Below are 115,343 nucleotides of genomic sequence, written 5' to 3'. Positions count from 1 at the left end.
GCGGCCATGGAAGAAGGCGAACACAAGATGATGACGACAACGACCGCTGAGGCCCCCGAGGATCTCGCATCGCCGCGCGCAGCGCCGGGCAGCTCGACGCGCCTCGTGACGGAGGTCGCCGACCTGGCCGAGCTCGCGGCGCCCGAGGTGAGCGTGTGCGTGCTGCGGAGGGGGATCGATCCCGACGTGGACGCCTTCGTGCGCGGGTGGCTGCTGCCGCGGCCGCTCTCCGAGACGCTGCTCGTGGATCCCGGCGCGCCGGACGTCGCGGCGCTGGCTGCGGGAGCGCCTCATTCTTCCGGGCGTGAAGCCTTCCTCGACGACGTGCGCGGCCTGATCTCGCTCTTCGCGGATCTCACCGGCTGCCCGCGGATCGGCGTGCGGCTCGCGCGCCTCGACAAGCCCATGTGCCCTCGTCTCCACGCCGACGTGGTGACCGTCCGCTTGGTGACCACCTATGTCGGGCCGGGGACCGAGTGGGCAGAGCACGCGGACGTCCGGCGGGACCGGCTCGGGCACCGCTCGAACGGCGTCCCCGACGAGGTGTCTGGGGTGCTGCGCGCCGGCGCGCGCCTTCGCCGGATGGGTCCGTTCGACGTCGGGCTGCTCAAGGGCGAGGCCTGGCCAGGCAACCGGGACCGCGGCGCGGTGCACCGGTCGCCGCCCGGAACGTCGCCACGGGTCGCCCTGACGCTCGACGCCCTCGCTTGAGCGCTACGCCATCAGCTGCACGCTGCCGTGATGATCGCAGTGCCCGCCGTGCGGGTGGTGCAAGTGGCCGTCCACCAGGAAGTCCACGTGATCGCCGTGAGGGACAGCGGGGTGCCCGCACCCATCGCCGTGCTTGTGCTTCACGTCATGCCCTGAGCACGCGTGGCTCGGGGTGCACTGCGCAGGATTCTCGTCGTCCACCGAGAGGACGTGCTCGTCGACATGATCGCCATGCCGGTGATGCAAGTGGCCATCGTGCAGGTAGTCGACGTGGTCACCGTGACGTATCGCCTGATGTCCGCACGCCTGGCCGTGGTCGTGTGCATGCTCGTCGTGGGTCGCGTGGTCCTTCATGCTGGGTCTCCTTGATCGAGCGACCGGAAAACGCACCTCGGGAACAGGAAGAGGCTGCTCGTATCAGCCTCGGAAGGCCCGACCTCCCGGCCGCTATCCCGCACGAGCACGAGAATGAGGGCCCCCGCTGCACCAACCTACCCCCACGGCATGCACCGGCCATCAAAATGTCTCCTGGAGTGTCAGTCGCCTGGACGGGCTCGCCTCTCAGCCAGCCTCGGCGCGATTCCACCTCCACCTGACAGCACACGATCGCGCTCTACGCGTCCGCGCCGAGGAGCCCCGCGCGCGTGGGGTGCCAGACCAGCGCGTAGGAAGCGACCAGGACGACAAGGTAAAGGCCCTTGAAGCCGTGCGGTCCCACTCCGAGGGCATGCACCTCGCCACCGAACAAGGGATCCCCATCTCCCATACCGACGACTCGCTGAGGCCCGGCCCGCGCGGCCCGACGCTCCTCGAGTCATCGACGCCATCCGACAGCACCGCAACTGGGGCCGGGAAGACCTCCAGGCCATCCCCGCCTGACGCCGACGGGCGCCGCGCGAGGCCGGAAGGCGGCGTGTAGGCCGGAAGGCGCCGCGCGAGGTCGGAAGGCTGCGTGTAGGCCCGAAGGCGCCGCGCGAGCCCGGAAGGCGCCGCGCGAGCCCGGAAGGCGCCGCGCGAGGCTGGAAATCGCCTGGTGAGGCTGGAAAAGCGCGCGTGCGCCGGAAGGCGCGGCGCGGTGCGGCGCCGGCGGACCGCGCCGGCGCCGACGCGGCACGTCCGTCGCGGCCGATCCGTCGCGCCGGGGCCTGCTTCTCGTCTAGACTGCCGGTCGATGGTCGAGCTAGCCAGGCACGCCGACCCGGACCAGGCGCGGCAGGCACCCCCGGAGAGACCCACCCGACGCTGCCCCGCGTGCGGCGTCCGGTACCCGCTCGACTTCCTCGTCTGCCCCATCGACGCGACCACGCTGGAGCTCCAGGGCGTGACCGCGACCGACCCGATGGTCGGCGAGCTGCTCGCGGGGAGCTTCTGCATCACCGGCGTGATCGGCGCGGGCGGCATGGGCCGCGTCTACGTCGCCGAGCACATCCGCCTGCCGAAGCGCTTCGCCGTCAAGGTGCCGCACGAGCACTTCGCCAGCCACCGGGAGGCGATGGCGCGCTTCGAGCGCGAGGCGCAGACGATCGCGCGCGTCGGCAACGAGCACGTGATCGACGTCGTGGACGTGGTGCGCCTCAAGGACGGGCGCCCGTGCATGGTGACCGAGCTGCTCAAGGGCGAGGACCTCGGCAGCCTCCTCGATCAGGTCGGCAAGCTGCCGCTCCCGACCGCCATCACCATCTCGCGCCAGGTCTGCCGGGGCCTGGCCGCGGCCCACGCGGCCGGCGTCGTCCACCGCGACCTCAAGCCGTCGAACCTGTTCCTCGTCCGGCGCGAGGGGGGCAGCATCCACGTGAAGATCCTCGATTTCGGGGTCGCCAAGGTGCTCGACGGCGCCGATCTCACCCGCACGGGCTCGGTGGTCGGCACGCCGCAGTACATGGCGCCGGAGCAGGCGCGAGGCTCGGCCGACGTCGACTCCCGCGCGGACCTCTACGCGGTCGGCGCCGTGCTGTACCGCATGCTCACCGGCGAGCGACCCTTCCCCGAGGAGGAGCCGGCCCGGACCATGATCCGCCTGCTCACCGAGGATCCGCGCCGCCCGCGCGACATCGACAAGAACATCCCGGAGGGGCTCGAGGCGCTGGTCCAGCGCGCCATGGCCCGGACGCGCGAGGACCGGCCGCCGTCCGCGCAGGAGCTCGATCGCCTGCTCGCGGACTTCGACATGCAGGACCCGTTCGGGCCGGCGCGCGCGCTCGCCACGGCCGTGACCGAGGGCGCCCCGAACGACGAGATCGCGACCGTCGTCATCCCGAACGCCCAGGGGCAGACCGCGGACGACGTGACGCGCAGGGCGCGGCGCGCCCGGCCGGTCGCGCTGCTCCTGTCGTTCGCGGTGAGCCTCGCCGCGGGCGCGGCGGTCTTCACGAGCGCGGCGATGGTCCTGCGCATGGTCTACGGCATCACCGAGCGGCGGGCGCTCAGCGAGACCGAGACCCTCATCGCCGCGGGCGTCGCGGGGGCGCTCTCGCTCGTCGTGCTCGCCGGCACGATCCGGGTCGTCATCGGGCGCTGGCGGAGCGGGCCGGCCATGGAGCGCCTCGGCAAGGGCCTCCTCTCGGCGCTCCGGTGGCTGTTCCTCTCGTGCGGCGCGCTCGCGCTCGGCGCCGCGGCCTACAACGCGTTCGCGCTGCCGATCCCCGCGCTCGGGCTCGAGCCGAGCGACTGGCTCGGGTGGATCGACGTCGGCGTCGTCGCGCTGCCGACGCTGCTGGCGCTCGTGGCGCTCGTCGTGGCGCTGCGGCGGGTGACGCGCGTGTCCTGACGACGGCGCTCGCCGGGCAGCGGTGAAATCCGGTCATCCCGCGAGCCCGCCAATATTCTCTCATGCATTCGACAGCTTGTAAATAGGTGGTCGAATCGGCGAGATCCGCGTGCCTACGAAGCACCCCACGAGGAGGCGAGATCATGTCCGCACGTTTCAAGCCCGAGGTGTATGCCGTCGATTTCGGTACCTCCAACTCGCTGCTCTCGGCGGCCAGCGCGGAGGCGACCTGCCCGCCCATCCCGCTCGACGGCGCGGCGGCCGACCCGACCGTCCTCCGGAGCCTGCTCTTCTTCGGGCAGCAGCGGTTCTCCTGCGGGGCGGCGGCGATCGACGATTTCGTCGCGAACGGCATGCAGGGCCGCTTCATCCGATCGATCAAGAAATACCTGCCCGACCGGAGCTTCTCCGGCACGCAGATCGGACACCGGCTCGTCACCATCGAGGACCTGATCGGCCGCTTCCTGCGGGAGATGCGCGACCGCGCGAACCGCCACTTCGACGCGGACGTCGCGCGCGTCGTGCTGGGCAGGCCGGCGAAGTTCTCGACCGACCCGGCCGACGACCGCCTCGCCGAGGAGCGGCTCGAGCGGGCGGCGCGGATCGCCGGCTTTCGCGAGGTCTTCTTCTGCCCCGAGCCGGTCGCCGCCGCGCACGACTTCCACCTGGAGCTCGACCGCGGGGCCGTCGTCCTCGTCGCCGACTTCGGCGGCGGGACGTCCGACTACACGATCGTCAGGATGCGGCCGGAAGGGTTCGCGCCGTCCGACGTGCTCTCGCTCGGCGGCGTCTCCATCGCCGGCGACGCGCTCGACGGCAGCCTCATGCGCCACAAGATCGCCCGCCACTTCGGCGCCGAGGTCACCTACCGCGTCCCGCTCGGCTCGAACCAGCTGACCATGCCCCGGCCCCTCGTCGAGAAGCTCTGTTCCCCGGCCGACATGACGGTGCTCCAGCACCGCGACGTGCTCGCCTTCCTCCGCGACGTGAAGGCGTGGTCGCTCGGGCCCGAGGACCGGCAGCGGATGGACAACCTGCTCTGCCTGGTCGAAGACTCGCTGGCTTTCCGCGTGTTCGAGGAGATCGAGCGCAGCAAGTGCGCGCTGTCCAGCGAGGCGGTCGCGGAGTTCCGCTTCGATTACCCGTCCATGCACCTCCGCGAGCGCATCGCCCGCGAAGAGTTCGAGGCCGGGAGCGAGCGGCAGATCGACGCGATCCTACGGGCGCTCGACCAGACGGTGCAGGACGCCGGCCTGTCGTTCGACGGGGTCGACGTGGTGTGCTGCACGGGCGGGACCGCCAGGGTGCCGGCGCTCCGGCGCGGCATCGAGCGGCGGTTCGGCCAGGGCAAGGTGCGGCAGCTGCGGAGCTTCCACTCGGTCGTGCAGGGGCTGGCCGAGCGGGCGCGCGGCCTCGCCGCCGCGTCCGCCTGAAGGCGCGAAGGCCGCGCCCGGCGGGGCCGAGGCCTCGCCGCGCGCCGAGGCCGCAGGGCCGCCGAGCCAGCGGGGATCGCCCTCGACGACCCACGGGTACGCCTCGTGGAGCGCGCGCTCCATCCGGCCGCCATAGCTGTGGCCGGCGCCCTCGGCGTGCAGGACGCGCGCGGCGACGCCGCCGCGCTCGAGCATCGCCTGCGTCTTGCGCGCCTGCGCCGCGCAGTCGGCCCGCCCGCACGCGAGCAGCACCCGCGCCCCGCCGCCGCTGCGAAAGCGCCTGGCGGTGCCCAGCGTCCACTCGCCGAAGCCGCCGTAGCCGCCCTCGATCAGCGCCGCCCGCGCGAAGCGAGCGGGGTGCCCGGGCAAGAGCAGCGCGCCCATGATCGCCCCCTGCGAGAACCCCGCGTAGATCGGGTCGCGGAGATCCACCCGATCCCCGAAGCGCGTCGACAGCGCCGAGACCGCCGCGGCGACCTCGCGGCTCAGCGCGTGGTGGTCCGGGTAATAGAAGATCCGACCGCCGCCCGGCACGCGGGCGTCGATGGGCTTGCCGCGCGGGCAGAGCACGAACCCGGCCCCCCTCACCATCGCGCGCCAGATCTCGCAGTGCCACTCGGGCCGATCGCCGGCGCCGTGCGCGACGACGAGCACCGGCCGCGGCCCCTCGCCGCGCGGCGGCACGACCACCGCGGGCCCGAAGCCGGGGACCTCGAGCTCGATGAGCGAAGGCTCCTCGGCAGGCGGCGGGGGAGGCTCGGGCGCGGGGGCGGGCGCGTCCTCCGGCGGGTCGACGGGCGCCTCGCTGCGGCCCACCGGCGCGAGCGGCGCGGCCGCGCACCCGCCGGCGAAGGCGAGGATCGCGAGCCCGCGCAGGTAGACCGCCCATCGCGGGCCCCAACTCGGCGGCGCTCGTCGGCTCGTCGCGCTCATCGCGCCTCGGAACCTGAACACCCGCAGCACGAGGATCAAGAACCGGAGAAGGTGCCTTATCCCGAAAACCATCGAGGACCTTCGGGGGCGCGCGATCACCCCGGAAATCACCGCCGCTCCCGGCGCCGCGCTCGCGCCCGGACGCTCGACAGGCGGGCTCAGCGACGAGAGCGCCTGGCGCCGCGTCAGGCGGAGACGAGCACGATGCGGCTCACCTCGGGGGGCGCGCCGATGCGCGCCGGCGGCCCGGCGGTGCCGAAGCCTCGGTTGACGTAGAGGTGCGAGCCGCCGCGCTGGTAGAGCCCGGCCACGTAGCCGTGGGGGAGCACCAGGTCGGCGGGCCGGACGAGCAGGTTGACCTGGCCGCCGTGGGTGTGGCCGCTGAGCTGCAAGGCCACCTCGCCGGCGGCGTCCGGGAAGAAGACCGGGTTGTGGCAGAGCAAGACGCGCGGCAGGTCGCGGGGCACGTCGGCGAGCGCCCGGCCGAGGTGGGGGCCGCCGCCGGGCACGCGCCCTCGCGCCCACACGTCGTCGACGCCGAGCAGCGCGAACGCGCCGCCGGCCCCTCCGACGACGTGCCCCCGGTTGCTCAGCACGCGGGCGCCGCCGCGCTCCAGCGCGTCGAGCGCGGCGTCGATGCCGGCGAAGTGGTCATGGTTGCCCGGGATCGCCGCGACCCCCTCCCGGGCGAGCGGGCCGAGCCGCCGCGTGAGCCGCCCGAGGTGCTCGGCATACCTCGGGTCGAAATCGATGAGATCGCCCGTCATCACGATGAGATCGCCGCGCGCCTTGCGCACGAGATCCTCGGCGGCGCGCATCTCCGGCTCGCCCACGAACAGCCCGAGGTGGATGTCCGACAGCTGCACGATGGAGAAGCCGTCGAGGCTGCGCGGCAAGCCCGGTATCGGAATCGCGACCTCTTCAATGACGTAGTCGTGCCGCCCGACGAGCGCGCCATACACCGCGCTGCCGCCCCCGATGAGGAAGGCGGAGCCGGCGGCCCCGTTCGCGAGGAAGGCGCGGCGCGGGAGCGCCGGCGGAGCGACCGGCAGCAGCGGGAGCGGCTCGGCGCGGGGCGGGAGCGGCTCGGCGCGGGGCGGGAGCGGCTCGCCCGCGCCGCCGGCCTGGGTGCGCGCCGCTTCCTCGCCAGGGCGGCGCGCCGCGTCCGCGGGGCGGCCTGCCGCGTCGGGGGCGCGCGCGGCCGCTCTGGTGCGCTCGAGCGCCGCGCGCGCGAGCCGCGCGATCAGCCGGCCGAGGTCCACGACGCCGAGCAGCACCGCGGAGAGCAGGACGGTGAGCGAGAGGATGTTGCTCAGGAGCACCGTCCCGCGGACCACGCCGTCGGGCAGCGCGCCCCGCCAGAGCCGCGCGGAGAGCATCGCCAGCACGGCGGCCGCGAGCAGGCAGGCCAGCGCGCGCCGGCCGCGCTGGCCCAGGCCGAGCAGGCCGGAGGCGCGCCGGTGCACGTAGACGCCCAGGGGGCCGAGGACGGCGAGGAGGATCAGCGAGACGACGAGGAAGCGCATGGCGGGCTCTGCACGGCAGGGGGGACCGAAGCCTAACCGATCGGCGGCGACCGGCCAGAAGCCGCCCCGTGACGGTGCGGCGGCGGGCGCGCGCGTGCTCCGGCGCCTCCCTGCGTCACCGCACGTCCGACTCTCCGCCTGATCTGGGCACGCTGCCTCGGAGAGCGGTGAGACCACAGTCGATGATGCACCTGGAAATCAACCCGAAACAGTTCTGCCCGTCTGCCATGTCACGTTCGGACGATCCGACCGCTCGGCCCTGTCGCCGCGATTGCGCGCTGCGTTGCGCCGGAGTCGATCCTCTCGCGGCGTGTTCTCCTCGTGAAAAGCAGCGTTTCGGGTCGTTGTCCAACGCGCCTGTGACGCGCTCGTGACGCGCGCCGGAACGCGTCGAGCGTCGCGAGGCGACGGACATTTCTCCTCGCCGTGAAAAAAAGAGAACCGCACGGCAGACGTGCGATGAGAAGGCGCGGGCATGGCAAAGCCGTCGTTTGTTCTTGCCCCAGCGAAACTGTTGGTCTAGATTCGCCCCGCTATTTCGATATGTTGGATTTGCCTGGTTTCTTCAGAAGTAGGTGAAAGGCTTAATATGCTGAGAAGGAATTCGCATCAGCTCGGGATGGCAAAGTGGGTTGCGGTCCTCCTCGCGACCGCCGCCTTCGCGGCGTGCTCGGGCGACAATGGCGATGGGGGGAACACCAGCGGCGGAGATGGCGGCGCCGGCCAGGGCAGCGGCGCGGGCAGCCCGGTGGGCAGCGGCGCGGGCAGCCCGGTGGGCAGCGGCGCGGGCAGCCCGGTGGGCAGCGGCGCGGGCGACTCGGTGGGCAGCGGCGCGGGCAGCCCGGTGGGCAGCGGCGCGGGCAGCCCCACGAGCACGAGCACGACGGCCGCGGGCGGCAACTGCACCGGAACGATCGATATCGCGGCGCCGAACGGCAACCCGTTCGAGGGTGGGACGCTGTTCGTCGACCCGGAGTACGTCGCGAAGGTCCAGTCGTCGATCGACAAGACGACGGACGCGGCCCTCGTCGAGAAGATGAAGAAGGTCCAGCAGATCCCGACCGCGTTCTGGCTCGACCGGATCGCGGCGGTCGACCGCCTCGAGGGGCACCTCGACGCCGCGCTCGCGCTCCAGAACCAGATCTGCGAGCCGGTCGTTCCGGTCATCGTCGTGTACGACCTCCCGAACCGCGATTGCTTCGCCGAGGCCTCGAACGGCGAGCTCCGGGTCGAGAACGGCGGTGTCAAGCGGTACAGGGAAGAGTTCATCGATCGGATCTCCGCGATCCTCGCCGCGCGTACGAACCAGCGCATCGTCGCGATCATCGAGCCCGACTCGCTCCCCAACCTGGCGACGAACCTGGGCAAGAAGGACTGCACCACGGAGACGGAGAAGGCGTACCGGGAGGAGGTCGCGTACGCGCTCCAGAAGCTCAACATGCCGCACGTGTACCAGTACATCGACGCGGCGCACTCGGGCTGGCTCGGCTGGGAGGACAACCAGAAGAAGGGCGCCAAGATCTTCGCCGACGTCATCAAGGCCGCCGGCAACCCGGCGGGCGTCCGCGGCTTCGCGACCAACGTCGCGAATTACACGCAGCTCCGGTACAGCTCGGAGAGCTACGATCAGCAGAACAACCCCTGCTTCGGCGAGTACGACTATGTCAACGCCCTGGGCACGGCGCTGGCGGCCGAAGGCCTCGGGGACAAGCACTTCATCATCGACACGAGCCGCAACGGCCGCGGCAACATCCGGGCGGACTGGGGCTACTGGTGCAACAACATCGGCGCCGGCATGGGCGAGCGGCCCCGGGCCAACCCGGGCGGCGCGACGCGCCTCGACGCCTTCTACTGGGTCAAGCCGCCGGGTGACTCCGACGGCACCGCGGACAAGAGCGCCGAGCGCTACGACCTGTTCTGCGGCTACGACGACGCAGACCAGCGCGCGCCGGAGGCGGGCTACTGGTTCCACGAGTACTTCGTGGAGTGCGTGAAGAACGCCAACCCGCCGCTCTGATCGGCGTCGTCGGCGGGCGAAAGGCCGTGACGAGCGCGCTCGATCAACGTTGATCAACGTCGATCGAGCGCGCGCCGGCGGCCGGGGCAGGCGAGGAGCGTAAAAAGAGGGGTCTACCCGCCCGCGGGCCGCGCGGCCGGCTGGAGGGTAGACCCCTTGAGAAGACGCTCCTCGCCTGTCCCGGCCGCCGCGCTGTTTTTGTCGAGCGCACGACGGCGGGGACCCCGCCGGCGCGGGGCCGGCGGAGGGCCGCCGCGCCGGGGCGCGGCGGGTCGTGGCATGGTGACGCGCCGTGCACGACTCCATCACGCTCGACCAGCTGCGCACGTTCATCGCGGTCGCCGACGAGGGCAGCTTCTCGGCCGCGGCCAGGAAGCTCCGCCGCGTCCAGTCGGCCGTGAGCCACGCGATGGCCAACCTGGAGGGCCAGCTCGGGGTCGTCCTCTGGGACCGATCGACCCGGATCCCGGCGCTCACGGAGCACGGCCGCGTCCTGCTCGGCGCCGCGCGGCGGGTGTGCGCCGACGCGGACGCGCTCAGCAGCGCGGCGCAGCGGCTCGCCGGCGGCCTCGACCCGCTCGTCTCGCTGTGCGTCGACGCGGTCTTTCCGCTCTCCGCGCTCGTCGATCTCTGCGTCGAGTTCGCCCGCGTCTACCCCACCGTGGAGCTGGTCGTGCACACCGAGACGATGTCCGCCGTCGCCGATCGGGTCCTCGACGGGACATGCCAGCTCGGGGTCGTGGGCCCGGCGGCGGCGGCGCAGGGCCTCGAGCGCCGGCACCTCACCTCCGTGCGCATGGTGCCCGTCGCCGGCGAGGCGCACCCGCTCGCGGCCGCCCAGCAGCGCGAAGGGCGCGTCGCGACCGAGCAGCTGCGCGAGCACGTGCAGATCGTGCTGAGCGAGCGCGGCGGCGCGCGCTCGCCGGAGCAGGCCGTGCTGTCCCCGCGCACCTGGCGCGTCGTGGATCTCCAGACCAAGCGAGAGCTCCTGGGCGCGGGGCTCGGGTGGGGCAACCTGCCAGAGCACATGATCCGCGAGGATCTCAGGGCCGGACGCCTGGTCCGGCTGCGGCCGGAGGCGTGGGGGGACGACGAGCACCTCCTGTCGCTCGCCGTCGTCCACCGGCCGGCGCTCGTGCTGGGGCCGGCGGGGCAGTGGGTGCTGAAGCGCCTCGTCGAGCTCTGCTGCGAGCACGTGGGGTGCCCGGAAGGGCCGCGCTGACCGCGGCCGGCGCCGGCGGGAGGGCGGCGATCAGAGCGAGAGGCGCGAGAGCAGCTCGTTCACGCGGATCGCGGCCGCGACGCTCCCGGTGTCGTGCGCGTAGTCCATGGCCGCGAACAGGTGGGTCTGCTCGAGGTCGAGCCGCTCCGGCGAGCGCTCGAGGAGCCCCACGTAGTGCTCGAAGAACCGGCGCTGGTCGAACTGCGTGCGCTTCAGCGCGGCGTGGCGCACGGTCGCGTGCAGCGCGAAGCGGCCCGCGAGCGGCTCCTGCGCGAGCCGGAAGCGGCGGAGCGACGCGAGCGCGTCGGCGGCGCTCCGCCCCGCCCGCGCCAGCGTCGCGAGCGAGGCCTCGTCGATGTGGTCGCCGTTCGAGTGCGAAAGCACCGCGAGCATCCGCCGCGCCGCCGGCGAGAGCTCGCGGAAGATCCAGGCGACGAGCAGGCCGACCTCGGGGAGATCGTCCTCGTGATCGATGACCTGCACGCGGTCGACGCCGCCCGCCACGAGCCAGCGGTGGAGCTCGTCGACGTCGGCCGCGCCGCTCGCGACGATGGCGTCGGCGAGCTCGAGCGAGACCGGGTTCCAGCGGAGCAGGCGGGTCAGCGAGGCGACCGCGGGGAAGGGGCTCTGCCCCGAGGTCACGAGCGGCGCGATGACCGGGAAGATCGAGACGCCGGCCACGAGGCAGCGCCGCGCCGTGATGACCCACGTCACCGCCTCGTCGCGGAGGTCGTCGAGCAGCTCGGCGACGGCGCGGTCGTGCTCGTGGTTGTCGAGCACGATGAGCATCTCCCCGAGCGCGCGCAGGCGGCGGCGCAGCGCCGGCAGCGAGGGCGACGGCCCGGCCCCGAAGCGGAGCGACAGCATCCCGAGCAACGTGCGCGCGTCCCAGGCGCCGACCCGGAACCAGTGGATCCCGCCGGGGAGCTCGGCCGCGAGCTTGTGGCCGAGCGCGCAGGCGAGCGTCGACTTGCCGCTGCCGCCCGTGCCGACGAGCGCGATGCGCGTCGGGCGCGAGGCGCGCACGGTCGAGAGGAGCGTCGCGAGCTCGCGCCGACGGCCGTGCAGCGAGGGGGGGCGGGGAGGGAACACGAGCGGCGAGGCGGTCATCCCCGCGCGAGCGTACCAAAAACCGCGCGCCGGGCCGGTCCATGTTGCGGCGCGCCGCGCGGCCCTCGCCGCCGCGCCGCCGCGCCGCCGCGCGCTCACCCGCGCGGGCGCGGCGCGCGCAGGAGCTGCTCGATCGCGCGGGAGATCGGCTCCGGCGACATCGAGGTGAGGCGGAGCCGGCGGAGCCCCTCGCCCTGGCGGCTCAGGAACAGCGCCGGCACGCCGTGGACCTGGAGGCGCGCGGCCTCGGCCCGCGCGGCCTCGAGCTGCCGCGCGACCGCGCCGCTGTCGCGCTGCGCCATCGCCCGCGCGGCGTCGATGCCCGGCAGCTCGGAGGCGATGCGCAAGAGGAGCTCGTCCGTGACCGGCGGGCGCTCGCGCGCCTGGATCCGGAAGAAGCGGTCGACGAACTCCCAGAGGCGACCCTGCATCCCGACCGCCGCGGCCATGCGCGCGGCCTGCACGGAGCCCGGCCCGAGGAACGTGAGGTTCCGGAACACGAGCTTCACCTGGCTCGTGCGCACGTGGCGATCGAGGATCACGGGCAGGACCTCGAGCGCGTAATCCCGGCAATGCGAGCATCGAAGATCGGAGAACTCGACCAGCGTGATCGGCGCGCCCGGATCCCCGAGGACGACGCCGTCCTGGGGAATGCCGGAATAGAGGTCGAGGCCCGCGCTGGCGGCTCCGGTGGCCTCCTGTTCCGGCGCCTCGGTGGCGCCGTAACAGGCCGGGATCCCGAGCAGGATCGCGGCGAGCAAGGCGCCGCGCCGCGCCGCGGCGCCAAGGTGTGCTTTGCGTGAACGGGCGAGTGCGTGTCGTTCGATCGTCTCGGACTTCATTCGACGACACACGGCACGAACCGTACCCCCCGCGCGGCGCTGCGCCGGAAATGCTTTCACGCGCATCCCGGTAAAGCGTGCTGGGCGAGGACCTCCGGGCGAGGAGGGACTCCTCGCCGGCGCGGGCGCTCGACCGCGCCGCCGCCGCGGCCGGGCACGCCCCCCGCCGGGGCTCTTGCCTGCACCCCGTCCCATCCGCAATGCTCGTGCGGAGCCCGCGTGTCCTCGGAATGCCCTCAGCTCGGCGCCTCCCTGCGCTGCGACCGTGACCGGGTCGACCTTCCAGCGTCGCGCGCATCGGGCGCGTCGCAGGAATCCCCGCGCGACGGCGCGATCGAGGCGGGCGCGCCCGGCGAGCCCCTCCGGCCGCCCGATCCGCCGGCCGACGGCGTGGCCAGGCAGCTCCGCGAGCAGGCGCAGGGCGCGCTCGGCGAGCTCCTCCGCGGCTTCCAGTCGGCCGATCCGCAGGGCGGCGACGCGGCCTCGGGCGGCTCGGCCGCAGGGCGACGGCGGCTCCACGCCGGCCTCGTGACCGCGCTGATGCGGCTCATCCTCCTCCTCTACGCCGAGGCACGCGGCCTGCTCGCCGGCGCGCCCGACGGCGGCGCCCCGCTCGCGCGGCTCTTCGAGGAGCTGGAGGCGGAGCGGCGGGGGGGCAGCGACCTCGAGCATCGCCACGGCGCGTGGGCCCGCGTCGCGGCGCTCTCCCGCGCGCTCGAGGGCCGCGGCCCCGGGGGCGCGCGCGGCGGCCTCTGCGACCCGGGCGCGCACCCCTTGCTGGACGGTCGACCCTGGCTCAGCGACGGCGCGCTCCACCGCGTGCTCGCCGCGCTCCTCGTGCACGACGGCGCGCCGGTGCGCTACGCCGAGCTCGAGGTCGAGCACATCGGCACGCTCTACGAGGGCCTGATCGCCTTCGATCTCGAGATGGCCGAGGGCGAGTCGATGGCGCTGCTGCCGTCCCACGTGGTCGTCGATCTGGAGGCGCTCCTCGACCTCACGGGCGGCGAGCGGCTCGCGCGGCTCGAGGCGGCGGCGGACCTCAAGCTCGGCGCGCGCCTCGCCGCCGGCGTGGCCGCGGCGGGCAGCGTGGCCGAGCTGTCGCAGGCGCTCGCGCGCCGCGCTTCCCCGCGGCAGCCGGGCCGGCTCGCGCGGGGCACGCTCTACCTCCAGCCGGGGCAGCTCCGGCGGCGCGCGGGTTCCTACTACACGCCGCGGGACATCACGCGCCACGTCGTCGAGCGAACGCTGTCGCCGCTGCTCGCGAGGGCCGGCCGGCCGCCGGTGCCGGACGAGATCCTCTCGCTCGCGGTGTGCGATCCCGCGATGGGCTCCGGCGCGTTCCTGGTGGAGGCGTGCCGTCAGCTCGCCGCGCAGCTCGTCGCCGCCTGGCAGCGCGGCGGCGCGGCGCCGCGGCTCGCCCCGGAGGAGCCGCCGCTCCGCCGCGCGATGGCCCTCGTGGCCGAGCGCTGCCTCTACGGCGTCGACCTCGACCCGCTCGCGGTCGATCTCGCCCGGCTCTCGCTCTGGCTCGTCGTGCAGGACGCGAGCCTTCCGCCGAGCTCGCTCGACGCGAAGCTCCGCTGCGGCGACAGCCTCATCGGCGCCGAGCGCGCGGACATCGGCGCCTTCCCGGCCGCGGCGTGGTCGCGCGGCGGGCCCGCGGACGTCGCCCTCGAGCGCAGCGGCCGGCGGGCCCTGTCGCGGCGGGCTCCAGCGCGCCGGGCGCCGGCGCTCGCCGAGGGGGCGGCGCGCGACGCGCCGGAGCGCGACGGGGACGCCGAAGAGGCGGAGCTCGACGCCTGGATGGCCCTGTGGTTCTGGCCGTCCGAGGGCGAGCTCGCGGCCCTGGCGCCGGGGCCGGACACGTTCGCGCGCTACATGGCCGCGGCGCGCGATCCGACCGACCCGCGGGCGGCGCTGTCGCGCCGCATCGCCGAGGAGCGCCGGTTCCTGCACTGGGAGCTCGCGTTCCCCGGCGCCTTCGATCGCCCGGAGCCCGGCTTCGACGCCGTGATCGGCAACCCGCCCTGGGTCGCGTACGTCGGCCGGGCGGCGCAGCCGATCGCGCCCGAGGTCTTCAACCTCTATCTCCGGCGGAACCCGGCCTTCCACGGCTACCGCTCGCTGCACGGCCTGTTCGTGCACCGGGCCGCGTCGCTGCTCCGGCCGGGCGGGCGGCTCGGCCTCGTCATCCCCACCTCGGTGTCGGACCTCGATGGCTACGGCGCCACGCGGCGGGCGCACGACGCGCTCTGCGCCGTCGACCCCGATCTCCCGAGCTTCGGCAGCGACGCGTTCGAGGGCGTGTTCCAGCCGTGCATGGGCCTCCTCTCGACCCGCCTCCCGCCCGCGTCGCCCCGGCCGGCGGCCACGGCTTCCTGGCCGCTCGCGCGCTCCGATCTCGACGGCGTGTCCCGGCGGCTCCTCGATCGCCTCGGCGCGCTCCGCCCGCTGCCGGCCGCGCTGTTCGGCGAGCGCGGCTTCCAGACGACCGCCGAGGACGCCGAGCGCATCCGGCGCGCGGACGTCCCCGTGCCGCCGTACACCTGCCCGATCCGCGAGGGCACCGACGTCGGCGAGCTCATCGCGCGCGCGCCGCGCCACCACGTCGATCGCGCGGGCGTGAAGGGCCGCTTCCGGAAGGACGAGGACTGGAAGACGGTGCGGCTGCTCATCCGCCAGACCGCCCGCTACCCGATCGTCGCGCTGAGCGACGGCCTGCCGTTCCGCAACTCGATCCTGGCCGGCTTCTGCGACGCCACGTGGAGCGAGTTCGCGCTGCTCTGCTACCTCAACTCCTCTCCTGTGCGCTGGTGGCATTACACCCGACACCGGGACGCGCGCGAGGGCATGCCCCAGGTGAAGATCGCGCACCTGCGGGCGATCCCGGCGCCGCCGCCGGGGCGCGCCGACCTGATCGGCGCGCTCGACGCGCTCGGGCGGGAGCTCGGCCCGGCGAACGCGGGCCTGCCCGCGGAGGCCCGTCGCCACCTGGACGGCGTGGTGGCGAGCATGCTGGAGATGACCGAGGAGGAGCGGATCTGCGTCGCGCGCTGGGCGGCGGCGACGCCGCTCCCGCGTCCGGACGGCTGAGCGCGGCCGGCGACGCGCGGCCGTCCGGCGGCACGCGCAAAGCGACCGCGGGGGATCTGGCGGCGCACCTCGTCGGCGGCGTCAGTAGCCGCCGTCGAAGCCCGGAGCGTCCTTCAGGTTGAACAGGACGCTGCGGAGATCATCCAGCTCGAACGGCTTCTCGATGACGGCGGAGGCGCCCAGGCTGCGCGCGGCCGCGTGGAGGTGCGGATCGCCGAAGGCCGTGATCAGGATGACCGGCGGCCGGCGCCTCAGCTCGGCGAGGCCCTCCAGGATCTCCATCCCCGAGAAGCACGGCATCTGGATGTCGCTGACGATCGCGTCGATCGGCTCTGGGGGCTCCTTTCCACCGAGCCAGGGCGCCACCTTGTCGAGCAACTCGAGGCCGTTGCGCGCCTCGGAGACCTCGAACCCGTCGCGGCGGAGCGCCATCGCGAGCGTGGAGCGCATGTCGTCGTCGTCTTCGGCCAGGACGATATGCTGGCCTTTGCCGAACAGGCCGCAAGGCGGGACCAAGGGCTTGTCGCCAATCCAGCTTTCGGTCAGGTTCATGGCAGCTTTCTCCTTCTTCTGGCCCGCCTCCGATGCATCCTCGGGCCGTCCACCGCGGTCCTCGGCGCCCAGCCCCGCAGGAATTGCAGCGCCCGTGCCACGCTGTCCTGGTTTGCGGTGGAGCGGGCTCGACGATGCCATTGCGCCCGCGGGCGCGGCGCTTTCCGCGGCGCGGGCGGCGCCGGCAGAAGCCAGCTTCCATGCGGTAGGGGCAATTTGCCGCGCCAGGGGCAAATCACGCTCACCCTTGGGGCACTTCCGCACTCCCGGTCTCGCCGCGTCCGGTGCGCCGTGGCGCGTGGTCGCGACTCGCCACCGCGCGCAGGGGCGTTCCACTCGGCGCGGGAGCGGTCGGGCATCGCGCGCCCGGCGCTGCGATCGATCCGCGCCCGGAGGCCGCTCCCCGGAGAGGTCGGCGACCTTGGAACAGCCGGAACGGCCGCTGAGCTCGAGGAGCCTGTACAGCGATGAGGCTGCCGCTCGTCGACGAGATCGTCCGGTGGAGCAGCGGGGATGGGAGATGCGTGGTGAGGATGCGTGGAGAGGCGGAGGAGGAGGCCAGCGCCGGTCGCGCTTGAGGTGGCTCGCTCGTGGCGGGCGCTGGCCTGGGGGTCTCGTATTCCCGGTCGGATTTACCGGTCGCTCATCGGTCAGTCACGGTGCGGCGCGCAGAGGCGGCCGTTGTTGTAATCGTCGAGCTTCTCGGCGAGCGGCTCGCCGCTCGCCCAGGGCGAGTTCTTGCCGCCCTCCTTCACGTTGCTGCCGAGCGGGTACTTCTTGAGCCAGGCGTCGGCCGCGGCGATGGTGCTCTCGATGCAGCTCGACTGGTTGCCGATACCGACGTTGAGCTTGGCGACGACGAGGTGCTTCGCGATGATGTACGTGACGTCGCCCTTGGTCGGGCGGCTGATGATGTCGAGGAGCTGGTCCTTCGTGTACGTCTTGCCGCCGATCGTCAGCTGCGAGACCTTCCACGCGCTCGGGTGGTTCTTCCAGTAGCCGGGGGAGCCGGTGCCGGGCGACGCGCACTGGCAGGCGCCGCAGTCGGCCGCGCAGCTCGAGCAGTCCTCGACGCCCGCCTTGCAGACGCCGTCGCCGCAGACCGGCGGGCACGCGCCGCAATCGGCCGCGCAGCTCCCGCAGGTCTCACCGGCCTCGCAGACGCCGCTGCCGCAGACCGGCGGACAGATGCCGCAGTCGCTCGGGCACTCGAAGCAGTTCTCGCCCGCCTCGCAGCGGTCGTTGCCGCAGACCGCGGGGCAAGCGCCGCAGTCGCCGGCGCAGTTCGCGCAGTCCTCGCCGTTCTCGCAGACGTTATTGCCGCAGACCGCGGGGCAGGCGCCGCAGTCGTCCGAGCAGGTGCCGCAGTCCTCGCCGGCCTCGCAGGTGCCGTTGCCGCAGACGGGCGGGCAGGCGCCGCAGTCGTCCGCGCAGGTGCCGCAGCTCTCGCTCGCGTCGCAGGTGCCGTCGCCGCAGACGGGCGGGCAGACGTCGCAGTCGGCGCTGCAGCTGCCGCAGTCCTCGCCGGCCTCGCAGGTGCCGTTGCCGCAGGTGGGCGGGCAGATGCCGCAGTCGACGGCGCAGGTGGAGCAGCTCTCATCGCCGCCGCAGACGCCGTTGCCGCAGGAGAGCTGGTAGCCGAAGTCCGCGTCGAGCAGGTCCTGCGCCCAGCCGAGCGAGACCGTGCCCACGTTGTCGAGCCCGCCGTCGGGGTCGGCCGTCGGCTCCTGCCCGGCGAGCGGGCCGCTCGTCATGAAGTTGTCGGCGGTGATGACCACCGAGTAGGTGCCCGCCGGGAGCGTGTCGAAGAGGTAGAAGCCGGGCTGGCCGGTGTAGGGGCTGTTGCCGGTGATGGTGAAGTCGATCAGCTGGTCGCCCTGGAACAGCTCGACGCGGACGCCGTTGACGCCGAGCTCGCCCGTCTCCGGCTCGTAGAGCCCGTCGGCGTCGCTGTCGAGCCAGACCGTGTCGCCGATCGACGAGTACGTCACGTAGCCGAAGTCGGCGTCGGTCACGTTCTCTCCCGCGTCGAGGGACACGGCGATCGGCTCGTCGTCGGTGGTCAGGAGGTGGCCGAGCGGCAGCGTCGCGTCGTCGACGGCGACGACGTAACAGCCCGCTGCGAGCTCGCTGAAGCGGTAGACGCCGTTCGCGCCGGTCGCGGTCGTCTGGACGGCGGCGCCGTCGGCGGATCCGTCGCAGTTCGTGTCGGCGAAGAGGTCGACGACGACGCCGGAGATGCCGGGCTCGGAGGCGTCCTCGACGCCGTCGGCGTTCGCGTCGAACCACACCTTGTCGCCGATCGTGCCCTTCGGCGCCGTGTAACAGACCTCGAGGAGCGGGCGGTAGGAAAGGTCGGTGTGGGCGCTGCCTTTATAAGACGTCTTTCCGGAGGAGCCTTCCTCGAGGAGGATGCCGTAGCTCGGCGAGACGCCGCTCACCCAGTCCTGCACGAGCCCGGTGAGGTCGACCGAGCTCCATCCCGTGACGTTGGGCACGAACGAGGTGAACGAGGCGGGGTCGATGGCGCCGAGGTTGTTCCAGGTGACCTGCGACTCGTCCCAGGGGGCGAGCACCTGGTGGACGTACACGGTCTGGGCCGTGCTCGTGTAGGTCAGGGCGTAGAACTTGGCGGACGTGACGAGGGAGCCGGCGGGGATGGGGCTCAGATCGAAGCGGAAGAGGGCGCGCTTCTCGCCGACGGTGCTGGAGTATCCGGTGTTCACCTCATGGGGTGACGGGACGTGGTAGCTCGGGGCGAGGCTCCAGATCTCGGCGTTGTAGATGTCGCCCAGGACACCCCGCTTGATCACGGTGCACGTGGGCGACGGCGCAGAGGTGTTGGCGAGGCTTGTCGCGGTGATGAACAGGGTAGCGAGCGCGGCGGAGGAGGCGATTGCGATCTGCTTCATTGGTAGCTCCTTGAGGTCCTCACGGGTGAACCATTGCGGGAGCGTCATCCGGATAGCAGGCGCCATGACGCACGGGCCAGGCGAGGTCGGTTTCGCGGGCTCCTATCGGACTGAGCCCCGCGGGCCGATCTGGATCAGATCAGGTACGCGGGCGCTTTGGCTTCGATAGGAGAGCGGATGCGCAAAGGGACAGTGTTCAAACTAGCAACTCGGTCCTTGAAGTGTCCAGATCTTTTTTCGGGGAGGCGCCAAAAAAACACCGAGGTGCGAAGTGACGATTTTGGGTCGTGCTCGGGTCGTGCGGTGACGCTTTTGGGCCGTTTGCGTCCTGCGGAGAGGAGCGCAGCGACGAGCGGGCTCCGCGGCAGCGCTCCTTCGATCTCCAAGCGTCGGTCGTGCTCGGCCCTGGGCCGAGCACGACCGGATCAGGCACGCGAGAGTGCCCGACGAGATTTGATGCAGAGTGCGCACGAGACCATTTTTCAAGATAACGAATCTCCGCTTCGCGTGTCTAGATCCTTTTGGGGGGGCGCGATGCGTTTCTCGCGTGCTTGCGTGCTTTGGCCTACGCCTTCAGCCGGCGAGGCGGGCGCCGGTCGTCCACCGCCTGCCGCAGGGGCCCACACCCGCCGCGCGCCGGGCTCGCGCCGGCCTAGCCGGCCTGGCCGGCCTGGCCGGCCTCGCCGGCCTCGCCGAGAGGGGCGCGAGCGGCGCCGGCGCCCAGGGCGGGCGCTGCCGCGCTTCGTCCGCGCCGCCCTGGACGAGGGCGCACGAGGGGCCGCGGAGCGAGCGAACCGGCTCACGCCGGGCTCTCGCGCGGCGCGCGGTCCGGCCGGGGGCCCGTGAGCCTGCCGGCTGCCGTCCGTGCGCGGGCGCTGCTAGGGTTCGGCCGTGGGACGCCCGCTGCTCGCCTCGCCGGCCCTGCTCCTCGCGTCGCTCGCATCGCTCGCATCGCTCGCCGTTCCGCGCACGAGCGCCGCGCAGGGACAGCCGACGCTGAGCGGGGCCTGGACCGCGAGCGCGCTCTCCGAGCAGTGGTCCATCGACGCGTGGGGGGAGGCGTGCGGGCCCAGGCCGCGCCCGCAGGGCGCCCCGGGCGGCGCCGTGCAGGTCCAGCAGCACGGCTCGGAGCTCTCGATCTCGGGCGCCGGCCGGTCGTGGAGCACCGCCGAGTGCTGGGAGCAGATGCCCGGGCTCGCGCGCAGCAAGCACTCGGCCTCCGGCGACGCGCGCTCCTGGCAGACGCGCTGCACGACCCCGCCGAACGACCCCCGCCGGGCCGTGGTCACCACGACGACGCAGGCGACCGACGCCAGCATCCGCATGGTCGAGACGGGGCAGTACCAGTTCATCATCCAGGACACGACCTGCAGCGCCTCCGTGACGAGGACGCGGACCTACACGCTCGTCCGGCGCGAGGGCGAGGCGCCGCCCGCGGCGAGCGCGCCGCCGCCCGCGGCGAGCGCGCCGCCGCCCGCGGCGAGCGCGCCGCCCGCAGCGCCCGTCGCCTCCGAGAAGAAGCCCGCCGCCCCGCGCACCTGCGACGCCCCCGGCGAGCCCGCGCGCCTCGAGGTCACGCCGTCGCGCAAGCTCATGCGGCCGGGCGAGCGCTTCCAGTTCCGCGCGCTGGTCATGGACGCCGCGGGGTGCGCGCTCCCGACCAGGCCCGCGTGGTCGATCGCGCCGGGGCCGCTCGCGTCCGCCGCGACGGTCGACGCGACGGGCGCGCTCTCGCTCGGCGCCGACGCGGGCGAGGGGACGCTCGGCCTCGTGGCGTCCGTCGCCGGCAAGGGCGTGACCGTCGCGATCGAGGTGACGAGCCCCGACCGCTACGACGCGCTCCTCGCCACGAGCGGCCTCAACGAGGCCGGCGAGAGCGATCAGGCCGCCGTCGCGGTGATCGCGGCCGGCACCATCGGCGGGCGCACCACCTCGGGCGAGGACGTGGGGCGCGAGCGCAAGAACCTGTTCGTGGCCATCGTGGGCGGGGTCGCCGCCTGCCTCGGCTTCGCAGGGTTGATCCTGCTCCGCCGCGGCCGCCGGCGCGCCGGCGAGCTCGAAGGCCCCGCCTCGACCGGCGGCGGCCTCGGGGCGCGCGGCGGCGCCGGGGCTGACGATGCGCCGCCGTCCTCCGGGGCCGCGCTCGCGGCGCCGGCCGTGGGCGGCGCGGTGCCGGTCGGGCCGGCGCCGCGCGCTCGTGGAAAGATCTGCCCTACCTGCGGCGACCGCTATCCGGGCGAGGCGATGTTCTGCGGCAAAGACGGCACGCAGCTGGTCCTGCTCAACTGAGCGCGGCGCCCGTCGCGCGTCGCGCGGGGCATGGACACGCGCTGCGTCATCTCGCTGCGCCGCGCCGCGGTGGACACAAAAAGGGCCGGCGCCTTGATCGGTCTCGCGCGGTCCCGCTATCCTCCGTCAACCGACCGGGCCGCGTGATTGTGCGCGTGTGTGGTCGTTGAACCCATGCCCGCAGACCGGAACGGGAAGGGCGACAGTCGCATGAAGATTACGTGTGAGTCGTGCCAGGCGAAGTACACGATTGCGGACGAGAAGGTCGTCGGCAAGACGGTCAAGATCAAATGCAAGAAATGCAACCACGCGATGGTCGTCCACGGCGCGAATGAGGCTGCCTCGGCCCCGTCGCAGGAGGCCACCGTGGGGCAGCAGGGCGACCTCGCGGAGGACGCCGACGCGAAGCTCGTGGCCGATGCCGGCGGCGCGCCCTCGACGGCGGCGCCCGACGAGTGGACCGTCAACGTCGCCGAGGGCGACGAGCGGACCATGACGACCGCCCAGCTCGTGACCGAGTACGCCCGCGGAGCGCTGAGCAACGACACGTACGTCTGGAAAGAGGGGATGGGCGACTGGCTCCCGATCGCCAGCGTCCCCGAGCTCAAGGAGCGATTTTCCTCCCGGGATGACGCTGCGCCGGCGGCGGATGCGGCGGCCGCTGCGGTGGCGACGCCTGCGCCTGCGGCCACGGCGCCTGCGGCCACGGCGACGCCTGCGCCAGCCGCCGCGGCGGTGCCTGCGCCTGCGCCTGCGGCCGCGGCGGTGCCGACGCCTGCCGCCGTGCCCGCGGTGGCTGCTGCGCCGGTCCCCGTGGCGCCGGCGCCGGCCGGGCTCAGGTTCGGCCCCGAGGGGACCGTGGTCATGAAGGAAGCGAAGCGCGCGCCGGTCCCGGCCGCGTCTGCGGGGGCTGCCGCGGCCGCGTCGGCTGCCGCGGCCGCGCCGGCTGCGGACGGCGGCGCGGCCGCGGGCGCGCCTGCCGCCGCTGCGACGGCCCCGGCGGCGGCGCGCCGCCCGGGCCGCGCGGCCGCGGTCGACGTCTTCAGCGCCGCCGAGCGGGCCACCGAGCCGGCCGCGCCGGCCCCGCAGCCCGGCGGCGATCGCCAGGTGGGCGAGCGCAACGAGAACTCCGTCCTCTTCTCGCTCTCGGCGCTCACCGCGACCGAGAACGCGGCCAAGCAGACGCAAGAGGAAACCCCCTCGGGCCGGCGTCCCTCGAGCCGCCCCGCGAAGAACAACGGGCGCGCCGGCTACGACGACCTGCTGAACCTCGGCGGCGGCGCGATCGCCTCGGCGCCGATGCTCGCGCCGCCGCCCTTGCTCGCTCCGGTGGCGGACTCGCGGCCGCCGCCGTCGCTGTTGGCCTCGGCCAAGTCGTCGGTGCCGCCCCCGCCGCTCCTGCCGCTCTCCCCGACGGCGGCGCCGGAGGCCTCGGCCAAGAAGGGCCGCATGGGCCTGATCGCCGCCGCGGTCGCCGCGGTCGTGCTGATCGGCGGCGTCGCCTTCTTCTTCATGCAGTCGCCGAAGGAGGACACGTCCACGACCACGCCGGAGCAGACGAACGCTGCCCCTGCAGAGGTGCCGAGCCCGGCGGCGACGCCGGCGCCCGCGCCGGCCGAGACGGCGGCGGCCGCCGAGACCGCGGCGGCCGCCACGCCGCCGCCCGCGGAGACGGCGGCGCCGGCCGCCGAGGAGCCTGCCGCGCCGGCGGCGGCCCCGGATCAACCGGCGCCCAGCGCGGCGGCCGGGAAGCCGGCGGAGAAGGAGAGGCCGTCGTCCGCGCCTGCGCCTGCCGCAGCGGCGGACAAGCCGGCGGCGCCGAAGCCCGCGGCGGAGCCGGCGCCTTCCGGCGGCGGCGGCGAGTTCAACCGCGGCGCCGCGAGCTCGGCGCTGGGCTCGGCGGCTGCTTCCGCGAAGAGCTGCAAGAAGGCCGGGGGCCCGACGGGCACCGGGAAGGTCAAGGTCACCTTCGCGCCGAGCGGCAATGTCACGTCGGCCGAGGTGCAGGGCGCGCCCTTCGCCGGAACGAGCGTCGGCGGCTGCGTGGCCCGGTTGTTCCGCGGCGCGCGCGTGCCTGCCTTCGGCGGCGGGCCGGTCTCGGTCAGCAAGTCGTTCACCATCAACTGAGCTCGTCTCGAGCCAGCCTCGCGTTCCTGATTCTTCCTCTCGGTCACGCACGTCTCGCCGAGCCGCCCGGCCCCCGGAGAGGGGGTTCGTCGCGCGGGGCGGGCGCGGGCTGAACTCGCCTGGGACGTCCTGTGCCCGTCGCGCTGCGCGCACCGGACCCAGGACGTCAATTGGGCTCAAACACCAGCCCGCGCCCGCCCCGCGCGACGAACCCCCTCTCCGGGGGCCTACCGTGCGAATGACGATTGAGAGATGACATGGATTCCCTTGTCGTAATTGCGCGACACCGATCGATGTCATTTCATGAATCGTGTCTAAAATTTGATTTTTATTCATGGCCAACATGCCTGTGGCTTGCTAGCCAATCGTCATCGAAGGCAGCGCGCCGCCGATCCGGTGCTCGGTGGCGCCAGACCGACGTCCGCCATGGAGCGAGGATGGATGGCTCCCACCCCTCATGACGCGCTGTTCAAGTCCACGTTCAGCCAGCCGGAGCACGCGGCCGGGGCGCTGCGCGAGGTGCTGTCGGCGGCGCTCGCCGCCCGCATCGACTTCGGATCGCTGACGCTGCAACCTGGCAGCTTCATCGACGAAGCGCTCGCCTCGAGCCACAGCGACCTGCTCTTCACTGCCAGGCTGGAGCAAGCGCCGCTATTCATCTACGTGATCTTCGAGCACCAGAGCACGACGCATCCGCTGATGGCGTTCCGGCTGCTCGCGTACATGGTGCGGATCTGGCAGGGCTACCTGGAGCGCCACCCGAAGGCGATGCACCTCCCAGCGATCCTGCCGGTGGTGCTGCACCACAGCAAGACCGGCTGGAGCGCGGCGGTTTCGTTCCAGGATTTGCTGGACGTGCCGTCGGAAGCGCTTCCGCTGATGGCCGAGCATGTGCCGCAGTTCCGGTTCGTGCTGGACGATATCAGCGAGGAGACGGACGAGGCGCTGCGAGCGCGGGCGACGACGGCGCTGGGGCGGCTAGTGCTGTGGTGCTTCCGGCATGCGCGCGATCCCGAGGAGCTGGTGCGACGTCTGTCGGCGTGGCGGGAGGTGGTCCAGGAGGTGCGTCGGGCGCCCGGCGGAGCAGCTGCGCTCGCGCGCGTATGGCAGTATATCTTGACCGTCATCGACCCGGCCCAGCCCGGGAAGGTGCTGCAGAGGCTGCTCACGGCGGCGGGACCGGAGGCCAAGGAGGAGATCGTGACCATCGCAGATTACCTTCGCGAGGAGGGGCGCCGGGAGGGCCGGCTGGCGGGCGAGCGGGAGGGCCGGCTGGCGGGCGAGCGGGAGGGCCGGCTGGCGGGCGAGCGGGAGGGCCGGCTGGCGGGCGAGCGGGAGGGCCGGCTGGCGGGCGAGCGGGAGGGCCGCCTCGAAGGGCAGCGAAGCACGTTGCTGAAGCTGCTCCGGCTGCGCTTCGGCGAGCTGCCGGAGCCGATCGAGGCGCGCGTCCGCGCCGCCGATGCAGGGCAGATCGAGGGCTGGACCGAACGCGTGCTCACCGCGCCCACGCTGGACGACGCTCTGGCCGAGCGCTGACGCCGCGCCCCTCGCGCTACGCCCGGCGCCGCCTGCAGAGGAGCCCCACCAGCGCGAGCCCCGCGAGCCAGCCGGCGCTGCCATCCCGGCCTCGCGGGCTGGTCGCGCACGGGCCGATCATGCCGCTCCCCGCGGCGTAGAAATCCTCCGGCTCCACCGCGACCTCGGTCGGCGGCGCGCCGGCGGCGGCGCCGTTGCCGTCCGTCGGGTCGTAGCTCACCGGCGCGCCGAGCGCGCCCGCCGCGGCGATCCGCGCCTGGTTCTTGATGACGTTCGGCGCGTCCGTGTCGATCGTGACCTCGAAGCGCACCGTGACGCTCCCGTCGACAGGGATGCCGCCGCCCTTCGCGCCGTCCGCCCCCTCGCCCAGCCGGAACGTGACGGTCCGCGTCTGCGGATCGTACTCGCCGAGGTCGTCTCCCGGCGTGTCCGTCTGAGGACCGGCGTTCGGCCCCTCGACGATCGAGAGCGAGCCCGGGACGAACGTCACGCCGGGAGGCAGCGCGTCGGTCAGCACCGCGCCCACGGCGTCGTCGTTGCCGGTGTTCGTCGCCGTGATGCGATATTCGATGGCGTCGCCGCGGTACGTCGGCAGCCCGCCGATGTCGGTCGCCACCTTGGTCGACTTGCTGAAGTCGGGGCCGAAGTTGGAGATCGACGTCACCCAGCCCGCGAGGAAGTACAGCTCGTCCGTGCTCGTGGCGACGAGCGTCGCCCGATCGTCCCCAGGCTTGAGCTTCGAGCTGACATCCACGATGTCGATGTCGACCCCCGACATGCTCTGAGGCGTGCCCGCGATCCTCGGGAGATCGCCCTCCACCGACACCGGCTCTCCGAGGGCCGATCGGGTGCTGTTGAAGAAGTTGTCCGCGGGGTTGAGCGCGTCGCTCAGCGCCTCGGCCAGGTCGGGCTTCCCAGGGTTCTTGGGATTGAAGAACACGCTGTCGCCAGAGCTCGAGTTGTCGCCTTCGAACGCGACGATGCCCAGCTTCGCCACGAAGCCGGCGTCGGGCACCTTGAAGCCCGAGAGCTCGACCTGCTGCCAGCCCACGTCGGAGACCCGGTCGAGCCCGTCGAACAGCGCGAGGTTGCGCATCGGCGATTTCGGCGCCTCGTAGAACACCACCATCCACCACGCCGCGAAGACCACGTCGTCGTCGCGGTCCCTGACGTCGACGACGTCCACGCCGCCCACCCGGTAAGCACCCGCGCCGCTCTCCTTCACGATCGAGGTGATGTCGGCGACGGACTGGTAGTTGTGCGATTCGTTGGGCTTGCCCTGGTTGACCACCGTCTCGACCGAGTCGATGGAGGTGACCTTGCCATCGAAGCCGCCCTCGTGGTGGAGGTCCACCTCGGTATCGGCGCCGCCGCCGTTGCGCGCGGCCCAGTACAGGAACGCGTGCGTCACCGTCGCCCCCTCGGGCAGCGTCAGCACCGCGGTCGTGCGCGCCATCTCGGGGGTGATGTCGAGGTTCGCCTCCGCTCTGCCGTCCGCGGGCGAGTCGGACCGCCAGAAGAGATCGGGCCCCGACTCGGCGGTCGACGCTCCGCAGGCGCCGACCGTGCCCTCCTTGGGCCTCGGCGTCGAAGAGCGGCACTCCTGCCCGAGCGAGCTCCCGATGAGGGCGAAATCGCCCTTCTGATCGACCTGTACGCGCAGCTTGGGCTCGGCCGTCGCGCTGGCGGTCGTGAGGCCTATCAGCGTGAGCGACGCGAGCCCGGTGATGCCCAACTGCTTTCTCATCGATCCTCTCCGGTTTCGACCTGCGGCTTGTACGCGGCCTTCTTGATGATGATGAACTGGACACGGCGATTCCGCTGCCGCCCCGCCTCCGTCGCGTTGTTGTCGAGGGGCTGTTCCCGGCCGTAGCCCTGCGCCGTCAGCCGCGTCGAGTCGATGCCGCGGCGGACCAGCGCCGCCATGACGGAGTTGGCGCGGTTCTGCGACAAGATCCGGTTGTGCTCGTCGGTGCCCCGGTCGTCGGTGTGACCCTGGATCTCGATGAGCACGATCTCCGGGTGCTCCTCCAGCACCTGGGCGACCTCGTCGAGCAGCGGATCGCTCACCGGCTTGATGGTGGCCTTGTCCGTGTCGAACTGCACCTGCTGGAGGATCACGACGTTCTTGTCTGTCACCCGCACCGCCTTCGGGCAGCCGTTCTTTTCGGGATCCGGATCCGCGAAGCCCTTCTCCCTCGGGCAGGCGTCCTTGTCGTCGCGGATCGCGTCGCCGTCCGTGTCGCGCGGACAGCCGTTCTTCGCCGGGTCCTTGGAGCGGAACCCCTTGACCTCGGGGCAGGCGTCCTCGCTGTCGGGCACGCCGTCCCCGTCCTGGTCCGGCGGGCAGCCGTTCTTGCGCGGATCGTCGCTCGCGACGCCGGCGACGAGCGGGCACGCGTCGTCGCCGTCGGCGATGCCGTCGTTGTCGCGGTCCGGCGGCGGCGGGCAGCCGTGCTTGCGCGGATCGGCGCTCGCGACGCCGGCGACGAACGGGCACGCGTCGTCGCCGTCGGCGATGCCGTCGTTGTCGCGGTCCGGCGGCGGCGGGCAGCCGTGCTTGCGCGGATCGGCGCTGCGCTCGCCCGCCACCTTCGGGCAGGCGTCCTCCGGATCGGGGATACCGTCCCTGTCCACGTCCGGCGGCTGCTCCGGCGTGAAGGCGGCCATGGCGACGACGCGCAGGTCGGGCGTCCCGATCCCCGAGGTGAGCCCCGGCCCGACGCCGACGCCCGCCTCCAGGAAGGGGAGGAATCGATACCGGGCGTCGAGGAGGAGCTCCGCGTTGATCGAGCGGCTGCTGATGTCCTCGAGCACCATCGCGGTGGTGAGCTCCGGCCCCACCTGGAGCCGGTCGTCTACGGCGAGGAACCCGACGCCACCGCCCAGGGTGAGCATCGTCCCCTGCGCCACGCCGCCGAACGACTGGGAGCGCCGGAGCTCGGTCCCCAGCGAGCTCGACCAGACGAGGCGATCCATGCGGCCGCCGGCGGCGAGGTACGGCATCGCGCGCACGTGCCCGTCGCTCACGAACGAGTCGGCCGCGCCGGTGGGCAGCCAGAGGTACACGCCGACCGCGAGCTGGAGCGGGTCGTGGTAGGTGCCATAGAGCTGCACGCGCGCGCCGAGCCGCAGGTCGCCGAGCTCCGCGCCGCTCGGGGACGCGAACTCGCGGCCGCCGCCGTTCGGGTTCTCGCCCGACTGGAGCGCGGTGAGCGGCGCGTCGAGGTCGAAGCTCACCTTGTTCCAGAGCGGGAGCGACGCGCTGAGCCGGAACGTGAGCTGATCGCTGACGACCGCGCCGATCTCCGCGCCGTCGCGCTCGCGCCGCAGGACGAGCGGATTGCTCGCGTAATCGGCCATCAGCATCACGTGGGGCGTCAGGTGGCCCGGCGCGAACGGCGACGGCACGCTGAACATGCGGTCCCCGGCCGGCGCCGGGACGAAGCGGCTCAAGGCCATGCCTTCGGGCTTGACGGGCGCGTCCTGCGCGCGGGCGAGCGCGGGCACGGCGGCGAGGGCGGCCAGCGCGGCGGCCAGCGAGCAGAAAGACCGAGATCTCATCAGGTGGCACCCTGCGTCGGCGGGTTTCGCATGACGGGTTAAGCCGCTATCGCGGACCAGTATACCGGCCGACAACTGCGCAGTCTTGGGCAACGAGCGACGTGGTCTACATCTTCGTAGGACTTGCGCACACCTCCCCGGACCCTCTGAACGAACGAGAGGCTGCCGCGCCCCGGCGGCCCATGCTTCGTCAGCGCGGCGATCGCGGCGCGCGCCGGTCGAAGAGCCTTTGTCCCGCGCCGGAGCCCCGAGGCGCCGAGCACGGACCGGATGCGGGGGTGAACATTTGCTCGGCGTCGGGGTCGGGGGGGACGTCGCGCTCCGCCGGGGCGCGTCGAGGCCGCCGCGCCGATTGGACCTCCGCGCGACAGCCACCCTCGCGCGACGCGCGCCTGCGGCGGACGGCTCGCCGCGGCCGGGCGCCCTCGGCGACGGCCGGTCCGCTGATCGATCGCAGGCGCAGGCGCTCGCGGCGCCCGGATCGGCGCGGCGTCCGGGCGGGCTTCGGGCGACGCGCGGCGCGCGGCGCGCGGTCTCTTCGGGACGGAGGTCCCGGCGCCGGGGGCGGGCTCACGTTCGGGCGCCTGCGCTCCGGGCGACGAGCGGCTATGGTTGGCGGGACACCGCGATGGGCACCCTCCTCAAGCGCGCGCTCGACCAGGCGGCGGTCTGGCACCGAGCACAGAAGCGCAAGTATCCGAACGCCGACGTCCCCTACATCAGCCACCTCGCCGGCGTCGCGGTCCTGCTCGCGCGCCACGGCTTCGACGACGAGGTGGTCGCGGCCGGCGCGCTGCACGACGCCATGGAGGACCAGGGCGTCACGTTCGACGAGCTGCTCCAGCACTTCGGCGAGCGCGTCGCCACGCTCGTCCGCCACGTGACCGAGCAGGACCGGTCGCTGCCCTGGGAGGACAGGAAGCGCCTCTATCTCGAGGCGTTCCCCAGGAAGCCCTGGGAAGCGCAGGCGATCACGCTGGCCGACAAGATAGACAACTTCCAGTCCATCATCGTCTGCTCGCGCGAGCACGGCGATCCGTGGTCGATGTTCAAGCGCGGCAGGGAGGTGCAGGTCGCCAGGTTCGAAGAGCTGCGCGCGATGTGCCGAGCGCTGCCGCCGCACCCGCTCCTCGACGAATACGGCGCCGTGCTCGACGAGCTCCTGTCGACGGGCTGAACCCGCGGACCGCCAGGCGCGCGCGGGCCGCCGCGCCCGGCCCGCCGCGGCGATCCAGGCGAACCCTGCTCTTCGAGCGGCGCGATCACGGCGCGGCGCGCTCGTCCGGCGCGCCGCCCTGGGCCGCGCCGCCTGCGGGCACCTCCGCCGCCTCCGGCGGAGCGGGCGGGATCGACCGGGCGAAGCGGAGCACCTCGCGCGGGTCCCACCGCGCCTTGACGGCCGCGAGCCGCGCGGCGTTCGGGCCGTAGTAGGCCGTGAGCCAGCCCTCGACCTCCGCGTCGACGTAGTTGATGTAGGCGCCACGCACGTAGGGGAGCATCGCGCGGCGGAGGCGCTCGACCCACGCGACGCACTCCGCTTCTTCCGCGGCCGCGGTCCAGCAGGCCTGGTATTGCAGGCTCCACAGCGCGCGCCGGTGCGGGAACGCCGTGGCGTCGGGCGCGACCCGGCCGACGGCGCCGCCATAACCGTCGAGCTGGACAAGGCAGCTCGGGTTCGGCGCGCGCGACAGCCCGGCGGCGAGGGTCGCGATGGCCTCGGCCCCGAAGCGCTCGTACGCATAGGCCGACGTGTTCTTGTAGCTCGCCTGCTGCTGGTGCGGGTGCACCGTCCATCGCTCGGGATCGCCGCCGAGCCCCCCGAGCCGGCCCACCGCATTGAGGTAAGGCATGGTCTCGATCGACGCGCTGGAGGGCTCGGCCCCGCGCGTGGAGGAGAACAGCGGCTGGATCAGCCGGCGCAGCTCCTCGCCCCGCCCGAGGAGCTGGCCCACGCACGAGATCTCGCCCGAAGCCGCCGCCGCGAGCTTGAGGATGCACGTCAGTCGCTCGTCGGCGTGCGGGGCGAACGTCTGCCACGCTTCGAGCACCCGCGCGAGGTCGGCCCACGGCCAGGAGATCCTGAAGATCGAGACGTCGGAGATCGGGTGTGTCTTGAACGTGAAGGAGGTGACGATACCGAAGTTGCCGCCCCCGCCGCCCTGGCAGGCCCAGAGGAGCTCCGGGTTCTCCTCCGCGTCGGCCCGGACCACCTCGCCGCCCGCGGTGATCATCTCGACGGCGAGGAGGCTGTCGCAGGTGAGGCCGAGGGCGCGGGAGAGCAGGCCGAACCCGCCGCCCAGCGTGAGCCCCGCGATGCCGACCGTGGGGCACGAGCCCGCAGGGAGGGTGACGCCGACCTGCCAGAGCGCGTCGTAGACGGTGATGAGATCCGCGCCTGCGCCGACGACGGCGATCCCGCGCTCGCGGTCGACGCGGACGCTCCGGAGGTCGCTCACGTCGATGACGAGCCCGTCGTCGACCACGGAGAACCCCTCATAGCTATGCCGCCCGCTCCTCGCCCGGATCTCCGCGCCTCGCGCGGTCGCCCACCGAATGGCATTCACGACGTCCTGCGCGTCCTGGCAAAACACGATGGCGCGAGGAGATCGCGAGAAGCGCGCGTTGTGCACCTCGCGCGCGTCGTCGTAGCCGGGATCTCCGGGGAGGACGACGCGACCGGTGAGCCGCGGCGCCGAGCTCATGACCGGCGCTTCGCCCGCGCGCAGCCAGAGGTCGGGTTGCGCGGCGCGGGAGCCGCGCGCGCTGCCCCGCGCGCGGCCCGCCGAACGACGCGAGATCCGGCCTGCATGCACGGAACCTGCGCCCCTCCGGGGTCGCGTCAAGCGCCGCCGGCCCCACCCCCGCCCTGTGCCGGCCCCCGCCCTGTGCCGGCCCCCGCCCTGTGCTGGATCGAGCGCGCGCGCACCCCGCGCTCCCTTCCCGTGAGCACGACAAGCACCCTCGCGCCCGTCCCGGACGAGGAATAACCGCCCCGCTCTCCGGGGCGCGCGGCGCCGCGCCGCCGGCTGCGCGCGCGCTGACAGCCGCTCTCCGGCACATGCGATGCACCGCCGTGCGGGGAGCTCCTCCAAGGAGGGACCGATGAAGCTGCTGTCTCCCCGACTCCATGGGTACGTCGACTACGCGATCGTCGTCCTGCTCGCGCTCGCGCCGCTCGCGCTCCGCTTCGGGCCGGTGCCGACGGCGGTCTCTTATGTCACCGCCCTGACGCACCTCGTCGTGACGCTGCTGTCCGATCAGCCGCTCGGCGCAGCCAGGAAGATCCCGTTTCCGGTGCACGGAGCGCTGGAGTCCTCCCTCGGCGTCGGTCTCATCGCCTCGCCCTGGCTGTTCGGGTTCTCCGCCGAGGGCCCGGCGCGGATCTTCTCCGTGGTCGCCGGGCTCGCGATCGTTCTCGTCGTCCTCGCGACGAGGTACACGGCCGGCGTCCTCTCCCGGCCGGAGCCCTACGACCGGTACGATCGCTGAGCCGCGCGGGCGCCGCTCAGCCGGCGGCGGCGAGCGCCGCCTGCGCCTCCCGCATCACCTCGGGCCAGGCCGGATCCGGGCGCGACGCCTCCAGCGCGATCGCCAGCGGATCCTCGCCGGCCTCGATGGCGAGGCGCGCCGCAGCCGACCCGGTGAGCAGATCGAAGGCCGGGATCGTGTCGACGTACTCGTAACGCTCGGTGCGGAACCGGAACTGCTCGGGCCGCTGCCGGTGGGCAAACGCGGTGAGCGCGAGGTAGGTCGCGACGGGACGGAAGGTGCGCGGGTCGGTGACGTGGATCTGAACGCCGCCGCAGATCTTGCCGGCGTGCTTCTGGAAGGTCGGCCGGAAGGTGAGCGGCCGCGCGATGAACCCGAGCAGCCCCGTGGACGCGAGGCGCTCGGCGAGATCGCGGCCGTCGAGCCAGGGCGCGCCGACGATCTCGAACGGGCGCGTCGTGCCGCGGCCCTCCGACAGGTTCGTCCCCTCGATCAGGCAGCCGCCCGGGTAGACGAGCGCGGTGTCCGCCGTCGGCATGTTGGGCGAGGGCAGGACGAACGGGCGATCCCACTCGGCGGCGAGCGCCTCGCGGCGGTGCTCCTCGACCGCGACGACCTGCAGCCCGCAGGCGACGTCGCCGAGCGGGATACCCTCGCGCCGCGCGAAGAGCGCGACCAGCTCGCCCACCGTGAGCGCGTGGCGGATCGGCACGGGCTCGAGGCCCACGAACGAGAGGAACCCCGGCGCCTGCGTCGCGCCCTCGACGCTCTCCGGCGCGCAGCCGATGGGGTTCGGCCGGTCGAGCAGCACGACGTGCACGCCCGCCGCGTGGGCCGCCCGCAGCGCGAGCAGCGCCGTCCAGACGAACGTGTAGTAGCGCGCGCCGACGTCGGCGAGATCGATGACGAGCAGGTCGATGTCCGCGAGATCCTCGGCGGAAGGCGAGAGATCCTCGAACCTGTCGCCGTACAGGCTGACGATGCGGGCGCCGGAGCGCGCGTCGACGGCGCTCGTCACGGCCGCCATGTCCTGCGCCTCGCCGCCGTAGCCGTGCTCCGGGCCGAAGAAGAGGCGCGGGCGCACGCCGAGGCGCTCGAGGACGAACGCGATGTGGGTGAGCTCGCGGTCGACGCTCGCCGGGTGCGCGAGGACCCCCAGGCGAGCCGACCGGATGCGCTGGAGCTGCGAGAGATCCGGGAGACGGTCGAGTCCGACGTGCACGGTACCCTGACTACCAAGGCGAGCGCGGGCAGTCCATTTGTCCGCGTCGGATTTTCCGGGGGCGCTGCGCCGGCGCGGGTCAGCGCTTGAGGGCGGCGTAGAACGCCGCGCCCCGGCGCTGCACCCGGACGAGGAGCTCGCCGTCGCGCGCGGCCTCCTCGACCTCGGCGGCGGTGGGCGCGCGGCGGCCGTCGGCCTCCAGGATCACGTCGCCCGGACGTAGGCCCGCGCGCTCGGCGGGCGAGTCGTCCGCCACGAAGGCCACGCGCGCCAGCGAGCGGCCCTCGCCGCGCTCGCCGCGCTCGCCACGCTCGCCGCGCTCGCCGCGCTCGCCGCGCTCGGCCGGCGCGTCGCGCAGGGTGAGGCCGAGGCCCGCGTGCGGGGCGGGCGCGCGCTGGACCGGCAGCGCCGGCGGCGGCGGCTCGCTCCGCGCGGCGAGCGTCACCCGGGTCTGGTACCGCTGGCCGCCGCGCGCGACCTCGAGCGTGAGCGTCTCGCCGACGTTGTGGTTGAAGAGCTCGCGGATGACGTCCTGCGCGTCGCGCGCCGGCCTGGCAGCGACCGACGTGATCACGTCGCCCGGCTGGAGGTTCGACCTGGCCGCGGGGCCGCTCGGGTTGACGGCGTTGACGAGCGCGCCGGCGCGGGGCGCGTCCGGCATCACCGCCGCGAGCTGGGGCGTGAGATCCTGCAGCCCGACGCCGATCCAGGCGCGCTCGACGCGGCCGTGCCGGAGCAGCTGCTCGGCCACGCGCCGGGCCATGTTCGCCGGCACCGCGAGCCCGATGCCCTGCCCGCGGCTGACGATCATCGTGTTGATGCCGAGCACGCGGCCGTCGAGGTCGACGAGCGGGCCGCCCGAGTTGCCGGGGTTGATGCTCGCGTCGGTCTGGAGGTAGTCCTCGACGTCGTTCACGCCGACGCCGCCGCGCCCCTTGGCGCTGAGCACGCCGGTGGTGACCGTGTGGCCGAGGCCGAAGGGCGAGCCGATCGCGACCACCCAGGCGCCGACGCGGGCGGCGTCGCTGTCGGCGAACGTCGCGGTGGGCAGGTCCTTCGCGTCGATGCGGAGCACGGCGAGATCGGTCGCGGGGTCGCGGCCCGCCACGCGGCCGGCGAACATGCGGCCGTCGCGGAGCCGGACGGTGATCGCGCGGGCGCCGTCGATGACGTGGTTGTTCGTGAGGATGCCGCCGTCCGGGGAGAAGATGACGCCCGAGCCGAGCCCGCGGCGCTGGCCGCCGTCGCGGAACCAGCGCAGCGGCGAGGAGACGTCCTCGCCGACGGCGACCTCGATCTGGACGACCGCGGGGCCGACCTTGTCGGCGACGTCGGCGAACGCCTCGCCGAGGCGGCGCAGATCGGCGGCGCCGGCGGACGCGGCGGCGCTGGAGGCGGCGGCGCCGGACGGCGCGGGCGAGGGCGCCGCCTTCGGCAGCGCCGAGGGCGCCCGGAGGGTGGGCGCCGGCGCCGGCGCTGCGGACGGCTGGGCGCCCGCGAGCGACGGGAGCGAGAGGGCAGGGACGAGCAGGGCGAGGGATGCAGTCAGCCGACGCGAGTTCATGCTTCCTCCAGCGCGTGGGAGAGGTCCTGTCCGCGGTCCGCGGAGCGGGGGGCCCGGCAGCGAGGCAAGAGGTAAGACGGGAAGCGCTCGCGAACGCAACCTCCTGGCGTGCGAAAGCGCGCGGGTCGCGGATCGGGCCGCAGGGGCGCGCCCGCTCGGGCAGCGCGCCGCCGCGGGCCGTGCGCAGGCCCCAGCTCCGCCCGCTAGAAGTCCGACCAGGGATCCGGGAGAGAGTTCAACGCAAAGGCGCAAAGAGCGCAAAGGCGCAAAAAACAAATGCATCTTTGCGCCTTTGCGCCTTTGCGTTGAATTTCTCTCCTCTCGCGAGGCAGATTCCTGACAGGGGTTCTGACCCGCGGTCCTACGTCCCGGCGCCCGCTTCGGGCCGCGTGCCCGCCTCGTCCGCCGCCGGCGAGGCATCGTCCGCCGCCGGGGCGCCCTCCGGCGCGGCGTCGTCCGTCGAGGGGCCGCCCGATGGCCCGCCGGGCCAGGGATCCTGGCCGTCGTCGCGCAGGTGGATGTGCTCCAGGTAGAGCCCGTCCGGCGGCGCCGTGATCCCGGCGTCGCGCCGGTCGCGCGACGCGAGCGCGCGGGCGATCGCGCCGGGGGCGAGGTGGCCGCGCGCCACGTCCATCAAGGTGCCGACCAGGATGCGCACCATGTTGTGCAGGAACGCGTTCCCCTCGACGTCGATCCGGACGAGGCGCGGATCCGCAGGGTCGAGCGACAGCTCGATGCCGTACAGCGTGCGCACCGTGGTCGTCCGCTCGTCCGCGCTCGTCCGGAACGCGGCGAAGTCGTGGGTGCCCTTCGCGGCGAGCGCCTCGGCGCGCGCCCGCTCGATCGCTTCGTCCGTGAGGCCCTCGACCCGCCACGCGCGCCGGCTGAGGAACGGATCGCGGACCAGATCGCGGAGGATCAGGTAGCGGTAGCGCTTGCGCAGGCTCTCGAAGCGGGGCGAGTACCCGACGCGCACCACGGCGGCGCGACGGATCACGATCTCGTCCGGCAGGTGGCGCGCGGTCGCGAGGACCCAGCCGCGCGGCGGCAGCGGCGCCGCCGTGTCGAAGGCGACGCGCTGGTCGCGCGCGTGGACGCCCGCGTCGGTGCGGCTCGCGCCGCGGATCTCGCGGATGGCCGGATCGATGGCGCGCAGCGCGCCGAGCAGCTCGCCCGCGACCGTGCGCTGGTCGCGCTGACGGGCGAAGCCCGCGAACGGGCGCCCGTCGTAGGCGACCGAGAGCAGGATCCCCCGCGTGGAAGCGGCGCTCCTCGCCACGGCGCGATGGATGCGCGCGGCCTAGCCGCCGCTCCCCCCGCCGCCGCCCGAGCCCCCGGCGCCCGCGCCGCCCGAGCCCCCGGCGCCCGCGCCGCCGCCACCGCCCGAGCCGCCGTCGCCGCCCGAGCCGCCGTCACCGCCGCTGCCGCCGGAGCCGCTCGCCGACGTCGTGGTGGCCGAGGAGGTCAGGGACGCATACCCCCTGGCGCACGCCAGGTTGACCATGCCCTCCGCGTTCTTGCAGCACTCCTCGGGGGCCGCCTGCTTGCCCTGCACAATGCAGTACGGGAGCTGATGGCACCCGTCGGGGTCCGTCACGATCCCGTGCTCGGGGTCGAGGTTGTCCTTGCAGCTCGGGGTGGTCCCCTCCTCGACGCGGCACGCGGCGCTCGGCAGCGCGAGCGCGAGGAGGAGCAGGCTGGCCATCCGGAGGGGGAGCATTCGCATCGGCTGCTTCCTATTGCTTGATGGTGAAGTTGATCGGAACGTTCACCACGACGCATCCGCTCTGCGGCGGAGGCAGTGATTTGCCGCGGAAACGTCCCAGGACGCAAGATGAGATCTCGCCCGACCCCACCGTGTCGTTGAGAATCGAGGCGCCGCACACCGCGCCCGTCGAGGCGACCTGCACGCTCACCGTCAGCTTGCCGGAGACCTCCGAGGTGCGCAGCGCGCGGTTATAACAACCTTGCGCCGAGCGAGCGAGCGCGAGGACGGCGGAGTCGAGCGCGGGCGAGGTGGCGCCGTCGCCGCACTTGGCGGAGCAAGGCGACTTGCCGGTCGTGGCCGGGCCCTGCCCCGACGCGACCTTGCCAGCGTCCACCCCGGCGTCCTCGACCTCCTCGACCGGCGGCGGCGGCGGGGGCGCGAAGAGCGGCGGCGGCTCCGCCGGCTTCGTCTCGGTGCGGGCAGCGGCGGTGGGCTCCGCGGGCGGCGCCTCCGGCTCCGGGCGCAGCTTCCAGTAGAGCAGGCCCGCCGTGAGCGCGGCGAGGACGACCATTCCTGCGATGTAGATCCCAGAATTGCCGGATTTCCCAGGGATCTGCTGGGACGACGGGGGCATCGATGCGGACACGTTGAGAAGTCCTCCCGGAGAGGCACGCGGGGCCGGCCGCGTCGGCGGGCCCTGTGCGCCGGAGCCGAGACGCGGGCGCGTCCGGCGGGAGGCGAGTCTACAAGGGTGGCCAGGGAAGCGCGCCAGGAAACTGGATGCGCCCTGGATGAACATATTGGCTCCACGCGGACGGCCGTTCAGCGCGCGTAGAACGACACCGCGGTGTCACCGTAGGTGCGGATGGCGGCGCAGGTGAGCCCGGCGATCTCCGGCGAAGGATCGCGGCGCGCGTGCTCGAGGACGAGGCGCCCGGCCGGGGCGAGCAACCCGAGCGGCCCGGCGAGGCGCGCGGCCGCGGCGGCGGCCTTGGCCAGGGCGGCGTACGGCGGATCGAGCAGCGCGAGATCGAAGGGGCCCTCGTCGGCGAGCAGGTCGAGGGCGCGCTCGACCGGGAGCGGGACGACGCGCGCCGCGTCGGCGAGGCCGAGCGCGGCGAGGTTCTCGCGGAGCGTGGCGAGCGCGGGCCGGCCGCTCTCGACGAAGACCGCGCGCCGCGCGCCGCGCGAGAGCGCCTCGATGCCGAGCGCGCCGGTGCCGGCGTAGAGGTCGCAGACGAGCGCGCCGGTGACGTCGCCGAGCGAGGAGAAGAGCGCCTCGCGCACGCGGTCCGCGGTCGGCCGCGTGCCCTCGCCGCGGGGCGCGGCGAGCCGCCGCCCGCCGAGCCGGCCGGCGATCACCCGCATGATCGTCGCCCTTCCCCGGGCCCCCGGCGCGCGGAACGGGCGGCGCGGCTCACCAGCGGTAGGTCACGTCGAGGCCGCCCGCGCCGACGCCGACGCTGGGCTGCACGGTCCAGCCGGCGCGGTCCCCGCTCCGGCTGTCGCTCGTCACGAGCAGGTAGGCGCCGAGGCCCGCGGAGACCACGGCCAGCGGGTAGAAGACGTACTGGAGCCCCATGAACGTGTCCGTCTTCTCGCAGAGCCGGATGCCCGCGTCGGCCGTCCTCGCGTCGGCGGTGATGTCGCCCCGGATGGCCTCGCGCTGCTCGAGCGCGCACACGTCGCCGACCTCGGTGGTGAACAGCGCCCGGTAGGCCTCGTACTGCGGGTCGCTCTGGATGCTGGCGACCTGGACGGAGCTGATGACGGCGACGGTCCCGAACGCCGCCCCCGCGCCGAGGCCGATGAACCCGCCGATCCGCCTCCAGTTGGACTGCGACGGCTCGGCGGGCATCTGGCTGAGCGCGAGGTCGGTCGTGGCCACGGGCACGACCACGACCGACGCCTCGGAGTCGAGGAACCCGGCCGATTTCACGCGCACCCGGTGCGGCCCGGCCGTGACCGGGAAGGTCCCCTCGCCGTTCTGCACGTTGCCGGCCGGCTTTCCGTCGATGAGCACGCTCGCCTGCGCGGCGCCCGTCCTCACGCGGAGCGACCCCATCGGCGGTCCGCCGGTCAGCGACGCGATCGCGTCCGCCGCGATCTTCCGGAGCGGCTCGTCGTTGGCCTCGGTGAGGTTCGCGCTGTACTTCACCGGGACGCTCGCGGTCGGCTTCCCGCGGGTCCAGAGGTTCAGCGAGCCCTCCACGTTGGTGTCGCTCTTGCGGAGCACGCCCCAGAGATAGCGGTCGCTCCGGATGTGGTCGGCGATGCGCGTCTGGCAGCCGTCGTCGGGCACATCGGGGCACTGCAGCGAGAGCGTGAGGACCTCGAGCGAGAAATCCCCCTCGCCGACCGACCACCCCCGGGCTTCCTTGATGGCGGAGCGGAGCGCCTGGGTCAGCGCGCCCGCCTGGTCGTACGCGTCGTCGGTCCGGATGGCGACGACCGTGATCGGCAGGGCGGCGGGCGACGGCTCCGCCGCCAGCGCGACCTCGCTGCAGGCGAGGCAGGCGGAGAGGGCCAGCACGGCGGCGAGGCCGGTCCTCTGTGCGCGCGTCATCATGCGGTCCTGGGCTCCCACGGGGCCCAACTTACCCGGCCGGCGGCCAGGAACGCAATCTGGTGGGCCGGCGGGCCGGCGTGCCGGAGGCCCGCGCCGCGGCGAGCGTTTTTCGTTTCACCCACGATCGCGCCGTGTCAGAGCATCCTCCGCGCCGGCCGGCGCTGCAGCGCGTCGCCGAGCGTCCCTCCGCGTGGTCTATGAAGGTCCCCCGAACCATCTTCCGCGAGTACGACATCCGCGGCGACGCCGAGCGCGACCTATCGAGCGAGCTCGCCCGTGAGCTCGGCGCCGCCTTCTCCCTGCTCCTCGGCCGCGAGCTCGCCGCCGGGGCGCCGTCCGGCGGCGCCCGCCCGCGGGTCGCGGTCTGCCGGGACGGCCGCCTCTCGAGCGGCCGGCTGTTCTCCGCCCTCACGGAGGGCCTGCTCGCGGGCGGCGCCGACGTGATCTCGGCCGGCGTCGGGCCGACGCCGCTGCTCTACTTCGCCGCGCACCACCTCCACGCCGACGGCGCGATCATGATCACCGCGAGCCACAACCCGGCGCCGGACAACGGGTTCAAGCTCATGCGCGGCAAGGCGTCGTTCTTCGGCAAGCAGATCCAGGCGCTCGCCGATCTCATCGAGGAGGGCGCCGCGCGCGCGCCAGCGGCGGCGGCGGTAAGAGGCGCGCTCACCGAGGTCGACCTCGCGGCCGACTACGTCGAGGCGGTGCGCGCGGCGGCCCGCCTGTCGCGCACCGACGTGCGCTTCGTGGTCGACGCCGGCAACGGCGCGGCCGGCCCGCTCGGCGTCCGCGCGCTCACGGCGCTCGGCTTCTCGCCGGACGCGCTCTTCTGCGACATCGACGGCCGGTTCCCGAACCACCACCCGGACCCGACCGTGCCCGAGAACCTCGAGGCGCTCCGCGCCCGCGTGCTCTCGACCGGCGCCGCGCTCGGCATCGCGTGGGACGGCGACGGCGACCGGATCGGCGTCGTCGACGAGCGCGGCGAGGTGATCTGGGGGGACAAGCTGCTGCTCCTGTTCGCGCGGTCGCTCCTCGCGGAGCGCCCCGGCTCGGCCGTGCTCGGGGAGGTGAAGTGCTCCGAGACGCTCTACGCGGACGTTGCCGCGCGCGGAGGGCGCCCCATCCTCTGGAAGACGGGCCATTCGCTCATCAAGACCAAGATGAAAGAGGAGGGCGCCCTGCTCGCGGGCGAGATGAGCGGGCACATGTTCTTCGCCGACCGGTGGTTCGGGTTCGACGACGCGGTCTACGCGTCGGTCCGCCTGCTCGAGATCGTGGCCCGGGCGCAGCGGCCGCTCGGCGATCTGCTCGCCGACGTGCCGGAGACCTTCGCCACCCCCGAGATCCGGGTCGACTGCCCCGACGCCGTGAAGTTCGAGGTCGTGCGCCGCGTGACCGAGCACTTCCGCCGCGTCCGTCCGGTCGTGGACATCGACGGCGCGCGCATCGACTTCGGCGGCGGGGCCTGGGGCCTTTGCCGCGCTTCGAACACCGGTCCGATCCTCGTGCTGCGCTTCGAGGCCCGGTCGGTCGCGGATCGCGACGCGATCCGCGCCGAGGTCGAGGCCGTCGTCTCCGCCGCCGTCCGCGACGCCGTCGCTGCCCCGCTCCCGTGACCAAGCCCGACGTCGAGCCGCAGAACGAGCCCTGGACGATCCGCCGCGTGATCGCGTGGGCCTCGGGCGATTTGAGGAAGCGCGGCGCGTCCTCGGCGCGCCTCGACGCCGAGCTCCTGCTCGGCAAGGTGCTGGGCATCGATCGCGTCGGGCTGCTCATCGACGCCGAGCGGCCGCTCGACAGGGCCGAGCTCGCCGCCTACCGGGAGCTGCACCAGCGCCGCCGCGCCGGCGAGCCGGTCGCCTACCTGCTCGGTGTGCGGGAGTTCTACGGCCGCCCGTTCCGCGTCGATCCGCGCGTGCTCATCCCGCGCCCCGACACCGAGATCCTGGTCGAGGTCGGCCTCGCCCGGACGAGGCAGCTCGCGCTCTCCGCGCGCGTGCTCGATCTGTGCACCGGCTCCGGCTGCGTCGCGGTGAGCCTCGCCTGCGAGCGGCCCACCAGCCGCGTCCTCGGCATCGACATCTCGGACGGCGCGCTCGCCGTCGCCCGCGAGAACGCGCTCCGCCTCGGCGCCGTCAACGCGGGGTTCCTGCGCTCGGATCTGTTCGCCGGCGTGCCGCCCGGGCTCCGCTTCGACCTGATCACCGCGAACCCGCCGTACATCCCGGACCAGGACGTGGCCGCGCTGCAGATCGACATCCGCGGCTACGAGCCTCACCTCGCGCTCGCGGGGGGCGCGGACGGGCTCGCCTTCACGCGCCGCATCGTCGCGGGCGCGCCGGCGCGGCTCGCCGGCGGCGGCGTGCTGGCGGTGGAGGTCGAGGCCGGCAAGGCGGGCGAGGTCGCCGAGCTCTTCGCGGCGGCGGGGTTCGTCGACGTCGCGAGGAACCTCGACTACGGCGGCCACGAGCGCGTCGTCTCCGGCGTCCTGCCCTGAGCGCCCGCCGCGGCGGGCGGACGCTGGCCGGCGGCCGCGCAGCGCGCGCGCGCCTGCGCGAGGATGGGGCTGGCGTGCCGTATGCACCGCGTGGCGCGGTCGGAGGCGGGGGCTCCGCGGCGACCGTGCGCTGGCGGCTGCCTGCTCCGCTCCCGAGCGCGTTCATCCTGTGAGGCGGAGAGGTGTCCCATGAGGCAGGTGGATCCCAGGCCCGAGAGCTCGACGGCCGATCTCGTGAAGGAGGCGATCGCCGAGGCCAGGGAGCTGATAGAGGTCGAGGTCGCGCTGGCGCGCGACGAGATCAACCAGGAGATCTCGCGGGCGAAGACGTCGGGCGTCGCGCTCGGCGCGGCGGCGGCCGCGGCGCTGCTCGGGGTGGCGCTGGTGCTCGTCGCGATCGCGCTGGCGATCTCGCCGGGGCCGCTTCCGGCGCTGCTGATCGGGCTCGGGCTCATCGCGCTCGCGGTCGTGGTGGGCGTCGTCGGCTACGGGCGCGCGCCGAGGAGGCCGCTCGAGCGGACGCGCGGCCGCCTCGGGTCGGACGTGCGGCTGGTCCGGGAGCGCGTCGTATGAAGGGGCTGAACGGTCAGCGGGAGGAGTTCGAGCGGAAGGCGGACGAGCTGCGCGACCGGCTGCTGCACACGATCCAGGTGATCGATCGGCGGCGCCACGCGCTCCTCGACGTGAAGACCCAGGTGCGCCGGCACGGGGCCGGGGTGGCGGCCGGAGGGCTGCTGCTCGCGATCCTGGGCGGCGCGGCGGTGATCGCGCTGGTCCGGGGGGCGCGGGCGCGCGACGAGCGGCTGCGGGCCGAGCGCGTCCGCGCGCTCGTGCGCTCCTGGCGGCACCCGGACTGGGTGGCGCCGCGCGGGAAGCCGAGCGTGCCGCGCGAGATCGGGCGGAAGATCCTGGTGGGGGCGGCGTACTTCGCGGCGATGCAGCTCATCCGGCGCGGGATCCGGCTCACGCTGGCGCCGCCGGGGCGGGAGGCGCTGGTGCGGCGGCGGGCGCCGGAGCTGCAGGCGTAGACGACGACCAGGTCCCCCGAGGGCCTACGGCTGTTGAGGAGTGCGGACGACGTGCGGGCGTGAGCGGTGTGACGGGGAGCGCCGACGTGTGATGCGGGAGCGGGGCAGCGGCGATCGGGTCAGGGCCCGGTGTACAGGGCAGTGCGCCAGCCGAGGTAAAGCCCTGGCTGGCGGACGGACGTGCTCCAGGTGTAATCGGCGTAGAGCCACGGGCCCATCGACACCTTCCAGAGCCGGATTCCTTCGTAGAACACGCCGCCGCCGATGCGGGCCGGGAGGGCACCGTCGATGACGTCGGTGTCGCTGCCGTCCGGCGTCGTGTAGGCCACGCCGGTGCCAGCATCGACGATGACACCCACCTCTCTCCAGCGCTCCCCGAGCGAGAAGAGCGGGAATGCCTCGGTGTGGAACATGACCCCGCCAGCCAGGGTGCCATGCTCCGCGGCGCTCAGGCCGTGCCCGCCGAACGCCAGGCCGAACGTGAGCCAGTCCGCGAGCACCCCGCCGAGCCAGACGTAACCGCCGCCGCCGATGCCGACGCCGGTCTCGGTGTAGTAGCGCTCGTATCCTATCTTCTGAACATCATTGGGGAATCCTGCGGCGCTCCCGAGCGTGAGGCCTCCCGCGACGCCGGCGGCGAACCCGCTGCGCCGCACCGCTTTCGTTGGCGCGAACAGCGGGTCCGCGGTGGGCGCATCCCCGGCGAACCGCGGGGCCGTGCCGGGTTGCGGATCCGCGCCGCCGGGGTCGGGGACCGCATTCCCCGGCGGTGGCGCGGCCGCGGCGGCGGCGCTCGCGTCCCTCGCGGGCGGCGGGCTCTCCGCGCCCCCGGGCGCCGCCTCCTGCGCCGATGCGGTGGAATGGAGCAGGCCGAGGCCGAGGAGCGCCGGCAGCGCGGCCGCACGCCGCAGGGGGAGGGACGTCGCCATGGGCTCCCTTTCCTATACGATGACGGGGGCCTCCGGCATCGCAATCCGATGGCCTGTCCCGATCGGCGCGCCCCCCGACGCCGGCGCGGGGCGCGCCAGGACCGCGCGCTCTCGTCGTCGACGCGCGGGCGGGCGCCGCGCGTCGGCGCGGCGCTGCCGCAGCATCCAGCCCTGCGACGGACCGCATGTCGGGACAGAACGAGAAGCATGCTTGAAGCGAGTCCATCGGAGATCCGGTTCGCCGGATGACCTGCCGGCGGCACGACGCGGCGCTCGCCAGGGGGCGCGTCGCGCGAGGGGCGCTCGATCCTCGATCGCGCGCGGCGAACTCGCCTGCCCCCGTCGCCTGGGGCACGGTATGCTCGCCGTCCCATGAAGGCCTCTCCCTGCCTGCTCCTCACGGCGCTCCTCGCTGGCGCCTGCGGAGGTGCCAAGGCACATCGAACGGGTCCCACCATGACCGCAAGCTCCTCATCGCACCCCGCTGCGGCCAGCGCCGCGCCGACGCCCGCCGATCCTCTCCGCCCCGCGTACCCGCTCACCCGCGCCGTTTCGGTGAAAGACGCCGTCCAGGGAGTCGAGATCGCCGACCCCTACCGCTGGCTGGAGGACGGCGGCGCGCCGCACGTGAAAGAGTGGATGCAGGCTCAGGACGCGTTCACCCGCGCCGAGCTCGCGCGGCTCCCCGAGCGGGACGCGATCGCGTCGAGGCTCAAGCAGCTCTTCTACATCGATGCGGTGTCCGCGCCGCGCCACCGCCGGGGTCGATATTTCCTGAGCCGGAGGCACGCGACGAAAGAGAAGTCGATCGTCTACTGGAAGGAAGGAAAGAGCGGCGAGGAGCGCCCGCTGCTCGACCCGAACAGCTGGTCTGACGACGGCAGCGTCTCGCTGGGCGGGTGGGAAGTGTCGTGGGACGGCAAGAACGTCGCCTACAAGGTCCAGAAGAACAACTCGGATGAAGCGACCCTCCATGTGATGGATGTCGCGTCCGGCAAGCGCTCCGAGGTGGACGTCATCGAAGGGGGCAAATACGCGTACGCGTCGTGGACGCCTTCCGGCGACGGCTTCTACTACGTCTGGCTCCCCACCGACCCGTCGATCCCGGTCGCCGAGCGGCCCGGTTACGCGGAGGTTCGCTTCCACCGGCTCGGCCAGGATCCGAAGCAGGATCGCGTGGTGCGCGGCAGGACGGGCGATCCGACGACCTTCCTCGGCGCGCTCCTGTCCAAGGACGGCCGCTTCCTGGTGCTCACCGTCGCCCACGGGTGGACCTCGACCGACGTCTACTTTCGCGATCTCCGCAGGCCGGGCGGTCGGGACGTGGACAAGCCGCTCGCCGTGGGGCGCGACGCGCACTACAGCGTCGAGGTCTACAAGGATCGGTTCTACGTCCATACCGACGACGGCGCGCCCCATTACCGCCTCTTCGAGGTCGACCCGGACAGGCCCGAGCGCGCCGCGTGGAAGGAGATCGTCCCGGAGCGCTCCGACGCCATCCTGGACAGCGTCTCCATCCTGGGTGGGCACCTCGCGCTGAGCTACCTCAAGGACGCCTCGAGCCGGGTCGAGGTGCGCACGCTCGACGGCAAGCTGGTCCGCGAGGTCCCGTTGCCCGGCATCGGCACCGTGGGCGGCCCGTCCGGGCTGCCCGACGAGGACGAGGCGTATTTCTCGTTCGAGTCGTTCACCTCACCCCAGGAGATCCACGCGACCTCGATCAAGACGGGCCGGACCGAGCTCTACGCGCGCGTCGAGGTGCCGGTCGACCCGTCGCAGTTCACCGTCGAGCAGACCTTCTTCCCGTCCAAGGACGGCACGAAGATCTCGATGTTCATCGTCCGCCGCAAGGACATGAGGAAGGACGGGAGCTCCCGCGCGCTGCTCTACGGCTACGGCGGGTTCCAGATGTCGCAGACCCCGGCGTTCACCGCCTCGATCTACCCGTGGCTCGAGCGGGGCGGGGTGTACGCGGTGGCCAACCTGCGCGGCGGCGGCGAGTACGGCGAGGCGTGGCACCGGGACGGGATGCTGCTCAAGAAGCAGAACGTCTTCGACGACTTCATCGCCGCGGCAGAGCACCTGGTCCGCGAGGGATACACGCGCCCCGAGCGGCTCGCCATCCAGGGCGGCTCGAACGGCGGCCTGCTCGTCGGCGCGGCGCTCACCCAGCGGCCGGAGCTGTTCGGGGCCGTCCTCTGCGGCGTCCCCCTGCTCGACATGGTGCGATACCACCTGTTCGGCTCCGGCAAGACGTGGATCAGCGAGTATGGGTCCGCCGACGATCCAGCGCAGTTCAAGGCGCTCTACGCCTACTCCCCGTATCACCACGTCAAGCGGGGGACGAGGTATCCGGCCGTCCTCCTGCTGTCGGCCGACAGCGACGATCGGGTCGATCCGATGCACGCGCGCAAGTTCGCCGCCGCGCTCCAGGCGGCGAGCGCGGGCGGCCCGGTCCTGCTCCGCATCGAGCGGAACGCCGGGCACGGCGGCGCGGACCTCATCAAGGCAGCCGTCGCGAAGGGCGCCGACCAGCTCTCCTTCGCGCTGTGGGCCACGAACGGGCAGGCGCCGACAAACAGGTGAGCGGCGCGAGGCGCGAGGGGCGACAGGCGCGGCGGGCGCGAGGGACGACAGGCGCGGCGGGCGCGCAGGCGCGCAGGCGCGGGGCGCGGGGCGCGGGGCGCGACGGACAGGCTTGCGGCTCCGCGCCGCGACGGCTAACAACGCGCGGCCGTGCGAATGCTTCACCCCGGAGCCGGGTCCTCGCGGCCCGGGCCTTTGATCTCGCGTCCCCTCGCAGCCGCCGCCTCGGCGCTGGCGGACGGGACGCGCGCGCCGCGCGCGGAGCTCTCCGATCCGGCGGCGGTCCTCGCCGGGCTCATGGATCTGCACGGGAGCGTCGCGCTCGCGCGCGAGCTCTCGCTCCTCGACCGGCCCGCCGCCCCGCCGCCCGCGGCGGCTTCCGGCGCGCGCGCCGAGGTCCGCGCGCTCGCCGCGGATCGCCTCGGCGAGCTCGCGGCGGCGCTCGACCACGTGTTCGCCACCCCGTTCCACCGGCGGAACAAGCTGCCCGACGCGGCGGCGGTGCTCGCGACGCTGGAGCAGACCGGGGTGCTGGCCGCGCGCGCCGCCCGCGAGCGCGGCGCGCGCCCGCTCGCGTCCGCGGCCGGCCAGCTCTGGGAGCCGTTCGGCGAGCTCGCGAGCCGCCACCTCGGCCGCATCCGGCTCGAGACGCGCGCGCTGCGCGAGGAGCTCGCGCCGTCGCTGCGGGCGCTCGGCCCGGACGCGGCGCGGCTCGAGCGGCTCGACGCCGCGATCGCCGCCGCCACCCAGAAGCGGCGCGAGCGCGCCCTTGCGGAGCTCGTCCCCGGGCTCGCGCGCGCCTTCGCGCGGGGCCTGCGCGCGGCCGTGGGCGCGCTGCCGGAGGCCGTCGACGTCGAGCACGTCGCGGCCTGGTTCGCGCAGGACGAGTGGCTCCGGCGGGAGCTCCAGCGGATGGAGCTCGTGGTCCAGGCGGTGCTCGCGCACGAGGCGGGCCGGCTCCTCTCGCTGGTCGACGGGGCTGCGGCGGCGGGCGCGCCGGCGTAGCCCGCGAGGGGCTTCACGATGCGGCTCGCGACGGCGCGGCAGTGGACGACGCGGCTCCTGGTGCTCCTCACCGGGGGGATCGGCCTCGCCCTGGTGGGGCGGGCGGCGGTCGTCTACCGCGGGACGGACCCGCTCGCGTACCGCCTCGTTCTGCTGATCGCGCTCGGGCTGGTGTTCGGCACGCTCGAGCTGTTCGCGCGCGCGGGGCGGGCCGCCCGGATCGAGCGCGAGCTCGCCGCGCTGCCGCGGCCGGCGACGCGCGCCGCGATCGAGCAGAGCAGCGCGCCGCTCCGGGCGCTGCTCGAGGCGCGGATCGCCGGCGCGGCGCTGCCTCCGGCCGGCGCGACGTTCGCGTCGTACCTCGTCGGGCTGCTCGTGATGATCGGGCTGCTCGGCACGTTCCTCGGCCTGTTCGAGACGCTGCGGGGGGCGCGCGAGGCGCTGACCCTGAGCGCCGACGTCGACGCGCTCCGGGAGAGCCTGGCCGCGCCGATGCAGGGCCTGTCGCGCGCGTTCGGCACCTCGGCGGCGGGCGTGTCGGGGTCGGCGATGCTGGGGCTCGGCGCGGTGCTCGTGCGGCGCGCCGAGGCGGCGGCCGCGGCCGCGCTCCACGCCTACGCGGCGGGCCCGCTCGCGGCGCTGACGGTGGCGGGGCGGCAGCTCGCGGCGCTGGAGGCGCTCGCGCGGCAGGGCGAGGCGCTCCCTGCCGCGGCGGCGTCGCTGCGCGAGGCCACCTCCCGGCTCGAGCGCCTCGAGGAGCGGCTCGTGGCCGTGCAGGTCGAGGGCGCGCGCCAGGCGGCCGCCTCGTTCGCGGCGGCGGCGGCCGAGATCCGCGGCGACATCGCGGCGGGCCTCCGGCAGACCGCCGACGTGGCGGCCGGCGTGGTGAAGCCCCTCCTGGCCGAGGCGGTGGAGCGCGCCGGCGCGGTCGCGGGCGGCGCGCTGCAGGCGGTCGAGCGGCGCCTCGACGAGGAGTCGCGCGCGCGGCGGGAGGCGGACGCCGCGTCGGCGGCGCGGCTGGAAGGCCAGGCGGAGCGGCTGGCCGGGGTGGTGGGGGAGGCGATCGAGCGGCTGGAGCAGGCGCAGTCGGCGCGCGCGGCGGAGGCGGCGGCGCGGCAGGCGGAGCAGGACGCGGCGCGAGCGGCGCACCTGACGGCGCTGGGCGAGGCGCTGTCGGGCCCGCTGACGGAGGCGGCGCGGGCGGCGCAGGCGGCGCCGGAGGCGGCGGCGCGGCTGATCGGGGAGGCGTCGGAGCGGCTGTCGGCGCGCGCGGAGGCGGACGCGGCGCGGGACGGGCGGCTGGACGCGCTGCTGGAGAAGCTGTCGGAGGCGACGGCGGCGATGGCGGGCAGCGCGCGGGAGCAGGCCGGGCGGGTGGCGGCGCTGGCGGAGGCGGCGGAGCGGAGCGCGGCGGAGCGGGAGGAGCGGGCGGAGGCGCGGGTGGCGGCGCTTGGCGAGGCGGCGCGGGCGCTGCTGGAGGAGCAAGCGGCGCGGCTGCTGTCGTTCGAGGAGCGGCTGGAGGGGGCGCGGCGGGAGGCGGCCGACGGGCTGGCCGAGCGGCTCAGCGCCCACGCCCGCGGGCTCGGCGAGCGGCTGGAGCGGATGGAGGAGGGGGTCGCGTCGCGGCTGGGGCGGATGGAGGAGGGGGTCGCGTCGCGGCTGGAGCGGATGGAGGAGGGGGCGGCGAAGCGCCTGGAGCGGCTCGACCGGGAGGCCGCGGTGCGCCGGCGCGAGCTCGAGACCGAGTCGGCGGCGCGGCTGGAAGGTCAGGCGGAGCGGCTGGCCGGGGTGGTTGGGGAGGCGATCGAGCGGCTGGAGCAGGCGCAGTCGGCGCGCGCGGCGGAGGCGGCGGCGCGGCAGGCGGAGCAGGACGCGGCGCGAGCGGCGCACCTGACGGCGCTGGGCGAGGCGCTGTCGGGCCCGCTGGCGGAGGCGGCGCGTGCGGCGCAGGCGGCGCCGGAGGCGGCGGCGCGGCTGATCGGGGAGGCGTCGGAGCGGCTGTCGGCGCGCGCGGAGGCGGACGCGGCGCGGGACGGGCGGCTGGACGCGCTGCTGGAGAAGCTGTCGGAGGCGACGGCGGCGATGGCGGGCAGCGCGCGGGAGCAGGCCGGGCGGGTGGCGGCGCTGGCGGAAGCTGCGGAGCGGAGCGCGGCGGAGCGGGAGGAGCGGGCGGAGGCGCGGGTGGCGGCGCTTGGCGAGGCGGCGCGGGCGCTGCTGGAGGAGCAGGCGGCGCGGCTGCTGTCGTTCGAGGAGCGGCTGGAGGGGGCGCGGCGGGAGGCGGCCGACGGGCTGGCCGAGCGGCTCAGCGCCCACGCCCGCGGGCTCGGCGAGCGGCTGGAGCGGATGGAGGAGGGGGTCGCGTCGAGGCTGGAGCGGATGGAGGAGGGCGCGGCGAAGCACCTGGAGCGGCTCGACCGGGAGGCCGCGGTGCGCCGGCGCGAGCTCGAGACCGAGTCGGCGGTGCGGCTGGAAGGTCAGGCGGAGCGGCTGGCCGGGGTGGTGGGGGAGGCGATCGAGCGGCTGGAGCAGGCGCAGTCGGCGCGCGCGGCGGAGGCGGCGGCGCGGCAGGCGGAGCAGGACGCGGCGCGAGCGGCGCACCTGACGGCGCTGGGCGAGGCGCTGTCGGGCCCGCTGACGGAGGCGGCGCGGGCGGCGCAGGCGGCGCCGGAGGCGGCGGCGCGGCTGATCGGGGAGGCGTCGGAGCGGCTGTCGGCGCGCGCGGAGGCGGACGCGGCGCGGGACGGGCGGCTGGACGCGCTGCTGGAGAAGCTGTCGGAGGCGACGGCGGCGATGGCGGGCAGCGCGCGGGAGCAGGCCGGGCGGGTGGCGGCGCTGGCGGAGGCGGCGGAGCGGAGCGCGGCGGAGCGGGAGGAGCGGGCGGAGGCGCGGGTGGCGGCGCTGGGCGAGGCGGCGCGGGCGCTGCTGGAGGAGCAAGCGGCGCGGCTGCTGTCGTTCGAGGAGCGGCTGGAGGGGGCGCGGCGGGAGGCGGCCGACGGGCTGGCCGAGCGGCTCAGCGCCCACGCCCGCGGGCTCGGGGAGAGCCTCGAGGCGACCGCGGCGGTGGTGCGCGAGGCATCGGAGCTCGTGCGCGCCGGCGGCGCCGAGATGACGGCGGTGGCCGAGATGTTCACCGTCGCGGTCGATCGTTACCGCGACGCCAGCGATCGATGGCTGAACAGCCTCGGCGCGATCGAGGACGCGATCGAGCGCCGTGAGCACGGGGAGGCGACGGACCTCCTCGGCGCCTACCTCGACCAGACCCGCGAGGTCTTCGATCACTCGCTGCAGTTTCAGCGCGAGCTCTTCTCGGAGCTGCGGGCGCTGAGGAGCAGGACGAGCTGATGCGCCGCTCCTCGCCTCCGTCGGCGCCCGGCACCTCGCGCCCCGAGGTCGCCTGCTCCATGCGGGGCCGCGAGGGCGCGCCGGTATCCGCGGCGCCCGCCGCGAGGAGAGCTCGGCCATGTCCCTGATGCCGGCCGAGGACGAGGCGACCGAGCAGGCCGCGGTGTGGCCGGTCTTCGGCGACCTCATGGCCTGCCTCTTCGGCCTGTTCGTGCTCTTCTTCGTGTGGGCGATCTCGTTCCAGGTCGATCTGGCCCGCGATCTCGCCGCCGAGCGCGCCACCCGCGCCGCAGAGAGCGCGCGCCTGGAGGCGCTCGAGCGCGCGCTGGCCGGACCGCTCGCCGAGGGGAGGATCACGCTGACGGAGGGGCGCATCGGGATCCGCGGGAGCATCCTGTTCGAGCTCAACTCGGCCGAGCTTCAGCCGGAGGGGATCGCGCTGCTCCGCGCGCTGGCCGAGCCGCTGAAGGCGTACCTCGAGCATCATGACGAGCTGATCATGGTGAGCGGCTTCACGGACGACCGGCCGCTCACGAGTTCGTCCCGTGGCTATGCGGACAACTGGGAGCTCTCGGCGCAGCGCGCGCTGACGGTGACGCGCGCGCTCGCTGCGGCGGGCGTTCCCGACACGGCGCTGTTCGCGGCCGGCTTCGGCGAGCGGCACCCGGTGGCGCCCAACGATACAAGCGAGAACCGGGCGAAGAACCGTCGCGTGGAGATCTCGCCCATTCCACGGCGGAGCGCGCCCTGATGGCATCCACGTCGGATTTTTCTCCGGCGGCGGTGGAGCCCGAGGACCGCCAGCGGCGTCTTCAATCGCAACCTCGGTCGGTCGACGGGTCTGAGCCGCAACCTCGGTCGGGGCGCCGCCAACCGCAACCACGTCCACCGCAACTCCGGTTGGCAACCGTGATGCCTCAACCCGGGTCGGCCGCGGCGCCTCAACCCGGGTCGGCCGCCGCCCCCCAACCCGGGTCGGCCGCGGCGCCTCAACCCGGGTCGGCCGCGGCGCCTCAACCCGGGTCGGCCGCGGCGCCTCAACCCGGGTCGGCCGCGGCGCCTCAACCCGGGTCGGCCGCGGCGCCTCAACCCGGGTCGGCCGCCGCCCCCCAACCCGGGTCGGCCGCCCCCCAACCCGGGCCTCCCGCCCCCGCCGCCGCGCGCCTCGCCGCCCTCCGCGCCTCCGGCGCCCACCGCTTCGATCCAGCCAGCTACCGCTTCATCGAGGCGCTCCTCGAGCGCGCCCGCGCCCTCGACGGCGGCGCCCGCGCGCGCCTCGACGCCCGCGCCTCGGCGCGGCTCACCGCCCTCGAGGCCGCCTTCCACCGCGCCCGCGCCGACGCCGAGGCCCAGCTCCGCGCCCTCGCCGATGCCGGCATCCCCGACGACGGCGCGCTGGCCGCGGCGCTCTCGCTCGGCGACCTCCCCGCCGTCGCGCGGACCGCGCGCCGCCGCCTGCGCGCGCTCGCCGCCGAGCGGCAGACGACCGCCGTGCCCTCGCTCGCGCGCCTCCGCGGCGAGGCCGCCGCGCGCGACGTCCGCCTGCCCGCGCCGCTCGCGCGCGATCTCGCCGAGCTCCCGTGCGACGGCGATGTCGTCGAGCGCCGGGTGAAGCGGCAAGCCCAGGCGCTCAGCAACGCCCTCTCCACGGCGCTGTTCCACGAGTCGCTGGTGAGCGCCCGCGCGACGCTCGCCGTCGCCCGCGCCGCCGACAACGTGCCCGAGGACGCCGGCCCCTACAACGCCCAGGTGCTCGCCGCCCGGGCGCTCTGCGCCGCCGAGCGGCTCTCCGCGCACTACCTGCGCGCGCTCGTCGCCAGCCTCCAGGACCTCGGCGCCCTCTCCGCCGCGCTCGAGCCGCAGCCCGCCAAGCCCGCCAAGCCCGCCCGAAAGAAGGCCGCCCCGCGGACCGCCGCCGACGCCGCCCCGCGCCGCGGGTCCGGCCGGTCCGTCCGAAAAAAAGAATCCCTTTTTCGCGGATCGCGTTAGGTAAGGAGTCGCCATGCCCCGCTCGCCAGGCCGACTGCTCGCCGCCCTCGCGCTGTCCCTGCTCGCCGCCTCCTGCTCCTCCGCGCCCGAAAAGGCGCCGAGCGGGCCGGCGACGCCGCCCCTCAAGCAGTGCGGCACCGAGGTCGTCAAGCACGGCAACGGCTACAACGGCGCGGCGCGCGAGTGCATCTGGCAAGCGTACAAGACCCGCGAGCCGTCGGAGTTCACGACGACGCGGTACACCATCGAAGGCGACCCCGTCACCTACCACCTCGAGGTCACGCTCACCGGCGTCGTGGTCGTCGTGGACAGCAAGGATCGCTACGCCCTCCAGGGCGTCTTCCGCCACACCTGCCGCAACCTCGAGCGCATCATGCAGGAGGGCACCGAGGACCGGTTCGGCTTCGCGCTCAGCGCGTGCTCCGGCGGCGGCGCCGAGCGGCTCGCGGTCCCGTGACGCGCCCGCCCCGCCCCGCGGCCGCCGCGCCGCGGCAGCGCCAGACGTTGGAAACGGAACGGCGACCCTCGCGCCGCGCGAGGCGCCGCCGACCCCCGCGCGGACAGCCGCGGGCGGGCGCCGCCCGAGGCCCGATCTGGTGGACGCGACCGATCCTTGCCGCGTAGGCTCGCTCGAAGCAGTTGAAGCGGGCAGCCACATGAGCAGACGATGCGTTCTGTGTCGCGCGATCGGTTCGATCCAGGCGCCGGAAGGGCGCGGATGACGGAGGATGCGCGCCCGTCGTTCGGCAGTTCGGCAAGGCGCGCCTGCGAGCACGCTGGAGGGAAGCGCCGTGCAGCGTCACCTCATTTTTGAAGCCGCCGGGATCACCCACCCTGGCATGGTCCGGGACACGAACGAGGACAGCTTCGCGATCCTCGAGTCGCGGGGGCTGTTCCTCGTGGCCGACGGCATGGGGGGACGCGCCGCCGGGGAGGTCGCCTCGCGGATGGCGATCGACACCGTGCGTGATTTCTTCGACGACCCGGACTCCACCTGGCCTGTCTCGGTCAGCGTGGGGCCGCCCACGACGCGGGCCGCCGAGGCCCGCTACGTCGATCAGGGGCTCCCGCTGCTCGTCGCGGGCATCCAGCTCGCGAACGGCCGCATCTTCTCCGCGGCGCGGCGCGACCGGGAGAAGCGCGGCATGGGCACCACCTTCGCCGCCGCGCTCGCGCGCGACGGCTTCATCGCCATCGCGCACGTCGGCGACAGCCGCGTCTACCGCCTCCGCGATCACCGCCTCGAGCAGCTCACCCGGGACCACTCGCTGGTCAACGAGTGCATCCGGCTCGGCCACCTCCTCCCCGAGCAGGCCAGCTCGTTCCCGCTCCAGCACGTGATCACCCGCGCGCTCGGCACCGACGAGGCGGTCGAGGTGGAGACGCGCATCGACGCCGTCGAGAGCGGCGACGTCCTGCTGCTCTGCTCGGACGGCCTGTCCGGCGTGGTGCCGGCGCAAGATATCGCAAGTATTTTGGAGGAGCGCGCCGACCTCGCCGAGATCACCATGCGGCTCGTCAGGCGCGCCAATGAGAACGGCGGCCCCGATAACGTCACCTGCGTTGTCGTGCGCTGGCGCCCCGCTCCAGGCGGCCCGGCCAGGCGCTGAGCTGCGCGCCTCCTGACATGTGACGCCGCGCGCATTGCGCGCTCCTTGCCCGCTTTTCCACGGAACATCGAGTGCCGGACAGCGCGTCACCGTGTTAATGGCGGTGGGCAATCCAATGGGCGCGCGAACGAACGGATCCACACAGCCGCAGACCATCGCATCCACCCCCCGGGGCGGGGCGCTGGCCAGGTCCGGCAACGGCGGCGCAAAGGCAGCGCCGCGCGCCGAGCCGCCCGCGCAGGTCGAGGCGCGGCCGGCGCTCAAGCTCCTCGAGGCCGCGCGCGAGCCGGATTTCATCGAGGTGCTCGGCTCGCGGGAGCACAACCTCCGCATCGACCGGCTGGAGGTGCCGAAGCGGAAGCTCGTGGTGTTCACGGGGGTGAGCGGCTCGGGCAAATCGAGCCTGGCGTTCGACACCCTCTACGCCGAGGGGCAGCGGCGTTACGTCGAGACGCTGAGCTCGTATGCCCGCCAGTTCCTCGGTCAGCTCGATCGCCCGCAGGTCGAGCACCTGCGCGGCCTGTCGCCGACGATTGCCATCGAGCAGAAGAGCGCGTCGAGCAACCCGCGCTCCACGGTCGGCACGATCACCGAGGTCTACGATTACCTGCGCGTCCTCTATGCGCGCGCCGGCGAGCAGCATTGTCACCTCTGCGGCAAGCCGGTGAAGGCGCAGAGCTCGGAGCAGATCGTCGACGAGCTCCTCGCGATGCCGGAGGGCACGAAGTTCGTGCTGCTCGCGCCGCTCGTGACGCACCGGAAGGGGGAGTTCAAGGACCTGTTCGAGGAGCTCCGCGGCCGCGGCTTCGTGCGGGTCGAGATCGACGGGGCGCAGCACCGGCTCGACGAGGTGCCGCGGCTCGACAAGAAGCTCAAGCACACCATCGCGCTCGTGGTCGACCGGCTGGCCGTGCGGGCGGACGAGCGCCAGCGCATCACCGAGGGGGTCGAGCTCGCGCTCCAGGAGGGGCGCGGCGAGCTCCGGGTCGAGCTCCAGGCCGACGACGGGCCGGCCGCGCGGCGGCGGCGCCCGGACGCCCCGCTGCTGTTCAGCGCCGCGCGCTCCTGCTGCGGCCAGAGCTTCCCCGAGCTCTCGCCGCAGAGCTTCTCGTTCAACAGCCCGCTCGGCATGTGCGGCGCCTGCAACGGCCTCGGCACCCGCCTGGAGATCGACCCGGCCCTCGTGATCCCGGACCCTTCGCTGTCGATCCGGGAGGGCGCGATCGCCCCCTGGGCGTCGGCCATGGCGCGCGGCGAGGGCTGGACGTTCCGCATCATCGACGCCGTGGCCAAGGCGTGCTCCGTCGACCTCGACGTGCCCTGGCGCAAGCTCGGCGCGAAGAAGCAGGAGACGGTGCTCTACGGCCTCTCGGGCAAGCGCATCGCCGTGACGTGGGGGAAGGAGGGGACCGAGACCCACGGCACCTGGGGCATGAAGTTCGAGGGCGTGATCCCGAGCCTGATGCGCAGGTTCCAGCAGTCGTCGTCCGAGTCGGCGCGGGACGCCTACCGCAAGTTCATGAGCGAGCGGCCGTGCGACGCCTGCGGCTCCAAGCGGATGCGGCCGGAGTCGCTCGCGGTGCGCGTCGCGGGCAAGAGCATCGCCGACGTCACCGGCATGACGGTGAAGGACGCATTCGAGCATTTCGCCCGGCTGGAGCTCCCGGGCAACCGGCAGAAGATCACCGAGGGGGTGCGGCGGGAGATCACGAGCCGGCTAAGCTTCCTCCTGAACGTGGGCCTCGACTACCTGACGCTCGATCGCTCGGGGCCGACGCTGAGCGGCGGCGAGGCGCAGCGCATCCGGCTGGCGAGCCAGCTCGGGAGCGAGCTGTCGGGGGTGATGTACGTGCTCGACGAGCCGAGCATCGGCCTGCACCAGCGGGACAACCAGCGCCTCATCGAGACGCTGCGGCGCCTCAGGGATCTGGGCAACACGGTGCTTGTGGTGGAGCACGACGAGGAGACGATCCGGGCCGCCGATTACGTCGTGGATTTCGGCCCCGGGGCGGGGCACCTCGGCGGGCGGGTGATGGCCGCGGGGACGCCCGAGGAGATCGCGCGCGACCCGGAGAGCCTGACGGGCGCGTACCTCGCGGGGCGCGCGCGCATCGAGGTGCCCGAGGCGCGGCGCGCGCCGCGCGGGTGGCTCGAGGTCCTGGGCGCGTCCGAGCACAACCTGAAGAACATCGATGTCCGGTTCCCGCTCGGGGTGCTCCTCGCGGTGACCGGGGTGAGCGGCGCGGGCAAGAGCTCGCTGGTGAACGGCATCCTCCTGCCGGCGCTCGGCCGGGCGCTCCACAACAGCACCGAGCCGGTCGGGGCGCACCGCGCGATCAAGGGGCTCAAGGCGCTCGACAAGGTGATCGCGATCGACCAGAAGCCGATCGGCCGCACGCCGCGCTCGAACCCCGGGACGTACACGAAGGCGTTCGACCAGATCCGCGAGATCTTCGCCGAGCTGCCGGAGTCGCGCGCGCGCGGCTATGGCCCCGGGCGGTTCAGCTTCAACGTGAAGGGCGGGCGCTGCGAGGCGTGCAGCGGCGACGGCGTGGTGAAGGTGGAGATGCACTTCCTCGCCGACGTCTACGTCCCGTGCGAGGTGTGCGCCGGCAAGCGGTACAGCGCGCAGACGCTGGCGGTGCGGTACAAGGGCAAGAGCATCGCCGACATCCTGGACACGAGCATCGAGGACTGCGTGCGGCTCTTCGAGCACCATGTGGCGCTGCGGCGGGTGCTCGACACGCTGGTCGAGGTGGGCCTCGGGTACATGAAGATCGGCCAGAGCGCGCCGACGATGAGCGGCGGCGAGGCGCAGCGCGTGAAGCTGAGCCGCGAGCTCGGCAAGAGCCAGACGGGGCGCACGCTCTACGTGCTCGACGAGCCCACGACGGGCCTGCATTTCGAGGACATCCGCAAGCTCCTCGGCGTGCTCCACCGGCTGGTCGAGGCGGGGAACACGGTGGTGGTCATCGAGCACAGCCTCGACGTCATCAAGTGCGCCGACTGGGTGATCGATCTCGGGCCCGAGGGCGGCGCCGGCGGCGGCCGGGTCATCGCCGAGGGGACGCCGGAGGACGTCGCGAAGGTGCCTGCGTCGTACACGGGGCAGTTCCTGCGCCCGCTGCTCACGGCTCCGCGGTAGTACCGCGTCGGGCGGGGGCGTCAGGGAGCTCCGAGGAGCCCGGCCCCCGGGGAGGGAGCTCGTCGCGCGGGGCGCGGGCGGGCTGAACTCGCCTGGGACGTCCTGTGCCCGACGTGCTGCGCACGCCGGACACAGGACGTCAATTGGGCTCGGACACCAGCCCGCCCGCGCCCCGCGCGACGAGCTCCCTCCCCGGGGGCCTACGGCAGGCGCAACCAGGAGCGGGCGAAGCGATATCGCACGATCTGTCCCGTCTGTGACCTTTGCTTCTTGTCGGTCGTTGCTCCAGAATTTCCTTGGTGTTCCGCGATGATGATCGCGAGATATGGGCTCGGCGTGCTTGCGCCGCGGCACAAAAACGCGTAGCCGGGATCGATGGACACCAACGTGTCCAGGGGTGCGAAAGCGCTCGACCATTTACTTCAGCAATCCACTGGAAGTCTCATTCCAGCCGGGCTGTCGCACAGGCCCCTGTGCTCGAAGTCCGTTGACGGGAGGGCCCATGCAGTACTCGAAGCACACTCTGTTTCTCGGCCTAGGACTGTTGGTGGCCGCCGCCTCCGCGGCCGCATGCTCCGCCAGCGGCTCGTCCGCGGGCCCCCCTCGGCCTGGAAACACCTCCGGCGGCGGCTCGGGCGACGGCGGATCCTCCACGAACACCAGCGCCAGCGGCAACGCCGGCACCACCAGCACCGGCGACGACATCGGCACCGGCACCGGCGGCAGCGACCCCGGCCCCGATCTGCTGGGCGACCCGAAGACGTGCGCGGAGGCCGCCGCGAACAAATCCTATATCGGGTGCGACTTCTGGCCCACGGTCACCGCGAATATCGTGTGGTCGATCTTCGACTACGCGGTCGTCGTCGCGAACGCGGGCGACGAGGTGGCCGAGGTCGAGGTGACGCGCGACGGCGCCTCGGTGGCGCGCGCCGAGGTCCAGCCCAACAGCCTGACCAAGGTCTACCTCCCCTGGGTCCGCGAGCTGAAGGGGCCCGACGCCGGCGTGTGCGCCTCGGGCGAATCGCTCAGCGGCTCCGTTCGCGTGGACGGCGGCGCTTACCACCTCGTCTCGACCCGGCCGGTCACGGTCTATCAATTCAACGCGCTCGAGTACAAGGGCGCTGGGGGCCCGGACGGGAAGGACTGGTCCTCCTGTCCCGGCCTCCGCTCGTGTCCTTCCAGCGGGCGCCCCTACGGCTGCTACTCCTTCACCAACGACGCCTCGCTGCTCCTGCCGAGCACCGCGATGACCGGCAACTACCGCATCACCGGCCAGCAGGGCTGGAGGAGCGCGGCGGTGGGCGCCTACGCGGTCATCACCGGCATCCAGGACGGCACCAGCGTCACGGTGAGCCTCGCCCAGGGCGCCTCGGTGATCGCCGGCGACGGCATCCCTGCGACGCCCGGCGGAGGCAGCTTCACCGTCGACCTCGACGCGGGCGATGTCGTCGAGATCCTCGGGAGCCCGAGCAGCGATCTCAGCGGCAGCCTCGTCACCGCCACGAACCCCGTCCAGGTGCTGACCGGCATGCCGTGCGTGCAGTCGCCGGTCGGTTACAAGGCCTGCGACCACATCGAGGAGTCGGTGTTCCCGGCCGAGACCCTGGGCAAGCGTTACTTCGTCACCGTCCCGACCTCGCCCGGCGGCGAGGTCTTCGGTCACGTCGTGCGCCTCTACGGCAACGTCGACGGCACGGCGCTGACCTATCCGTCCGGCCGGCCGGACGGCGCGCCGACCTCGATCGACGCCGGCCAGGTCGTCGACCTCAGCGTCGTGAGGAGGGATTTCGAGATCGTGGGAGATCACGAGTTCGCGGTCAGCACGTTCATGCTGGGCGCCGAGATCGTCGACCGCGACACCCCCCCTCCCGACCAGAAGGGCGACCCGTCGCAGAGCCACGCCACCGCGGTGGAGCAGTACCGCACCAAGTACGTCTTCCTCGCCCCCAGCGATTACGACGAGAGCTACGTCGACGTCATCCAGCCGCTCGACGCCACGATCACGCTCGACGACGATCCCGTCGACGTCGAGCCGACCCCGATCGGCAACGGCTCCGGGTTCGGCGTCGCGCGCGTCCCGCTCGGCCCGGGCAACGACGGCGCTCACGTGCTGACCGCCTCGGCCCCCGTCGGCATCCAGGTGATCGGCTACGGCTCCTACACGAGCTACCAGTACCCGGGCGGGCTCAACCTCGTCCTCATCGCGCCCCCTCCGCCCCCGCCCAACTGACCCCGCCGCGGCGCGCCTCGCTGCGCGCCTCGCTGATTGTCTTTCCCGGCCGGCTGACCTAGCAGCATCGCATGGCGGCCAAGCAGCGCGTCACGGCCCGGAGCGCCGCCCTCTTCGTCGTCCTGGCCAGCCTCGCCTTCGCCGCGAGCGGCCCCCTCGCCCGGTACGCGCGCCCGGTCCACCCGCTCTTCGTCGCCTTCGGCCGCGTCGCCCTCGCCGCGGTCGCGCTCTCCCTGCTCGATCTGCGCGCGATCGCCCGCTCGGCGGCCGGCCTCTCGCTGCGCCAGCGCGCCGCCGTCCTCTGCGCGGGCCTGCTGCTCGCCGTCCACTTCGCGCTCTTCCTCTGGGGGCTCGACCGCACTTCCATCGCCGCGGCGCTCTCGCTCATCTCCCTCGAGCCGCTCGCCGTCGTGCTCTGCGCGTGGGCGTTCTTCCGCGTCCGCCCCACGCGCGCCGAGCAGGCCGGCGTGCTCCTCGCCACCGCCGGCGCGGTCGTCATCGCGAGCGCGGCCGGCGCCGGCGAGCACCGGCTCTCGGGCGACCTCATGGTCGTCGGCGCCGCCGTCCTCTACGGCCTCTACGTGTCCTTCGCCCGGGCGCTCCGCGACGCCCTGCCGGCGCGGAGCTACGCGGCGCTCGTCTACGCGAGCGCCGCCGTCTTCCTCGCGGCGGCGCTCCCCGCCGCGCCCGGCGCGCTCGAGGGCGTCGCCCCGCCGCCGGCCCACGCCGCCGTCGCCATCGTCGCGCTCGCGCTCGTCCCCACCCTCGTCGGCCACACCGCGGTGCAGGCCGCCGCGCGCCGCATGTCCCCGTCGATCATCGCGCTCGTGTCCCCCGGCGAGACGCTGGGCGGGATCCTGATCGGCGCCCTGTGGCTCGGCGCCATCCCCACGGCCACGGAGATCGCCGGCGCCGCGATCATCCTCGCCGGCGCCATCGTCGCCATCTTCGGGTCGAGCCCGCCCGCGGCCAGCAGCGCGGGCTGACGCGCGCTCCGGGCCGACGCCGCCGCGCCTCCCGCCCGGATCGCGGCGGCGTCGGCCCGGAGCGCTCACGGCGAGGCGGGAGCCGCGAAGCCCGTCCAACCGCTCTCCCCGCCTCCTCGTTCAACCCCGGTCACGACCCCGGGCCGCGTCCGACGGAACACCGCTCGTCCGATGGAAGCGTGCCTGTGCGGCGATCGATTCAAGCGCTCCCCGCCCCGCCGGGACGGAAGCCGCCGGCGCGCGCCGCTCCGGTCGGATTCCTCGCCACGAAGATGCGGATTCGCGGGAGAGCCGCCGGCGCGCGCTTGACGGCGGATGATTCCAAAGAACGCTCTCCCCATGTACGGTGAGCTGTTTCGAAACATCCTGTTTCCGCTCTACGAGACCCGTTTGCGGGGCAGGGAGACCCTGAAGCATTTGGAGGAGCTCGAGCGCTCTCAGTGGCTGCCGGAAGACGAGATTCGCGATCTCGCCTTCCGGCGGATGCTCGCCGCCCTCCATTTCGCCGAGCAGAACGTCCCGTTCTACCGCGCCCGGTTCGCCGAGCACGGGGTGCGCGTCGCCTCGGTGAAGGCGCCGGAGGACCTCGTGCGGCTCCCCGTCCTCACGCGGGCCGACCTCCGCGCCCACGGGCCGGAGCTCCTCGCCGAGGGCTTTGTCGGCACGCTCTACTCGAGCGGCACCGGGGGCTCCACGGGCGAGCCGGTGCGGTTCCGCTTCGACCACCGCACCTACGAGCGCCGCGTCGCGGCCGCGATGCGGTCCGACGGGTGGGCGGGCGCCCGGCTCGGCGACAGGGAGCTCCACCTGTGGAGCACCCAGTTCGGCGAGACGCTCGCGAAGAAGGCCAAGCGCGCCCTGCACGAGGCCATCCTCCGCAAGAAGATGATCAGCGCCTTCGATCTGTCCGAGGCCCGGTTCGCCGCGCTGCTCGACGAGATCGCGCGGTACCGGCCGCAGCTCATCGTCGGCTACACGAGCGCGCTGTACCACGCGGCGCGCTACGCGCTCGCGGAGGGGCGCGCGCTCCCCCCGCCGCGCGGCGTCGTCACCAGCGCGGAGCGGCTCTTCGCGCACCAGCGCGAGGCGATCGAGCGCGCGTTCGGCGCCCCGGTCTTCGACCGGTACGGCTGCCGCGAGCTCATGCTGATCGCGGCGGAGTGCGAGCGGCACGAGGGCAAGCACATCCACATGGAGGGCGTGTACGTCGAGCTGCTCCGCGACGGGCGGCACGCCCTCCCGGGCGAGCCGGGCGAGGTCGTCGTGACCGACCTCGTCTGCCGATCGATGCCGCTCATCCGCTACAAGAACCAGGACGTCGCGATCGCCGCCGGCGCGCCGTGCGCGTGCGGCCGCGGCCTGCCGATGCTCGCCTCGGTGGAGGGCCGCGTCCTCGACCTCCTTGTCGGCCCCGACGGCCAGCTGCTCGCCGGGGAGCTCTTCCCGCACCTCATCAAGGACCAGCCGACGATCGCCCGCTACCAGGTCTACCAGGACCGGCGGCGCGCGATCACCGTCCGGCTCGTGCCCGGCAAGGGGTTCCAGCCCGAGACCGCGCGGCTCATCGAGCGCACCGTCCGGCAGCACCTCGGCGAGCGCGCGGAGATCTGCGTCCAGATCGTCGACCAGATCCCCCTCACGCCCGGCGGCAAGCACCGGGTCACCCTCTCGGAGGTCCCCGTCGAGCTGAGCCGGCGACCCGCGGCGTGAGGTGCGCCCTGGTGCGCGGGTGTGCCGCGGGGCTCGAGCGCCTCGCCGCCGGCCCCGCGTGCGCGTGCGCGGACGAGGACGCGGACGACGCGGACTACGGCGAGCTTTCTACAGAGCTGCTGGAGTCGCCTGACGGCTCTCGCGCTGCGGCCCGCTCACCGGCGCGCCGCCGTTCGCCCGAGGGCCCGAAGCGCTGGCGGAGCCGCGCGGTCCGGGGTATTGGGCAGAGCAGTACGATGTCCGACGTGCAGAGACCGCTCCCGCCGAAAAAGGACGTCGCGCTGGCCCTCCTCGAGCGAGAGCCGAGCGTGTTCATCCACCTCGACCCGCGCCGGCCCGGTGTCTCCGTCCCCAAGTGGTTCACGGGCCAGCCGCAGCTGATCCTCCAGGTCGGCATGAACATGGCGATCCCCATCCCCGACCTGAAGGTGGACGACGACGGGATCAGCTGCACCCTCTCGTTCAACCGCGCGCCGTTCTGGTGCCGCTTGCCGTGGCACGCGATCTGGGCGCTCGTGAGCGAGGACCAGCGCGGCATGGTCTGGCCCGAGGACATCCCGGCCGATCTCGCCGCGCAGAAGCAGCAGCGGCCCGGCGCGGCCCCGCAGAAGCCCCAGAAGCGGCCGCGCCCCCGGCTCGCCGCCGTGGCGCCCCCGAGCAGCGACGAGGAGCGGAGCGACGACGAGGCGGACGAGGCGCGCGCGCGCGACAAGGCGCGCCGCCCCGAGCTCGAGGCCGTGGAGCCCGCCGAGCGCCGCGGCGCGGGCGAGCCGCCGGTGCGCGACGCCGGCGCGGCCGTGAGGCCGCTCGCGCCGGTGCCCGCCCCGGCCCTCGCGCCGGCGCGGTCGACCGAGGCGGAAGACGACGATTCTGGCAGCTCCGGTGAGCCCGAGCCCAGACCGCAACCAGGGACGGGCAAGCCGAAGCGCGAGCTGCCCCCCTATTTGCGCGTTATCAAGTAACGCTCCCGCTTGACGGTGCGGCCCGGCCAAATCAACTGTGGCCGGCCATGCCTCGACCGTTGAAGCGCGTCATCACGGCGCTCGTGCTCCTCGGCGTCTTCGTCGCCCTCGAGTTCGGCTTCGAGACCCTCTTGCCGGACGCCGCCTGGCGGCAGCTCGCCCTGTTCGCGATGGTCAACGTCATCGCGGCGCTCTCGCTCAACGTCATCAACGGCATGGCCGGCCAGTTCTCGATCGGCCACGCCGGCTTCGTCGGCATCGGCGCGTACACCGGGGCCATCGTCGCCGGCAACCTGCACCAGATGCTCGGCGGCGGCGATCCGCTCTTCGGCAACTCGTTCCTCGTGATGCCCCCGGCGCTGCTCGCGTCCGGGCTCGTCGCGGCCCTGTTCGGCCTCGTGGTCGGCCTGCCGAGCCTCCGGCTCCGCGGCGACTACCTCGCGATCGTGACCCTCGGGTTCGCCGAGATCTTCCGCCTGACGATCGCCACGGCGACGACCGGCGCCGCCGACCAGGGGCCGATCGGCAAGCTGCTCGCCGCGCTCGGCGGCCCGATCGGCTACGCCGGCCCCGACGACACCGGCGTCCCGCAGTACGCCGGCCCGTTCTGGATCTTCGGCGCCGTCGCGCTCGCGACCATCGTCGCCTGGCGGCTCAAGTTCTCCGGCTGGGGCCGCGCGCTGCGCGCGCTCCGCGAGGACGAGATCGCCTCCGCCGCGGTGGGCGTCGATCCGACGCGCTACAAGGTCACCTCGTTCGTCATCTCCGCCGCCGGCGGCGGCATCGCCGGCGGCCTGCTCGCCTCGATGCGCGACGGCAACCCCACGGTCCAGCCGGACCAGTTCACGTTCAACTACTCGTTCGACGCGATCACGATGGTGATCCTCGGCGGCTCGGGCAGCGTCACCGGGTCGATCGTGGGCGGCGTGCTCGTGACCTTCACGGTCAAGCTCATCGAGCAGCTCCAGGGCCTCGACAGCGTCCTCGCGCTGAAGGCGGCCTACCCCGCGCTCGATCTGAACGCCCTCAGGATGGTGCTCTACGCGTCCATCCTCATCGGGCTGATGATCCTGCGCCCCGAGGGGCTCTTCGGCGAGCGCGAGCTCTTCGGCCGGCGCGCACAGCGCGCGCCGCGCGCGCCGGTCGGGCCGGCCGAGCCCGTCCCCGCGACGACCGGCGCCGAGGCGGCCGCCGGGCGCGCGGACGCGCCGCAAGAGGAGAGGCCGCCCGGCACCGCCATCGAGCGCGAGGCCAAGCCGGCCGGGAGGGAGTTCGAGTGAACCTCGATCTGCAGGGTGTGACCAAGCGGTTCGGCGGCCTCAAGGCCGTGGGCGGCGTCTCGTTCACCGTGCCGGAGCGCTCGATCTTCGGGCTCATCGGCCCGAACGGCGCCGGCAAGACGACGGTGTTCAACCTGATCACCGGCGTCTACAAGCACGACGAGGGCTCGATCCGCTTCGGCGGAACCGACCTCGCGCCGCTCAAGCCGAGCCAGATCGCGCACCTCGGCATCGCCCGCACGTTCCAGAACATCCGCCTCTTCGGCCAGCTCACCGTGCTCGAGAACGTGCTCGTCGCCTGCGAGAACCTGCGCAAGGCGACGCTCGCCTCCGCCCTGCTCCGCTCGCCGTTCTTCTACAAGGACGAGCAGGAGATGACCGAGCGCGCGCTCTCGCTGCTCTCGGTGTTCAAGCTCGAGGACATGGCCGACGAGATCTCGACGTCGCTCTCGTACGGCAACCAGCGCCGCCTCGAGATCGCCCGGGCGATGATGCTCAAGCCGAAGCTGCTCCTGCTCGACGAGCCGGCGGCCGGCATGAACTACGGCGAGGCCGAGGGGCTCAAGCAGCAGATCCGCTGGCTGCGCGACACCTTCGACGTCACGGTCGTGCTGGTCGAGCACAACATGCAGGTCGTGATGGGCGTGTGCGAGGAGATCCACGTCCTCGACCACGGCGAGACCATCTCGCACGGCACCCCGGAGGTCGTGCGCAGGGACCCGAAGGTCCTCGCCGCCTACCTCGGCGAGGAGGTCGACGAGGACGCCGCCGAGGCCGGCGCCGCGGCAGAGGAGCCGGCATGAAGACATCGCACCCGACGCGGCAGCCCCCCTCGGTGGCGCCCGGCGAGCCCCTGCTCGTCGTCGACGATCTCGCGGTCAGCTACGGCGGCATCCGGGCGCTCAAGGGCGTGAGCCTCGAGGTCCGGCGCGGCGAGATCGTCGCGATGATCGGCGCGAACGGCGCCGGCAAGACGACCACGCTGAAGACGATCGTCCGCCTCCTGCCGATCGCCGCCGGCCGCATCCGCTACGACGGCAAGGACCTCGCGTCCGTCTCGACCGAGGAGCTCGTCGGCGCCGGCGTCTCGCTCGTCCCCGAGGGGCGCGCGATCTTCTCGAACCTCACCGTCCGCGAGAACCTCGAGCTCGGCGCGTGGTGCCACAAGCACGGCCCCACCATGGGGGAGACCGTCGACGACGTGGTGAAGCTCTTCCCCCGCCTCGGCGAGCGCATGCACCAGCACGGCGGCACGCTCTCCGGCGGCGAGCAGCAGATGCTCGCGATCGGCCGCGCCATGATGGCGCGCCCCGCCATGCTGCTCCTCGACGAGCCCTCGCTCGGCATCGCCCCGCGGCTCGTCGCGGACATCTTCGAGTCGATCGCCAAGATCGCGGCGTCAGGAACCACCGTACTCCTCGTTGAGCAAAACACCCGACTCGCGCTCAAGTATTCGACGCGCGCCTACGTGCTCCGTACTGGGCAGATCGCCATGAGCGGCGACTCCAAGGATCTCGCGGCGAACGAAGAGATCCGCGCGGCCTACCTCGGCGGCTGAGCGCCTGCCGGGCCCGGCGGTCGTCCGCGCATCGCGGAGACGACGGGGAGAAAGCGTCGCTGTTTCAGGCCCGTATCAACGCGTCGCGCGATGCGATGAGGCGCGATTGACATCGCGCTTTGCCGCCGATGGAGTATGGTTTCGGTGAGCCAGGCGATGAAGATCCGGTCTTCGGCGCTTCGGCCAGACCCAGCCGCCAACGGGGGATACTTATGGAGATTGAGAGCACGACCCGCGTTCTGGTGATCGACGACGACGCCAGCAACACCCAGCCGCTCGTCCACTTCCTCTCGTCCCGGGACTACACGGTGGAGACGTGCTGCGGGCTCGGCCATGCGCGTGACGTGCTTGCCCGCTGGCGTCCTCACGTGATGGTGCTCGTGCCCCGGGAGGAGGCGGAGCTCCACAGCGAGATGGAAGAGCTCCGCCGCATGTCGCCGCGCGTGCCCGTCGTGGTGCTCACGCTCGCGGGCGGCCCCGAGCTCATCCTCGACATGGAGGCGTTCGCGCCCACGGTGCCCGCGTGCCCGTCGCGCGGCCTCGCGTACATCGAGTCGGCGGTGGCGGACGCCTCGGCCATGGGCTGAGCGGCCGCTGCCGGGCGAGCCCGCGCGGGGCGCGGGCGCCCCGGCGCGGATCGCACCACCCGGGGGCGGGCCGCGCCGCGCCCCGCCGCGCGTCAGGCGGACGGCTCGATGCCCTCCGGCAGCCCGTCGAAGAACTCCTCCACCACGGACGCGAGCCAGGCGCGCACCGGCCCGGTCGCGCACGCGCTCCGCACGAGCGGCCAGAGCGCGGCCGCGAGCGCGTCGACGTCGAGCGCCGGCGCGATCCCGAAGCGCCCCAGCACCTCGCCGAGCGGCTCGCGCGCGTGCGCGGCGACGAACGCCGCGATCGCCTCGCGGGTGCGCGCCCGGACCGGCCGGTCCCGCAGCACCTGCGCGGCGACGTCGGCCCCGAGCTCCTCGGCGAGCGCCGAGCTCTTCGCGTCGAGCTGGCCGACGAGCGCGCAGATCTCCTGCTCCAGCACCCACCCCGCGACGTGCTTGCGCAGGCCGACGAACTCGGGCGTGTCGCCCCTGGCGACGAGGATGTCGTGCACCTGGCGCATCGCCGTGCGCGAGAACCCCTGCAAGAAGCGGCGGATCTCGGGCTCGAGCCGCCGCTCGAACTCGCCCTGCAGGGTGCCCATCGCCTTGCCGACCCCGCCGAGGCCGAAGGGGGCGATCCGCTTGAGCAGCGCCGGCAGGCCCCACTCGGCGAAGAACGGGTTCACCTTCTCGGAGAACTCCTTCAGCGTGTCGTAGAGGACGTCGCGCATCACCGCGTCGAGCGCCGCGCTCTCGAGCACCTCGCGCACGAGCCGCTCCGGGACGAGCTTCGGCTGCTCCAGGATGCGGTCGAGCTTGTCGCGCGCCCCCTCCGGCAGGAGCTCCCGGGCGCGCCGCCGCTCGGCGCGCGCCGCCTCGACCAGCGCCGCGAGCGCCGCGGCGGCCGCGGGCCGGACCGCCCGCCGGAGCGACTCCTCCGCCGCCAGCGCGTCGAGCGCCCGCGCGACCGCCCCCGCATCGATGAGCTCGCCGAGCGGCGTCGCGAGCAGCGCCGCGACGCCGGCGGGCAGGCGCTCCCGGAAGTCCCGCGCCGCGGCCTCCGAGACGAGCCGCGCCTCGAGGAACGCGATCTGGCGGGCCTTCAGTTCATTAAGTAGCGCGCGGCTCATCGGCAACGGATAACCCCGGGCTCCCGCGGGCGCCAGGCGCAGATGACCCCGGACCCCCGGCGGCGGCGCCCCTGGAGAGGACCCCAGAACCCACAACACTGTGAATCTGCCCATCAGGTCAGCGCCGTACTTATCGAACCCTTCCTCGGAAGGCCCTTACGAATACACCTTATTTAGTGCATCGGTATCGGGGGAACACCTTACCTCGTGCGTCGCTCGCGCGCGCGCGTTCGTGCGCCGAACCTGCGGGAAGCGCCGCGTGACCGGGCGAAGCGGGATTGTCGGTGATTGTCATTTTCCAGGGGGAAGGACTCGAGCCCAAGTCAACTTTCCACGCCTCGTGACAGAGAGTTGCAACGAATTACAAGTGCATGACAACTTCGGATTCGGCGGGTGGTACGCGTTCGTTACCCGCCAGCACCGCAGGCGTGGAGACCGGGGTTCGCCCGGTCCCACCCGCCCGAAAGCCCGCTGGCGGCAGGTGCTCCCGATGCTCTCCATGCTGCTCTGCGTGCTCTACTTCGGCGTGCTGCTCGGTCTCAGCGCCTACGGCCTGCACCGACTGCACCTCGTGGTCCTCTGTCGCCTCCACCGCGCGAAGATCGCGCGCGCGCAGGAGGTCGCGGCCCTGACCGATCGCGATCTGCCGCCGGTGACGATCCAGCTGCCGCTCTTCAACGAGTCGACGGTCGCGGCGCGGCTGCTCGACGCGGTCGCGCGGATGGACTACCCGCGCGACAAGCTCGAGATCCAGGTGCTCGACGACTCGACGGACGAGACGCAGGCCCTCGTCCGCGCGCACGTCGAGCGGCTGCGCGCGGAGGGCATCGACGCGGTGTACCTGCACCGCACGAACCGCGTCGGCTACAAGGCGGGGGCGCTCGACGAGGGCCTCAAGGTCGCGAAGGGCGAGCTCGTCGCGATCTTCGACGCCGACTTCATCCCGCAGCCGGGCTTCGTCCGGTCGATCGTCGGCCACTTCGAGGATCCGACGGTCGGCATGGTCCAGACGCGGTGGGGGCACCTGAACCGCGACGTCTCGATCCTCACGCAGGTGCAGGCGCTCATGCTCGACGGCCACCACCTCGTCGAGAACCGCGCGCGCTACGGCGCCGGCCTCCTGTTCAACTTCTCGGGCACCGGCGGGATGTGGCGCAAGGACGCCATCATCGAGGCCGGCGGCTGGCAGCACGACACGCTGACCGAGGACCTCGACCTGTCGTACCGGGCGCAGCTCGCGGGCTACCGCTTCGTCTACCGCGAGGATGTGGTCTCGCCGGCGGAGCTCCCCGAGGACATCTCGGCGCTGCGCGCGCAGCAGTACCGCTGGGCCAAGGGGACGGTGCAGACCGCGCGCAAGCTGATGGCGACGGTGCTGAACGCGAAGCTCTCGCGCGGGCAGCGGTTCGAGGCGTTCTTTCACCTCACGCCGCACTTCGCCTACCCGCTCCTGGTGCTCCTGAGCGTCCTGCTCCTGCCGGCGCTCGTGCTGTTCCCCGCCGCCGACACGCTGACGATGTTCGCCATCGACCTGCCGCTCTGCACGGCGACGACCGGGTCGCTCGCGGCGTTCTACATGCTGGCCGAGACGGCGCAGGGCCGCTCGCGCTGGGGCGCGGTCGTGCGCTTGCCGATGCTCATCGCGCTCGGGACGGGGCTCGCGCCGCACCTGTCCAAGGCCGTGATCGAGGGGCTCCGAAGCATGGCGGGCGAGTTCGTTCGGACCCCGAAGCAGGGCGACAACAAGGGCCGGTACAGGGTGCGCACGGACCTGCCGCTCACCGAGGCGGTGCTCGCCGTGCTCTCGGGCGGCGCGGTGGTCGCGTCCGTCCAGACAGGCCACTACTTCGCCACCCCGTTCGCGGTGCTCTTCGCCGTCGGCTACCTCTACGTCGCGGCCATGGTCGCCCAGGAGCAGATCGGGCGCCGCCGCGAGGCGGTCTCGAGCGCGCCGGTCGTCGGCTGGAGCGACGCGCGGCCGGGCGATGCGGCCGTGGTCGGCGCCTGGTCCAGGCAGGCGACGAAGGAGCGGCCCCTCGGCGATCTCGCCGCCTGAGCGGTTCGCCGCTGGCGAGCCGCGCCTCGCCCGCGGCCGCGCCGGAATCCCTCCGGATCTCCGGCCGCGGCCTCGGGGCGGGCGGGGCGCCGGTCTGCGGTGGCGGGCGGGGCGGGGGCCCTGCGGTGGCGGGGTGGCTCCGATCCCCTGGTGCGGCTGGGTTTCCGGGCTCCTGGCGGGCTGGCCCCGACGTTCGCGTCCGCTGGAGGGCTGCACGAAGCGGGCCCGGTCCTATCGGGCGAAGCCTGCGTACCCCCTAGACCTACCCGACGCAGGCTGGCATCCTGCCACAGGCCGGTCGGGGGACCGCACGCGGCTTCCTGAACGGTCTTCAGGGGTTGCGGCGCGCCCCCCCTTCTGTAAGGGCGATGGGGGTCTCATGACGAAAGCCGAAATCGTTCAGGCGGTCTACTCCCGCCTCGGCGGGTTCTCGAAGAAGGAATCTGCCGATCTGGTGGATCTCGTGTTCGAGACCATGAAGGAAACCCTGGGGCGCGGGGAGAAGATCAAGATCTCTGGCTTCGGCAACTTCGTGCTGCGCGACAAGCGCCAGCGGCAGGGCCGCAATCCCCAGACCGGCGACCCGATCCTGATCACGGAGCGCCGGGTCCTGAACTTCAAGGCGAGCCAGATCTTGAAGCAGGCCCTCAACCCGCGCGAGACGGCCTCGGCGGCCGAGGAGTAGACCGCTTGGCGGTGCGCCAACAGCTTCCGGCGAAGCTGTACTACCGGATCGGCGAGGTGGCCGGCATCGTCGGGGTCGAGCCGCACGTGCTCCGGTACTGGGAGACGGAGTTCCGCTCCATCCGCCCGCAGAAATCGGCGAAGGGGCAGCGGGTCTACAGCCGGCGCGACGTCGAGACGCTCCTCAAGGTGAAGGAGCTCCTCTACTCGCATCGCTTCACGATCGCCGGGGCGCGGCGCAAGCTGCGCGAGGGCGGGATCGAGCCGCCGGCCCCCGACGCGGGCGCGAGCCACGAGGAGGTGCAGCGGATGCGCGCGGCGCTGGTCGAGATCCGCAGCGAGGTGCTCGCGTTGATGGATGAGCTCGAGCGCGTCTGAGCTGCACGGCGTGGCGCTGGGCCTCTCGCTGCGCCTCTCGCTGCCCGCCGGGGCGCGCGACGCGCCGCCGGACGCGTTGCCCGCGATCGACGTGTCGGCGATCGCGGGGGCGAAGGTGACGCTGCGGCGCGGCGTCGAGGCGGACGATGTGTCGCTGCGCGCGGTCTGCGCGACGGCCCCGTCGCAGCGGTGGGTCACCGGCCTGGAGGAGCTGGTGCTCGATCGGGCGTCGGGGCTCGTGCGCGGGGCGCTCGGGGTGACGATCGAGCGGTGGGAGGCAGGGCCGATCCGATCGCTCGAGCAGCGGTTCGAACAGCCGTTCGAGGCGGCGGGGAGGGCGGGCGAGCGCGCGGTGGCGATCCGTGGGCGGCACGTGCTCGGCTTCGCGGGGAGCGAGCACGACGCGGCGCTCTGCAGCGTGGTCTGCCTGGAGCCGGCGCAGGGGACGGGCGCCCGATGCGGGGCGCTGCTCGGCGCGACGGAGATCGAGGGTGCGTTCGTGGCGCCGCCGGCGCCGGGATTGCTCGTGCGGGCGATCTTCCTCGCCGCGGAGGAGCCGCTCGCGGCGGCCGCGGGGCTCGGGGTGCTCGCGGCGGCGGGCGTGGCCGTGGTGCTGGCGAGGCGGCCACGGCCGCGGCCCTAGCCGACCCCTCGGCCCGGAACCCGGAAGCGAGAGCGATCAGAACGGGATGTCGTCGTCGTTGCCGCCGCCGTAGCCGCCGCCGAAATCGTCCGGAGGGGGACCGGGATCCGGCGCCGCAGGCGCCGGGCGACCGCCGCCGCCGCCGCCGCCACCGCCGCGGTTGTAGCCGCCGCCGGCCGGGCGACCGCCGCCGCCGCCACCACCGCCGTAGCCGCCGCCGCCGCCGCCGCCACCGCCGTAGCCGCCGCCACCACCGCCGTAGCTGCCGCCACCGCCGCCGGGATCAGCGCCGAACCCGGCGTCGTCGTTGGCGACGCCGCGGCCGCGGCCCCCGCCCGTCAGCAGGACGTTGTTCGCGATCACCTCGGTCTTGTAACGCTTGTTGCCATCCCGATCGTCGTAGCTCGACGTGCGGAGCGAGCCTTCGATGAAGATCGAGGAGCCTTTGCTGAGGATCTTGCCCAAGGCCTCGGCGCGCTTGCCCCAGATCACGACATTGTGCCAGTCCGTCCGTTCTTTCCGGACCTTGTCGCGATCCAGGTACGATTCGGTCGTCGCGAGCCGCAGGTTCAGGACTGCCTGCCCTCCCTGGGTGAACCGGAGCTCGGGGTCGGCGCCCAGGTTGCCGAGCAGCATCACGCGATTCAAGCCTTCGGCCATCTTGACTCCTTCCCTAGGAGCGGTTCAGCGCACGTTGCGCCGAACGAAAATCGACAGTTTCACTCCCCCATGGGGGCCGACGCGTCAAGGGCTCACGGCGCGTCGAGGGGCGCGCGGCGCGTCGAGCGGCGCGCCGCGCGCGGCGCGTCGAGCGGGGGAGCCGGCGCCTCGTCGGTCCGGACGGCGCGGCAGAAGGGGCTGCTCACCCGCCCGCCCCGGCCTGCGCGAGCAGATCGGACAGGAAGAGGCGGGCGATCGTGAAGTAGAGCAGGATCCCGAGGACGTCCACGAGGCTCGCGATGAACGGCGTGGAGCTGGTCGCCGGATCGAGGCCGAGGCGCCGGAGCAGGAGGGGGAGCATCGCGCCCACGGTGCAGCCCATGAGGACGATCGCCATCAGCGTCACGCCGATCGTCAGGACGAAGCCGGTGCCGTCGCCCCAGAGCCAGACGCGGAGCATGCCGATGACCGAGAGGATGAGGCCGAGCACGACCGCCTGTCCGAGCTCGCGGGCGAGGACGCTCGCCCAGTCGCCGACGCGCAGGTCGCCGACGGCGAGGCCGCGGATGATGAGCGACGACGACTGCGAGCCGGAGTTGCCGCCCGTCGAGATGAGCAGGGGCACGTAGTAGGCGAGCGTCGCGACGGCCTCGAGGTCGTGCTCGAAACGCCGGAGCACCTCGCCGGTCATGAACTCGCCGACGAACAGCACGGCGAGCCAGGGGGCGCGCTTCTGGATGAACGTCCAGAAGCTCGTCTTGAAGTAGCTGTCCTCGATGGGGCCGACCGCGCCGAGCCGCTGCATGTCCTCGGACTGCTCCTCGGTGAGGACATCCATCACGTCGTCGACGGTGATGACGCCGAGCAGCTTCCGGTCCGCGGAGAGCACGGGCAGCGCGCTGAAGTCGTACTTCGCCATGGTGCGCGCGACCTCTTCCTGGTCGGTCTCGGGGCTGACGGCGAAGACGTTCTCGGTCATCACGTTCGAGAGCTTCTCGGACGGCGAGGCGAGCAGCAGATCGCGCAGCGAGACGACGCCGATGAGGTGCCCGCGATCGGAGACGATGTACACGTAGTAGATGGTCTCGGCGTCCTCGCCGACGGCGCGGATGCGCTCGATCACGTCGGCGACCGTGAGGTGGATGCCCACCGACACGTAGTCGGTGGTCATGAGGCCGCCGGCGCTGTCCTCGGGCCACTTAGCGAGCTCCTCGACCTCGGCGGCGGCCTCGGGGTCGACCTTCTCCAGCGTGGAGAGCAGCGTGCCGCTGACCTGGTCGGGGAGGGCCTCGATGAGGTCGGTGCGGTCGTCGGCCGCCATCTCGGAGACGATCGGCGCGATGCTCTCGACGCCCATCTGCTCGACGAGCGCCTCCTGGGTCTCGCCGTCGAGGCGCTCGAAGATGGGCGCGGCCTCCTCGGCCTTGAGCGCCATGAGGACCTTCGCGGCCTCGGCGTCGTCCAGCAGGCCGATGAGATCGGCGAGGTCCTCGTCGTGGATCTCGTCCAGCAGCTCGGAGAGCTGCGCCGGATCTTCGGCGAGGAGCTGCCGGACCTCCGGGACCATGGCGAGGGCGACGCGCAACATGCTCGGGCACTGACCACAACTCGGCCCTGCTGGGAAGCGGCAACCCGTCCCGGCGCGGGTGGCGCGATCGAGCCAGCCGCCCCTTTTGACCGAGGTCGAGGTTTGACCGAGGTCGAGGTGCGGCGACGGCCGACCCGGGTTGAGCCGCCGTGCCACCCGTCAAGGCCGACCGAGGTTGAGGCCGCCAGGCCGACGAGGCCGACCCGACCGGCGTTGAGGTGGGGCCGACCCGACCGGGGTTGAGGTGGAGCCGACCCGACCGGGGTTGAGGTGGAGCCGACCCGACCGGGGTTGAGGTGGGGCCGACCCGACCGGGGTTGAGGTGGGGCCGACCCGACCGGGGTTGAGGTGGGGCCGACCCGACCGGGGTTGAGGTGGAGGCCGATCGATCTGCGGCTAGGTGGGACAATGTGCCCATCCAGGCGGATCGCCTACAGAGTTGGCGTTACGCAATCAAGTTGACGGCGCGACCGAGCGCGGCGATGGAGCCCCTCGAAGCGCGGCGGCGGCACCTCCTTTGCTACGGCGCCCTCAGGCGGGTCCGGGCGGGGCCGACGGGTCGAATTGACAGCATTCCGGTCGGGTCCTTAGCATCGGGCTCCCGTCGAGCCGCGGATCGCCTGCGGAAGTCGGTCATGGGCCCGCGGATGACGGGCCCGTTCAGTGGCTTGACCGCCGCGCAACTGGATCGGTGGTCGAAAGGAAAGTCCAATGATGACGCGGATTGAGCGTGAGAGGAGGCGCCCGTGGAGGGGCGCGGTGAGGCTCGCCATGGCGGGCCTCCTGGTCGCGGGCACAGGCAGCGCCTTCGGATGTCTGAACCGCCCCATCGCCACGAACGAGCCCCGCACGACGTCGACGATCGTCGAGCGGCTGACCCAGAGCTCGGTCGACAAGATCGACCTCCTCCTGGCCATCGACAACTCGGGCTCGATGGCCGACAAGCAGGACATCCTCTCCACCGCCATCCCCGACCTCGTGCAGGGCCTCGTCAACCCGCGCTGCATCCACAAGAACGGCACGCAGCCGGCCAGGACCGTCTCGTCGCCGAACGAAGACTGCCCGCCGGACTTCAAGCGCGAGTTCGAGCCGGTCAAGGACATCCACATCGGCATCATCAGCTCGAGCCTCGGCGGCCACGGCTCGGGCGCCTGCCCGGAGATGACGAGCGCCTCGAACGTGGACATGGCGCACCTCCTCGCGCGCAGCGACGAGAACTCCCACGTCAACGACCTCCCGACCTACCTCAACAAGGGCTTCCTGGCCTGGGACCCCGATCAGAAGCGCGACGAGAACGGAGAGCCGGGGAGGCCCGACCCGGAAGACGGCGAGGCGGACATCGACGGCGACTCGAACGCCGATCTCAACGACACGTCGCTCGTCGAGCAGCTCCGGGCGATGGTCAAGGGCACCGGGCAGTCCGGCTGCGGCTTCGAGGCGCAGCTCGAGAGCGTGTACCGCTTCCTCGTCGACCCGGAGCCCTACGAGCGGATCGAGATCCAGGGCGACGCCGCCGTGCCGATCGGCCTGGACGGCACCGTCATCCAGCAACGCGAAGCCTTCCTCCGGCCGAGCTCCCTCCTCGCGATCATCATGCTCAGCGACGAGAACGACTGCTCGATCCGCGAGGAGGGCCGCAACTACCTCGTCGCTGAGACCAGGAACGGCTTCCGCCTGTGGCGGCCGCGCTCCGAGTGCGCCACCGACCCGGGCAACAAGTGCTGCAGGTCGTGCAGCCAGAACCAGGATGGCTGCCCGGTCGACGAGGCCTGCACGGGCTCGGACGGCTTCCCCGCCCGGCTGAGCGCCGCGGAGGATCCGGTCAACTCCCGCTGCTGGGATCAGAAGCGCCGGTTCGGCTTCGACTTCCTCTACCCGATCGAGCGCTACCGGCGCGCCTTCACCGAGGCGCAGATCCCGAACCGCCAGGGCGATCTCGTCCCGAACCCGATCTTCAGCGACCTCGTCACGGACGACGGGGACTCCATCATCCGCGATCCCGGGCTCGTCTTCTTCGCCGGCATCGTCGGCGTGCCCTGGCAGGACATCGCGCGCCTGAACGCGGCGGGCAAGCCGGACCTCCTGCAGGGCCTCAACGAGGACGGCGAGCCGGTCGGCGGGTTCAAGAACGCGACCGAGCTCGGCTCCCCGCTGCTCGACAACGCGTTCAGCAGCACCTGGGAGCTCATCCTCGGCGACCCCGCGAAGTACCAGCCGCCGAAGGATCCCTTCATGGTCGAGTCGACGGCGCCGCGCTCGGGCTCGAACCCGATCACCGGCGACACGATCATCCAGCCGGACCAGACGGGCTGGAACACCATCAACGGCCGCGAGTACACGATCCCGCAGGGGAGCACCGGCGACCTCCAGTACGCGTGCATCTTCGATCTCCCCCAGTCGAAATCCTGCGAGGGCAACGCCCAGAGCTGCGACTGCCGGGAGCTCCAGGGCGCGCCGAACGACAACCCGCTGTGCCGGCCGGAAGCCGGGAGCAGCCAGGATGCCCCGGGGGCCAGGACGACGACGCAGATCAAGGCGAAGGCCTACCCGGGCCTCCGCGAGCTGCAGCTCATCCGCGAGCTCGGACCCCAGGGCATCGTCGGCTCGGTGTGCCCGGCGCAGCTCGACGACGACAACGCGGCCGACTACGGCTACCGGCCGGCGATCGGCGCCATCATCGATCGCCTGAAGACGGTGCTCGGCGGCCAGTGCCTGCCGCGCACCTTGACCCCCGACGACAACAAGCAGGTCTCCTGCCTGATCCTCGAGGCGCGCAACTCGCAGGGCCAGTGCGGCTGCGACCCTGCGACGGGGCGCGCCGCGGTGCCGCCGGACGCGACTCGCTTCGCCGCGGTCGAGGAGGTGCTCGCCCTCGACATCGCGAAGGTCTCCGGCTGGGACTGCGTGTGCGAGATCCAGCAGCTCAAGGAAGGTGCGGCCGAAGCGTGCAGGACCAACGTGAACGACAACGTCGAGGCCGACGGCCAGCCGGTGCACGGGTGGTGCTACGTCGATCCCTCGATCAAGGTCGGCGACCCGGCCATCGTCGCCGACTGCCCGTCGACCGAGCGGCGCAAGATCCGGTTCACGGGCAAGGGCGAAGCCCAGCAGGGCTCCACGCTGTTCATCACCTGCTCCGGCGAGTAGGCTGACGGCGGGCTGACCCGGCGCGCGGGGCCGATCGCGAGATCGCGCCCCGCGCCGCTTTTTGTGGCCCCGGACGGGCTCCGGCGCGCCGGCCGGCAGGGCCTTCGCGGGGCCCGGCGGGTTTTGTGCTAAGACCGCACTCCGTCGTGGCGGCACGCAAGAAGATCCTGATCATCGAGGACGAGCCCCACATCGTGCTGGGGCTGACGGATGCCCTCGAGTTCGAGGGCTTCTCGGTGGCGTCGGCGTCGAAGGGGAAGGACGGCGTGCTGCTCGCCCGGCAGGAGAAGCCGGACGCGATCCTGCTCGACCTCATGCTCCCCGACACCAACGGCTTCAAGGTCTGCGAGGACCTGCGCCGCTGGGACGCGTTCGTGCCGATCATCATGCTGACGGCCCGCGGCCAGGAGATCGACAAGATCCGCGGCCTCGACGCGGGCGCCGACGACTACGTGACCAAGCCGTTCAGCGTGGGCGAGCTCATCGCCCGGCTGCGCGCCCTCTTCCGCCGCGCCGCCCGGCCCGCCGAGGCGCCGGTCGAGGTGTTCACCATCGGCAACGTGCAGGTCAACATGACCGCCCACACGGTCTCGCGGGGCTCGCGGTCGGATCAGCTGTCGTTCTACGAGGTCGAGCTCCTGCGCCTCTTGCACGAGCGCCTGGGCCAGCCGGTCTCGCGCGAGGAGATCCTCCAGAAGATCTGGGGGATCGAGGCCGGGCCGTCGAACCGCACGGTCGACAACTTCATCGTCAAGCTGCGCAAGAAGATCGAGCGCTCGCCCGACAAGCCGGAGCACATCCTCACGGTGTACGGCTTCGGCTACAAGCTCGCGCCCTGACGGAGCGGCAGCACGTTGCGGAGGTCGCACGGCACCGTCACCGCGGCGTCGATGATGCGCTTCGGATCGAGATCCGAGAGCCGCGCGCCCTCGCGGAGCTGCCGCGCCTCGAGGCGCAGCCGGACGAGGCCCGGGCTGCCGGTGTCGCCAGCGTACCCGACCACGTCGCCCGCGTTGAGGCGCGCGCCCGCCACGACGCCGGGGCCGGGGCGGTCGAGGTGGCCGTGGAGCAGGACGTACCGGCGCACGCGATCCACGTCGCGCGCCTCGCGCACGTCGTGCGCCGTGGCGACCGTGATCCCGGACAGCTCGCCGACGAAGACGACCTCGGCCTTCCCCTCCTGCCCCTCGAGCCGCAGCGACACCACGCGCTCGCCCCGCGCCGCCGCGAGGTCGACCCCGCCGGCCCAGGACGGCGGCTCGGGTCGCGCGGCGCCGATGGCGGCGACGGGGCCCGCCGGAGGCGGCGCGCCCGGCTGCGCTGGAGCGCCCTCGACGAGGAGGAACCCGGGCGGCTGATCCGGCGCGCCGATCGGGAACGCGTACGCGGCGGCGCTCGCCGGACGTTCCGGGCGGCGGGGGATGTGCTCGTAGGCCTGCCCGCGCGCGCCCGCCCCGGCGGGACGCGCGCCGCCCGGGCCGGAGAGCGCCGCGGCGCCGCCCTCAGGGAGCGGCGCGCCCGGCGCCGGCAGCGGGACGCACGCGGCGCCCTCCGGCACGGTGCGGGGGCCGCAGAGCGCCGCCGCGCCCGCGGCGCCGCGCGCCGCGGCCGCCGGAGGGACGACCGCGGGCGGCGGCGGCGTGGGGTCGTCGAGGCCCCCGAGCGCAAGGACGAGGGCGGACGCCGCGGCGCCGCGCACGAGCGGGGAAGGGGAGACCGCCGCCCTCGTCGGGCGGGCTTGCGATGAGCCGGACGCGCGCATGCCATGAACGGTCTACCGCATCGCGCGCGGCTGGCGAGCGCGATGCGGTAGCGCCGGGCCGGCATGGCCGCGCCCGCCGTGGACGGGAATCCGCGGGGAACAGGCCCTTGCTGCCTGCCGGCTTGCGGAGGCGGCGCGCTGTTGATAGCTCCTCTTCGTGCAAAATCGCCAAGCTATCGAGACGACCCTGAACAAGCTGTTCGACGCGGAGCGCACGGCTCGCCGGCTCCACGACGATCTGGCGGCCATGCCCGGCGATGCGTTGCTGGACGTCCTCACGGACGCGATCGCGAGCGCGGCGCGCGAGACCGACGAGGACGAGGCGGCGCTCCGGCTGGTGCGCATCGCGTCGCTGCTCGGCGAGCACGAGGGCCCGCGCGCGCTCGACGCGCTCATCGACGTGCTCGCCTCGGAGCACCCGGAGGCGCGGCAGGCGGCGGGCGAGGAGATCGAGTCGCTCGCCTACGACCGCTTCAAGGAGGTCGCGCAGGCGATCGAGCGGGCGCTCAAGCGGCTGCCGGTCGGGTCGTCCGCGCTGCCGGAGCTGCCGTACCTCATCGCCGAGGTTCCGGAGCCGGGCGTGCCGAAGCTGCTCGGCCAGTTCCTCGGCCACAAGGATCCGGACGCGGTGGCGGCGGCGATCGAGACCCTGGTCGAGATCGGCGACCCGGCGCACGCGCCGCTGATCCAGCCGCTGATCGGCGACATGCGCACGGTCGAGCTGGCCGACGACGGCGGCGACGACGCGACGTCGGAGGTCACGATCGGTGAGCTCGCCGAAGAGGCGCTCGGCCTCCTCGCGCCCTACGACGAGGAGGAAGAGGACGGGGTCGCCTGATGATCGGCCCGCCGCTGAGCGCGGCGGACGCCGTGTTGTTCGAGCACGCGGTCGTCCCGCGCTACATCTCGTTCTTCGCCTCGCTGGCGGTGGACATGCTGCTGCCCTCCGAGGCGGCGCGCATCGCCCACCTCGGCTGTCGGAGCGGCTTCCCCGACGCGATCGTGGCCGACAAGCTGCCCGGCGCGACCCTCGTGGGGATCGACGGGTCCGCCGCCGCGCTCGATCTCGCGCGCGCCAAGGCGGCGCTGTTCTCCGGGATGAACGCGAGCTACGTGCTCGCCGACGCCCTGCCCACGCCGCTGCCGGACGCGAGCTTCACCCACGCGTTCACGCTGCACCCGGTCTGCCGCCCGAACGAGCGGGCGCAGCTCCTCGCCGAGCTGCGCCGGGTGCTGGTCCCCGGCGGCCAGGCGCTCATCGCGCTGCCGCTGCGCGGCTCGTTCCCGGAGGTGGCCGACATCGCGCGGGAGTGCGCGCTCAAGCAGGACCTGTCGGAGCTCGGCGCGGCGGTCGACGCCGCCTCCGCCAGCCGCCCGACGCTCGAGACCATCGCCGAGGAGATCGAGGACGCCGGGTTCGACGAGGTCGAGGTCGACGTCCAGCTCATCGCGGTGTCGTTCGACAGCGGGCGTGAGTTCCTCGAGGACCCCATCTCGCGGCTGATGGTGATCCCCGACGCGACGGCGATGCTCGACCTCGAGCCGCAGATCATCGACTCGATGCTCACGTACCTGCACCACGCGGTCTCGAAGTACTGGTCCGAGGGCGTCTTCGAGCTGACCGTGAACGTCGGGTGCGCGAGCGCCCGGCGGCCGCTCGGCTGACGACGGGGCCGGGGCGCCGGCGACGGGCGCGCGCGGAGGCGGCGCGGCCGGCGCTAGCGCTCGTGCCCGCCGCCGCGGAGGCCGAGCTCGTCGAGCCCGGCGAGCGCCGCGAGCGAGACCGGGTGGTACGGGGGCCGCGGCGTGATCGGCTTCTGGACGTCGCCCCCGCGCTCCTCGATGAGCCGCGCGCAGAGCGCGAGGCACCACTTGCCCTGGCACCAGCCGGTGCCGAAGCCCGTGTAGCGCTTGACGGACTCGATGTCCTTGTAGCCGCGCTCCATCGCGTCCTCGAGCTCGTGCAGGGTGACGTCCTCGCAGCGGCAGACGAGCGTCTTCATCGGAGCTAGTCGCCCTCGTACTCGCAGCGGGCGTCGCAGGTCTCGAAGACGGTGACCCGGTTCAAGGACGGCAGCGACGGCGCGAGGCGGTTCCAGATCCACCGGGCGAGCACCTCGCTCGTCGGGTTCTCCAGCCCCGGGACCTCGTTCAGGTAGTTGTGATCGAGCAGGTCGTGGAGGGGCGCCCAGGCTTCGTAGAGGTGGCTGTAATCGATGAACCACCCCGTCTCCTCGTTCACGGGGCCCCGGATCGCGACCTCGATCTTGAAGCTGTGACCGTGGAGGCGCGCGCACTTGTGCCCCTGCGGCACCTTGGGGAGGCGGTGGGCGGCCTCGAAGCGGAACTCATGCACGAGACGGACGTTCATTGGACGAGCGGTCATGGGGCGGGCGCCGTGAGGCGTCAACGCCCGGCGGCCCGCCGGAGGTGCGGCGGCCGAGGTACGGGGTTCCCTCGAGGGGCTCGAGCGGCTATACCCCGGCCATGCCGCAGAAGCCCGCAGTGAGAGCCAAGAAGAAGCGACGCGACACGAAGCGCCTGGCGAACTGGCGCGCCAAGAAGGAGCTGCAGAGCGCCCAGGGGACGCCGCCGGCCGACCCGGCCGCCGCCGCGCAGCCCAGCCGCTGAGCCGCGAGCACCGGCCCCGGCCGGTGCTCAGTTCGCTGGCTCGTCCTCTCCGTCGTCGTCCGGCGTCGGCCCGGGCAGCGGCGGCCCCTTGCGCCGCGCCGCGCGGACCGTCGCGACCTCGGCCCGGGACGGGTTGATCACCAGGAAGCCGTGGTCCGCGTCGAGGAGCGCGACGTCGCCCGGCGACGCCCACCGGAACGCGCCCGCCACATCCACGATCGACGGCACGCCGAGCAGCTGGAGGAGCACGTGCGAGCGCGGCCCGGACCGCTCGCTGAGCGCGACGCCGACGGGGTTGGCGCGGGCGGAGATCAGGAGATCGAACACGGTCAGCTGGTCGCCGACGAGGACCGCCTTCGACGGGAGCTCGGCCCGGGCGTCCGGGGTCGCCAGCATCAGGATCGCGTCGCAGAGGTCCTCGATGTCGCGGGCGCGGTCCTGCAAGAACGGGTCGCCGACGATCCCGTTGGCGGCCCGCGCCACCTCGCGGGCGACCGTCCCGAGCGCCTGCGCGACGGTGCGCCCGCCGGCCGCGAGCTCGAAGGCGCGCGCGCGCAGGCGGCCGTCGCCGATCATCAGGAGGTAGGTCGAGAGGAACGCCGCGTCCTGCGCGATCCCCCGCTCCGCCGCGCGGGCGTGGAGCTCGACGAGCGCCTTCTCGGCGATGTCGAAGGCGAGCCGCAGGAGCTTCGGATCGCCGCGGCCCCGCTGCGGGCCGAGCGACGAGCTGGCCGGCCGCCGCAGGGCCGCGAGGGCGCCGAGCGCGCGACCCGGGACCACGGGCAGCCCCGGCAGCGTGACCTTGCGCGTGCCCCCGCCGGTGCGCCGCCGCCGCTCGCGCAGCTCGTCGAGCACCTGCGCGTGGCGCGCGCCGGCCGCGATCGGCGCCGTCAGGGCCATGAGGAGCTCGACGTCCCGCGCCGTGAAGGCGCGATCCCCCGCCCGCTGCACGACCAGGGCGCCGAGCGGGCGGCCGCTGCCGAGGATCGGGGCCGCCAGGAAGACCGGGAACCGCTCCTCGCGGAGCTCCGGGAACGCGCGGTAGCGCTCGTGCTCCGTCGCCTGCACGACCGAGATCGGGCGCAAGCACTCGACCGCCATGCCCGTGATGCCCTGCCCGACCGAGAGCCGCACCGTGCCGCGCGCCTCGCGCGGGAAGCCGACGTTGCCGCGCAGCACGAGCTCGTCGCCGTCGCCCTCGAGGAGGTACAGCGACGCCACGTCGGCGCCGAGGATGGCGGCGATCCGCTGCGGCGCCTCGTCGAGGAGGAGCGACAGCGGCATCGGCTTCGCCACGAAGGCCAGGTACTCGATGACGAGATCCAGGCGCTCGTCGCGGCGCACGTGGATCCTGGCGGAGGTGACCGACGGCGGCGCGTCCTCGCCCTCGGGCACCGCCTCGCCGCCGGCCTGCGCAGCGCGGGCCGAGCTGCCGGCCGGATCGCTCGGCGCGGGGGAGCCCGCGCCCGCGTGGCGCTCGTCCGGCGGTCCACCGTCCACGAGCCCCTCCCGTGCGCCCTCCACGTCGAGCGGCGCCGCGGGCGGGCTCGCGATCGCCTCGAGCTCCGTGGGCGGGTGGGTCGCCTTCGGATCATCGGTGCGCGACGACATACGACGATCGCTATCACACACCGTCGCTCGAGCGCACCTCGCACGCGAGCGCGCCCGGATCGCGCCGCGGTCGAGGCCGCGTCTGCGGCGCGAGGCGCGCGCTGCCGGCGCGCCGTCCGCCCGCCGCCGCGCGGCCGGTCACGGAGATCAGCGCGCCCGCAGGTCCACCGGGCCATCCAGGGGCGGGCGCTGCATCCAGCCCAGCGCCGAGACCCGGGCGCGCGGGGCCGCGGCGGACACGGCGCGCGCGAGCTCGCCGCCGCCGCCGGCGCCGATCGCGGTGATCGCGCCGCGGATCGGCGCGAGCAGCGCCGGAGCCGCGCCGGCGCGGCTCGCCGCCACGTGGACGACGCGCGCCGCGGGCGGCAGCAGCAACGACCGCGGCGCCGGATCCACGCCGACCCCGTGCCCTTCGCCCTCCCAGAACGAGCCCACGGCCTCGAGGGTGGCCCGGTACATCGCCACCTCGGCGCGCGCGGCGCCGTCGAGCGGCCCGCGCGGGACGCGCGCGCCCGCGGCCGCGAGCGCCTCGTGCAGGGCGCGCGCGAGCGCCTCGGCGCGCTCGGCCGGGCCCTCCACCAGCACGAAGCGCGGCGACAGGCAGCCGCGCTGATCGAACGGCACGACGTCGTCCGCGATGTCGCGCGCCGCCTCGGCGAGGCGCGCGTCGGGGCCGACGACGGCGAGCCCGAGGCCGGCGCCGTGCCCGCGCACGAGCGCGCCGCGCCCGGCCTGGGCGCGCAGCGTCGCCACGGTCTGGTCCGAGCCGTAGACGTGCAGCTCGGCGCGCGGCGCGCTGTCGCCGGGCTCCTCGCCCGCCGCCTGCGCCCCGGCGTCCCCGAGCGCCACGTCCGCGACAAGGGCGATGGCGCCGCCGTCGCGCGCGAAGCCCTCGTCGGCCGAGAGCGCGCGCACGAGGAGCTCCGCGACGACGGGATCGCGGCGCGACGGGCGCACGAGGACCTCTGGCGCCGTCGCCGCCGCGACGGCGATGGCCCGCAGCGGCGCCGTGCAGACGTTCGCGGCGAGCACCACGTGGCAGCGGCGCGCGCGCCCCGCGGTCGCCACGAGCGCGTCGAGCTCGCCGCTGCTCGGCGCGACCTCGAGGTGGCGGCCGAGCGCGAGCTCCACGCCCTCGGGGGAGAGGCCGCTCGTGGCGGGCAGCCGCCGCCGCGCCTCCTGGCCGAGCGGGTCGCGCGCGTCCGCGATCCGCGCCGCCGCGGCGACCGCGCGCTCCACCCGGCGGCGCCGCGCCGCGCCGTCGTCCATCACGGGCCGCCGCCGAGCATCTGGTCGATCGCGATCGAGCAGCCGCGCGGCGGCGCCCCGGACGCGCGGCCCAAGAGCTCGACGCCCTCCTCGGTGACGCGCACGCGATCGGCCGTCTGGATGGCCACCGCCGAGTCGACGTTCGCGAGATCGACGATCCGCGCGAGCCCGATCTCGCCGGCGGGGAGCGGCGCGAGCGTCTCGGGGTCGACCGCGGTGACGCGCGTCCAGGGCGGCGCGAGGTAGATCCCCGGCGCGGGGCCCGGCCTGCCGGCGAGCGCCGCCGCGAGCGTGCCCTCGTAGAGCTGGCTCGAGAGCTCCGTCATGCCGTACTCGCCCACGACGTGCGAGAGGGGCACCCCGAGCGCTCGCGCGATCGACGCCCGCAGCTCCTCCGCGGGCACCTCGCGCGAGCGGCCCTTGTAGCCGCCGGTCTGCATCGCGCGGCTCCCTCCGGGCAGCAGCGCCGCGCCCTCGGGCAGCCCGGCCTCGAGCAGGTGGACGAACGCGAACGAGGTGCCGAGCACGATGGCCGGCTCGCCCGCGGCGCGCGCCTCGGCGCACGCGCGGGCGAACCCCGCGGCGTCGAGCTCGCCGCCGCGCACGTGCCAGCTCGCCGGCCCCGAGAGGCGCGCGGCGAAGCGATCGATCATGAACCCGAGCGACGAGTCCGGGACCTCGTCGAGCGGCGGCGCCAGGACGATCGCGCGCAGCCGCGCGCCGTCGGGCCACAGGAGGCGCGCGCCCCAGGCGACCGCGGCGAGCTCGTACGTCGCGGTGGTGCGGAACGGGTGCTCGCCGCGGGACGCCGCGCCGAGGGAGGTCCCGCTCGTGCGGAAGACGCGCTCGTTCGCCTCGGGCGGGTGGGCCGCGACGCGCGCGAACCGGAAGACGTCGCACGGCACCGCGGGGATCTGCGCCGCGCGCTGCATCGTGTCGACGTCCACGCCGCGCGCCTTGAAGAGGCGGGCGACCGGCGCGCACCGCGCGGCCTGGTGCCGGGCGAGGGCGATCGCGAGCGCGTCGAACGTGTCCGGGAGCGCGGCGTCCGCCGCGCCCTCGCCCTGCTGAAGCGAGGCCGCCGCCGCTCGGCCGGCGCCGGGCGACCCCGCGCTGTCCGGGAGGAGCGACGCCTCGATGAACGCCCGCGCGCGGCGGTGCAGCGCCTCGCTCTGATCGATCGATCCCACGCGACCGGGATAGCACGCGCCGCGCGCGCCTAGGACGAAAGCACGCGCGCCAGCGCGCCGGCCGCGGCCGACAGCAGCGCCTCGGGGATGGTGAGCGCCGGCGTCAGCGTCAGCGTCTCGCCGCGCACCCCGCCGGTGAGGACCAGGTAGCCCTCGGCCAGCATCCCGCGCATCGCCCGCAGCCCGAGCTCGGCGCTCTCGAGCTCCACGCCGACCATGAGCCCGGCGCCGCGCACGTCGACGACGCCCGCTCGGCCCCGCAGCGCCTCCCGGAGCGCCGCCTGGAAGCGCGCGCCCACGTCGCGCGAGCGCGCGGCCAGCTGGCCTGCGTCCAGGGCGTCGAGCGTCGCGAGCGCGGCGCTCGACGCGAGGGGCGAGCCGGAGTGCGTCGAGGTGTGGACCACCTCGGCCTCGCGCGCCCACGCGCGCATGATCGGCTCCGGCGCCACGCACGCGGAGATGGGGAGCCCGCCGCCGAGCCCCTTGCCGAAGCAGAGGATGTCCGCGGCCGCCCCGATCGCCCCGGTGCGCGTCATCGCCCCCGACCGACCGAGGCCGGTCCAGATCTCGTCCGCGATCACGAGCGCCCCGCGCCGGTGCGCCGCGTCGCAGACCGCGCCCAGGAACGCGTCGGGCGGGACGACGCAGCCGCCCCGCCCGAGGATCGGCTCGAGCAGGATCGCGCCGATCTCGCCGCCGCGCAGCGCCGCCTCGACCGCGTCGAGCGCGCGCGCCGCGCCCGCCTCGTCGCGTGGGTACGGCGCGAACGTCACGCGTGGGTTGAGCTGCTCCGCGAACGGCGACCGGTAGCTCTCGCGCAGCCCGCACGCCGCGAGCGGCGCGTACCCGAGGCCGTGGTACGCGCCCTCGAAGGCGACGAGCCCCGGCCGCCCGGTCGCGAGCGCCGCCGTCTTGATGGCCGCCGTGATCGCGTCGCTGCCGCTCTGGCCGAGCAGCGCCATCGGCGACGGCCCGGGGTGCAGCGCCGCGAGGCGCTCCAGGAGGGCGATCTTCACGTCGGCCGAGTACACGTCGCCGAGGGCGAGCGTCAGCCGCGACATCTGCTCCTCCGCCGCGCGCCGCACCGGCGCCGCCGCGTGGCCGAGCAGCAGCGCGCCGAAGCCCGCGCACAGGTCGACGTAGCGGTTGCCGTCGACGTCGCAGACGTTGGCGCCGCGCCCGTGCGACAGCACGATCGGGAGCATCTCGGCGCCGCTCTTCTGCGCCCGCGCCTCGCGGCGCCGGCCGAACGCCGGGCACTCGACGCGCTCGAGCCGCTCGAGGGCGCTCCGCGACCTTGGACCAGGCGGCGGCACCAGGATCTCGGGCAGCGCCTCGCCGCCGTCCGGGTCCAGCGCCGCCGGCAGCGGCAGCTCGCTGTTCGGCATCGTCGTTCCTCCGCCGGGATCTAGCGCGCCCGTGGCCCCGAGCTCAGGCGCAGACGCGGTTTCTCCCGCTGTTCTTCGCGTGGTAGAGGCGCTCGTCGGCGCGCTTGATGAGGTCGTTCGCGGTGCGATCGCCCTCCTGCAGCAGCGCCACGCCGACGCTGATCGTCACGCGGATGCTGTCGGCCTGGAAGACGAAGAGGTGCTCCGCGACCTTCTGCCGCAGCGTCTCGCCGAGCGCCGCGGCGCCCTCGATCGACGTCTCGGGCAGGATGATGGCGAACTCCTCGCCGCCGTACCGCGCAAAGACCTCATCGCGGCGGATGCGGCTCTGCACGATGCGCGCGACCTCCTTCAACACGAAATCGCCGGCCAGGTGGCCGTGGACGTCGTTGATGCGCTTGAAGTGGTCGATGTCGAACAGGAGGATCGCGAGGTCGCGCTCGTGGCGGCGGCCGCGGATGATCTCGCGCTCGAGCGCCTCGTAGAGGTAGCGCTTGTTGTGGATCTGCGTGAGACCATCGATGATGGTCATCCGGTAGATCTCTTCGTGGTATTGCGCCTCCACGTCGGCGCCGGACAGGAACTTGAAGATCGTCGGGCCGATCTTCACCCGGTCTCCGTTCTTCAGCACCACCTCGCGGGAGATCTGCTCATCGTTGCAGTACGTCCCGTTGGTGCTGCCATCGTCGACGACCATCCAGGCGCTCGGCCGCTGCTCGAAATGGGCGTGCCGCCGTGAAACGGAGTCGCCGTCGAGCACGATGTGGTTGTCCGCCCCCCGGCCGACCCGCGTCGGGTTGTGCTCCAGCACGAACCGCTTGCCGAGCAGCGTGGGCTCCTTCGTGTAGATCACGACCAGGCAGTCGGTCGTGTTCTTGCTGCCGCCGCCCGGTGGGGGCTGGACCACCTGCGTTACACGAGTCTTTTCGTCGAAGTCACTCACGCGCGCTCAGCCCAACCCGTCGTGCGACCTAGCCTCGACATCGTTCGAGCTCTTCCCGAGACGGAACCTACCCGGGCGCGGCTCTTCGGTCGCGATCCAACGGCTCGATATGCCCTAGCTCGCCCAGCGTCAAAGCGTACTGACATGCCCCGACTCCCGTCAAGACGGCCATCCGGGCGGAGCCGTCTTCGGTGATTCCTCCGCCTTCCCGACCCGACAGCGGCACACGTCGCCCGCCGCGCTCCGTCGTGCCCTTCCACGCTCTCGGCTTGTTCCTCGCACGCCGTCCGCCCCTCACCGTCGCTTGCTCTGCACCGCATCGCCTGTGCTCGCTGAAGCGCCTTGTGGGGCATTGTGCGCTTGTATCGCAGTGGATGCGCCGCCCCGTTCTCTCGTGCAGCTCGCGCTGCCGTCGATGCGGCTCTCTCTATGCGTTTCCCGGGCGCGCCGCCACCCGTCCGGCGAGCGGTCGAGCCGGCAGGGGAGAGAATGGTTCGCTGGAGCACGATGTGTTGGTTCGGCTGGCAAGCCCGCGTTCTGCGGGCATGAGGCTCTGTGAGTTCTGCCTCAAAACCAGGGCGCATCACAACGCTGAACTGAGCGGAACGAGCAGAGCTGAGCGGAACTGAACGGAGCCGAACGGAACCGAACGGAACCGAGCGGAACCGAACGGAACCGAACGCCGCGCGCGCCGCGGCCGCGCAGCCCGCGGCCGCCTTCCGAGCAGCGCCGGTTGGTTGACTTGGCACACGGGGTGCGTAGAGTAGACCTGCGTCGCGGCGGAGACCTTCCCCCCCCAGGTCCGCCGCGGCGTTTTTCATTTCAGGCTGCTCCGTGGCCATCTCCACCCCTGGCGCGGTCGCGTATTTCCTCCTGGGATGATTCCCGGAGCAGCGCGTTCCTCGCCAAGCAGCCATGCTCCGTCGCTGCTGGAACCGTTTGCCTCGAAAGGCATCAACAGGCCCAACCGGAGCAGGTGCCGAGAAACCGACCTCGGCTGCAAGGAGGGTATTGACGACCCGAGCCCTGCTGGGCGGGTGGAGGCCGGCGCGGGAGCCCGGCCGCCGTCGTTCACGACCGGAGCGTCGCGCGCAGCTCGCCGCCGTCGAATACCCAGAGCTCGCCCGGCCGCCCCTGGGTCCAGGTCTCGTTGACGGTGAGCGGGGTCGTCGCGACCACGGCGACGCGATCCTTCGGGGTCGTGACGGCGGAGAAGTCGACGCGGACGTCGTCGTCCGCGAGCGTCGCGACGCCGAACGGGGCTTTGCGCACGATGTAGCAGAGCCGGGTCCCGCAACGGGCGAAGAGGTGGCGCCCGTCGCCGAGCAGGAAGTTGAACGTGCCGTCCCGGCCGAGCTCGCCGCCGAGCGCCGCGACCGCCGCCCACAGCTCGCTGGGCCGGCGCGGGTAGCTGGGGAACGCGCTGCGGAGCCCCTCCAGGAGGTAGCAGAACGCGTGCTCGCTGTCGGTCGTGCCGATGGGGTTGAAGCGGCCCAGCGCGCGGCGCCGGACGCGGCGCAGCGTGCCGTTGTGCGCGAAGACCCAGTGGCGTCCCCAGAGCTCGCGCACGAATGGGTGCGTGTTGGCGAGCAGGACGTCGCCGCGGGTGCGGCGCCGGATGTGGCCGATCGCGAGCAGCGTCTTGATCGGGGTCTCGCCGAGGAACCGCGCCAGCGGGCTATCGCACGCGGGGCTCGGGTCGAGGAAGACGCGCGCGGCGCGCCCCTCGAAGAACGCGAGGCCCCACCCGTCGGCGTGCGGTCCGGTGCGGCCGCCCCGGTGCCGGAGGCCGTTGAACGAAAAGACGATGTCGGTGGGGACGTTGCACTCCATCCCGAGGAGCTCGCACATGCTCGCGGCGGCACCATATCACCCCGGGAGGGGCGAGGCGCAGCGTCAACGATCGGGCTCGCCCTGCAGCGACGCGCGCGGGATGGAGTGGACGAGATCGATCACCGCCTTGACCGTGTCGACCGGCGTCTCCGGGATGATGCCGTGGCCGAGGTTGAAGATGTGCCCCGCGCGCCCGCCGGCCTCGGCGAGCACCGCCCGCGCGCGGCGCTCGGCGACGGCGCGGGGCGCGCAGAGCAGCAGCGGATCGAGGTTGCCCTGCACGGCGCGGTCGTAGCCGATGCGCTGCCACGCCTTGTCGAGCGGCGTGCGCCAGTCGACGCCGATCACCGTGCCGCCGGCGTCGCGCTGCGCCTCGAGGAGCGCCCCGGTGTTCGTGCCGAAGTGGATGACCGGGACGCCGGTCGCCTCGAGGTCGCGGAGGATGTGGCGCACGTGCGGCTGCACGTGCTCGCGGTAGTCGTCGATCGACAGCGAGCCGACCCACGAGTCGAACAGCTGCACGGCCTGCGCGCCGGCGGCGACCTGCGCGCGCAGCAGGCGGCGGACGACCTCGGAGATCTTGCCCATGAGCGCCGACCACGCCTCGGGATCGCTCCACATCAGCTGCTTCGTGAGCCGGTAGTCGCTCGATTTGCCCCCCTCGACGAGGTAGCTCGCCATGGTGAACGGCGCGCCGGCGAAGCCGATGAGCGGCGTCTTGCCGTCCAGCTCCTTGCGGATGAGGCGCACGGCCTCGAGCACGTAACCGAGGCCCTCTTCGGGCTCGAACACGCGGAGCCGCTCGATGCCGGCCCGGTCGCGCACCGGCTCGTGGATGACCGGGCCCTCGCCCTTCGCGAACTCGAACGGCGCGCCCATCGGCTCGAGCGGCAAGAGGATGTCGGCGAAGAGGATCGCCGCGTCCATCCCGAGCCGCAGCGGCTGGAGGGTCACCTCGAGCGCGAGCTCGGGCGTCTTGCAGATCTCGAGCAGCGTGTATTTCTTCCTGAGCTCCCGGTACTCGGCCATGTACCGGCCCGCCTGGCGCATGAACCATACGGGCGTCACATCGGTCGGCTCACGCCGGCAGGCGCGCAGGAAGCGGTCGTGCATGGATGGAAAACTCCAGGATGGGCCCGAGGAGGCGCCCTCGGGGCGATCCTTCATGTCCGTTCAGCCATCCCCCGGCAATGGGTTTTTGGGAGCGCCGCGCCGTGGTTTTCCGGGAACGCCCGACCATGGATTTCTGGAAGCGCGGCGGCCGACCTCCGGGCGAGCGGGCTGAGGGGGGACCCAAGCGCTGCGTCGTCCGCCGTGTAGACTACGAATCTATGGCGCGTCCTTCCAGACCTCCCGGCTTTGACATGACGTACAGGCCCGAGAAGCGCATCGCGTTCGGGCCGCCGTTGAAGGAGCGCATCCCGGCGCTGCTTTACCTCGCCTTCGCCCTCACCGTCTCGGCGGTGATCTTCTATGGCCAGAACGCCCCTTCGAGCTCCCGGATCTTCCAGTACGTCGTGGAGGGGGATCGCCACCGGCTCGTCCCGTCGAGCGTGTGCGCCATCATCCTGTGCGTGAGCGCGCTCGCGATGGTGCTGCGGGAGCAGATGCGCGGCGTGATCGTGCACCCGGACGGGATCGAGCTGCGCGAGCTGCTCGGGTTCGGGCTGCCGCGCGTGCGGCGCTTCGCCTGGTCGCAGATCGATCGCATGTCGGTGCCCTCGGCGCAGGCGGGCGCCGGCGGCGCGGTCAAGGAAGGCAAGCCGTCGAGCAACATCCGGCTGGATCTCTGGGACGGGTCCCGCACCTGGCTGCCGGACGTGGGCGACAAGATCGCGCTGTCCGTGATGCTGGAGCGGGTCGCCCTGGCGCGGGCGATCCCGATCGAGGGGGGCACCGGGCTGATGGACGACCTCGGCAACCCCCTCCAGGACGACGGCTGACGAACGGCCGACGGCTGACCGGGGCCTAGGCCGCGCTCGCGCCGGCCTTCCGCTGGGCGAACTCGTCGCGTACGCCCTTGCGCAGCTCGGGATCGAGCAGGAGATCCGCGCACGTCATCGCCATCGCCTTGGCGGCGATCAGCATCGAGTCCTGGCCGGCGGGGCTCGCGGCCTTGGCGGCGAACGCGTGCTGGTGGCAGGTCGTCTCGCCCTTGCCGCAGATCGCGATCCAGGGGTGGATGGCGGGGAGCGCGTGGGACACGTCGCCCATGTCGGTCGAGCCGGTGCCGACGGCGGGGTCCATCTCGACCGGCGAGCGGCCGAGGGCGCGCAGGTGCTCGCCGAAGCGGCGCGCCATCTTCCGGTTGTTGACCATGTTCTTGTAGCCGCCCTGGTCGACCAGCGTGAGCTCCACGCCGCTCGCCATGGCCGCGCCGCGGGCGCAGCGCTCGACGATCGCCCGCACGCGGGCGAGCTCCTCGGTGTCGAGGGCGCGGACCGAGAACTCGGCCACCGCGAGCTCCGGGATGATGTTGACCGCCTGGCCGCCGTTCTTGATGAACCCGTGCACCCGGACGCCGTCGCGGAAGTGGACGCGCTGGCCGTCGATCAGCCGGAAGGTGTCGAGGCAGGCCGTGAGCGCGCTGTTGCCGTCCCACGGCGCGAGCGCGGCGTGCGACGGCTTGCCGTGGAACTGGAGCTCGAGCCAGGTGCTGGCCAGCGTGTCGTGGGCGAGCAGGTCGCGGTCGAACGGGTGGAACATCATCGCGGCGTCGACGCCCTCGAAGGCGCCGGCCTCGAGCAGCCGGATCTTGCCGCCGCCCCCCTCCTCGGCGGGCGTCCCGACCAGATCGATGGTGCCGGCCACGGCGTCCTTCTGCCGGGCCAGGGCGAGGAAGGCGCCGAGCGCGCCCGCCGCGATCAGGTTGTGCCCACAGGCGTGGCCGATCTCCGGGAGGGCGTCGTACTCGGCGAGGATGGCGAGGTGGGGGCCCTGGCCCTGCCCGATGCGCGCGCGCAGCGAGGTGGGCATGCCGGCGAGCCCGCGCTCGACCTGGATGCCCTTCTTCTCGACGGCCTCGGCGATCCACGCCGCGGCCTTGTGCTCCTGGAACCGGAGCTCAGGGTTCGCGTGGATGCGCGCGGCGATCTCGCGGAGCTCCGGGGAGAGGTCGTCGATGTCGCGCTGGAGGCGGCTCGGGTCGAGGCTCATGGCCGGGCGATACTACCCTGGATCCGCGCGGCTCGCCTGGGCCATGGTGGCGCCGGCGGAGCTCTACCGCCGGCGTCCGGCCGCGACGGCGCGGCGGGGCCGCGCGGCCCGCGCGTCTTCCACGGAGTCAGGATCCTCGAATGCAAAGGCTGCGCTGCTCTTCGCTCCTCCTCGGTCTCGCGGCGCTGCTCGCGCCGCCCGCGCTCGCCGGGTGCGACGCCCCGCGCGTGGGCAAGGAGGCCCCGCCCGCCGCCTCGAGCGCGGCGCCCGCGCCGGACCCGAGCGCGGCGGCGCAGGCAGGGCCCGCCCGCGTCGCGGTCGAGGCGAGGGCGATGGGGACGAACCTGCTCCTCGCCGCCTACGCGAGCGCGGCGATGGATGAGGCGGCGATCCGGGCCAGGCTGGAGAAGGCGATCGCCGAGATCCGCAGGCTCGAGGGGCTGATGACGACGTGGCGGCCGGACAGCGAGCTGTCGCGGGTCAACGCGGCGGCCGGGAAGAGCGCCGCCCCGGTGAGCCCGGAGTCGCTCGACGTGATCGAGAAGAGCCTCTGGATCAGCGAGCGCTCCGGCGGGGTCTTCGACGTCACCTTCGAGGCGATGCACGGGCTCTGGAAGTTCGACGAGGACATCGACGACAACGTGCCGCGGAGGGACGACGTCGAGCGGGCGCGGGCGCTCATCGATTACAAGCAGATCCGGATCGATCGCGCGCAGCGCACGGTGATGCTCGCGAAGCCGGGGATGCGGATGAGCCTCGGGGGGATCGCGAAGGGATACGCCGTCGACGCCGCGGCGCGGGTGCTGCGCGGGGAGGGGCTGACGTCGTTCTTCGTGCAGGCCGGCGGCGACCTGTACATCGCCGGGAAGAAGCCGGACGGCTCGCGGTGGAGGGCGGGCGTGCGGGACCCGCGCGGCAAGGGACCGAACGACTACTTCGCGATGATCGAGGTCGAGGACCGCGCGTTCTCGACGGCGGGCGACTACGAGCGGAGCTTCATCAAGGAGGGCAGGCGCTATCACCACATCATCGATCCGCGGACCGGCTTCCCGGCGACCGAGAGCCGGAGCGTGACCATCTGGGCGAGGGACGCGCTGACCGCCGACGCCGTCGATGATGCGGTGTTCATCCTGGGAGCCGAGAAGGGGCTCGAGCTCGTCGAGGCGATCGAGGACTGCGGGGCGGTGATCGTCGACCGCAACAACAAGGTATGGGTGTCGAAGCGGCTGGAAGGGAAGGTCGAGGTGCTCCGCCCGCCGACGGACGGGCTGTAGGGCGGGGCGCTGCCGGCGCTGGAAAGCGTCAGCCCTCGAAGAGCTCGTCCAGCGTCGTGGCCGTCAGGATCCGCTCGGCCCAACCCGCGAGCCGCTCCCCGGACGCAGCGAGGACCTGCTCCCGCCTCCCCTCGGGCACGTCCCCGAACCGCGCCCGGAGCTGACGCAGCAGCACGGCGCGCTGGCCCTCGTCGAGCCCCGCGCGCCGCCCCTCGTCGAGCCCCGCGCGCCGCCCCTCGTCGAGCGCCGCCTGGCGCTCGCGCGCCTTGATGGCCTCGATCTCCGGGTTGCCCTTGCGCTCCAGCGCGCGGACGACCTCGCGCTCGGCCGCCGCGCCGTCGAGCAACGCGCGGACGGGGACCGGACGGACCAGGGACGGATCCTCGATCATCGCGTCGGGCGCGAGCGGCACGAACCGCCCCTCGGTCGCCGACCACTCGGCGACCCCGTCGCGCTTCACGAAGATGGCGAAGACGCGGCGCACGCCCCGGGCGACGAGATCTTCGGCCTTCTCGCGCACGTCGTGCATCGATTGCTCGTTGACGATCTCGAACGAGAGCTCCTCGAGGTACCGGCGCCCCGTCGCCGGATCGATCCCCGCCTTGCGGATGGAGAGATCGGTGGCGAAATCCGAGCCCTCGGCGACGCGGGTGATGAGATCGGCCGCGCCGATGTAGCCGGGCTGGAGGTGCGGCGCGATCAGGAAATCGAGCCGCACCTGCTGCTCGGCGTGCGGCTCCAGCGCCGGCGCCGCGACGACCTTGCGCCCGCGGATCAGCTCGTCGCGCGTCACCTCCGGCGCCACGAGGTGCTCGTCCACGGCCGGGAAACGCGCCTGCCGCGGCTCTGCGGGCGGGAGCCTGGCCGCCGCGCCGCCTCGGGCGGCCGGGGCGAGCAGGAGCGCGGCGCCGGTCGGCTTCGGATCCATGGAGGCAAGGCTAGCACGACGGCGGTCGCGCGCGCCTCGCCGCCGAGCCAGCGCGCCGCGGAGGCGGCCCGAGGCGCGCGCCGTCACCGCCCCCGGTACACCGGCTTCCGCTTCTCGGCGAACGCGCGCAGCGCCTCGAGCCGATCCTCGCTGCGCAGCGTCTCGTCGTAGTGCACCCGCTCGATCTCGAGCCCGAGATCCAGCGGCACGTCGTAGCCGTCCTCGATCGCCCGGAGCGCCGCCGCCTGCGCGATGGGCGCGCCGCTCGCGATCGGCTCGATCCACGCGATCGCGTCGTCGACCACCGGCGTCCCCTCGGGCGACACCCGGTTCACGAGCCCCCAGGCGAGCGCCTCGGCCGCGGCGAGCCTCCGGCCGAGCAGGATCATCTCCTTCGCCCGCGCCTCGCCGACGACCCGCGGCAGCCGCTGCGTGCCGCCCGCGCCCGGGATGATGCCGAGCGACGTCTCCGGCAGCGCGAGCTCGGCGTGCGGCGCCGCCACCCGGAGATCGCAGATCAGCGCGAGCTCCAGCCCGCCGCCGAACGCGACCCCGTTGATCGCGGCGATCACCGGCTTCGGGCTCCGCGCGAGCACCCCGAGCTCCGTCCGGTACAGCCCCACCTGCCGGCGGACGTCGTCCGGGCTCATGCCCTGCCGCTCCTTGAGATCGGCGCCGGCGCAGAACGCCTTCTCCCCGGCGCCGGTGATCACGATCGCCCGAACCTCCGGGTCGTCCACGAGCTCGCGCCCGAGCCGCCCGAAGGCGAGCAACGCGTCGCGGGAGAGCGCGTTGCGGCGATCCGCCCGATCGATGGTGAGCACCGCGACCGCGCCGCGCCGGTCGAGCTTCACGGGAGAGGCGTCCGACATGGAGCCTCCCTAGCCGACCAAAGCGGCGCGGCAAAGGGGCTCGCTCACTTCGCGTCGGCCGCCTTCTTGGCCTTGTTCCCCGCCGCCTCGAGCTTGCCGAGGCGCGCCCGGATCTCCGCGTTGTCGCGCCGCAGCGCCTCGAGCTCGTCCCGCAGCCGGTCCAGCTCGCGCTTGCCCGCCCCGCCGAGATCGCGGAGCACCTCGCGGATCCGACGCCGCACCCGGCCGTCGAGATCGCGGTCGAGCTGCCGCTGGAGTGCGCCGCGCGACCGGCCGTCGCCGAGATCGCCCAGCGCGCGCGCGACGTCGACCCGGAGGTACGGATCCGGCTGATCGAGGAGCTCCTCGAGGAGCTCGCGCGTCCGCCGATCGCTCGAGAGCTTCGGCAGCGCCAGGATCGCCGCCCGGCGCCCCCGCGTCGGGACGCCGTAGCGCGTCCGGGCCGTCAGGTGCGGCACGGCGCGCTCGTCGCGCAGGTTGGCCAGCCCGTCGATCACGCCGCAGCGGAGGACCTCGCCCCACGAGGGGCGGTCGAGCAGGTCGATCAGCGTCTCGAACCCCGAGCTCTGCCGCGTGGCCCCGAGCGCCCGCGCCGCCTCGGCCTGGACCAGGTAGCTCGCGTCGCGCAGGGCGAGCCTGCCGAGGAGCTCCGCCGCCTTGGCCGACCGGAAGTTGCCGAGCGCGCTCGCGACCGCCCGCCGCACCTTCGGGTGCTCCACGCCCGCGCTCGCCTCGAGCAGCGCGAACGCCGCGCTCGACTGGAGCGCGCCGAGCGCGCCCGCGGCGGCGGCGCGCACCCCCCAGAACTCGTTCGCGTCGGCGAGCGACTGCCCGAGCGCCCGCGCCGTCGGCGGGTCGTCGCGCCGCGAGAGCGGCTTCGCGGCGAGCATGCGGCCGCGCGCCGTCGGCGCGTGGGCGAGCTGCGCCCGCAGCAGATCGGCCGGCGCGTCGACCTTGACCTCGCCCAGGATCCGGAGGTCCGGATCCACCACCACGAAGCGAGGGCGCCGCGGGAGCGGGATGACGAAGGTGTGCGCCTGCTGGTCCACGCGCCGCACCTCGCGGCGCACGCTCGAGCCCTTGCCGTCCGCGAAGCCGAAATCGAGCACCAGGTCGAAAGCGAACGCCGGCGGCGTCGCGGCGTCCGGCTGGAGCGCGTGCTCCCGGCTGGGGTGCTGCCCGGCCGCCTGCGTCTGCTTCACGGTCACGGTGCACTCGTCGCCCTCGAGCTCGATCTTCACGTCGAGCTCGGGGTGCCCGGCGCGGAACACCCACTGCTCGAAGAAGCGCTCCAGCGACTTGCCGCTCACCTCCTCGAGCGCGCGGGCGAGGTCCCGCGTCTCCACGACCCCGCGCGCGTGGCGCGTCAGGTAGGCGCTCACCCCGCGCCAGAACAGCGCGTCCCCGAGCTCGCGGCGGAGCAGGTGCAGCACGAGCCCGCCCTTCTCGTAGAGGTGCCGATCGAAGACGTCGAGCGGCGCGTCGTAGTCCTGACAGACGATCGGCCGCCGGTAGCGCCCCCGCGCCTCGCCCAGGTACGCGTCGAGATCGGCCTTCAGGCCGTGATCGTACTCGTCGGCGCCGAGGTGGTGCTCCCGGTAGACGTGCTCCATGAAGGTCGCGAACCCCTCGTTGAGCCAGCCGTGCGACCAGTCGCGGCACGTCACGAGATCGCCGAACCACTGGTGCGCGAGCTCGTGGGCGATGAGATCGTCCGACGAGATGTCGAGCGCCGCCCGATCGTCGAGCAGGATGTGCTCGTACATCGTGGTGGCGGTCGTGTTCTCCATCCCTCCGAAGATGAAATCGCTCACCACCACCTGGGCGTAGCGGCGGAAAGGATACTTGACGCCGAGCTTCTCGCTGAAGTGACGGATCATGTCCGGCGTGCGCGCGAACGTGCGGCGGCCGTCCTCCTCCCGCCCCTTCGGCACGAAGTACGCGAGCGGGATGTCGAGCGCCGCGTCGTCGATGCGGGCGAACTCGCCCGCGACCAGCGTGAACAGGTAGCTCGGGTGGGGCTCGTCCAGCCGGTAGTGGAAGACGCCCGCCTTCTGCGACTTCGCGTCGCTCTCGAGCTCGCCGTTCGACAGGCAGTACCAGCCCGGCGGCACCTCCGCCCGGAGCTCGGTCGTCTGCTTGACGTGGGGCTTGTCGATACAGGGGAAGACGTGGCGCGCGTCCTCGTCCTGGCACTGCGTCCAGACCTGGCGCGGGCGGTCGGGGACGTGCTCGTCCGGCTGGAGGAAGTAGATCCCCCGCCGCGGCGTGGCCCGGTACCGGACCAGGATCGACGCCTCGGCCTCGTCGAGCGGCACGGCCACGCGGAGCGTCTCGCCGTCGTACGTGTGCTCGGCCGGCTGGAACGCGCCGCTCGCCGCCTTGCCCGCGCCGCGCCGGGGCTTCGCGGCGCGCCCCGCGCCGGCGCTGATCTCGACCGACTCCAGATCGAAGCCGACGGCGTCGAGCGCGATCTCGCGCGCCGCCGGATCGACGCGGACCACGTCGAGCCGCGCGGCGCCGCGGATCGAGCGCTCCGCGACGTCGAGCGCGAGATCGAGGGCGATGTGCCGGACCGTGAACGGGCGCGAGCGCTCGTAGACGCGCTTCGTCCCGGCGAGCGCGAAGGGACGGGAGGCGAGCGCGAACTCGGACGACGAGAGCACGGAACCGCAGGCGCAGCGCGAATGAAGCCGGTACTCTAGGGGCATCTCGGCCGAGTTTCCCCGCGCCGCGCCCGGCGCTGCAAGCAAGAACGCATGCGCTCGGGCGGGCGGCCGGGCAGCTCAGCTCGCCTTGAGGCCGTCGAGCACCTCGAGCGCGAGCTCGTACCTGCCGAGCGGCGGCATCAGGTAGGCGCCCTGCACCCGGTCGCGCACCGAGAAGAGCATCTCGCGGGCGATCTTCACCCCCTCCTTACGGGCCTCCGGGCCGGCCGGCACCTTGCGCATGCGCTCGCGGATCTCCTCCGGGATCTGCATGCCAGGGACCTCGTTGTGGAGGAACTCGGCGTTCTTGTAGCTGACGAGCGGGAGCACGCCGACGAGCACCGGCATGCCCAGGTGCTCGATGCGCCGCAGCACCTTCTCGAGGAGATCCTGGTGGAAGACCGGCTGCGTCATGATGATGTCGGCCCCCGCGGCGCGCTTGCGCTCCAGGCGCGCGAGCTCCTTGTCGAGGTCCGGGGCGCCGGGCTCGAGCCCGGTGGCGAGCAGGAACGACGTCTTGCCGCCCGGGATCGGCTTGCCGGCCGGGTCGAGGCCGCGGTTCATCGTGCTCGCCATGTGGAGCAGCCCGATCGAGTCGAGGTCGTAGACCGCCGTCGCCTCCGGGTAGTCGCCGACCTTCGGCGGATCGCCCGTGATGATGACGAGGTTCTTGATGCCGATCGCGTGGGCGCCGAGCAGGTGCGCCATCTGGCCGATGAGGTTCCGGTCGCGGCCGCAGACGTGCAGGATCGGCTCGATGCCGTAGCGCTGGACCAGGAGCGAGCAGAAGGCGAGGTTCGTCATCCGCGCGGTGGCGCGCGGGCCGTCGGCGACGTTCACGACGTCGACGCCGTTGTCGATGAGCATCTTCGCCGCGCTGAGCGCGCTCTCGGGGCTGAGGCCCGGCGCCGGGTTCACCTCGACCGAGACCACGAACTTGCCCGCCGCGATCTTCGCCGCGAGGGGGCTCCGCTCGCCGAGCGGCGTGGGCTCGCTCCCCGTGGGCGCGTCCATCGTGACGTGCGGGCGCGAGGTGACCTCGGGCACGGCGCTGCCGCGGAGCATGCGGGCCGACTTGGCCATCCACTTGACGTGCTCCGGCGTGGTGCCGCAGCAGCCGCCGATCATCGTCGCGCCCGCCTGGATCATGCGGCGGGCGAAAACGTCGAAGTACTCGGGCGTCGCCATGTAGAGCAGGCGGCCGTCGACCGTGCGGGGCAGGCCCGCGTTCGGCTGCACGCAGAGCGGGAGCCCCGCGGTCGCCATCCGCTCCGCCATGGCGAGCGACAGCTGCGGGCCGTCGCCGCAGTTGACGCCGAGCAGGTCGACGCCCAAGTCCCGCAGCGTCCGGGCGACGCGCTCCGGCTCGCTGCCGTCGGCCACGACGCCGCTCGTGTCGAACGTCATCGACGCGAGCACCGGGAGCCCCGGCGCGGCCTGCCGCGCCGCCTCGATGGCGAGCTTGATCTCGTCGAGGTGGCGAAATGTCTCGAGGACCAGGAGGTCCGCGCCCCCCTCGGCGAGCGCGCCCGCCTGCTCGGCGAAGGTGGCGGCCGCCGCGGCGAGGTCGTCGCGCTTGGCCACGCCGGGCACGAGCCCGGTCGGGCCGATCGAGCCGGCCACGTACGCGTCGCCGCCCGCGATCTCGCGCGCGATGCGCGCGCCCGCGAGGTTGAAGTTGCGCACCTCGTTGACGAGCCCGTACCGCTCGAGGCGGAACCTGTTCGCGCCGAAGGTGTTCGTCTCGATGACGTTCGCGCCCGCGGCGACGTAGTCGGCGTGGACCCGCTTCACGAGGTCGGGGCGCGTGACGTTGAGCTGCTCGAAGTTCTGCGTGACGAACACCCCGCGCTCGTAGAGCAGCGAGCCCATCGCGCCGTCGAACACGAGGATCGAGCGCCGGATCGCGTCGAGGAACGGGGCCTCTGGTCTCGTGCGGGACATGGGGCGCATCGTAGGGGCGCTCCGGCTTCTCAGGAAGGGGGGGCGCGACGCGGTTGACGTCGCGGTCAGGATCTCGGTAGGCAGATCGCGAGATGAGCACGCCCCGATGGCTTCGCGCATTCGCCCTGGCGGTCTCCGCCGCTGCTCCGCTCCTCGCCGCCTCCGCGCCGGCGCACGCCTGGGATCCGGTGGTGCACCGCTCGGACGCGGGCGTGGACCTCTACCTCTGGAGCGCCCGCGACTACGGCGCGTCGACCGCCGTCGTCCCCTTCCTCCAGTTCGAGCCGACGCCCGATCTGTTCATCAACCTGAAGTTCCCGCTGGCGCTCTCCCTGAACGGCCCGGGGGACCTCGAGGACCCGCGCGATCAGTCGCGCGCGGGGCTCGGCAACCCGACGTTCACGCTCTACTACGCGGACATGGACCGCAAGCTCACGTGGTACGCGGGCGGCCGCGCCGGTCTACCGCTCGGCGTGGTCGACGACTACGACTGGCGCTGGGCCACGGGCTACGCGTCGGCGGCGATGGCCTATTACGATCTGCACCTCTGGGCGGCCGACGTGCTCCCGATCGGCGGGCTCGGCGGGATCGAGTACCGCTTCGGGCGCTCCTTCGTGCTCAGGGCGGGCGGCGACCTCACGTTCTTCGTCCCGCTGCAGGATCGCGGTCGACGCGGGTTCATCGACGATTCGGAGGATGTCGACGTGGTGTTCCAGGCGAAGGTCGAGCCGGAGTTCCAGAGCCGCGCTGGCTTCGGCGGCGGCGTGGCGCTCCAGACCGTGTGGGTGCCGTCGTCGATCTACAACGACCGGGGGCAGGTCTCGCTGCTGCCGTATTTTGTGTACGACAGCCAGAAGACCTTCTTCATGAGGGCCGGCGCGCTCCTCGCGCTGGACGAGCCGCTCGGGCCGGCGTTCGACCGGCGGCGGGTGGCGTCGCTGTACCTGCAGTTCGGGGGGCATCTCGACTAGCGCGCCGGGCGGCTCGACAGAGCGAGAGATGAACTCGAGGGGCACAGGTGCCGCGTCGCGTGGGACGGCGCCGCCGGCGCGCTCGCCCGGGCCCCTGGCGCTCATGGAGGCTCGAACATGACCCGTCGCCGCGCCATCGCCTGGGGCGCCGCCGCCGTCGCTCTCCTGGCGGTCGTCCTCCTCTGGAGCAAGCTCCACCGGTTTCCGCCGGACACGACGCCCGAGGGCGCCTATCTCCGCATCGCGTACAACATCGGCGCGAGCGATACGCGCGCGTGCTTCCCGTACCTCGAGGACCGGGCGCAGCACGCGGCCTACACGATCCGGGACTACCGGCGGAAGGCGTTCGAGCGGATCGAGGCGAGCTACCCGGAGCCGGAGCGCGCGCGCCTGCTCGAGCAGTACCGCGCGCACGCGATGGCCGACGACGGGGCGGACGTGTGGGTCGACATCGCCGCGAAGCAGGGGTTCGTCGCGCGCCTCCGGCGCGACCTGTCCGGCATCGCGAAGGTGGAGGTGACGGGCGAGCGGGCCACGGTCGAGACGGCGCGCGGCACGCGGTACCCGTTCCGGCGGCGGGATAACGGCATCTGGGGGCTCACGCTCTTCACGGCCGACCTCGTGGCCGAGGCCGAGCGGGCCGCGCGGGACTGGGACGTCGTGGAGAAGGCGGCGCTCGACTACGAGCGGGCGCGGTGAGCTGGGCGCCGCCGCGCCGCGATGCTCGAGGGCGAGCCGTCGGCGGCGGCAGGAGGGGGACCTCGTGGAGCTGAGCCGCGCGGACGCTTCCGCGATCGATCCAGAGGCGAGAGACGCAGCGCTGCGCGAGCTCGGCGTCGAGCGAGGCGCCTGGATCGCGAGCGGGACCGAGGCAGAGGTCTACGGTTTGACGGACGAGCGCGTCCTCAAGCTGTATCCGGATCCCGGCCGGGCCTGCGCGCTCGAGGTGCTGAGGAGGTTCTACGATTCGCTGCGCGGCGAGGGGCTGCCGTTCGCGCTCCCCCGGATCTACGACATCACGCCCGTCCGAGGGCTCCTGGCCGTGACGGAGCGCCGGATCGAGGGGAAGCCGCTCTCCGAGCTGCTCCCTGCGCTCGATGCCGGGGACGCGCTCAGGGCGCGCGAGCGGTATATCGATGCGGTCGTGGCGCTGGCCGAGCTCGAGGCACCTCACGGCGTGTCGCGATACCTCCTGCTCGACGACTCCGGGACGAGCAGCGTGCGGGCGCAGGGTTGGTATGAGTTCGTCTACCGCCTCGCCGAGGTCAAGATCGAGCGACACCGCGCGTCGCTGGAGGCGGACGTGGTCGATCTCTCCGCGAAGCAGACCCGGCTCCGCGAGCTCTATCTCGGTCAGAGATACGACGGTCCGCTGCGCGTCGTGCACGGGGACTTCTTCCCGGGAAATGTGCTGATGCGCGACGCCGAGAGGGTGGCCGGCGTCATCGACTTCGGGAGCTTCACCATGTTCGGCGACCCCTTGGTCGATGTCTCCCTCGCGTGCATGTTCTTCGACATGTATGGGCCCGAGAGATCCTCGGTCCGTGACGAGCTGATCGCCGTCGCGTTGCGCAGGGTGGGCGCGGATGCAGAGGGAAAGTTCTATCGATACGCGATGGCCTATGCGCTCATGTCGTGTGACCTGTACGCCGGCGCGGACGGCTTGCGGCAGGATGGTCACTACAGGTGGGCCGTGGATCTTCTGAATACGGAGCCCTACTGGCAGCGCATGGCGTAGCCTCGCGGGGCCGCAGCGCGCGCTGACCGCCGCTCACCCGTGCGGACAAGTCGGCAAGATTCGAGCCGAGCGCATAGCCCTCTCTACTCGAAGACAGCGCACGAGATGCCAAAAGCATAAAGGATCCAATCGACAGAAGACCCATCGCTGGACCCAAAGAAGTCCTGGTCGTTAAAAACCCACGTCGGGATTTCTCATCTCTGATGGGGAGCGGGCGGCGCGGGACTGGGACGTCGTGGAGAAGGCCGCGCTCGACTACGAGCGGGGGCGGTGACGATGTCACGATCACGATGTCACGTGACATCGTGACTGCTGTCCCGTGATATCGCCCCGCTGATGTTACGGCGCGGCCGGGGCGCCGTGGCTTTTCGCCGTGACATCACCGGAGGTCGCGCGGGCGCGAACCTGGTGCGGTTCTTGCGAACTGCCCGGCGTTCGGCTCGGAGCGACCTCGATGAGATCTATTACCAGCAAGAAACGTCTGCTTACGATCTTGGCATTGAGCTGGACGCTCGGCGTCGTGCCCGCGTCCACGGCTCATGCCCTAACTTGGGACGATATCGCGCCGAAGAGCGGCATCGTAGAGGGCAAGTGGGAAGGTCCCGCCAATTTCGAGCTCAAGTGGAAGGCGTCGGATGGGAACATCAACTTCGAGCTGACGTCGCCCAACACCGGCATCTACTCGGCGAACTACGGCACCAACCCGACCGCCATCGAGAACGGCGGGGTCTGGAACTTGCCGGGCGATGGCAACGGCGTCGTCACCTACGGCACGAACCGCGGCATCAAGCTGGAGATCCCTGTCGGACCCAACATCGCCCTCGTCACCGAAGGGAAGATGAACGACAAGTGGGAGTATGTCCCTGAAAAGGCCGAGATCGAGTTCGCGCTCGCCCGCCCTCTCTCGACCAGCTACAAGCCGGACAAGAGCGGCGTACATCAGGTGGGCAGCCACTACGAGACCGAGGCGAAGCTCAAGTTCGTCCTGGAAGGGATACAGTCGGGCGAGCCCAACTGGGGATACGCGATCGAGACATCGATCCTCGGTCTCGAGATCATCAACGAGGAGTACGTCGGGTTCGGCAAGCGCGGCCTGCTCTTCAACGGCATGGTGGGGCAGCTCGCCGACTTCATGCGCTGGCGGCAGGACTACCTCCTGGACTTGTCCCAGGGCCGGGCGCCGAACATGAGCGACGTCGACGCCGAGCTGACGGACCTGGCGATGTTCCTCACGTTCATGAACGTCGGCGGCGACCCGCTCGCGATCGATCTCGACGACGATGGCATCGAGACCCTCGGCCTCGACGGATCGTCCTCGGTCCTCTTCGATCACGACGGCGACGGCGTCGCCACGGCCACGGGCTGGGTCGCGCCCGACGACGGTTGGATCGTGCGGGATCGCAACGGCGACGGCCGGATCAACAACGGCAACGAGCTCTTCGGCGTCAACACCGTGAAGCTCGACGGGACGATGGCGGTCGACGGCCTCGACGCCCTGTCCGATCTGGACACCGTGCGCGACGGGGTCATCGACGCCGCAGACGCCGGCTTCGGCGGGCTGCGCATCTGGCAGGACCTGAACTCGAACGGCCGGGCCGACCTCGGTGAGCTCTCGTCGCTCGCGGAGATGGGGATCTCCTCGATCGCCCTCTCGGTCACCGGGAACGTGTCGAGCTCCAATGGGAACACGTTCTCCGGGACGGCCACGTACACCCGCAGTGACGGGACGACCGGGATCGTCGCCAACCTGATCCCGGTGGAAAGCAACTTCTATGCGGAGTTCACGACCCCGGTCGAGATCTCCGCCGAGGCCAACGCCCTTCCGTACATGGGCGGCAGCGGCTTCGCGCGCCCGCTGCGCGAGGCGATGACGATCGATCCCGGGCTGCTGTCGCTGGTCAGCGAGTTCGCCGCCGAGCCGACGCGAGACGGCCAGCGGCGCAAGGTCGACGAGATCCTGGCGCGCTGGGCGCAGGCGGCGCCCGGCGGATCGCTCTATCACGAGTCGATCGCGACCAACACGCCCCTGTGGGTGCGCTTCGACCGCGTCAAGAAGCGAGATTTCGACTCGCAAGGCGGCGGCGCGGTCACGACCAGCGGCAGCACCTCGGTCAGCAGCGGCAACGTGTACGGGTCGCGGCCCGACTGGGGGGTGACCCCGCTCGTGCCGGGCGCTACGGAGGCCCAGACGCGCACGGATCTGGCCACGCTGTTCTCGTCGGAGGCGGAGCGCCTCGGCGTGAGCGGACACCCGCGGTGGCTGAAGGAGGTGCTGGAGCTCAGCGACCACTGGATGGTGAACGAGTACAAGAAGCACCTGGCACGCCTCGCCGTGGTCGAGGTGTTCAGCGGCGTCGCGAGCCGCAACTGGGATACGCTGCCGAGCGATGAGCGCGGCAAGACCGCCAACTTCAGCGTCACCAACACGTGGGGGTTCGACGCGGCGTATCGCCTGATTCACGAGCGCGTTTACGGCGCCCTCGCCGTCCAGACGCGCTTGCAGTCGTACCTCGATCTGGTCCCCGAGCCCACCGCGCCCGGGAGCCTCGACTTCTCGGCGCTGAACGCGCGCTTGCAGCTCGAGCTGGACAGCGAGCACGAGATGGTCCAGTACCACGACACGCTCCCCGACTTCATGGACCTCGTGCGCCATGCGGGGCCGTCGCTGATGCGCTTCGGCTGGGATCCTCGCCCGCTGATCGCCGGCGCCCTCGACTCGACCCTGGACGCCACGATGGATACGGCGAGCGGGTCGCTCGGTGACGGGGGGTGCTTCTGGCAGCCTTCGGCGGAGATGGATCCATTTGCGTATTACAACGAAGCATACCTGGGGGAGCTTCAGAATCGGTACTCCTTCTTTCAGCACAGCGGGAACGCCAACCCGTACAACCGGCCCGATTCCTTCCTGGTGATGCTCGTCCCCGGAGATCTGTGCGGCCAGTTCCACTGGTTCGACTACTTCTGGGAGGGGCCGATCGCAAACCCCACCAAGACGGTCCCCGCCCGCTTCGATCACCACCGCAACGGGCACGACATCGTATGGAACGCCTACCAGGCGTTGACCGGCATCGGTGATGATCTCATCTTCGTGGCGCCGACCGGCGCCCAGCACATCGACGGTGGTCCAGGCGACGACACCTACGTCGTCGGGGCGAACCATGGCGAGTTCTACCTCTCGGGCCCCGAGGTCAGCACCGACACGCTGCAATTCGTCGACGGCATCCGGAGGGAAGACGTCAAGCTCACGCGCTCGGGCCTCAACCTCATCATCGAGGTGGTGAGCGCGCCCCCGGCGACCCGTACGAAGATCATCGTCACGGGGTTCTTCAGCGGCGACGCCTCGGGCGGCTCGGCGCTGGGGGAGATCGCGTTCAGCGACGGCACGTTCTGGAACACCCGCGATCTCCGCGTGAAGGTCCTGGACAGCGGCGACGCGGGCGACATGGTCGTTGGCTACCAGACCGCGGACCTCATCGACGCGCAGGGCGGCGACGACTGGGTCTACGGCGAGGATGGGCAGGACTTCCTGATCGGCGGCGACGGCAACGATGTGCTCAGCGGCGGCAATCACGGCGACTACCTGGTTGGCGGCAGCGGGAACGACACCCTCTCCGGCGATAGCGGAGACGACGTGCTCGACGACGACGCGGGCAACGATCACTTCACCGGCGGCGACGGCGACGATCTGTTCCTCGTGGGCGGGCTCGAGGCAGGCAACGACATCGTCGATGACGTGGCGGGCGACAACCGGCTCGTGCTCGCCACGGACGTGACGCCCGAGATGATCACCGTCCGCAAGGACAACAGCGACATGGTCATCAGCGTCGCGGGCGAAGGCAAATCGCGGCAGGTCACCGTTCGGATGCACTTCGACGCGTCCGACGCGCTCGGCGTGGACGTCGTGCAGATCGGCGAGCCGGCGGTCGCGGCGTGGAACAGGGAAGAGCTGAAGGGAATGGCCCTCACCGGCTCGACGGGCGACGACGTCATCACGGCATTCGAGACGTCCGACACCGTCTCGGGGGGCGCAGGAAACGACTGGATCCTCGGCCGCGGCGGCGATGACGACCTGTCCGGCGGCGACGGGAACGATACGCTCGATGGCGGCGATCAGAGCGACCACCTGGACGGCGGCAACGGGGACGACACCCTCTCGGGCGGCAATCATGACGACCACCTGCTCGGTGGTGCCGGGGACGACAACCTCCTGGGTCATGCAGGCAATGACGTGCTCGACGGCGGCGCGGGCAACGATCATTTCACGGGGGGCGACGGCAACGATACGCACTTCGTGGGCGGCCTGAATGGAGGCAACGATCTGGTGGACGACGCTACGGGCAGCAACCGGCTCGTGCTCGGCGCCGACGTGACGCCCGGGATGGTGCGTGTTCGCAACGCCAACCGGGATATGATCATCACCGTCGCGAGCAACGGTCTGTCCCGGCAGATCGCCGTCCGGGGGCACTTCCATGAGAGCGGCACGCAGGGCATGGACGTCGTGCAGATCGGCGATCCCGCGACGGTCACGTGGAACAGGGCAGATCTGCGGCTCCTGGCGCTCATCGGCTCGCCGGAGAACGACTCCATCGAGGGGTTCGCGTCGGCCGACACCGTCTCGGGAGGTGCCGGCGACGACTGGATCTACGGTCTGGGCGGCAACGACGTCCTGGCAGGCGACGACGGCAACGACTGGATCGAGGGCGGCGACGGCGACGACCAGCTCGTCGGCGGCAACGGGAACGACACGCTCGCCGGCGGCAACGGGAACGACGTGATCGAGGGCGGCGCGGGCAACGACTCCCTCAACGGCGGCGCCGGAGACGACGTGTTCGATGGCGGCGCCGGCAGCGACAACTTCACCGGCGGCGACGGCAATGACACGTTCTTCGCGGGCGGGCTCGAGGGAGGTACCGATCTGGTCGGCGATGTCTCTGGTAGCAACCGGCTCGTGCTCGGCACCGACGTGACACCCGAGATGGTGTCCGTCCGCAACGTCAATCGGGATATGATCGTGACGATCGCGGCCAATGGCACCTACCGGCAGATCAACGTCCGATTGCATTTCGCCACAGGCAACGCATACGGTATCGATGTCATGCAGATCGGCGAGCCTGCCACGGCGACGTGGACCAGGGAGGATCTGCGGTACCTGGCCCTCGCCGGAACACCGGGGAACGACTACATCCTGGGGTACGAGACGGCGGATGTCGTCTCGGGGTTCGCAGGCGACGATACGATCAGCGGCCTTGGCGGCGACGACGCCCTGCAGGGGGACGACGGCAACGACACCCTGCTGGGCGATGACGGAGATGACACCCTCGAAGGCGGGAACGGGGACGACCAGCTCAACGGCTACCTGGGCAACGACGTCCTCGTCGGCGGGCCCGGCGACGACTCGATGAGCGGCGGAGATGGCAGCGATACGTACTATTATTCCTCGGGCCAGGACCTCATCCAGAACGCGGATATGGCCGCCGCCAGCATCGATACCGTGATCTTCGACGACAGCCTCGCGCCCGGCGACCTGGTGTTCCGGAAAGGCGGGTACAACGACCTCGTGATCAGCGTCCGCGGCCGCTCCGACACCTTGCGCGTCCCGGTGTTCCTGACGGGCAACTCGCCCTCCACGTTCACGATCGACCGGTTCCAGTTCGGCACCGCCGTCGATGCGCCGCAGCTGACGGCCGACGAGGTGGCCTACCTGATGCTCTACGGGGACGGGAACCCCATCAACGGCGATGAGCTCGCGAATACCCTCGAGGGGTTCCTCGGCGCGGACACGATCTCCGGCTTCGGCGGCAACGACACCCTGTTCGGAAGGGCGGGAGACGACACCCTGAACGGGATGGCGGGCGCCGATGACCTGTACGGCGAGGCGGGGGCTGACACGCTGAGCGGCGGCAGCGGCAACGACATGCTCCGCGGCGGCGCCGGGAGCGACAGGTACCTGTTCAGCCCCGGCGACGGCTCCGACACCATCGTTCAGTCGTCGGACGGCGTGCTCTCGGATCTCGACGTCATCGAGATCGGCGGGGAGGCGACGGTGATCTACGGGGCATCGTTCCGCCGGGTGAACACGAGGGACATCGAGCTGCGCGTCGGGCCCGGGAGCGCTCTCGTCGTCACGATCCAGGGCTTTTTCGCCGGCGACGCCTCCGCCACGGTCAGCCTGGTCAACGAGGTCGACGAGGTCCGCTGGCCGGACCACACGCTGTGCACCAAGCAGCGGATCCGGGACGCGCTGGTCGCCAGCCCCAGCGGGACCACGCTCGACGCGCGGGCCGTGTGCGGCAGCGACATGCAGTGGTAGCGGTGCGGCGCCGGGCCGCGCCTCACATCGCGCGGCCCGGCGCCGGCGTCGCGCCGGCGAGGCCTGGGGATGTCACGGGACATGTCACGTGACATCGGGCCGCAGCGCCGTGACATCGCCTGTCCGATGTCACGGCGCTGCGGCTCGCCGGTGGCTTTCTCCGCGAGATCGGGGCGGCCGCGCGCGCGGCGCCTGGCGCGGCGCCTGGCGCGGTCCTTGCTCGGTCCTTGCTCGGTCCTTGCTCGGTCCTTGCTCGGTCCTTGCTCGGTCCTTGCTCGGTCCTTGCTCGGTCCTTGCTCGGTCCTTGCTCGGTCCTTGCTCGGTCCTTGCGTCGGTAGACGCGAGTCACCTTGAGGTTATCCATGATGAACGAGAGACGATTCTTTGTGATCCTGGCTTCGGTAGGGGTTCTGGGCGCCGCGTCGGCCTGTACGGCGGAAGAGGTCCCCCTGGAAGACATCCTGCCGAACGGCGGTATCGATCCAGTCACGATCGAGGCGACCGGGGTAGACCCGGAGTACAACGAGATCCAGGGCACGGCTGGTAACGACGTCCTCAACGGGACGACGGCCGATGATATCGTGTCAGGGTTGGACGGGAACGACGTCATCCATGGCCTCGGCGGGCATGACTACCTGTTCGGCGACGGCGGGGATGACGATTTGCTGGGCGACGCTGGACACGACGTCCTCGAAGGCGGGTCCGGTGACGACGACCTCCAGGGCGGCGAGGGCGATGATCACCTGAACGGAGGCAGCGGCAACGACTTCATGGACGGTGGAAACGGCAGCGATACGTACTACTTCCACCAAGGGCACGACGTCATCTACAATATGGACACGGACGATGACAACGTCGATACCTTGATCATCAATTACATCGCGACCTCCCCCAGCGACGTCGTGTTCCAGGAGGACATTCGGGACCTCGTGATCAGCTTCCCCGGACACCCCGATACGCTGCGCATCCTCTCGTTCTTCGGAGGCAACGGCGCCACCGGGTACACGATCGACCGGATCCGGTTCGGCAACCTGTCGAGCGCACCGCAGCTGACCGCGGACGAGGTGGCGTACATGGCGCTTTACGGGGGCGGCGCCCCGGTCGTCGGTACCAGCTTCACCGATTTCCTGGACGGGTCCACCGGGCAGGATCTGATCTCCGGGCTCGACGCCAACGACTATCTCTTCGGATACGAAGGGAACGACGGCTTGTACGGGCAGAGCGGCGACGACACGCTGTACGGTGGGCCGGGCAACGATGAGCTGGTCGGCGGCGTCGGCAACGACAAACTCTACGGCGGGACCGGGGGTGACAGTTACCTCTTCATGCCCGGGGATGGGGCGGACATCATCTATCAGCCTTCGGAGCCAGACTACGGCTCCAATTATGACTACATCCGGATCGGGGGGCCGCCGACCCTGATCGAGACGGCATCGTTCCGCATGCTGAACGACACCGACCTCGAGGTGAGCCTCGCGCCCGAGCACGGGCTGACCATCACGGTCAGAGACTTCCTGGATCCGTTCACCGGCCAGGTCGCCGAGCCCAACGAGCTGGACGACATCCGCTGGCCTGACCACACGCTGTGCAGGCCTACGAGGATCCGGAACGCGCTGATCTGGGTGCCGCAGGGAACGACGGTGAACGCGCGCACCGCGTGCGGCTCCGACATGCGGTGGTGACGGCCCGCGCCGCTCAGCCCTTCCGCACCCGCGCGAGCGCCTCGTCCGTCGAGAGCAGCACCTGCTCCCACTCGTCCAGCGCGTTCGGCCAGTGCGGCGAGAAGCGCAGCACGCCGTCCGGGATCGCGCAGGCGATCCCGAGGCCGGTGAGCTCGCGGTAGAGCTCCACCACCGAGGCGCCGCCCGGCGGCCTCACCCCGAGCGAGCACGCTCGCAGCGCCGGATCCGCCGGCCGGAGGCTCTCCCAGCCGCGCTCCCGGAGCGCCTCCTCGAGCGGATCGAGGAAGCGGTTCGCGTGCTCGTGGATCCGCTCGACCCCGATCTGCAGGATCAGGTCCACCGCCGCCTCGAGCCCCGCGTAGCCCGCGGCGTTGAGGTTGCCCCCCTCCACGAAGTCGGCGCGCTGCCGGATCGGCCGGTCGTACCGGAGCTTGCCCGGGCCCTGGAACAGGAAGCTCACGCCGTCCTCGTGGCTCAGCCAGCCCGCCACCGCCGGCCGGAGCGCCTGCAGGCGCTCGCGGCGGATGTACAAAAAGCCCGTGCCCTCCAGCCCCATCATCCACTTGTGGCCGCCGCACGCGAGGTAATCGACCCCGGCCGCCCCGACGTCCACCGGCGTCGCGCCGACCGCCTGCACGGCGTCCACGCACAGCTCGGCGCCGTGCGCGCGGCAGAGCGCGCCGATCGCGGCGAGCGGCATCCGGAGCCCCGTCTGGAACTGCACCGCGCTCACCGCGACGAGCCGCGCGCCGCGCCGGAGCTCGTCCTCGAGCCGGGTGAGCCCCGAGCCGCTGCCGTCCGCGAAGCCGCCGAGCGGCAAGAACACGGTCTCCAGGCCGAAGAGCTCGGCCGCGCGCTGCCACGGGGTCACGTTCGCCGGGAACTCCCCCTCGAAGAGGATCACCCGGTCGCGCGGCCTCCAGGGGAAGCACAGGGCGATGTCGGTGAGCCCGCGCGTCGTGCTCTGGACCAGCGCGATGTCCTCGCCCTCTGCCCCGATCAGCCGGCCGAGCTTCTCCCGCAGGCGGAGCCGCTGCGCGCTCCACGCCGGGAACGCGGCCGCCCCCCGCGCGGCGTAGTCGTCGAGCAGCGCCATCACCGCGAGGCGCACCGGCCGCGACGGCGGCGAGATCCCCGCGTGGTTCACGTAGACGAGCGGCGCGAGGTGCGGGAACAGGCTGCGGTCGCCGAGCTTTGCGGCGAAGGCCCGATCTTTATCGATTTCGGCGGTGTGTCGCATCGGCTGGCTTCCCCCGGCGCTCGCCGCGGACCTTGGCGAGGTAGCGCGGCGGCGCGCCCTTGCCGGCCGCCGGCGGCACGAGGCAGTGCGGCTTCGTCCCGATGAGATCACCGCGGCCCGCCTTGATCAAGGCCTCCCGCGCCTCGTCGTGGTGCGCCGGGTCCCAGTAGAGCAGCAGCGCCTTCTGGAGCTTCTTCTCGCGCAGGTCCTTCGCCGTGTACACCGGCTCGCGCGTGAGCGGGTCGATCCCGGTGTGGTACATGCACGCGGCCATCGACATCGGCGTCGGGATGAAGTCCTGCACCTGGCGCGGCCGCATCCCGTTCCTCTTCAGGTACACGGCGAGGTCGACCATGTCGCGGAGCGTCGAGCCGGGGTGCCCCGAGATGAAGTAGGGCACGAGGAACTGGTTCTTCCCCGCCTCCTCGCTCGCGCACCGGAACTGCTCGGCGAAGCGCTCGTAGCTCTCGATGCCCGGCTTCTTCATCTTGTCGAGCACGTCCTTCTTGCTGTGCTCGGGGGCGACCGAGAGCTGGCCGCCGGTGTGGTGCGCGGCGAGCTCCTCGATGAACTCGGGCGACCGCTCGGCGAGGTCGTAGCGCACGCCGGAGGCGATGAAGACCTTCTTGACCCCGTCCTCCTCGCGCACCGCCTTCATCAGCTGGAGCAGCGGGCCGTGGTCGGTGTTCAGGTTCTCGCAGATCTCGGGGTGGACGCACGAGAGCCGCCGGCAGGCGTTCTCGATCGCCTCGTCCTTGCACCGCATCTGGTACATGTTCGCGGTCGGCCCGCCGAGGTCGCTGAGCACGCCGCGGAAGCCGTCCATGCGCCGGAGCGCCCGCACCTCGCGCAGGATGCTCTCCGCCGAGCGCGACTGGATCACCCGGCCCTCGTGCTCCGTGATCGAGCAGAACGTGCAGCCGCCGAAGCAGCCCCGCATCGTGACGACCGAGTGCTTCACCGTCTCGTACGCCGGGATCGGCGCGTCGTACGACCAGTGCGGCACCCGCGTGAACGGCAGGTCGTAGAGCGCGTCCATCTGCGCCGTCTCCAGCGGGAAGGCGGGCGGGTTGAAGTACACCGCCTCGGCGCCGTGCGGCTGGAGCAGCGGGCGCGCATTGCCTGGGTTCGTCTCGAATTGGAACGCCCGCGACATCTCCGCGAACGCGCGCCGGTCCGCCGCCACCTCCTCGTAGCTGGGGAGGATCACGGTTTTCCCGTCCGAGACGTAACGTGAGCCTTCGATGTGCTCCCATTCGCCTTTGCGCAGGGGGAGGGCGGTGCCGCGGACGTCGCGGATCGACCGGACGGGCTCGCCGCGGCGGAGGCGGTCGGCGACTTCCCAGACGGCCTTCTCGCCCATGCCGTAGATGAGCAGGTCGGCCTTGGCGTCGAGCAGGACCGAGCGGCGGACCTGGTCGGACCAGTAGTCGTAGTGGGCGATGCGGCGGAGGGACGCCTCGATGCCGCCGAGGACGATGGGGACGCCCGGGAAGGCTTGCCGGCAGAGGTTGGCGTAGACGATGGAGGCCCGGTTGGGGCGGAGGCCGACCTGTCCGCCCGGCGAGTACTGGTCCTCGCTGCGGACCTTCTTCTGGGCGGTGAGCTTGTTCAGCATCGAGTCGAGGTTGCCGGCGGTGACCCCGACCATGAGCCGGGGGACGCCCATCCGCAGCAGGTCGCTCGGGTCCTGGTAGCGCGGCTGGGAGATGATTCCGACACGGAAGCCGCGGCCTTCGAGGAAGCGGCCGATGATCGCCGCGCCGAACGCGGGGTGGTCGACGTAGGCGTCGCCGTTGACGAGCAGGATGTCGAGCGCGTCCCAGCCCCGGGCGCGCATCTCCTCCCGGGTCGTCGGCAGGAAGGCGGTGAGGTCGCGGGGGGCGGCGCCGGCGTTGCGGCGGAGCTGGAGGAGGGGCACGGCGCCGTCACCCTACGGGCCGGGGGAGCGGTCGGCAAGGGGGCGGCCCCGGCGCCGCCGGCGGGCCGGGGCGGGGCCTGGGCGGGCCGATATGGGGCTTCCGCGGCTGCGGGCGGGTTTCCGGGGGGGGGGGGGAGGGGGCGCGGGCGCGTCTGCGGGGCGCCTGCGGGGCGGGGCGGCGCTGCGGAGCGGCGCCTGCGGGGCGCCTGAGGGGGGCCGCTGGGGGGGCCTGCCGTCGAGCCCGGCAGGCGGGCGCTCGCCGCCGGGGCGCTGGAAGGCGGCGAGGGCGCGGCCGAGGCGGCGCGCCGGGGGGGGGGGCGGTCGCATTTTCCCGGGCAAAACGCGCAAATTGCGCGACGTCCCGCCAGCAGATCACGAATTCGGATGGCCAAGCATCGAATTTCCGGAGGCGACATGGGGGCTGGCGGGCCGGGGCGGGCGGGAGTCGCTCGGTGGAAGTCGCGCGCGATCCACAAAATAAGCGGCAAAACCCGGGGTTTTCGCGTCGAGGGGGCGGGTTCCCAAATGACTCGGAAAGAGGGTTCGTAAAACTTATATGTGGAATCTCAACCCGATGATGCCCTCCGCGCCAAACACCACAGCTTCGCTGTGGTGTACGAGGTGGGGGCTCCCTTCCTTCGCAGGACGCTCCGCAGCTATGGCGTGGACGCCGACGATCTCGAGGACGTCCTGCACGACATCCTCATGGCTGCCTACCGCCGTCTGGGGAGCTTCGACGCGAGCCGCCTGCTGCGCGCCGCCCTGGGGTTGCGCGACGACGAGGAGGTCCCCGGCGGCGAGCCGGTGCCGTTCAGCGCGGTCCTCCCCTACGTGAGCAAGCTGCGGGCGCGGCGGGCGTGGGACCCGGTGTACCGGTGGCTCTACGGGTTCGCGTGGCGGCAGCTGACCCACTACCGGCAGCGGGCGTTCCGGCGCCGCGAGAGCCCGGCGGGCCTGCAGAGCAGCGCGATCTTCGCCGGGGTCGACCAGCGCCCCCGCCTGGAGCAGCGGGTGGAAGCGACGGAGCGGGCCGAGGTGATCGAC

The 115,343-nt window shown here is 72.8% G+C and carries 85 protein-coding genes (1 of these 85 only partly in view); 48 read left to right on the top strand and 37 right to left on the bottom strand.

Annotated features, from left to right (window positions below):
- Positions 1 to 27: 27 nt before the first annotated feature.
- The gene (locus WMF20_RS45355) at positions 28 to 711 is read left to right on the top strand and encodes a DUF1826 domain-containing protein (RefSeq protein WP_165374516.1); all 684 of its coding nucleotides are present in this window, start codon (positions 28 to 30) and stop codon (positions 709 to 711) included.
- A gap of 3 nt (positions 712 to 714) precedes the next feature.
- Here WMF20_RS45355 and WMF20_RS45350 read toward each other — a convergent pair whose 3' ends face one another.
- Complete coding sequence (locus tag WMF20_RS45350; RefSeq protein WP_437607987.1) at positions 715 to 1,065, bottom strand: hypothetical protein; 351 nt, start codon at positions 1,063 to 1,065, stop codon at positions 715 to 717.
- Positions 1,066 to 1,882: 817 nt separating this feature from the next.
- Here WMF20_RS45350 and WMF20_RS45345 point away from each other — a divergent pair.
- Positions 1,883 to 3,478: a serine/threonine-protein kinase gene (locus WMF20_RS45345; protein ID WP_437607986.1), complete on the top strand. Its 1,596-nt coding sequence runs from the start codon at positions 1,883 to 1,885 to the stop codon at positions 3,476 to 3,478.
- 143 nt (positions 3,479 to 3,621) lie between these two features.
- Positions 3,622 to 4,911 carry an Hsp70 family protein gene (locus WMF20_RS45340; protein WP_437607985.1) on the top strand — a complete coding sequence of 430 codons (1,290 nt, stop codon included), beginning with the start codon at positions 3,622 to 3,624 and terminating at the stop codon, positions 4,909 to 4,911.
- A 1,118-nt stretch (positions 4,912 to 6,029) separates the two neighbouring features.
- Here the strand turns inward: WMF20_RS45340 and WMF20_RS45335 are convergent.
- The gene (locus WMF20_RS45335) at positions 6,030 to 7,370 is read right to left on the bottom strand and encodes a metallophosphoesterase (RefSeq protein ID WP_437607984.1); all 1,341 of its coding nucleotides are present in this window, start codon (positions 7,368 to 7,370) and stop codon (positions 6,030 to 6,032) included.
- A gap of 619 nt (positions 7,371 to 7,989) precedes the next feature.
- Here WMF20_RS45335 and WMF20_RS45330 point away from each other — a divergent pair.
- Together WMF20_RS45330 and WMF20_RS45325 are read left to right on the top strand one after the other, a co-directional pair.
- A complete protein-coding gene (locus WMF20_RS45330; protein WP_437607983.1) occupies positions 7,990 to 9,387 on the top strand; it encodes a glycoside hydrolase family 6 protein in 1,398 nt (465 codons plus the stop codon).
- Positions 9,388 to 9,679: 292 nt separating this feature from the next.
- Positions 9,680 to 10,609, top strand: coding sequence for a LysR family transcriptional regulator (locus WMF20_RS45325; RefSeq protein WP_437607982.1), 930 nt, complete (start codon positions 9,680 to 9,682; stop codon positions 10,607 to 10,609).
- A gap of 30 nt (positions 10,610 to 10,639) precedes the next feature.
- On the opposite strand, the gene WMF20_RS45320 is transcribed toward WMF20_RS45325, so the two are convergent.
- Complete coding sequence (locus WMF20_RS45320) at positions 10,640 to 11,719, bottom strand: hypothetical protein (RefSeq protein WP_437607981.1); 1,080 nt, start codon at positions 11,717 to 11,719, stop codon at positions 10,640 to 10,642.
- A gap of 95 nt (positions 11,720 to 11,814) precedes the next feature.
- The gene (locus WMF20_RS45315) at positions 11,815 to 12,480 is read right to left on the bottom strand and encodes a DsbA family protein (RefSeq protein WP_437607980.1); all 666 of its coding nucleotides are present in this window, start codon (positions 12,478 to 12,480) and stop codon (positions 11,815 to 11,817) included.
- 300 nt (positions 12,481 to 12,780) lie between these two features.
- On the opposite strand from WMF20_RS45315, the gene WMF20_RS45310 reads away from it, so the two are divergent.
- On the top strand, positions 12,781 to 15,657 hold the full coding sequence (locus tag WMF20_RS45310; RefSeq protein WP_437607979.1) for an Eco57I restriction-modification methylase domain-containing protein: 2,877 nt from the start codon (positions 12,781 to 12,783) through the stop codon (positions 15,655 to 15,657).
- An 81-nt stretch (positions 15,658 to 15,738) separates the two neighbouring features.
- Here the strand turns inward: WMF20_RS45310 and WMF20_RS45305 are convergent, their stop codons facing one another.
- Both WMF20_RS45305 and WMF20_RS45300 read right to left on the bottom strand, forming a co-directional pair.
- Positions 15,739 to 16,443, bottom strand: a complete 705-nt coding sequence (locus WMF20_RS45305; RefSeq protein WP_437607978.1) for a response regulator — start codon at positions 16,441 to 16,443, stop codon at positions 15,739 to 15,741.
- 416 nt (positions 16,444 to 16,859) lie between these two features.
- Complete coding sequence (locus WMF20_RS45300; RefSeq protein WP_437607977.1) at positions 16,860 to 19,121, bottom strand: SdrD B-like domain-containing protein; 2,262 nt, start codon at positions 19,119 to 19,121, stop codon at positions 16,860 to 16,862.
- 891 nt (positions 19,122 to 20,012) lie between these two features.
- Between WMF20_RS45300 and WMF20_RS45295 the strand changes: the two genes are divergently transcribed.
- The 3 genes from WMF20_RS45295 (at position 20,013) to WMF20_RS45285 (ending at position 25,073) form a co-directional block, all read left to right on the top strand.
- Positions 20,013 to 21,410 carry a hypothetical protein gene (locus WMF20_RS45295; protein WP_437607976.1) on the top strand — a complete coding sequence of 466 codons (1,398 nt, stop codon included), beginning with the start codon at positions 20,013 to 20,015 and terminating at the stop codon, positions 21,408 to 21,410.
- Positions 21,411 to 21,620: 210 nt separating this feature from the next.
- On the top strand, positions 21,621 to 23,537 hold the full coding sequence (locus tag WMF20_RS45290; RefSeq protein WP_437607975.1) for a zinc-ribbon domain-containing protein: 1,917 nt from the start codon (positions 21,621 to 21,623) through the stop codon (positions 23,535 to 23,537).
- 321 nt (positions 23,538 to 23,858) lie between these two features.
- Positions 23,859 to 25,073 carry an Rpn family recombination-promoting nuclease/putative transposase gene (locus WMF20_RS45285; protein WP_437607974.1) on the top strand — a complete coding sequence of 405 codons (1,215 nt, stop codon included), beginning with the start codon at positions 23,859 to 23,861 and terminating at the stop codon, positions 25,071 to 25,073.
- Positions 25,074 to 25,089: 16 nt separating this feature from the next.
- On the opposite strand, the gene WMF20_RS45280 is transcribed toward WMF20_RS45285, so the two are convergent.
- Both WMF20_RS45280 and WMF20_RS45275 read right to left on the bottom strand, forming a co-directional pair.
- Complete coding sequence (locus tag WMF20_RS45280) at positions 25,090 to 26,820, bottom strand: DUF3344 domain-containing protein (RefSeq protein WP_437607973.1); 1,731 nt, start codon at positions 26,818 to 26,820, stop codon at positions 25,090 to 25,092.
- Positions 26,817 to 28,637: an OmpA family protein gene (locus WMF20_RS45275; RefSeq protein WP_437607972.1), complete on the bottom strand. Its 1,821-nt coding sequence runs from the start codon at positions 28,635 to 28,637 to the stop codon at positions 26,817 to 26,819. Before WMF20_RS45275 ends, WMF20_RS45280 begins: the two co-directional genes overlap by 4 nt.
- Before the next feature lie 628 nt (positions 28,638 to 29,265).
- On the opposite strand from WMF20_RS45275, the gene WMF20_RS45270 reads away from it, so the two are divergent.
- Positions 29,266 to 29,814, top strand: a complete 549-nt coding sequence (locus tag WMF20_RS45270) for an HD domain-containing protein (RefSeq protein WP_129580055.1) — start codon at positions 29,266 to 29,268, stop codon at positions 29,812 to 29,814.
- Between the two features lie 85 nt (positions 29,815 to 29,899).
- Here the strand turns inward: WMF20_RS45270 and WMF20_RS45265 are convergent, their stop codons facing one another.
- Positions 29,900 to 31,339, bottom strand: a complete 1,440-nt coding sequence (locus WMF20_RS45265) for an FAD-binding oxidoreductase (protein WP_437607971.1) — start codon at positions 31,337 to 31,339, stop codon at positions 29,900 to 29,902.
- A 400-nt stretch (positions 31,340 to 31,739) separates the two neighbouring features.
- Here WMF20_RS45265 and WMF20_RS45260 point away from each other — a divergent pair, with 400 nt between their 5' ends.
- A complete protein-coding gene (locus tag WMF20_RS45260; protein ID WP_129580053.1) occupies positions 31,740 to 32,126 on the top strand; it encodes an SPW repeat protein in 387 nt (128 codons plus the stop codon).
- 16 nt (positions 32,127 to 32,142) lie between these two features.
- Here WMF20_RS45260 and WMF20_RS45255 read toward each other — a convergent pair whose 3' ends face one another.
- From WMF20_RS45255 to WMF20_RS45225, 7 genes are all read right to left on the bottom strand, one after another.
- Positions 32,143 to 33,348 carry an exo-beta-N-acetylmuramidase NamZ family protein gene (locus tag WMF20_RS45255; RefSeq protein WP_437607970.1) on the bottom strand — a complete coding sequence of 402 codons (1,206 nt, stop codon included), beginning with the start codon at positions 33,346 to 33,348 and terminating at the stop codon, positions 32,143 to 32,145.
- Between the two features lie 79 nt (positions 33,349 to 33,427).
- Positions 33,428 to 34,912, bottom strand: a complete 1,485-nt coding sequence (locus WMF20_RS45250; RefSeq protein WP_437607969.1) for a trypsin-like peptidase domain-containing protein — start codon at positions 34,910 to 34,912, stop codon at positions 33,428 to 33,430.
- Between the two features lie 361 nt (positions 34,913 to 35,273).
- A complete protein-coding gene (gene truA, locus WMF20_RS45245; RefSeq protein ID WP_437607968.1) occupies positions 35,274 to 36,191 on the bottom strand; it encodes a tRNA pseudouridine(38-40) synthase TruA in 918 nt (305 codons plus the stop codon).
- A gap of 21 nt (positions 36,192 to 36,212) precedes the next feature.
- Positions 36,213 to 36,638, bottom strand: coding sequence for a hypothetical protein (locus tag WMF20_RS45240; RefSeq protein ID WP_437607967.1), 426 nt, complete (start codon positions 36,636 to 36,638; stop codon positions 36,213 to 36,215).
- A gap of 10 nt (positions 36,639 to 36,648) precedes the next feature.
- Entirely contained in the window at positions 36,649 to 37,266 is a 618-nt protein-coding gene (locus WMF20_RS45235; RefSeq protein ID WP_129580049.1) for an AgmX/PglI C-terminal domain-containing protein, read from the bottom strand.
- Between the two features lie 176 nt (positions 37,267 to 37,442).
- Positions 37,443 to 37,988, bottom strand: coding sequence for a 16S rRNA (guanine(966)-N(2))-methyltransferase RsmD (gene rsmD, locus WMF20_RS45230; protein ID WP_437607966.1), 546 nt, complete (start codon positions 37,986 to 37,988; stop codon positions 37,443 to 37,445).
- Positions 37,989 to 38,037: 49 nt separating this feature from the next.
- On the bottom strand, positions 38,038 to 39,189 hold the full coding sequence (locus WMF20_RS45225) for a PEGA domain-containing protein (RefSeq protein WP_437607965.1): 1,152 nt from the start codon (positions 39,187 to 39,189) through the stop codon (positions 38,038 to 38,040).
- A 197-nt stretch (positions 39,190 to 39,386) separates the two neighbouring features.
- On the opposite strand from WMF20_RS45225, the gene WMF20_RS45220 reads away from it, so the two are divergent.
- The 4 genes from WMF20_RS45220 (at position 39,387) to WMF20_RS45205 (ending at position 42,720) form a co-directional block, all read left to right on the top strand.
- Positions 39,387 to 40,811 carry a phosphomannomutase/phosphoglucomutase gene (locus tag WMF20_RS45220; RefSeq protein ID WP_437607964.1) on the top strand — a complete coding sequence of 475 codons (1,425 nt, stop codon included), beginning with the start codon at positions 39,387 to 39,389 and terminating at the stop codon, positions 40,809 to 40,811.
- Positions 40,808 to 41,692 carry a peptide chain release factor N(5)-glutamine methyltransferase gene (prmC, locus tag WMF20_RS45215; RefSeq protein ID WP_437607963.1) on the top strand — a complete coding sequence of 295 codons (885 nt, stop codon included), beginning with the start codon at positions 40,808 to 40,810 and terminating at the stop codon, positions 41,690 to 41,692. The genes WMF20_RS45220 and prmC overlap by 4 nt, the downstream gene beginning before the upstream one ends.
- A 189-nt stretch (positions 41,693 to 41,881) precedes the next feature.
- Positions 41,882 to 42,265, top strand: coding sequence for a phage holin family protein (locus tag WMF20_RS45210; protein WP_129580045.1), 384 nt, complete (start codon positions 41,882 to 41,884; stop codon positions 42,263 to 42,265).
- The gene (locus WMF20_RS45205) at positions 42,262 to 42,720 is read left to right on the top strand and encodes a hypothetical protein (RefSeq protein ID WP_437607962.1); all 459 of its coding nucleotides are present in this window, start codon (positions 42,262 to 42,264) and stop codon (positions 42,718 to 42,720) included. The genes WMF20_RS45210 and WMF20_RS45205 overlap by 4 nt, the downstream gene beginning before the upstream one ends.
- Before the next feature lie 119 nt (positions 42,721 to 42,839).
- On the opposite strand, the gene WMF20_RS45200 is transcribed toward WMF20_RS45205, so the two are convergent.
- Complete coding sequence (locus WMF20_RS45200) at positions 42,840 to 43,649, bottom strand: hypothetical protein (RefSeq protein ID WP_437607961.1); 810 nt, start codon at positions 43,647 to 43,649, stop codon at positions 42,840 to 42,842.
- A 456-nt stretch (positions 43,650 to 44,105) separates the two neighbouring features.
- Between WMF20_RS45200 and WMF20_RS45195 the strand changes: the two genes are divergently transcribed.
- From WMF20_RS45195 to WMF20_RS45120, 16 genes are all read left to right on the top strand, one after another.
- Positions 44,106 to 46,235 carry a prolyl oligopeptidase family serine peptidase gene (locus tag WMF20_RS45195; protein WP_437607960.1) on the top strand — a complete coding sequence of 710 codons (2,130 nt, stop codon included), beginning with the start codon at positions 44,106 to 44,108 and terminating at the stop codon, positions 46,233 to 46,235.
- A gap of 195 nt (positions 46,236 to 46,430) precedes the next feature.
- Positions 46,431 to 47,240, top strand: a complete 810-nt coding sequence (locus WMF20_RS45190) for a hypothetical protein (protein ID WP_437607959.1) — start codon at positions 46,431 to 46,433, stop codon at positions 47,238 to 47,240.
- A gap of 18 nt (positions 47,241 to 47,258) precedes the next feature.
- A complete protein-coding gene (locus tag WMF20_RS45185) occupies positions 47,259 to 50,582 on the top strand; it encodes a hypothetical protein (protein WP_437607958.1) in 3,324 nt (1,107 codons plus the stop codon).
- A 118-nt stretch (positions 50,583 to 50,700) separates the two neighbouring features.
- Positions 50,701 to 51,333: an OmpA family protein gene (locus tag WMF20_RS45180; RefSeq protein ID WP_437607957.1), complete on the top strand. Its 633-nt coding sequence runs from the start codon at positions 50,701 to 50,703 to the stop codon at positions 51,331 to 51,333.
- Positions 51,334 to 51,494: 161 nt separating this feature from the next.
- Positions 51,495 to 52,571: a DUF2894 domain-containing protein gene (locus WMF20_RS45175; protein ID WP_437607956.1), complete on the top strand. Its 1,077-nt coding sequence runs from the start codon at positions 51,495 to 51,497 to the stop codon at positions 52,569 to 52,571.
- Positions 52,572 to 52,584: 13 nt separating this feature from the next.
- On the top strand, positions 52,585 to 53,028 hold the full coding sequence (locus tag WMF20_RS45170) for a hypothetical protein (protein ID WP_437607955.1): 444 nt from the start codon (positions 52,585 to 52,587) through the stop codon (positions 53,026 to 53,028).
- A 334-nt stretch (positions 53,029 to 53,362) separates the two neighbouring features.
- Positions 53,363 to 54,181 carry a Stp1/IreP family PP2C-type Ser/Thr phosphatase gene (locus WMF20_RS45165; RefSeq protein ID WP_129580036.1) on the top strand — a complete coding sequence of 273 codons (819 nt, stop codon included), beginning with the start codon at positions 53,363 to 53,365 and terminating at the stop codon, positions 54,179 to 54,181.
- A 115-nt stretch (positions 54,182 to 54,296) separates the two neighbouring features.
- The gene (uvrA, locus tag WMF20_RS45160) at positions 54,297 to 57,326 is read left to right on the top strand and encodes an excinuclease ABC subunit UvrA (protein ID WP_437607954.1); all 3,030 of its coding nucleotides are present in this window, start codon (positions 54,297 to 54,299) and stop codon (positions 57,324 to 57,326) included.
- Positions 57,327 to 57,873: 547 nt separating this feature from the next.
- The gene (locus WMF20_RS45155; protein ID WP_437607953.1) at positions 57,874 to 59,556 is read left to right on the top strand and encodes an IgGFc-binding protein; all 1,683 of its coding nucleotides are present in this window, start codon (positions 57,874 to 57,876) and stop codon (positions 59,554 to 59,556) included.
- A 71-nt stretch (positions 59,557 to 59,627) separates the two neighbouring features.
- On the top strand, positions 59,628 to 60,542 hold the full coding sequence (locus WMF20_RS45150; RefSeq protein ID WP_437607952.1) for a DMT family transporter: 915 nt from the start codon (positions 59,628 to 59,630) through the stop codon (positions 60,540 to 60,542).
- A gap of 339 nt (positions 60,543 to 60,881) precedes the next feature.
- Positions 60,882 to 62,252, top strand: coding sequence for a phenylacetate--CoA ligase family protein (locus WMF20_RS45145; protein ID WP_437607951.1), 1,371 nt, complete (start codon positions 60,882 to 60,884; stop codon positions 62,250 to 62,252).
- A 236-nt stretch (positions 62,253 to 62,488) separates the two neighbouring features.
- Positions 62,489 to 63,214 (top strand): ClpXP protease specificity-enhancing factor SspB, encoded by a 726-nt coding sequence (locus WMF20_RS45140; RefSeq protein ID WP_437607950.1) that lies wholly within the window; start codon positions 62,489 to 62,491, stop codon positions 63,212 to 63,214.
- Positions 63,215 to 63,261: 47 nt separating this feature from the next.
- Entirely contained in the window at positions 63,262 to 64,494 is a 1,233-nt protein-coding gene (locus tag WMF20_RS45135; RefSeq protein ID WP_437607949.1) for a branched-chain amino acid ABC transporter permease, read from the top strand.
- Positions 64,491 to 65,297, top strand: a complete 807-nt coding sequence (locus WMF20_RS45130; RefSeq protein ID WP_437607948.1) for an ABC transporter ATP-binding protein — start codon at positions 64,491 to 64,493, stop codon at positions 65,295 to 65,297. Before WMF20_RS45135 ends, WMF20_RS45130 begins: the two co-directional genes overlap by 4 nt.
- The gene (locus WMF20_RS45125; RefSeq protein WP_129580029.1) at positions 65,294 to 66,052 is read left to right on the top strand and encodes an ABC transporter ATP-binding protein; all 759 of its coding nucleotides are present in this window, start codon (positions 65,294 to 65,296) and stop codon (positions 66,050 to 66,052) included. The genes WMF20_RS45130 and WMF20_RS45125 overlap by 4 nt, the downstream gene beginning before the upstream one ends.
- Before the next feature lie 212 nt (positions 66,053 to 66,264).
- Positions 66,265 to 66,639 carry a response regulator gene (locus tag WMF20_RS45120; RefSeq protein ID WP_129580028.1) on the top strand — a complete coding sequence of 125 codons (375 nt, stop codon included), beginning with the start codon at positions 66,265 to 66,267 and terminating at the stop codon, positions 66,637 to 66,639.
- A gap of 92 nt (positions 66,640 to 66,731) precedes the next feature.
- On the opposite strand, the gene WMF20_RS45115 is transcribed toward WMF20_RS45120, so the two are convergent.
- Positions 66,732 to 67,772 carry a hypothetical protein gene (locus tag WMF20_RS45115; protein ID WP_437607947.1) on the bottom strand — a complete coding sequence of 347 codons (1,041 nt, stop codon included), beginning with the start codon at positions 67,770 to 67,772 and terminating at the stop codon, positions 66,732 to 66,734.
- Positions 67,773 to 68,262: 490 nt separating this feature from the next.
- On the opposite strand from WMF20_RS45115, the gene WMF20_RS45110 reads away from it, so the two are divergent.
- The 4 genes from WMF20_RS45110 to WMF20_RS45095 all read left to right on the top strand — a co-directional run bounded on the left by WMF20_RS45110 (position 68,263) and on the right by WMF20_RS45095 (position 71,533).
- Complete coding sequence (locus WMF20_RS45110; RefSeq protein WP_437607946.1) at positions 68,263 to 69,828, top strand: glycosyltransferase; 1,566 nt, start codon at positions 68,263 to 68,265, stop codon at positions 69,826 to 69,828.
- A 379-nt stretch (positions 69,829 to 70,207) separates the two neighbouring features.
- Positions 70,208 to 70,513 carry an integration host factor subunit alpha gene (locus tag WMF20_RS45105; RefSeq protein ID WP_012241218.1) on the top strand — a complete coding sequence of 102 codons (306 nt, stop codon included), beginning with the start codon at positions 70,208 to 70,210 and terminating at the stop codon, positions 70,511 to 70,513.
- A gap of 11 nt (positions 70,514 to 70,524) precedes the next feature.
- Positions 70,525 to 70,890 (top strand): MerR family transcriptional regulator, encoded by a 366-nt coding sequence (locus WMF20_RS45100; protein WP_237244684.1) that lies wholly within the window; start codon positions 70,525 to 70,527, stop codon positions 70,888 to 70,890.
- Positions 70,871 to 71,533, top strand: coding sequence for a hypothetical protein (locus WMF20_RS45095; RefSeq protein ID WP_437607945.1), 663 nt, complete (start codon positions 70,871 to 70,873; stop codon positions 71,531 to 71,533). Before WMF20_RS45100 ends, WMF20_RS45095 begins: the two co-directional genes overlap by 20 nt.
- A gap of 36 nt (positions 71,534 to 71,569) precedes the next feature.
- Here WMF20_RS45095 and WMF20_RS45090 read toward each other — a convergent pair whose 3' ends face one another.
- On the bottom strand, positions 71,570 to 72,193 hold the full coding sequence (locus WMF20_RS45090) for a single-stranded DNA-binding protein (RefSeq protein ID WP_437607944.1): 624 nt from the start codon (positions 72,191 to 72,193) through the stop codon (positions 71,570 to 71,572).
- A gap of 202 nt (positions 72,194 to 72,395) precedes the next feature.
- The gene (mgtE, locus tag WMF20_RS45085; RefSeq protein ID WP_129580023.1) at positions 72,396 to 73,781 is read right to left on the bottom strand and encodes a magnesium transporter; all 1,386 of its coding nucleotides are present in this window, start codon (positions 73,779 to 73,781) and stop codon (positions 72,396 to 72,398) included.
- A 759-nt stretch (positions 73,782 to 74,540) separates the two neighbouring features.
- On the opposite strand from mgtE, the gene WMF20_RS45080 reads away from it, so the two are divergent.
- Entirely contained in the window at positions 74,541 to 76,928 is a 2,388-nt protein-coding gene (locus WMF20_RS45080) for a hypothetical protein (RefSeq protein ID WP_437607943.1), read from the top strand.
- Positions 76,929 to 77,074: 146 nt separating this feature from the next.
- On the top strand, positions 77,075 to 77,767 hold the full coding sequence (locus WMF20_RS45075) for a response regulator transcription factor (protein WP_020741161.1): 693 nt from the start codon (positions 77,075 to 77,077) through the stop codon (positions 77,765 to 77,767).
- Here WMF20_RS45075 and WMF20_RS45070 read toward each other — a convergent pair.
- Positions 77,749 to 78,690 carry a M23 family metallopeptidase gene (locus WMF20_RS45070; protein WP_437607942.1) on the bottom strand — a complete coding sequence of 314 codons (942 nt, stop codon included), beginning with the start codon at positions 78,688 to 78,690 and terminating at the stop codon, positions 77,749 to 77,751. The genes WMF20_RS45075 and WMF20_RS45070 overlap by 19 nt on opposite strands.
- A gap of 157 nt (positions 78,691 to 78,847) precedes the next feature.
- On the opposite strand from WMF20_RS45070, the gene WMF20_RS45065 reads away from it, so the two are divergent.
- Positions 78,848 to 79,528 (top strand): HEAT repeat domain-containing protein, encoded by a 681-nt coding sequence (locus tag WMF20_RS45065; protein ID WP_129580019.1) that lies wholly within the window; start codon positions 78,848 to 78,850, stop codon positions 79,526 to 79,528.
- Entirely contained in the window at positions 79,528 to 80,355 is an 828-nt protein-coding gene (locus tag WMF20_RS45060; RefSeq protein ID WP_437607941.1) for a class I SAM-dependent methyltransferase, read from the top strand. Before WMF20_RS45065 ends, WMF20_RS45060 begins: the two co-directional genes overlap by 1 nt.
- Before the next feature lie 53 nt (positions 80,356 to 80,408).
- Here the strand turns inward: WMF20_RS45060 and WMF20_RS45055 are convergent, their stop codons facing one another.
- Both WMF20_RS45055 and queD read right to left on the bottom strand, forming a co-directional pair.
- Positions 80,409 to 80,693: a (2Fe-2S)-binding protein gene (locus WMF20_RS45055; protein WP_437607940.1), complete on the bottom strand. Its 285-nt coding sequence runs from the start codon at positions 80,691 to 80,693 to the stop codon at positions 80,409 to 80,411.
- A gap of 5 nt (positions 80,694 to 80,698) precedes the next feature.
- Entirely contained in the window at positions 80,699 to 81,061 is a 363-nt protein-coding gene (queD, locus tag WMF20_RS45050) for a 6-carboxytetrahydropterin synthase QueD (protein WP_061621487.1), read from the bottom strand.
- A 134-nt stretch (positions 81,062 to 81,195) separates the two neighbouring features.
- Here queD and WMF20_RS45045 point away from each other — a divergent pair, with 134 nt between their 5' ends.
- Positions 81,196 to 81,321 (top strand): hypothetical protein, encoded by a 126-nt coding sequence (locus WMF20_RS45045; protein WP_257792751.1) that lies wholly within the window; start codon positions 81,196 to 81,198, stop codon positions 81,319 to 81,321.
- Positions 81,322 to 81,348: 27 nt separating this feature from the next.
- On the opposite strand, the gene WMF20_RS45040 is transcribed toward WMF20_RS45045, so the two are convergent.
- From WMF20_RS45040 to hemE, 7 genes are all read right to left on the bottom strand, one after another.
- The gene (locus WMF20_RS45040; RefSeq protein ID WP_437607939.1) at positions 81,349 to 82,932 is read right to left on the bottom strand and encodes a GAF domain-containing protein; all 1,584 of its coding nucleotides are present in this window, start codon (positions 82,930 to 82,932) and stop codon (positions 81,349 to 81,351) included.
- A 147-nt stretch (positions 82,933 to 83,079) separates the two neighbouring features.
- On the bottom strand, positions 83,080 to 84,201 hold the full coding sequence (locus tag WMF20_RS45035) for an acyl-CoA reductase (protein ID WP_437617225.1): 1,122 nt from the start codon (positions 84,199 to 84,201) through the stop codon (positions 83,080 to 83,082).
- Positions 84,201 to 85,391: an acyl-protein synthetase gene (locus WMF20_RS45030; RefSeq protein WP_437607938.1), complete on the bottom strand. Its 1,191-nt coding sequence runs from the start codon at positions 85,389 to 85,391 to the stop codon at positions 84,201 to 84,203. Before WMF20_RS45030 ends, WMF20_RS45035 begins: the two co-directional genes overlap by 1 nt.
- A gap of 29 nt (positions 85,392 to 85,420) precedes the next feature.
- Positions 85,421 to 86,779, bottom strand: a complete 1,359-nt coding sequence (locus tag WMF20_RS45025) for an aspartate aminotransferase family protein (RefSeq protein ID WP_437607937.1) — start codon at positions 86,777 to 86,779, stop codon at positions 85,421 to 85,423.
- 43 nt (positions 86,780 to 86,822) lie between these two features.
- On the bottom strand, positions 86,823 to 87,722 hold the full coding sequence (locus tag WMF20_RS45020; protein WP_020741151.1) for a GGDEF domain-containing protein: 900 nt from the start codon (positions 87,720 to 87,722) through the stop codon (positions 86,823 to 86,825).
- Positions 87,723 to 88,793: 1,071 nt separating this feature from the next.
- Positions 88,794 to 89,573 (bottom strand): class II glutamine amidotransferase, encoded by a 780-nt coding sequence (locus tag WMF20_RS45015; RefSeq protein ID WP_129580014.1) that lies wholly within the window; start codon positions 89,571 to 89,573, stop codon positions 88,794 to 88,796.
- A gap of 45 nt (positions 89,574 to 89,618) precedes the next feature.
- Positions 89,619 to 90,668 carry a uroporphyrinogen decarboxylase gene (hemE, locus tag WMF20_RS45010; protein ID WP_437569626.1) on the bottom strand — a complete coding sequence of 350 codons (1,050 nt, stop codon included), beginning with the start codon at positions 90,666 to 90,668 and terminating at the stop codon, positions 89,619 to 89,621.
- A 251-nt stretch (positions 90,669 to 90,919) separates the two neighbouring features.
- Here hemE and WMF20_RS45005 point away from each other — a divergent pair, with 251 nt between their 5' ends.
- Complete coding sequence (locus tag WMF20_RS45005; protein WP_129580012.1) at positions 90,920 to 91,498, top strand: PH domain-containing protein; 579 nt, start codon at positions 90,920 to 90,922, stop codon at positions 91,496 to 91,498.
- A gap of 25 nt (positions 91,499 to 91,523) precedes the next feature.
- Here the strand turns inward: WMF20_RS45005 and WMF20_RS45000 are convergent, their stop codons facing one another.
- Entirely contained in the window at positions 91,524 to 92,711 is a 1,188-nt protein-coding gene (locus WMF20_RS45000; protein ID WP_437607936.1) for an amidohydrolase, read from the bottom strand.
- 140 nt (positions 92,712 to 92,851) lie between these two features.
- On the opposite strand from WMF20_RS45000, the gene WMF20_RS44995 reads away from it, so the two are divergent.
- On the top strand, positions 92,852 to 93,985 hold the full coding sequence (locus WMF20_RS44995; protein ID WP_437607935.1) for an FAD:protein FMN transferase: 1,134 nt from the start codon (positions 92,852 to 92,854) through the stop codon (positions 93,983 to 93,985).
- 28 nt (positions 93,986 to 94,013) lie between these two features.
- On the opposite strand, the gene WMF20_RS44990 is transcribed toward WMF20_RS44995, so the two are convergent.
- The 4 genes from WMF20_RS44990 to WMF20_RS44975 form a co-directional block, all read right to left on the bottom strand.
- On the bottom strand, positions 94,014 to 94,913 hold the full coding sequence (locus WMF20_RS44990; RefSeq protein WP_437607934.1) for a hypothetical protein: 900 nt from the start codon (positions 94,911 to 94,913) through the stop codon (positions 94,014 to 94,016).
- A gap of 83 nt (positions 94,914 to 94,996) precedes the next feature.
- Positions 94,997 to 95,785 (bottom strand): enoyl-CoA hydratase-related protein, encoded by a 789-nt coding sequence (locus WMF20_RS44985; protein WP_437607933.1) that lies wholly within the window; start codon positions 95,783 to 95,785, stop codon positions 94,997 to 94,999.
- Positions 95,786 to 95,829: 44 nt separating this feature from the next.
- Entirely contained in the window at positions 95,830 to 98,451 is a 2,622-nt protein-coding gene (locus tag WMF20_RS44980; RefSeq protein WP_437607932.1) for a M1 family aminopeptidase, read from the bottom strand.
- Between the two features lie 120 nt (positions 98,452 to 98,571).
- Positions 98,572 to 100,437, bottom strand: coding sequence for a bifunctional homocysteine S-methyltransferase/methylenetetrahydrofolate reductase (locus tag WMF20_RS44975; protein ID WP_237244680.1), 1,866 nt, complete (start codon positions 100,435 to 100,437; stop codon positions 98,572 to 98,574).
- Between the two features lie 92 nt (positions 100,438 to 100,529).
- Between WMF20_RS44975 and WMF20_RS44970 the strand changes: the two genes are divergently transcribed.
- The 5 genes from WMF20_RS44970 to WMF20_RS44950 all read left to right on the top strand — a co-directional run bounded on the left by WMF20_RS44970 (position 100,530) and on the right by WMF20_RS44950 (position 111,138).
- A complete protein-coding gene (locus WMF20_RS44970; RefSeq protein WP_129580005.1) occupies positions 100,530 to 101,408 on the top strand; it encodes a hypothetical protein in 879 nt (292 codons plus the stop codon).
- Positions 101,409 to 101,525: 117 nt separating this feature from the next.
- Positions 101,526 to 102,107 (top strand): hypothetical protein, encoded by a 582-nt coding sequence (locus tag WMF20_RS44965; protein WP_437607931.1) that lies wholly within the window; start codon positions 101,526 to 101,528, stop codon positions 102,105 to 102,107.
- A 64-nt stretch (positions 102,108 to 102,171) separates the two neighbouring features.
- Positions 102,172 to 103,146, top strand: coding sequence for a phosphotransferase family protein (locus WMF20_RS44960; RefSeq protein WP_437607930.1), 975 nt, complete (start codon positions 102,172 to 102,174; stop codon positions 103,144 to 103,146).
- A 454-nt stretch (positions 103,147 to 103,600) separates the two neighbouring features.
- On the top strand, positions 103,601 to 109,456 hold the full coding sequence (locus tag WMF20_RS44955) for a calcium-binding protein (RefSeq protein ID WP_437607929.1): 5,856 nt from the start codon (positions 103,601 to 103,603) through the stop codon (positions 109,454 to 109,456).
- Positions 109,457 to 109,818: 362 nt separating this feature from the next.
- Entirely contained in the window at positions 109,819 to 111,138 is a 1,320-nt protein-coding gene (locus WMF20_RS44950) for a calcium-binding protein (protein WP_437607928.1), read from the top strand.
- Between the two features lie 13 nt (positions 111,139 to 111,151).
- Here the strand turns inward: WMF20_RS44950 and WMF20_RS44945 are convergent, their stop codons facing one another.
- Positions 111,152 to 112,378, bottom strand: coding sequence for an aminotransferase class V-fold PLP-dependent enzyme (locus WMF20_RS44945; RefSeq protein WP_437607927.1), 1,227 nt, complete (start codon positions 112,376 to 112,378; stop codon positions 111,152 to 111,154).
- Positions 112,353 to 114,299 carry a YgiQ family radical SAM protein gene (locus tag WMF20_RS44940; protein WP_129579999.1) on the bottom strand — a complete coding sequence of 649 codons (1,947 nt, stop codon included), beginning with the start codon at positions 114,297 to 114,299 and terminating at the stop codon, positions 112,353 to 112,355. The genes WMF20_RS44945 and WMF20_RS44940 overlap by 26 nt, the downstream gene beginning before the upstream one ends.
- A 558-nt stretch (positions 114,300 to 114,857) precedes the next feature.
- Between WMF20_RS44940 and WMF20_RS44935 the strand changes: the two genes are divergently transcribed.
- Positions 114,858 to 115,343: the 5' portion of an RNA polymerase sigma factor gene (locus WMF20_RS44935; RefSeq protein ID WP_437607926.1), read on the top strand. Its footprint extends 264 nt past the window's final position; 486 of the gene's 750 nt are visible here — the first part of the coding sequence; the start codon lies at positions 114,858 to 114,860; its stop codon lies beyond the right edge, outside the window.

The organism is Sorangium sp. So ce834, from assembly GCF_051521425.1.
Classification (GTDB): Bacteria; Myxococcota_A; Polyangia; order Polyangiales; family Polyangiaceae; genus Sorangium; species Sorangium cellulosum_D.
The sequence above is the reverse complement of the archived record's forward strand: the minus strand, read 5'-3'. Positions and strand labels throughout refer to the sequence as shown.

Coding starts and splice junctions, on each gene's coding strand:
- WMF20_RS45355 (WP_165374516.1), top strand. CDS start 28: ATGATGACGACAACGACCGCTGAGGCCCCCGAGGATCTCGCATCGCCG.
- WMF20_RS45350 (WP_437607987.1), bottom strand. CDS start 1,065: ATGAAGGACCACGCGACCCACGACGAGCATGCACACGACCACGGCCAG.
- WMF20_RS45345 (WP_437607986.1), top strand. CDS start 1,883: ATGGTCGAGCTAGCCAGGCACGCCGACCCGGACCAGGCGCGGCAGGCA.
- WMF20_RS45340 (WP_437607985.1), top strand. CDS start 3,622: ATGTCCGCACGTTTCAAGCCCGAGGTGTATGCCGTCGATTTCGGTACC.
- WMF20_RS45335 (WP_437607984.1), bottom strand. CDS start 7,370: ATGCGCTTCCTCGTCGTCTCGCTGATCCTCCTCGCCGTCCTCGGCCCC.
- WMF20_RS45330 (WP_437607983.1), top strand. CDS start 7,990: ATGGCAAAGTGGGTTGCGGTCCTCCTCGCGACCGCCGCCTTCGCGGCG.
- WMF20_RS45320 (WP_437607981.1), bottom strand. CDS start 11,719: ATGACCGCCTCGCCGCTCGTGTTCCCTCCCCGCCCCCCCTCGCTGCAC.
- WMF20_RS45300 (WP_437607977.1), bottom strand. CDS start 19,121: ATGAAGCAGATCGCAATCGCCTCCTCCGCCGCGCTCGCTACCCTGTTC.
- WMF20_RS45290 (WP_437607975.1), top strand. CDS start 21,621: ATGAAGATTACGTGTGAGTCGTGCCAGGCGAAGTACACGATTGCGGAC.
- WMF20_RS45280 (WP_437607973.1), bottom strand. CDS start 26,820: ATGAGAAAGCAGTTGGGCATCACCGGGCTCGCGTCGCTCACGCTGATA.
- WMF20_RS45275 (WP_437607972.1), bottom strand. CDS start 28,637: ATGAGATCTCGGTCTTTCTGCTCGCTGGCCGCCGCGCTGGCCGCCCTC.
- WMF20_RS45270 (WP_129580055.1), top strand. CDS start 29,266: ATGGGCACCCTCCTCAAGCGCGCGCTCGACCAGGCGGCGGTCTGGCAC.
- WMF20_RS45265 (WP_437607971.1), bottom strand. CDS start 31,339: ATGAGCTCGGCGCCGCGGCTCACCGGTCGCGTCGTCCTCCCCGGAGAT.
- WMF20_RS45260 (WP_129580053.1), top strand. CDS start 31,740: ATGAAGCTGCTGTCTCCCCGACTCCATGGGTACGTCGACTACGCGATC.
- WMF20_RS45250 (WP_437607969.1), bottom strand. CDS start 34,912: ATGAACTCGCGTCGGCTGACTGCATCCCTCGCCCTGCTCGTCCCTGCC.
- WMF20_RS45240 (WP_437607967.1), bottom strand. CDS start 36,638: ATGCGAATGCTCCCCCTCCGGATGGCCAGCCTGCTCCTCCTCGCGCTC.
- rsmD (WP_437607966.1), bottom strand. CDS start 37,988: ATGCGGGTGATCGCCGGCCGGCTCGGCGGGCGGCGGCTCGCCGCGCCC.
- WMF20_RS45225 (WP_437607965.1), bottom strand. CDS start 39,189: ATGATGACGCGCGCACAGAGGACCGGCCTCGCCGCCGTGCTGGCCCTC.
- WMF20_RS45220 (WP_437607964.1), top strand. CDS start 39,387: ATGAAGGTCCCCCGAACCATCTTCCGCGAGTACGACATCCGCGGCGAC.
- WMF20_RS45210 (WP_129580045.1), top strand. CDS start 41,882: ATGAGGCAGGTGGATCCCAGGCCCGAGAGCTCGACGGCCGATCTCGTG.
- WMF20_RS45205 (WP_437607962.1), top strand. CDS start 42,262: ATGAAGGGGCTGAACGGTCAGCGGGAGGAGTTCGAGCGGAAGGCGGAC.
- WMF20_RS45200 (WP_437607961.1), bottom strand. CDS start 43,649: ATGGCGACGTCCCTCCCCCTGCGGCGTGCGGCCGCGCTGCCGGCGCTC.
- WMF20_RS45195 (WP_437607960.1), top strand. CDS start 44,106: ATGACCGCAAGCTCCTCATCGCACCCCGCTGCGGCCAGCGCCGCGCCG.
- WMF20_RS45185 (WP_437607958.1), top strand. CDS start 47,259: ATGCGGCTCGCGACGGCGCGGCAGTGGACGACGCGGCTCCTGGTGCTC.
- WMF20_RS45180 (WP_437607957.1), top strand. CDS start 50,701: ATGTCCCTGATGCCGGCCGAGGACGAGGCGACCGAGCAGGCCGCGGTG.
- WMF20_RS45175 (WP_437607956.1), top strand. CDS start 51,495: ATGCCTCAACCCGGGTCGGCCGCGGCGCCTCAACCCGGGTCGGCCGCC.
- WMF20_RS45170 (WP_437607955.1), top strand. CDS start 52,585: ATGCCCCGCTCGCCAGGCCGACTGCTCGCCGCCCTCGCGCTGTCCCTG.
- uvrA (WP_437607954.1), top strand. CDS start 54,297: ATGGGCGCGCGAACGAACGGATCCACACAGCCGCAGACCATCGCATCC.
- WMF20_RS45150 (WP_437607952.1), top strand. CDS start 59,628: ATGGCGGCCAAGCAGCGCGTCACGGCCCGGAGCGCCGCCCTCTTCGTC.
- WMF20_RS45145 (WP_437607951.1), top strand. CDS start 60,882: ATGTACGGTGAGCTGTTTCGAAACATCCTGTTTCCGCTCTACGAGACC.
- WMF20_RS45140 (WP_437607950.1), top strand. CDS start 62,489: ATGTCCGACGTGCAGAGACCGCTCCCGCCGAAAAAGGACGTCGCGCTG.
- WMF20_RS45135 (WP_437607949.1), top strand. CDS start 63,262: ATGCCTCGACCGTTGAAGCGCGTCATCACGGCGCTCGTGCTCCTCGGC.
- WMF20_RS45125 (WP_129580029.1), top strand. CDS start 65,294: ATGAAGACATCGCACCCGACGCGGCAGCCCCCCTCGGTGGCGCCCGGC.
- WMF20_RS45120 (WP_129580028.1), top strand. CDS start 66,265: ATGGAGATTGAGAGCACGACCCGCGTTCTGGTGATCGACGACGACGCC.
- WMF20_RS45115 (WP_437607947.1), bottom strand. CDS start 67,772: ATGAGCCGCGCGCTACTTAATGAACTGAAGGCCCGCCAGATCGCGTTC.
- WMF20_RS45110 (WP_437607946.1), top strand. CDS start 68,263: ATGCTCTCCATGCTGCTCTGCGTGCTCTACTTCGGCGTGCTGCTCGGT.
- WMF20_RS45105 (WP_012241218.1), top strand. CDS start 70,208: ATGACGAAAGCCGAAATCGTTCAGGCGGTCTACTCCCGCCTCGGCGGG.
- WMF20_RS45095 (WP_437607945.1), top strand. CDS start 70,871: ATGAGCTCGAGCGCGTCTGAGCTGCACGGCGTGGCGCTGGGCCTCTCG.
- WMF20_RS45090 (WP_437607944.1), bottom strand. CDS start 72,193: ATGGCCGAAGGCTTGAATCGCGTGATGCTGCTCGGCAACCTGGGCGCC.
- mgtE (WP_129580023.1), bottom strand. CDS start 73,781: ATGTTGCGCGTCGCCCTCGCCATGGTCCCGGAGGTCCGGCAGCTCCTC.
- WMF20_RS45070 (WP_437607942.1), bottom strand. CDS start 78,690: ATGCGCGCGTCCGGCTCATCGCAAGCCCGCCCGACGAGGGCGGCGGTC.
- WMF20_RS45060 (WP_437607941.1), top strand. CDS start 79,528: ATGATCGGCCCGCCGCTGAGCGCGGCGGACGCCGTGTTGTTCGAGCAC.
- WMF20_RS45055 (WP_437607940.1), bottom strand. CDS start 80,693: ATGAAGACGCTCGTCTGCCGCTGCGAGGACGTCACCCTGCACGAGCTC.
- queD (WP_061621487.1), bottom strand. CDS start 81,061: ATGAACGTCCGTCTCGTGCATGAGTTCCGCTTCGAGGCCGCCCACCGC.
- WMF20_RS45040 (WP_437607939.1), bottom strand. CDS start 82,932: ATGTCGTCGCGCACCGATGATCCGAAGGCGACCCACCCGCCCACGGAG.
- WMF20_RS45035 (WP_437617225.1), bottom strand. CDS start 84,201: ATGGACGACGGCGCGGCGCGGCGCCGCCGGGTGGAGCGCGCGGTCGCC.
- WMF20_RS45025 (WP_437607937.1), bottom strand. CDS start 86,779: ATGCCGAACAGCGAGCTGCCGCTGCCGGCGGCGCTGGACCCGGACGGC.
- WMF20_RS45015 (WP_129580014.1), bottom strand. CDS start 89,573: ATGTGCGAGCTCCTCGGGATGGAGTGCAACGTCCCCACCGACATCGTC.
- hemE (WP_437569626.1), bottom strand. CDS start 90,668: ATGCACGACCGCTTCCTGCGCGCCTGCCGGCGTGAGCCGACCGATGTG.
- WMF20_RS45005 (WP_129580012.1), top strand. CDS start 90,920: ATGACGTACAGGCCCGAGAAGCGCATCGCGTTCGGGCCGCCGTTGAAG.
- WMF20_RS45000 (WP_437607936.1), bottom strand. CDS start 92,711: ATGAGCCTCGACCCGAGCCGCCTCCAGCGCGACATCGACGACCTCTCC.
- WMF20_RS44995 (WP_437607935.1), top strand. CDS start 92,852: ATGCAAAGGCTGCGCTGCTCTTCGCTCCTCCTCGGTCTCGCGGCGCTG.
- WMF20_RS44990 (WP_437607934.1), bottom strand. CDS start 94,913: ATGGATCCGAAGCCGACCGGCGCCGCGCTCCTGCTCGCCCCGGCCGCC.
- WMF20_RS44985 (WP_437607933.1), bottom strand. CDS start 95,785: ATGTCGGACGCCTCTCCCGTGAAGCTCGACCGGCGCGGCGCGGTCGCG.
- WMF20_RS44975 (WP_237244680.1), bottom strand. CDS start 100,437: ATGTCCCGCACGAGACCAGAGGCCCCGTTCCTCGACGCGATCCGGCGC.
- WMF20_RS44970 (WP_129580005.1), top strand. CDS start 100,530: ATGAGCACGCCCCGATGGCTTCGCGCATTCGCCCTGGCGGTCTCCGCC.
- WMF20_RS44965 (WP_437607931.1), top strand. CDS start 101,526: ATGACCCGTCGCCGCGCCATCGCCTGGGGCGCCGCCGCCGTCGCTCTC.
- WMF20_RS44955 (WP_437607929.1), top strand. CDS start 103,601: ATGAGATCTATTACCAGCAAGAAACGTCTGCTTACGATCTTGGCATTG.
- WMF20_RS44950 (WP_437607928.1), top strand. CDS start 109,819: ATGATGAACGAGAGACGATTCTTTGTGATCCTGGCTTCGGTAGGGGTT.
- WMF20_RS44945 (WP_437607927.1), bottom strand. CDS start 112,378: ATGCGACACACCGCCGAAATCGATAAAGATCGGGCCTTCGCCGCAAAG.